The organism is Microbacterium sp. B35-30, assembly GCF_010634855.1.
In the GTDB taxonomy this organism is placed as follows: domain Bacteria; phylum Actinomycetota; class Actinomycetes; order Actinomycetales; family Microbacteriaceae; genus Microbacterium.
In genome coordinates, this window is record NZ_MWLQ01000001.1 from 56688 (window position 1) to 172030 (window position 115343).

The 115343-nt window shown below is 70.6% G+C and carries 105 protein-coding genes (2 of these 105 cut by a window edge); 47 read left to right on the forward strand and 58 right to left on the reverse strand.

What is annotated here, in order from left to right:
- The 13 genes from B2K11_RS00260 to B2K11_RS20735 form a co-directional block, all read right to left on the reverse strand.
- On the reverse strand, positions 1-532 hold the 5' portion of the coding sequence (locus B2K11_RS00260; protein ID WP_163615825.1) for an NAD(P)/FAD-dependent oxidoreductase. It extends 449 nt beyond the left edge of the window; the window shows 532 of its 981 coding nt (coding positions 1-532); its start codon is at positions 530-532; its stop codon lies off the left edge, out of view.
- Positions 525-854 carry a ferredoxin gene (gene fdxA, locus B2K11_RS00265; protein WP_163615826.1) on the reverse strand — a complete coding sequence of 110 codons (330 nt, stop codon included), beginning with the start codon at positions 852-854 and terminating at the stop codon, positions 525-527. The genes B2K11_RS00260 and fdxA overlap by 8 nt, the downstream gene beginning before the upstream one ends.
- Positions 851-2263 (reverse strand): FAD-dependent oxidoreductase, encoded by a 1413-nt coding sequence (locus B2K11_RS00270; protein ID WP_239525513.1) that lies wholly within the window; start codon positions 2261-2263, stop codon positions 851-853. Before B2K11_RS00270 ends, fdxA begins: the two co-directional genes overlap by 4 nt.
- Before the next feature lie 46 nt (positions 2264-2309).
- Positions 2310-3089, reverse strand: coding sequence for a uroporphyrinogen-III C-methyltransferase (gene cobA / locus B2K11_RS00275; protein WP_239525516.1), 780 nt, complete (start codon positions 3087-3089; stop codon positions 2310-2312).
- A 134-nt stretch (positions 3090-3223) separates the two neighbouring features.
- Positions 3224-4228: an ABC transporter permease gene (locus B2K11_RS00280; RefSeq protein ID WP_239525519.1), complete on the reverse strand. Its 1005-nt coding sequence runs from the start codon at positions 4226-4228 to the stop codon at positions 3224-3226.
- Positions 4218-4976 (reverse strand): ABC transporter ATP-binding protein, encoded by a 759-nt coding sequence (locus tag B2K11_RS00285; protein ID WP_204259956.1) that lies wholly within the window; start codon positions 4974-4976, stop codon positions 4218-4220. Before B2K11_RS00285 ends, B2K11_RS00280 begins: the two co-directional genes overlap by 11 nt.
- Positions 4977-5184: 208 nt before the next feature.
- A complete protein-coding gene (locus B2K11_RS00290; RefSeq protein WP_163615828.1) occupies positions 5185-6255 on the reverse strand; it encodes an ABC transporter substrate-binding protein in 1071 nt (356 codons plus the stop codon).
- 56 nt (positions 6256-6311) lie between these two features.
- The gene (locus tag B2K11_RS00295) at positions 6312-7670 is read right to left on the reverse strand and encodes a GTP-binding protein (RefSeq protein WP_239525521.1); all 1359 of its coding nucleotides are present in this window, start codon (positions 7668-7670) and stop codon (positions 6312-6314) included.
- Positions 7670-8659 (reverse strand): sulfate adenylyltransferase subunit CysD, encoded by a 990-nt coding sequence (gene cysD / locus B2K11_RS00300; protein ID WP_163615829.1) that lies wholly within the window; start codon positions 8657-8659, stop codon positions 7670-7672. The genes B2K11_RS00295 and cysD overlap by 1 nt, the downstream gene beginning before the upstream one ends.
- Positions 8656-9399: a phosphoadenylyl-sulfate reductase gene (locus B2K11_RS00305; RefSeq protein ID WP_163615830.1), complete on the reverse strand. Its 744-nt coding sequence runs from the start codon at positions 9397-9399 to the stop codon at positions 8656-8658. Before B2K11_RS00305 ends, cysD begins: the two co-directional genes overlap by 4 nt.
- Before the next feature lie 145 nt (positions 9400-9544).
- Positions 9545-11266, reverse strand: coding sequence for a nitrite/sulfite reductase (locus B2K11_RS00310; protein ID WP_163615940.1), 1722 nt, complete (start codon positions 11264-11266; stop codon positions 9545-9547).
- Between the two features lie 162 nt (positions 11267-11428).
- Complete coding sequence (locus B2K11_RS00315; RefSeq protein WP_163615831.1) at positions 11429-12145, reverse strand: CbiX/SirB N-terminal domain-containing protein; 717 nt, start codon at positions 12143-12145, stop codon at positions 11429-11431.
- Positions 12146-12265: 120 nt separating this feature from the next.
- Entirely contained in the window at positions 12266-13165 is a 900-nt protein-coding gene (locus B2K11_RS20735; protein WP_275576709.1) for a hypothetical protein, read from the reverse strand.
- A gap of 117 nt (positions 13166-13282) precedes the next feature.
- On the opposite strand from B2K11_RS20735, the gene B2K11_RS20555 reads away from it, so the two are divergent.
- Positions 13283-13984 (forward strand): MarR family winged helix-turn-helix transcriptional regulator, encoded by a 702-nt coding sequence (locus B2K11_RS20555; protein ID WP_239525525.1) that lies wholly within the window; start codon positions 13283-13285, stop codon positions 13982-13984.
- A 21-nt stretch (positions 13985-14005) separates the two neighbouring features.
- Here B2K11_RS20555 and B2K11_RS00330 read toward each other — a convergent pair whose 3' ends face one another.
- The 3 genes from B2K11_RS00330 to B2K11_RS00340 all read right to left on the reverse strand — a co-directional run bounded on the left by B2K11_RS00330 (position 14006) and on the right by B2K11_RS00340 (position 18395).
- Positions 14006-16060 (reverse strand): substrate-binding domain-containing protein, encoded by a 2055-nt coding sequence (locus tag B2K11_RS00330; protein ID WP_163615832.1) that lies wholly within the window; start codon positions 16058-16060, stop codon positions 14006-14008.
- A 120-nt stretch (positions 16061-16180) separates the two neighbouring features.
- Positions 16181-16708 carry a hypothetical protein gene (locus B2K11_RS00335; protein ID WP_163615833.1) on the reverse strand — a complete coding sequence of 176 codons (528 nt, stop codon included), beginning with the start codon at positions 16706-16708 and terminating at the stop codon, positions 16181-16183.
- A 172-nt stretch (positions 16709-16880) separates the two neighbouring features.
- Positions 16881-18395 carry an MFS transporter gene (locus B2K11_RS00340; protein WP_163615834.1) on the reverse strand — a complete coding sequence of 505 codons (1515 nt, stop codon included), beginning with the start codon at positions 18393-18395 and terminating at the stop codon, positions 16881-16883.
- 84 nt (positions 18396-18479) lie between these two features.
- On the opposite strand from B2K11_RS00340, the gene B2K11_RS00345 reads away from it, so the two are divergent.
- The 8 genes from B2K11_RS00345 (at position 18480) to B2K11_RS00380 (ending at position 27069) form a co-directional block, all read left to right on the forward strand.
- Positions 18480-20063, forward strand: coding sequence for an MFS transporter (locus B2K11_RS00345; protein WP_163615835.1), 1584 nt, complete (start codon positions 18480-18482; stop codon positions 20061-20063).
- An 82-nt stretch (positions 20064-20145) separates the two neighbouring features.
- Entirely contained in the window at positions 20146-20634 is a 489-nt protein-coding gene (locus B2K11_RS00350) for a TrkA C-terminal domain-containing protein (protein ID WP_163615836.1), read from the forward strand.
- Between the two features lies 1 nt (position 20635).
- Positions 20636-21838: a cation:proton antiporter gene (locus B2K11_RS00355; RefSeq protein WP_163615837.1), complete on the forward strand. Its 1203-nt coding sequence runs from the start codon at positions 20636-20638 to the stop codon at positions 21836-21838.
- Positions 21839-22001: 163 nt separating this feature from the next.
- On the forward strand, positions 22002-23873 hold the full coding sequence (gene dnaK / locus B2K11_RS00360; protein ID WP_163615838.1) for a molecular chaperone DnaK: 1872 nt from the start codon (positions 22002-22004) through the stop codon (positions 23871-23873).
- 2 nt (positions 23874-23875) lie between these two features.
- Complete coding sequence (locus B2K11_RS00365; protein ID WP_163615839.1) at positions 23876-24505, forward strand: nucleotide exchange factor GrpE; 630 nt, start codon at positions 23876-23878, stop codon at positions 24503-24505.
- Between the two features lie 14 nt (positions 24506-24519).
- Positions 24520-25515, forward strand: a complete 996-nt coding sequence (locus B2K11_RS00370) for a DnaJ C-terminal domain-containing protein (RefSeq protein ID WP_163615840.1) — start codon at positions 24520-24522, stop codon at positions 25513-25515.
- Positions 25516-25683: 168 nt separating this feature from the next.
- Positions 25684-26157, forward strand: a complete 474-nt coding sequence (locus B2K11_RS00375; RefSeq protein WP_163615841.1) for a MerR family transcriptional regulator — start codon at positions 25684-25686, stop codon at positions 26155-26157.
- A 75-nt stretch (positions 26158-26232) separates the two neighbouring features.
- Positions 26233-27069: a hypothetical protein gene (locus B2K11_RS00380; RefSeq protein ID WP_163615842.1), complete on the forward strand. Its 837-nt coding sequence runs from the start codon at positions 26233-26235 to the stop codon at positions 27067-27069.
- A gap of 80 nt (positions 27070-27149) precedes the next feature.
- Here B2K11_RS00380 and B2K11_RS00385 read toward each other — a convergent pair whose 3' ends face one another.
- Complete coding sequence (locus B2K11_RS00385; protein WP_163615843.1) at positions 27150-30482, reverse strand: DUF5979 domain-containing protein; 3333 nt, start codon at positions 30480-30482, stop codon at positions 27150-27152.
- A 128-nt stretch (positions 30483-30610) separates the two neighbouring features.
- On the opposite strand from B2K11_RS00385, the gene B2K11_RS00390 reads away from it, so the two are divergent.
- Positions 30611-31027: a hypothetical protein gene (locus B2K11_RS00390; protein ID WP_163615844.1), complete on the forward strand. Its 417-nt coding sequence runs from the start codon at positions 30611-30613 to the stop codon at positions 31025-31027.
- Positions 31028-31029: 2 nt separating this feature from the next.
- Here the strand turns inward: B2K11_RS00390 and B2K11_RS00395 are convergent, their stop codons facing one another.
- On the reverse strand, positions 31030-32655 hold the full coding sequence (locus B2K11_RS00395; protein WP_163615845.1) for an amidohydrolase: 1626 nt from the start codon (positions 32653-32655) through the stop codon (positions 31030-31032).
- Positions 32656-32735: 80 nt separating this feature from the next.
- Between B2K11_RS00395 and B2K11_RS00400 the strand changes: the two genes are divergently transcribed.
- Positions 32736-33350, forward strand: coding sequence for a TetR/AcrR family transcriptional regulator C-terminal domain-containing protein (locus B2K11_RS00400; RefSeq protein ID WP_163615846.1), 615 nt, complete (start codon positions 32736-32738; stop codon positions 33348-33350).
- Positions 33351-33356: 6 nt separating this feature from the next.
- Here B2K11_RS00400 and B2K11_RS00405 read toward each other — a convergent pair whose 3' ends face one another.
- A complete protein-coding gene (locus B2K11_RS00405; protein WP_163615847.1) occupies positions 33357-34754 on the reverse strand; it encodes a DUF2252 domain-containing protein in 1398 nt (465 codons plus the stop codon).
- Between the two features lie 53 nt (positions 34755-34807).
- On the opposite strand from B2K11_RS00405, the gene B2K11_RS00410 reads away from it, so the two are divergent.
- Together B2K11_RS00410 and B2K11_RS00415 are read left to right on the forward strand one after the other, a co-directional pair.
- A complete protein-coding gene (locus B2K11_RS00410) occupies positions 34808-35902 on the forward strand; it encodes an AI-2E family transporter (RefSeq protein ID WP_163615848.1) in 1095 nt (364 codons plus the stop codon).
- A gap of 46 nt (positions 35903-35948) precedes the next feature.
- Positions 35949-37040 carry a DUF998 domain-containing protein gene (locus B2K11_RS00415; RefSeq protein WP_163615849.1) on the forward strand — a complete coding sequence of 364 codons (1092 nt, stop codon included), beginning with the start codon at positions 35949-35951 and terminating at the stop codon, positions 37038-37040.
- Here B2K11_RS00415 and B2K11_RS00420 read toward each other — a convergent pair.
- Positions 37029-38372: an ion channel protein gene (locus B2K11_RS00420; protein ID WP_163615850.1), complete on the reverse strand. Its 1344-nt coding sequence runs from the start codon at positions 38370-38372 to the stop codon at positions 37029-37031. The two genes, B2K11_RS00415 and B2K11_RS00420, sit on opposite strands and share 12 nt — an antisense overlap.
- Positions 38373-38486: 114 nt before the next feature.
- Between B2K11_RS00420 and B2K11_RS00425 the strand changes: the two genes are divergently transcribed.
- On the forward strand, positions 38487-39293 hold the full coding sequence (locus B2K11_RS00425) for a potassium channel family protein (RefSeq protein ID WP_163615851.1): 807 nt from the start codon (positions 38487-38489) through the stop codon (positions 39291-39293).
- Between the two features lie 71 nt (positions 39294-39364).
- Here the strand turns inward: B2K11_RS00425 and B2K11_RS00430 are convergent, their stop codons facing one another.
- Genes B2K11_RS00430 through B2K11_RS00440 form a run of 3 tightly spaced genes read right to left on the reverse strand, consistent with a single transcriptional unit; the run spans position 39365 to position 40563 of the window.
- Positions 39365-39721, reverse strand: a complete 357-nt coding sequence (locus B2K11_RS00430; protein WP_239525527.1) for an SHOCT domain-containing protein — start codon at positions 39719-39721, stop codon at positions 39365-39367.
- A gap of 11 nt (positions 39722-39732) precedes the next feature.
- Positions 39733-40152, reverse strand: coding sequence for a DUF6325 family protein (locus tag B2K11_RS00435; protein WP_163615852.1), 420 nt, complete (start codon positions 40150-40152; stop codon positions 39733-39735).
- Between the two features lie 24 nt (positions 40153-40176).
- Positions 40177-40563 (reverse strand): SHOCT domain-containing protein, encoded by a 387-nt coding sequence (locus B2K11_RS00440; protein WP_163615853.1) that lies wholly within the window; start codon positions 40561-40563, stop codon positions 40177-40179.
- 153 nt (positions 40564-40716) lie between these two features.
- Here B2K11_RS00440 and B2K11_RS00445 point away from each other — a divergent pair, with 153 nt between their 5' ends.
- Positions 40717-41844 (forward strand): AI-2E family transporter, encoded by a 1128-nt coding sequence (locus B2K11_RS00445; protein ID WP_163615854.1) that lies wholly within the window; start codon positions 40717-40719, stop codon positions 41842-41844.
- 170 nt (positions 41845-42014) lie between these two features.
- Here the strand turns inward: B2K11_RS00445 and B2K11_RS00450 are convergent, their stop codons facing one another.
- Positions 42015-43007, reverse strand: coding sequence for a hypothetical protein (locus B2K11_RS00450; RefSeq protein ID WP_163615855.1), 993 nt, complete (start codon positions 43005-43007; stop codon positions 42015-42017).
- Positions 43008-43227: 220 nt separating this feature from the next.
- Entirely contained in the window at positions 43228-44724 is a 1497-nt protein-coding gene (cls, locus tag B2K11_RS00455; protein ID WP_163615856.1) for a cardiolipin synthase, read from the reverse strand.
- 93 nt (positions 44725-44817) lie between these two features.
- Between cls and B2K11_RS00460 the strand changes: the two genes are divergently transcribed.
- The gene (locus B2K11_RS00460) at positions 44818-46452 is read left to right on the forward strand and encodes a SulP family inorganic anion transporter (RefSeq protein ID WP_163615857.1); all 1635 of its coding nucleotides are present in this window, start codon (positions 44818-44820) and stop codon (positions 46450-46452) included.
- A gap of 143 nt (positions 46453-46595) precedes the next feature.
- On the opposite strand, the gene B2K11_RS00465 is transcribed toward B2K11_RS00460, so the two are convergent.
- A complete protein-coding gene (locus B2K11_RS00465; protein ID WP_163615858.1) occupies positions 46596-48947 on the reverse strand; it encodes an arylsulfatase in 2352 nt (783 codons plus the stop codon).
- Positions 48948-49049: 102 nt separating this feature from the next.
- Positions 49050-51404 carry an arylsulfatase gene (locus B2K11_RS00470; RefSeq protein ID WP_345770747.1) on the reverse strand — a complete coding sequence of 785 codons (2355 nt, stop codon included), beginning with the start codon at positions 51402-51404 and terminating at the stop codon, positions 49050-49052.
- A 193-nt stretch (positions 51405-51597) separates the two neighbouring features.
- Between B2K11_RS00470 and B2K11_RS00475 the strand changes: the two genes are divergently transcribed.
- On the forward strand, positions 51598-52530 hold the full coding sequence (locus B2K11_RS00475; RefSeq protein ID WP_163615859.1) for an HAD family hydrolase: 933 nt from the start codon (positions 51598-51600) through the stop codon (positions 52528-52530).
- A gap of 95 nt (positions 52531-52625) precedes the next feature.
- Here the strand turns inward: B2K11_RS00475 and B2K11_RS00480 are convergent, their stop codons facing one another.
- From B2K11_RS00480 to B2K11_RS00495, 4 genes are all read right to left on the reverse strand, one after another.
- Positions 52626-53540, reverse strand: coding sequence for a formylglycine-generating enzyme family protein (locus B2K11_RS00480; protein ID WP_163615860.1), 915 nt, complete (start codon positions 53538-53540; stop codon positions 52626-52628).
- Between the two features lie 47 nt (positions 53541-53587).
- Complete coding sequence (locus tag B2K11_RS00485) at positions 53588-54259, reverse strand: GAP family protein (protein ID WP_163615861.1); 672 nt, start codon at positions 54257-54259, stop codon at positions 53588-53590.
- A 61-nt stretch (positions 54260-54320) separates the two neighbouring features.
- Complete coding sequence (locus B2K11_RS00490) at positions 54321-55157, reverse strand: LLM class F420-dependent oxidoreductase (RefSeq protein ID WP_163615862.1); 837 nt, start codon at positions 55155-55157, stop codon at positions 54321-54323.
- Between the two features lie 14 nt (positions 55158-55171).
- A complete protein-coding gene (locus tag B2K11_RS00495; protein ID WP_163615863.1) occupies positions 55172-55819 on the reverse strand; it encodes a hypothetical protein in 648 nt (215 codons plus the stop codon).
- Between the two features lie 124 nt (positions 55820-55943).
- Here B2K11_RS00495 and B2K11_RS00500 point away from each other — a divergent pair, with 124 nt between their 5' ends.
- The 3 genes from B2K11_RS00500 to B2K11_RS00510 all read left to right on the forward strand — a co-directional run bounded on the left by B2K11_RS00500 (position 55944) and on the right by B2K11_RS00510 (position 59969).
- The gene (locus B2K11_RS00500) at positions 55944-57155 is read left to right on the forward strand and encodes a glycosyltransferase (protein ID WP_204259957.1); all 1212 of its coding nucleotides are present in this window, start codon (positions 55944-55946) and stop codon (positions 57153-57155) included.
- 5 nt (positions 57156-57160) lie between these two features.
- Complete coding sequence (locus B2K11_RS00505) at positions 57161-58567, forward strand: glycosyltransferase (RefSeq protein WP_163615865.1); 1407 nt, start codon at positions 57161-57163, stop codon at positions 58565-58567.
- A 319-nt stretch (positions 58568-58886) separates the two neighbouring features.
- Positions 58887-59969 (forward strand): helix-turn-helix domain-containing protein, encoded by a 1083-nt coding sequence (locus B2K11_RS00510; protein WP_239525528.1) that lies wholly within the window; start codon positions 58887-58889, stop codon positions 59967-59969.
- 39 nt (positions 59970-60008) lie between these two features.
- Here the strand turns inward: B2K11_RS00510 and B2K11_RS00515 are convergent, their stop codons facing one another.
- Entirely contained in the window at positions 60009-60416 is a 408-nt protein-coding gene (locus B2K11_RS00515; RefSeq protein WP_163615866.1) for a hypothetical protein, read from the reverse strand.
- A gap of 257 nt (positions 60417-60673) precedes the next feature.
- On the opposite strand from B2K11_RS00515, the gene B2K11_RS00520 reads away from it, so the two are divergent.
- From B2K11_RS00520 to B2K11_RS00530, 3 genes are all read left to right on the forward strand, one after another.
- Entirely contained in the window at positions 60674-62338 is a 1665-nt protein-coding gene (locus B2K11_RS00520; protein ID WP_163615867.1) for a SulP family inorganic anion transporter, read from the forward strand.
- 84 nt (positions 62339-62422) lie between these two features.
- Complete coding sequence (locus tag B2K11_RS00525; RefSeq protein ID WP_163615868.1) at positions 62423-64630, forward strand: AAA family ATPase; 2208 nt, start codon at positions 62423-62425, stop codon at positions 64628-64630.
- Between the two features lie 170 nt (positions 64631-64800).
- The gene (locus B2K11_RS00530; protein ID WP_163615869.1) at positions 64801-65643 is read left to right on the forward strand and encodes a UbiA family prenyltransferase; all 843 of its coding nucleotides are present in this window, start codon (positions 64801-64803) and stop codon (positions 65641-65643) included.
- Between the two features lie 136 nt (positions 65644-65779).
- Here B2K11_RS00530 and B2K11_RS00535 read toward each other — a convergent pair whose 3' ends face one another.
- The 4 genes from B2K11_RS00535 to B2K11_RS00550 form a co-directional block, all read right to left on the reverse strand.
- A complete protein-coding gene (locus B2K11_RS00535; protein WP_239525529.1) occupies positions 65780-66925 on the reverse strand; it encodes an NAD(P)/FAD-dependent oxidoreductase in 1146 nt (381 codons plus the stop codon).
- Positions 66912-67616, reverse strand: coding sequence for a methyltransferase domain-containing protein (locus B2K11_RS00540; protein ID WP_163615871.1), 705 nt, complete (start codon positions 67614-67616; stop codon positions 66912-66914). Before B2K11_RS00540 ends, B2K11_RS00535 begins: the two co-directional genes overlap by 14 nt.
- Before the next feature lie 103 nt (positions 67617-67719).
- Complete coding sequence (locus B2K11_RS00545) at positions 67720-68877, reverse strand: type III polyketide synthase (protein ID WP_163615872.1); 1158 nt, start codon at positions 68875-68877, stop codon at positions 67720-67722.
- A gap of 176 nt (positions 68878-69053) precedes the next feature.
- Positions 69054-70592 (reverse strand): MFS transporter, encoded by a 1539-nt coding sequence (locus tag B2K11_RS00550; protein WP_163615873.1) that lies wholly within the window; start codon positions 70590-70592, stop codon positions 69054-69056.
- Between the two features lie 57 nt (positions 70593-70649).
- Here B2K11_RS00550 and B2K11_RS00555 point away from each other — a divergent pair, with 57 nt between their 5' ends.
- Positions 70650-71186, forward strand: a complete 537-nt coding sequence (locus B2K11_RS00555) for a winged helix-turn-helix domain-containing protein (RefSeq protein ID WP_163615874.1) — start codon at positions 70650-70652, stop codon at positions 71184-71186.
- Positions 71187-71382: 196 nt separating this feature from the next.
- Complete coding sequence (rraA, locus tag B2K11_RS00560; RefSeq protein ID WP_163615875.1) at positions 71383-71850, forward strand: ribonuclease E activity regulator RraA; 468 nt, start codon at positions 71383-71385, stop codon at positions 71848-71850.
- 87 nt (positions 71851-71937) lie between these two features.
- Here the strand turns inward: rraA and B2K11_RS00565 are convergent, their stop codons facing one another.
- Complete coding sequence (locus tag B2K11_RS00565; protein ID WP_163615876.1) at positions 71938-73305, reverse strand: glucose-6-phosphate dehydrogenase; 1368 nt, start codon at positions 73303-73305, stop codon at positions 71938-71940.
- A 135-nt stretch (positions 73306-73440) separates the two neighbouring features.
- Here B2K11_RS00565 and B2K11_RS00570 point away from each other — a divergent pair, with 135 nt between their 5' ends.
- Both B2K11_RS00570 and B2K11_RS00575 read left to right on the forward strand, forming a co-directional pair.
- Complete coding sequence (locus B2K11_RS00570) at positions 73441-73851, forward strand: VOC family protein (protein ID WP_163615877.1); 411 nt, start codon at positions 73441-73443, stop codon at positions 73849-73851.
- A gap of 144 nt (positions 73852-73995) precedes the next feature.
- Complete coding sequence (locus B2K11_RS00575) at positions 73996-74619, forward strand: hypothetical protein (protein WP_204259958.1); 624 nt, start codon at positions 73996-73998, stop codon at positions 74617-74619.
- Here B2K11_RS00575 and B2K11_RS00580 read toward each other — a convergent pair.
- The 4 genes from B2K11_RS00580 to B2K11_RS00595 are packed head-to-tail and all read right to left on the reverse strand — an operon-like array spanning position 74602 to position 77026.
- Positions 74602-75306 (reverse strand): DUF998 domain-containing protein, encoded by a 705-nt coding sequence (locus tag B2K11_RS00580; RefSeq protein WP_163615878.1) that lies wholly within the window; start codon positions 75304-75306, stop codon positions 74602-74604. The genes B2K11_RS00575 and B2K11_RS00580 overlap by 18 nt on opposite strands.
- Positions 75307-75361: 55 nt before the next feature.
- Positions 75362-75655 carry a DUF4287 domain-containing protein gene (locus B2K11_RS00585; protein WP_163615879.1) on the reverse strand — a complete coding sequence of 98 codons (294 nt, stop codon included), beginning with the start codon at positions 75653-75655 and terminating at the stop codon, positions 75362-75364.
- Positions 75656-75666: 11 nt separating this feature from the next.
- Complete coding sequence (locus tag B2K11_RS00590) at positions 75667-76218, reverse strand: dihydrofolate reductase family protein (RefSeq protein WP_163615880.1); 552 nt, start codon at positions 76216-76218, stop codon at positions 75667-75669.
- A gap of 1 nt (position 76219) precedes the next feature.
- Entirely contained in the window at positions 76220-77026 is an 807-nt protein-coding gene (locus B2K11_RS00595; protein ID WP_163615881.1) for an alpha/beta hydrolase, read from the reverse strand.
- A gap of 82 nt (positions 77027-77108) precedes the next feature.
- Here B2K11_RS00595 and B2K11_RS00600 point away from each other — a divergent pair, with 82 nt between their 5' ends.
- On the forward strand, positions 77109-77738 hold the full coding sequence (locus tag B2K11_RS00600; RefSeq protein WP_163615882.1) for a TetR/AcrR family transcriptional regulator: 630 nt from the start codon (positions 77109-77111) through the stop codon (positions 77736-77738).
- A gap of 42 nt (positions 77739-77780) precedes the next feature.
- Here B2K11_RS00600 and B2K11_RS00605 read toward each other — a convergent pair whose 3' ends face one another.
- Positions 77781-78365 (reverse strand): TetR/AcrR family transcriptional regulator, encoded by a 585-nt coding sequence (locus B2K11_RS00605; protein ID WP_163615883.1) that lies wholly within the window; start codon positions 78363-78365, stop codon positions 77781-77783.
- Positions 78366-78435: 70 nt separating this feature from the next.
- Between B2K11_RS00605 and B2K11_RS00610 the strand changes: the two genes are divergently transcribed.
- Positions 78436-79053, forward strand: a complete 618-nt coding sequence (locus B2K11_RS00610; RefSeq protein WP_163615884.1) for a dihydrofolate reductase — start codon at positions 78436-78438, stop codon at positions 79051-79053.
- Entirely contained in the window at positions 79050-79991 is a 942-nt protein-coding gene (locus B2K11_RS00615) for a GNAT family N-acetyltransferase (protein WP_163615885.1), read from the forward strand. The genes B2K11_RS00610 and B2K11_RS00615 overlap by 4 nt, the downstream gene beginning before the upstream one ends.
- A 25-nt stretch (positions 79992-80016) precedes the next feature.
- On the opposite strand, the gene B2K11_RS00620 is transcribed toward B2K11_RS00615, so the two are convergent.
- Complete coding sequence (locus tag B2K11_RS00620) at positions 80017-81222, reverse strand: MFS transporter (RefSeq protein ID WP_163615886.1); 1206 nt, start codon at positions 81220-81222, stop codon at positions 80017-80019.
- Between the two features lie 50 nt (positions 81223-81272).
- On the opposite strand from B2K11_RS00620, the gene B2K11_RS00625 reads away from it, so the two are divergent.
- Complete coding sequence (locus tag B2K11_RS00625; protein ID WP_239525543.1) at positions 81273-81884, forward strand: TetR/AcrR family transcriptional regulator; 612 nt, start codon at positions 81273-81275, stop codon at positions 81882-81884.
- 142 nt (positions 81885-82026) lie between these two features.
- On the forward strand, positions 82027-82788 hold the full coding sequence (locus B2K11_RS00630) for an alpha/beta fold hydrolase (protein WP_204259959.1): 762 nt from the start codon (positions 82027-82029) through the stop codon (positions 82786-82788).
- 74 nt (positions 82789-82862) lie between these two features.
- Here B2K11_RS00630 and B2K11_RS00635 read toward each other — a convergent pair whose 3' ends face one another.
- The gene (locus B2K11_RS00635; protein ID WP_163615889.1) at positions 82863-83990 is read right to left on the reverse strand and encodes an ABC transporter permease; all 1128 of its coding nucleotides are present in this window, start codon (positions 83988-83990) and stop codon (positions 82863-82865) included.
- The gene (locus B2K11_RS00640; RefSeq protein ID WP_163615890.1) at positions 83987-84871 is read right to left on the reverse strand and encodes an ATP-binding cassette domain-containing protein; all 885 of its coding nucleotides are present in this window, start codon (positions 84869-84871) and stop codon (positions 83987-83989) included. The genes B2K11_RS00635 and B2K11_RS00640 overlap by 4 nt, the downstream gene beginning before the upstream one ends.
- Positions 84872-85106: 235 nt before the next feature.
- Here B2K11_RS00640 and B2K11_RS00645 point away from each other — a divergent pair, with 235 nt between their 5' ends.
- A complete protein-coding gene (locus B2K11_RS00645) occupies positions 85107-85676 on the forward strand; it encodes an NADPH-dependent FMN reductase (RefSeq protein WP_163615891.1) in 570 nt (189 codons plus the stop codon).
- Positions 85677-86113: 437 nt separating this feature from the next.
- On the opposite strand, the gene B2K11_RS00650 is transcribed toward B2K11_RS00645, so the two are convergent.
- Both B2K11_RS00650 and B2K11_RS00655 read right to left on the reverse strand, forming a co-directional pair.
- The gene (locus tag B2K11_RS00650; protein WP_163615892.1) at positions 86114-86878 is read right to left on the reverse strand and encodes a response regulator transcription factor; all 765 of its coding nucleotides are present in this window, start codon (positions 86876-86878) and stop codon (positions 86114-86116) included.
- Positions 86875-88173 (reverse strand): sensor histidine kinase, encoded by a 1299-nt coding sequence (locus B2K11_RS00655; protein ID WP_163615893.1) that lies wholly within the window; start codon positions 88171-88173, stop codon positions 86875-86877. The genes B2K11_RS00650 and B2K11_RS00655 overlap by 4 nt, the downstream gene beginning before the upstream one ends.
- 192 nt (positions 88174-88365) lie before the next feature.
- On the opposite strand from B2K11_RS00655, the gene B2K11_RS00660 reads away from it, so the two are divergent.
- The 3 genes from B2K11_RS00660 to B2K11_RS00670 all read left to right on the forward strand — a co-directional run bounded on the left by B2K11_RS00660 (position 88366) and on the right by B2K11_RS00670 (position 90285).
- A complete protein-coding gene (locus B2K11_RS00660) occupies positions 88366-88803 on the forward strand; it encodes a glyoxalase (RefSeq protein ID WP_163615894.1) in 438 nt (145 codons plus the stop codon).
- Positions 88804-89544, forward strand: coding sequence for a helix-turn-helix domain-containing protein (locus B2K11_RS00665; RefSeq protein WP_163615895.1), 741 nt, complete (start codon positions 88804-88806; stop codon positions 89542-89544). It abuts the gene before it with no gap.
- Positions 89545-89721: 177 nt separating this feature from the next.
- Complete coding sequence (locus B2K11_RS00670) at positions 89722-90285, forward strand: hypothetical protein (protein WP_239525530.1); 564 nt, start codon at positions 89722-89724, stop codon at positions 90283-90285.
- Between the two features lie 27 nt (positions 90286-90312).
- On the opposite strand, the gene B2K11_RS00675 is transcribed toward B2K11_RS00670, so the two are convergent.
- Positions 90313-91152, reverse strand: a complete 840-nt coding sequence (locus B2K11_RS00675) for an exodeoxyribonuclease III (protein WP_163615896.1) — start codon at positions 91150-91152, stop codon at positions 90313-90315.
- Between the two features lie 200 nt (positions 91153-91352).
- On the opposite strand from B2K11_RS00675, the gene B2K11_RS00680 reads away from it, so the two are divergent.
- The 5 genes from B2K11_RS00680 to B2K11_RS00700 all read left to right on the forward strand — a co-directional run bounded on the left by B2K11_RS00680 (position 91353) and on the right by B2K11_RS00700 (position 96908).
- On the forward strand, positions 91353-93632 hold the full coding sequence (locus tag B2K11_RS00680) for a hypothetical protein (RefSeq protein ID WP_163615897.1): 2280 nt from the start codon (positions 91353-91355) through the stop codon (positions 93630-93632).
- Between the two features lie 130 nt (positions 93633-93762).
- Positions 93763-94626 carry a hypothetical protein gene (locus B2K11_RS00685; protein ID WP_163615898.1) on the forward strand — a complete coding sequence of 288 codons (864 nt, stop codon included), beginning with the start codon at positions 93763-93765 and terminating at the stop codon, positions 94624-94626.
- A gap of 30 nt (positions 94627-94656) precedes the next feature.
- The gene (pyrE, locus tag B2K11_RS00690; RefSeq protein WP_163615899.1) at positions 94657-95235 is read left to right on the forward strand and encodes an orotate phosphoribosyltransferase; all 579 of its coding nucleotides are present in this window, start codon (positions 94657-94659) and stop codon (positions 95233-95235) included.
- A gap of 184 nt (positions 95236-95419) precedes the next feature.
- Positions 95420-96010, forward strand: coding sequence for a carboxymuconolactone decarboxylase family protein (locus B2K11_RS00695; RefSeq protein ID WP_163615900.1), 591 nt, complete (start codon positions 95420-95422; stop codon positions 96008-96010).
- 10 nt (positions 96011-96020) lie between these two features.
- Positions 96021-96908 (forward strand): RNA polymerase sigma-70 factor, encoded by an 888-nt coding sequence (locus B2K11_RS00700; RefSeq protein WP_163615901.1) that lies wholly within the window; start codon positions 96021-96023, stop codon positions 96906-96908.
- A 118-nt stretch (positions 96909-97026) separates the two neighbouring features.
- On the opposite strand, the gene B2K11_RS00705 is transcribed toward B2K11_RS00700, so the two are convergent.
- Entirely contained in the window at positions 97027-97599 is a 573-nt protein-coding gene (locus tag B2K11_RS00705; protein WP_163615902.1) for a YdeI/OmpD-associated family protein, read from the reverse strand.
- Positions 97600-97608: 9 nt separating this feature from the next.
- Positions 97609-99048 (reverse strand): PLP-dependent aminotransferase family protein, encoded by a 1440-nt coding sequence (locus B2K11_RS00710; RefSeq protein WP_163615903.1) that lies wholly within the window; start codon positions 99046-99048, stop codon positions 97609-97611.
- A gap of 75 nt (positions 99049-99123) precedes the next feature.
- Between B2K11_RS00710 and B2K11_RS00715 the strand changes: the two genes are divergently transcribed.
- The gene (locus B2K11_RS00715; protein WP_163615904.1) at positions 99124-100200 is read left to right on the forward strand and encodes an aldo/keto reductase; all 1077 of its coding nucleotides are present in this window, start codon (positions 99124-99126) and stop codon (positions 100198-100200) included.
- A gap of 297 nt (positions 100201-100497) precedes the next feature.
- Here the strand turns inward: B2K11_RS00715 and B2K11_RS00720 are convergent, their stop codons facing one another.
- The gene (locus tag B2K11_RS00720) at positions 100498-101307 is read right to left on the reverse strand and encodes an HAD-IIA family hydrolase (protein WP_163615905.1); all 810 of its coding nucleotides are present in this window, start codon (positions 101305-101307) and stop codon (positions 100498-100500) included.
- 62 nt (positions 101308-101369) lie between these two features.
- Here B2K11_RS00720 and B2K11_RS00725 point away from each other — a divergent pair, with 62 nt between their 5' ends.
- The gene (locus B2K11_RS00725) at positions 101370-102311 is read left to right on the forward strand and encodes an SDR family NAD(P)-dependent oxidoreductase (protein ID WP_163615906.1); all 942 of its coding nucleotides are present in this window, start codon (positions 101370-101372) and stop codon (positions 102309-102311) included.
- Positions 102312-102615: 304 nt separating this feature from the next.
- Here the strand turns inward: B2K11_RS00725 and B2K11_RS00730 are convergent, their stop codons facing one another.
- Together B2K11_RS00730 and B2K11_RS00735 are read right to left on the reverse strand one after the other, a co-directional pair.
- Entirely contained in the window at positions 102616-103323 is a 708-nt protein-coding gene (locus B2K11_RS00730; RefSeq protein WP_163615907.1) for a metal-dependent transcriptional regulator, read from the reverse strand.
- A gap of 22 nt (positions 103324-103345) precedes the next feature.
- Positions 103346-104788, reverse strand: a complete 1443-nt coding sequence (locus tag B2K11_RS00735; RefSeq protein WP_163615908.1) for an Nramp family divalent metal transporter — start codon at positions 104786-104788, stop codon at positions 103346-103348.
- A 479-nt stretch (positions 104789-105267) separates the two neighbouring features.
- On the opposite strand from B2K11_RS00735, the gene B2K11_RS00740 reads away from it, so the two are divergent.
- Entirely contained in the window at positions 105268-105858 is a 591-nt protein-coding gene (locus B2K11_RS00740) for an RNA methyltransferase (RefSeq protein WP_239525546.1), read from the forward strand.
- 12 nt (positions 105859-105870) lie between these two features.
- On the opposite strand, the gene B2K11_RS00745 is transcribed toward B2K11_RS00740, so the two are convergent.
- The 3 genes from B2K11_RS00745 to B2K11_RS00755 form a co-directional block, all read right to left on the reverse strand.
- Positions 105871-107085, reverse strand: coding sequence for an FAD-dependent oxidoreductase (locus tag B2K11_RS00745; RefSeq protein ID WP_163615910.1), 1215 nt, complete (start codon positions 107083-107085; stop codon positions 105871-105873).
- Entirely contained in the window at positions 107082-108143 is a 1062-nt protein-coding gene (locus tag B2K11_RS00750; RefSeq protein WP_163615911.1) for a semialdehyde dehydrogenase, read from the reverse strand. Before B2K11_RS00750 ends, B2K11_RS00745 begins: the two co-directional genes overlap by 4 nt.
- Positions 108144-108307: 164 nt before the next feature.
- Positions 108308-109627 carry an MATE family efflux transporter gene (locus B2K11_RS00755; protein ID WP_163615912.1) on the reverse strand — a complete coding sequence of 440 codons (1320 nt, stop codon included), beginning with the start codon at positions 109625-109627 and terminating at the stop codon, positions 108308-108310.
- Positions 109628-109785: 158 nt separating this feature from the next.
- Between B2K11_RS00755 and B2K11_RS00760 the strand changes: the two genes are divergently transcribed.
- The 3 genes from B2K11_RS00760 (at position 109786) to B2K11_RS00770 (ending at position 114060) form a co-directional block, all read left to right on the forward strand.
- Complete coding sequence (locus B2K11_RS00760; RefSeq protein ID WP_163615913.1) at positions 109786-111783, forward strand: M13-type metalloendopeptidase; 1998 nt, start codon at positions 109786-109788, stop codon at positions 111781-111783.
- Between the two features lie 64 nt (positions 111784-111847).
- Positions 111848-112759 carry a serine hydrolase gene (locus B2K11_RS00765; protein ID WP_163615946.1) on the forward strand — a complete coding sequence of 304 codons (912 nt, stop codon included), beginning with the start codon at positions 111848-111850 and terminating at the stop codon, positions 112757-112759.
- 188 nt (positions 112760-112947) lie between these two features.
- Positions 112948-114060, forward strand: a complete 1113-nt coding sequence (locus B2K11_RS00770) for a 5-methyltetrahydropteroyltriglutamate--homocysteine S-methyltransferase (RefSeq protein WP_163615914.1) — start codon at positions 112948-112950, stop codon at positions 114058-114060.
- A 111-nt stretch (positions 114061-114171) separates the two neighbouring features.
- Here B2K11_RS00770 and B2K11_RS00775 read toward each other — a convergent pair whose 3' ends face one another.
- A complete protein-coding gene (locus B2K11_RS00775; RefSeq protein WP_163615915.1) occupies positions 114172-114963 on the reverse strand; it encodes an ABC transporter permease in 792 nt (263 codons plus the stop codon).
- On the reverse strand, positions 114960-115343 hold the 3' portion of the coding sequence (locus B2K11_RS00780) for an ATP-binding cassette domain-containing protein (RefSeq protein ID WP_163615916.1). 336 nt of this gene lie beyond the right edge of the window; 384 of the gene's 720 nt are visible here — the last part of the coding sequence; its start codon lies off the right edge, out of view — the gene reads right to left on this strand; its stop codon occupies positions 114960-114962. The genes B2K11_RS00775 and B2K11_RS00780 overlap by 4 nt, the downstream gene beginning before the upstream one ends.

The window sequence follows — 115343 nt, forward strand, 5'->3', positions numbered from 1 at the left end:
GGTCGGGGGTTTCGCCGATCAGCGCGAGGGGGCGATCCTGCAGCTCCCACGCGTCGCAGGCGGCGCAGCTGAAGATCGTCATGCCGTAGTAGGCGCGGAGGCTCGGGATGCCGGGGAGTGTCTCGCGCAGCCCGGTCGCCACGAGCACGGAGCGCGCCGCGACGGCGGGCGGGGTGGCGACGCCACGGCCCTGCAGCGCGGCGATGAAGCGCAGTCCCTCGTCGCCCGCGCGCTCGAGCAGCGCCGTGACGACGGTGCGATCGAGCACCCGCACGTTGGGATACGCGGCGAGCTCGGCGCGGGCGAGCTTGCGCAGCTCGAGGGGTGAGACGCCGTCGCGGGTGAGGAAGCCGTGCGACCGCAGGGTGGCGGCGTTGCGTGGCCGTCCCGCGTCCACCACCACGACCGAGGCTCGCGCGCGGCCCAGGTTGAGGGCCGCCGACAGCCCGGCGGGGCCGCCACCGATGATCACGACGTCGACCTCAGTGCTCGATGGCGCAGTGGAGCCCGCCGTGGGAAGGGGGTCAGTCATGGCCGTCTCCTTGGGGAGGAAGCGTCGCGATGACCGGGTGGTCCTTCGCGATGACGCCGGTCTTGGCCGCACCGCCGGGCGAGCCGATGTCGTCGAAGAACTCGACGTTGGCCTTGTAGTAGTCCTGCCACTCTTCGGGCAGGTCGTCTTCGTAGTAGATCGCCTCGACGGGGCAGACCGGCTCGCAGGCGCCGCAGTCGACGCACTCGTCGGGGTGGATGTACAGCGACCGCTCACCCTCGTAGATGCAGTCCACGGGGCACTCGTCGATGCAGGCGCGGTCCTTCACATCGACGCACGGCAGGGCGATCACATACGTCACCGGACGAGCGCTCCCCGGGAGATCCCGACCTGCTCGTCGCGCGGGACGACCTTGACGCGCTCGCGCGTGTGGATGTGGTTGGCGCCGAGGTCGCGCTCGTGCGCGTCGAGGGCGAGCCAGCCGTCCCAGGTCGTGTACGCGACCTCGCGCTCGTCGAGCACGTCGAGCACGTCGCCCTCGACGGCCGGGGCCGAGAGGCGCCCTGCCTCGACGTCCGACACGAGGTGCGCGATCGTCTCCATCGCGTCGGACTTGGTGTGGCCGATGAGGCCGACCGGGCCCCGCTTGATCCAGCCGGTGGCGTAGAGGCCCGCGATCGCCGGGGCTTCGGCGTCACCCGTGCGCGCGGCATCCTTGACCCGGCCCTCGACATTCGAGACGACGCCGGCGCGCTCATCGAACGGGGCGCCGACCACCGGCGTGCCGTAGTAGCCGACGGCGCGGTAGACCTGCTGCACCGCGATCTCGCGGAACTCTCCGGTGCCGCGCACGCGCCCGTCGCCGGTGGGCTCGGTGCGCTCGAAGCGGATGCCCTCGACCTTGCCGTCGCCGAGGACTTCGACCGGCGAGTGGTAGAAGTGCAGGTGCAGACGGCGGCTCGCGCCCGTCGCCTCACGCGTGCGCCAGCTGTTGAGGACGCGCAGCATGACCTTGAGCTGGTTGTTCGCCGCGTTCGCCGGGTCGGCGTCGACGAAGTCCTCGTCGTGCACGACGATGTCGACGTTCGGCACCTCGCCGAGCTCACGCAGCTCGATGGGCGTGAACTTGATGTCGGCCGGCCCACGACGGCCGAAGACGTGCACGTCGGTGACGGCGGATGCCTCGAGGCCCGCGAGCACGTTGTCGGCGATCTCGGTGGAGCGGAGGTCGACCGCATGCTTCGCGAGCACGCGCGCGACGTCGAGCGCGACGTTGCCGTTGCCGATGACGGCGACCTCGGGCTGGTCGAGCGTCCACTCGGCGGGCACGTCCGGGTGACCGTCGAACCAGGCGACGAAGTCGGCTGCGCCGTACGAGCCCGGCAGATCGATGCCCGGGATGTCGAGCGTGGCGTCGCGGATGGCGCCGGTCGCGATGATCACCGCGTCGTAGCGCTCCTGCAGCTCGTCGAGCGCGATGTCGCGGCCGACCTCGACGTTGCCGATGAACCGCGTGGTGCCGGCATCCAGCATCTCGTGCAGCGAATTGACGATGCCCTTGATGCGGGGGTGGTCGGGAGCGACGCCGTAGCGGATCAGGCCGTATGGCGCGGGAAGCGACTCGAACAGGTCGATCGACACGGATCCGCCGGCCTCGACGACCGAGTTGGTGAGGATGTTGCCGGCGTAGATGCCGGCGGGACCTGCGCCGACGATCGCGACGCGGAGGTTCCCAAGATCAGAGGTGGGCACAGTGCTCGAAGAAGTCACAGTGGGGTTCTTTCGGGTCAGGCGGACGGAGCGCGCGGGCGCCCGGTCAGGCGCGGGGGCTGCGCGCGGAAGCGAGCGGGTCGTACAGCGAGAGATCGAGGGTCGCGAGTTCGGCGGGCGCGTATGGGCTCAGCCGCACGACGTCGCCGACGACCACGACGGCGGGCGAGCGGATGCCGCGGGCCGCGGCCTGGTGCGCGATGGTCGAGAGCGTCCCCACCGTCACCCGCTGGCGGGGCCCGAAGCCGTCCTCGACGACGGCGACGGGGCAGTCGCCGCCGCGCTCGCCGCGGGCGAGGATGATCGCAGAGTTCGCCAGCGTGGCGATTCCCATGAGCAGCACGACGGTGTGGTCGCGGCCGCCGCTGAGCGACGCGATCTGTTCGTGGGCGGTCGCGACGGTGAAGGCGGTCGCGACGCCGCGGTGCGTGAGTGGGATGCCGGCGATCGCGGGCACCGAGATGGCGCTGGTGATGCCGGGGACGACCTCGACGGCAACGCCGGCCTCCTGGCACGCGTGGAGCTCTTCCCCGCCGCGGCCGAATACGTAGGGGTCGCCGCCCTTGAGGCGAACGACCGTCTTGCCGTCGTGGGCGAGCTGCACGATCAGGGCGTTGATCGCGTCCTGCGGCACGGCATGGTGGCCGGGCAGCTTGCCGACGTCGACGAGCTCGGCGCGCAGCGTCACGCCATCGGCGGCCAGGCCGTCGAGCACCGCACGTGCCCCGAGGCGGTCGGCGACGATGACGTCGGCCGCCTCGAGGGCGCGCAGGCCCTTGATGGTGAGGAGCCCGGCGTCCCCCGGACCGGCGCCGACGAGCCACACCTTGCCCGCGGCGTCCGACGTGGGCTCTCCAGGCTTCGCAGATTCGCGTCGGGCTCGCAGATTCTCGGCAGATTTCTGCGAGGTTCGTGCGGATCTGCGAGATTCGGATGCCGGAACCCGCCTGTCGAGGCCGGTCATCGGGCGCCTCCCGTGATGAGCAGGCCGCGGCGCTTCAGCATCCGTCGCTCGAGAGGACCGAAGAAGACGAGCTCGATGAGGATGCCGATCGCGAGGATGACGATGATGGTGCCGAGCACGCCGGCAAGATCGGCGAGCTCCCGGCTCTGGTCGAGCATCGAGCCCAGCCCGAAGCCGATGGTGCCGCCGGTCGCGATGATCTCCGCCGCCATGAGCGAGCGCCAGGAGAAGGCCCAGCCCTGCTTGAGTCCGGCGAGGTATCCCGGGAGCGCGGCGGGCAGGATGACCGCGGTGGCCAGCTGCCACCGCGAGGCGCCCAGCACGGTGCCGACCCGGCGCAGCTGCGGCGGCACCTGGTCGATGCCGGCGATCAGCCCGTTGACGATGGAGGGGATCGCGCCCATGAGGATGACGAAGTAGACGGTGGCGTCCGACAGGCCGAACCAGATGATGGCGGCCGGTACCCACGCGACCGAGGGCAGCACCTGCAAGCCCGAGATGATGGGGCCCACGGCCCGGCGGATGGGCCGAACCTCGGCGAGCAGCAGGCCGATGGGCGTGCCGACGACGATCGCGATGAGGAAGCCGGCGATGCCGCGCTCGAGGCTCGTCGCGACGGCCTCCTGCAGGCGGCCCGATTCCCAGGCCAGGCCCAGCGCGTTCCACACGTCCACCGGCCCGGGCACGATGTCGGGCCGCGGCTGGGCGATCACGACGTAGAGCTGCCACGCGACGAGGAGGATGATGACGAAGAGGATGGGCGGCACGACGCTCGTCGCGAAACGGCGCCAAGGGCCCGGGCCGCGGTCGGCGTCTGTCTGGAGATTGTCGAGCCCGGCGGCGAGGCTGCGCAGGTCGTTCGCTTCGGTCGTCGAGCGAGCTTGCGAGTCGAATCGCGCCGGCGAAACGTCGTGCGTCGGCTCGTGGCGTTTCGTCTCGCTCGCGGTCCCCGAGCCTGTCGAAGGGCGCTCGCTCAACGACCGGATAGTGTCACGCGGCATTGCGGCGGATCTCCTTCCGCAGCTGGTCGGTGATCTCCACCGACAGGGCGGCGACCTCGGGCGACTCGATGCGGCGTCCCGTGGTCTTCGCGATGGTCCACTCCTGCACGATGCGGCCGGGGCGGCTTCCCATCAGCACGACGCGCTGACCGAGCCGCGCCGCCTCGCGCACGTTGTGCGTGACGAAGACGATCGTGCGGCCGGTCGCGCGCCACACGCGCTCGAGCTCTTCGTGCAGCAGGTCGCGCGTGATGGCGTCGAGCGCGGCGAAGGGCTCGTCCATCAGGAGCACGGGGCGGTCCTGGGCGAGAGCGCGCGCGAGCGCGACGCGCTGGCGCATACCGCCCGACAGCTCGTGCGGACGCTTCTCGGCGGCATCCGCGAGGTTCACGGCGTCGAGCAGCGTCAGCGCCTTCTCCCGACGCTCGCCGCGGGGGACGCCGCGCAGGCGCAGCGCCAGCTCGACGTTGCGGCGTGCGGTGAGCCACGGCATGAGTGCCGACTCCTGGAACATGACGGCCGCCCCCTCGGCCGGGGTCTCGATGCGCCCGGCGGTGGGCTTGTCGAGGTCGGCGATGAGGTTGAGGAGCGTCGACTTGCCACAGCCCGACGCGCCCAGCAGGCAGACGAACTCGCCCGGGGCGATGTCGAGCGAGACGTCGTCGAGCACGACGGGTCCGGCGCCGAAGCGCTTGGACACGCCCTCGATCCGCACCGCGGGTGCGGGCGGCGGTGCCGCGACGGGCACCGGGGTGACGCTGTCGAAGCTGGGGCCGAGCGGGCTGCGGGGTGTCGCCGGCGCGCCAGCTTGCTCATGGGCCGGCGCGCCAGCTTGCTCATGGGCCGGCGCGCCAGCTTGCTCATGGGCCGGCGCGCCAGCTTGCTCATGGGCCGGCGCGCCAGCCTCCGGGGTCGCCTGCGCGGCCCCGGAGGCGGATGCGGGAGCGGTGCTCATGTCAGTCCTCGCCGAGCCCTGACGCCGACACAGGCTCTGCGCCTGCGGCCTCGAGCTGCTTGTTCAGGAGGCGCAGATCGAAGAGCCCCTCGATCGAGCCCTCCTTCTGCGTGCCCGCCTCGATGCCGTTCTCGACCAGCGTCTGGAACGTGTCGGCGTGCGGGTCGACCGAGAAGACCACGTGCTCGAGTGCCCGCTGGATCACGGCGTCGTCGAGCGGCTTGCCCGTCTCCGCCTCGATCGCACCGTTGATGACACCCGGCGCCTCCTCGGCGTTGTCGGCGATCCACTGCACGGCGGCCTCGTGGCCCTTCAGCAGGTCGGCGATCACGTCCGGGTGCTGGTCGAGGAACTCCTTGCGCACCAGCAGCACGGTCGTGGGGAACTCGCCGTCCTCCCACAGGTCGGCCTCGTCCTGCAGCACGTGCGCGCCGGCATCCAGGATCAGGCGTGACACCCACGGCTCGGGCAGCCAGGCGCCGTCGAGCTCGCCCTGCTGGAAGAGCGTGAGCGTCTGCGCGTTCTCGGTCGGGGTGACCTGCACGTCGCCGCCGCCGGAGGTGTCGGTCTCGAAGCCCTCGTCGGCCAGCCACTTCCGCAGCGCGACGTCCTGTGTGTTGCCCAGCTGCGGCGACGCGAGGGTGGTGCCCCCGAGGTCGTCCGGAGAATCGATGCCCTCGCGCACGACGAGCGCCGCGCCGCCGGTGGCGGCTCCCGCGACGATGCGCGCGGACTCGCCGCCCGACTGGATGAACGTGTTGATCGACGGGTTCGGTCCGATGTACGTGGCGTCGATGGCGCCGGCCGAGAGCGCCTCGATCGCGGCGGGACCGGCGTTGAACACCTGAGTCGTCACGTCGACGTCGCCGAGCGCGTCCTCGAACAGTCCTTCTTCCAGCCCGACGAGCGCGGGCGCGTGGGTGACGTTGGCGAAGTAGCCCAGGCGCAGCTCGTCGACCGGTGCGGCGGACTCGCCGCTGCCGGGGTCTGCCGCAGCGGAGGCGCAGCCGGCCATCATGACGGCCACGAGTCCCAGGGTTGTGAGTGTGGTCGCGGTGCGGATTGTGTTCACGGTGTCGCCTCCTTCAGTTCGGGTGGTACTCAGTTGGGGTGGTGTGCGCGCGACGTTCAGTCGCGCACGATGCCGGCGGCGAGCGTGGCGCCGTCGGACGGATGGATCACGAGGAACGAGCCCCCGTGGCGGCTGGTGCGGTAGGGCTCGAGCGGCAGGTCTGCCGCCACGCGCAGCCGCACGCGGCCGATGTCGTTGGTCTCGAGCGTCTGCGCCGGCTCGTGCGTGAGCGCGTCGAGGTCGTAGCGCGACTCGATCTGCGCGACGATGGCCTGCACCGTCGCGGTGCCGTGCTTGACGAGCACACGGATGCCGGGGGTCAGCGCCCGCGCGTCGAGCTGGAAGAGCTCGGCCTCGAACTCCCGCCGTGACACCGGCAGCGAGCCGGCAGCGACGACGAGCGCGCCGCGCGCGGTGTCGATGTCGTCCTCGAGTTCGAGCGACACCGACTGCGGGGCGGTGGCCTCGTCGACCTCGGCTCCCGCAGAGCGGATGCCGGTGACCGTGGTCGTCCGGCCGGCCGGGAAGATCTCTACCCGGTCGCCCACGCGCACGACGCCGCTCGAGATGCGGCCCGCGACCGCCCGGTAGTCGCGCAGCCGCTCGGCCTCCGCGCCCTCGATGCCCGGCGCGAGGCCGCCTTGCGGGCGCAGCACGAGCTGCACCGGAAGCCGCAGCGGCTCGAGCTCCTGCTCGGGATCGTCCGCCGCGGGCAGGGTTTCGAGCAGCTCGAGCAGTGCGGGGCCGTCGTACCAGGGAGTGCGCTCCGAGCGGTCCACGATGTTGTCGCCCTCGAGCGCCGACACCGGGAGCACGTGCAGGTCCTCGATGCCGAGTTCGGCGGCGACGGCACGTGCCTGCGCGGCGACGTCGGCGAAGGCATCCGCCGAGAAGCCGGTCAGGTCGATCTTGTTCACCGCGACGATCACGTGCGGCACGCGCAGCAGCGCGACGACCGCGAGGTGGCGCTTGGTCTGCTCGAGCACGCCCTTGCGGCCGTCGACGAGCACGATCACGGCGTCGGCGGTGGTCGCACCGGTGACCATGTTGCGCGTGTACTGCACGTGGCCCGGGCAGTCCGCGAGGATGAACGACCGCGTGCCCGTCGAGAAGTAACGGTAGGCGACGTCGATCGTGATGCCCTGCTCGCGCTCGGCGCGCAGGCCGTCGGTGAGGAGGGCGAAGTCGAAGTCGCCGTGCGCGAAGCCGCGGTCGGCGGACGTGCGGGCGACCTGCTCGAGCTGGTCGGCGAGGATCGCCTTCGAGTCGTGCAGCAGCCGGCCGACGAGCGTCGACTTGCCGTCGTCGACCGATCCCGCGGTCGCGAACCGGAACAGCGTGGGAGTTCGGGGCGTTTCGTCTCGCTCGATCCTCGCTCGCTCAACGACCGGGAGGCGCGTGTCCACATTGGTCATCAGAAGTAGCCGTCCTTCTTGCGGTCCTCCATGGCCGCCTCGCTGAGGCGGTCGTCGGCGCGGGTCGCGCCGCGCTCGGTGAGGGTGGAGACGGCGACCTCGGCGACGATCGCGGCGAGGTCCGCGGCATCCGATTCCACCGCTCCGGTGCAGCTCATGTCGCCGACCGTGCGGTAGCGCACCGTGCGGCGCTCGACGGTCTCGTTCTCGCGCGGCGGAGAGAACTCGCCCACCGGACGCCACATGCCGTCCCGCGCGTAGACGTCCCGCTCGTGGGCGAAGTACAGCGGCGGCAGCGCGATGCCCTCGCGCTCGATGTAGCGCCAGACGTCGAGCTCGGTCCAGTTCGAGATCGGGAAGGCCCGGACGTGCTGGCCGGGCGTGTGGCGCCCGTTGTAGAGGCTCCAGAGCTCCGGGCGCTGGTTGCGCGGATCCCACTGCCCGAACTCGTCGCGCAGCGAGATGATGCGCTCCTTGGCGCGGGCCTTGTCCTCGTCGCGGCGGGCGCCGCCGAATACGGCGTCGTGGCGGCCGGCGGCGATGGCGTCGAGGAGCGGCGTGGTCTGCAGCGGGTTGCGGGTGCCGTCGGCGCGCTCCTGCAGCCGGCCGTCGTCGATGTAGTCCTGCACACGGGCGACTTCGAGACGGATGCCGAGCCGCTCGACGGTCTCGTCGCGGAAGGCCAGCACCTCCGGGAAGTTGTGCCCGGTGTCGACGTGCAGCACGGGGAACGGCACGCGGCCGGGCGCGAACGCCTTGGTCGCGAGGTGCAGCACCACGACCGAGTCCTTGCCGCCGGAGAACAGCAGCACGGGCCGCTCGAACTCGGCGACGACCTCGCGGATGACGTGGATCGCCTCGGCCTCGAGCAGGTCGAGGGTGGACAGACGCGTTTCGTCTCGCTTCGCTCGCTCAACGACCGGGGTCTCGGTCGTTGAGCGAGCGAGGGACGAGCGAGACGAAACGCTCTGGGTGTCGGAGAGGGTCATTCGTGGAGCCCGCATTCGGTCTTCGAGAGTCCGGCCCAGCGGCCGGAACGGGGGTCTTCGCCGGCGGCGACCGGCTTCGTGCACGGTTCGCAGCCGATGGAGGGGTAGCCGAACCCGACGAGCAGGTTCACCGGCGCCTTGTGCGCGGTGGCGTAGGCGAGCACGTCGTCGAAGCTCCACGCCGCGACCGGGTTGACCTTGACGAGCCCGTTGCGCTCATCCCACGTCACGAGGGGCGTGTTCGTGCGCGTGGGCGCCTCGTCGCGGCGGACGCCGGTGAACCACACCTCGTAGCCGCCGAGGGCGTCCTGCAGCGGCGCCACCTTGCGGCGCGCGCAGCAGAGGCCGGGGTCACGCGAGAAGAGCTGCGCGCCGAACTCCGAGTCCTGCTCGGCCACTGTCTGAGACGGGGTGATGTCGACGATCCGCACGTCGAGCGCGCGCTGCACCTCGTCGCGCGTCGCGTACGTCTCGGTGAAGTGGTAGCCGGTGTCGAGGAACAGCACATCGACGCCGGGCAGCTGCTCGGCCACCAGGTGGGGGAGCGCGGCGTCGGCCATCGAGCAGGCGACGGCTGCGGCATCCGTCCCGAAATTGCGCGCGACCCACGCGACGACCTCGGCGGCGGATGCCTCGTGCTCGGTCAGACTGCCGAGCTCGAGGTTGCCCCGCTCGGCGAGGGCCTTCAGCTCTTCGGGCGCGCGCTTGACGGCGACGCGAGGTGCGAGGGAGACGGTCACAGCAGAACCCCCTTGCCCGCGCGTGGACCACCGGCGTGTCCCGATTTCACCCCTGCACGTCCCGAAAACTCCGCTTCAGAGGGCTCTTTGCGAGCGAAAGCGGGACATGCGAGGGCTGTGCGGGCGGGCATCGCGAGGGAGACGGTCATTGGAGGGCCTCCTCTTCGGCGCGGTGCGCCCACTGGGCGAACGTCTCGTCGGCCTCGCGGTCGGCGAGGAAGCGTGTGACGACGCGCTCGACGTAGTCGGCGATGCCGTCGGCGGCCACCTTCAGCCCGCGCACGGTGCGGCCGAGGCCGGGCTCGTCGCGGTCCTGCGAGGCGAGACCGCCGCCCAGGTGCACCTGGTAGCCCGGCACCTGCTCCCCGTCGATGGTGACGAGCTGGCCCTTGAGCCCGATGTCGGCGGTCTGGATGCGCGCGCACGAGTTGGGGCATCCGTTGACGTGGAGGGAGATCGGATGCGGCAGCTCGAAGCCGTTGAGACGCTCCTCGAGGTCGAGCACGGCCGCCGTCGCGTTGACCTTGGTCTCGACGATCGCGAGCTTGCAGTACTCGATGCCGGTGCAGGCGATCGTGCCGCGGCGGATCAGGCTCGGACGCGCCTGCAGCCCGAGCGCGTCGAGCTCGGCGATCAGCGGCTCGACGTTCTCGGCGGGGACGTCGAGGATGACGAGCTTTTGGTGCGGCGTCGTGCGCAGGCGGCTCGAGCCGTGCGCCTCGATGACGTCGGCCAGCTTCGCGAGGGTCGGGCCAGAGACGCGGCCGACGATCGGGGTGACGCCGATGTAGAAGCGGCCGTCCTTCTGCTCGTGCACGCCGACGTGGTCGCCGGGGGTCAGCGGCTTGGGGGCGGCGGGGCCGTCGGGGAGCGCATAGCCGAGGTACTCGTCCTGCAGCACCTGCCGGAACTTCTCGGCGCCCCACTCGGCGAGGAGGAACTTCAGGCGCGCCTTGTTGCGAAGGCGCCGGTAACCGTAGTCGCGGAAGATCTGCGCGACGCCGTGCCAGGCATCCGCCACCTGGTCCGGCCGCACGAACGCACCCAGGCGCTCGCCGAGACGCGGGGTCGTCGACAGACCGCCGCCGACCCACAGGTCGTAGCCGATGCCGAGCTCGGGATGCTCGAGGGCGACGAACGCGACGTCGTTGATCTCGTGGACGACATCCTGGCTGGGATGACCCGTCAGAGCGGTCTTGAACTTTCGGGGCAGATTCGCGAGCGACTCGTCGCCGATGAAGCGCGAGGTGATCTCGTCGATCTGGGCCGTCGGATCGATGAGCTCATTCGCCGCGATCCCCGCAACGGGTGACCCGAGCACCACGCGCGGCACGTCGCCGCACGCCTCGGTGGTGCCGAGTCCGACGGCTTCGAGGCGGCGCCAGATCTCGGGCACGTCCTCGACGCGGATCCAGTGCAGCTGGATGTTCTGCCGGTCGGTGATGTCGGCGCTGTCGCGGCCGAACTCGGTCGAGATGCCGGCGATCACGCGCAGCTGCTCGGTCGTGAGCTGGCCGCCGTCGATGCGGACCCGCAGCATGAAGTACTCGTCCTCGAGCTCTTCGGGCGTCAGGGTCGCGGTGCGACCGCCATCGATGCCGGGCTTGCGCTGGGTGTACAGCCCCCACACGCGGAACCGGCCGTGCAGATCGGTCGGGTCGATCGAGGCGAAGCCGCCCTTGGAGTAGGTCTGCTCGATGCGCTCGCGAACGCTCAGGCCGTTGTCGACCTGCTTCCACTCCTCGTTGCCGTTGAGCGGCGCGGTGCCGTCGATCTTCCACTGGCCGTTCGGCTTCGTCGACGCGCGTGGCGGGCGCACGGCGGCGCGCGGGCGGTCCGCCGCAGCGCGCGCTTCGGTTTCGCTGATGGTCACGATGGCCTCCGGGTGTTCCCGGGCGTCCCCGGGCGGACCCTAACAAGGTCCTTCCGTGAGGCTAGAAGCGACCCGGCCGGGGGCCTATCCGAATGTCAAGGGACGTTAACCGGCGTAACGGGGCGTCACACAGTTGCGGGTGGACCAATTGTGGACTCAGTCCGACAAGCCCGCGGCGTCCCGGTAGCGGTCCACGACGATCTCCACCAGGGGTACGGGCGGCTCGTCGTCGCCCACCAGCGGCGGCGCCACGGGGGCACCGGCCGCCATCCGCACGGCGAGGTCGTGGAAGTACCCCGGGGCGAGGAGGTAGTTCGCGACCACGGTCCGCGTGGCCGGTGAGGCGACGGCCTTGGCGACGGCGACGTCCAGGCGGGGGTCGGCGGCGGCGAGGAAGCCCACGCTGACATCACGGCCGAGCCGGGCGCCCAGCATCCGTCCGATCTCGCGGCAGTCCTCATTCGCGCGATCGTCGCTGGATCCCGCCACCGCGAGCACGATCTCGTCGTCCGGTGCCGGGGCGAGCGGCATCAGGCGCGCCAGGAGCACATCGACCAGCCGAGGGTCGGGACCGAGCGCCGGCGCGATCACCACCCCGTCGCGGCCCGCGGACTGCTGCCGGAGGTCGACGCGCACGTGGTACCCGGCCGACAGCAGCAGCGGCACGATGACCACGGGCGTGCCCTCGGGGATCGCGTCGAGGGATGCCGCGACATCCGGCTGCTGCACGTCCACATGCCCGAGCCGCACCGTGACGGCGGGAAGGCGGCGTGCGACGGCCTCCACCAGTCCTGCGACGGCCGCCTGCCCCGCGGGCGACGCAGTTCCGTGCGAGATGGCGAGGAGCGCGGGCACAGTGGTCACCCTGCCCATCTTGCCGCCCCGCTGTGACGCGCGTGTGACGCATCCCCGCGCCCGAGAACCGCGAAAGGGTAGATTCCCGCACATTCAGGGCGCGGAAATCTACCCTTTCGGGATTCAGGATGCCGGATCTCAGGCGGCGCCGGACTCCCGGCCGCGCGCGAACCCGGCGTCGAAGCCGCGCTCGTACGCCTGCTGCGCACCTCGGCCACCGCGGCCATGGGCGCGGTCGCCGTGGTGACCGTGGTGGGCGTGCTCGCCGTGGTGGCCGTGCCCGGACTCGTGGTCCCGGTGGCCGTGGTCGGCGTGCGGGTGGTCGCCGCGGCATCCCTCGCCGCCGTAGCCGCGCATCGGCTCATCGAAGCGCTCGGCCGGGTGGCCGGGGCGCCCGGGAGCGAAGCCGCGGTGGCGGTTGTGTCCGTAGCCCTCGTGGATGTCGGAGCCGAACGGCCGCGGGCCACCGGCGAAGCCCTGGCGCCAGCCCGGGCCGAAGCCATGGCCGCGGAACTCCGGGCCGAAGCCCGGGAAGCCCCGCCGGCCGAAGCCGCCGAAGCCGCCGAAGCCGCGCTCGCGACCGGCGGCGCTGTCGTCCCAGCCGAATTCGCGCGCGATCGCCTCGAGCGAGGTCGTCAGGGCTGCGTACGCCTCGGCGTCGCCGACGGCGTCGACCACGCGTGAGCGGATGCCGTCGACGATCGCGCCGATGCGGTCCTTCTCGGAGCGGCCGAGGTCGGTCAGGCTCCAGGTGCCGTCGCCGTGCTCCTCGACCCAGCCGCGCTCTTCGAGGCCACGCAGGCGCTTGCCCTTGCGGGCGAGGCGCTCACGCATCTCGGGAGCGTCGATGTCGCCGGCGAGCAGATTCAGCAGCATCCAGTCGCGTCGGCTGATGCCTTCGGCTTCGAGCGCGGTCGCGAACTCGCGCGTCAGCAGCCCGTCGACCGCGCGCAGCCAGTAGCCGAGCGGACGCCGGTCGGTGGGCAGGGGAGTCTCGGACTCGTTGTCGTTCTCTGGGTTGTCAGTGAAGTCGTTCATGGAAAGTCCTTTTCGAAGGGGCCGCACGAGGGGCCGCCGGATTACATGTCCAAATGCATGTGTATGCAGTGTGACATGCAATTCGAATACATGTCAAGTCGCATGTAAGTTGGACGCATGCCGTCCACACCCGACGACCCCGCCGACGCCATCGCCGCGGCGCTCGCACGCCTGCGCGGACGACGGATGCCCCGCCCGCCGTGGGCGGACGGCTCCAGGCCCCACGGCGGAGGGCCACACGCCCATGGGCACGCCGGGCCCCACGGCCACGGCGCCGGCCACGGCACCGACGGCGGCCACGGCCACGACGACGAGCACTCGGGCCACGGCCCGGATCACGCGCATGGCGACGAGCCGATCCGCGGCTTCGCGGGTCGCGGCGGTCGCGGCGGTCCCTGGGGTCGTGGTGCGACCGTTCCCGGGTTCGGCGGGCCTCCCGGGTTCGGCGGGCCGCCGTGGGGCGGCGCCGGGCGCATCGGGGGACCGGCACGCCTGAGACTGCTCGAGGCGCTGGCCGCGGCATCCCATCCGCTGTCGGTGGGTGAGATCGCCGACGCGGTGGGCGTGGATCAGCCCCGCGCGTCGCGGCTCGTGCAACAGGCGGTCGAGCTGAGGCTGGTGCGGCGCGAGGCAGACCCTGGCGACGCCCGCCGTACCCGTGTGGCGCTGACGGATGCCGGAACCCGGCTCGTGCGCGGCTTCCGGGGCGAGCGGCGCGAGGCGATGGACGCGGCGCTCGCCGCCTTCACCGACGACGAGCGCGCGGAGCTCGCGCGCCTGCTCACCAAGCTCGCCGACTCCTGGCCCGGGGCGTCGTAGCCGCGGGCCAGGATGGTCGGGTCAGAAGCTCGTGACGAGGTCGCCGAGCACGGCCTGGAGCTTGGACGGGTCGGTCGCGTCGTAGTAGTGCGCGCCTGTGGCGCTCGAGATCGACTGCAGGGTCGCCACGTCGGCGTCCGCCCCGTAGGCGAGCGTGAAGATGAGCACCGGAGTCCCGTGGTGCATGTCCTTCAGGTTCGCCAGCATCTGATCGGCGCCGATGGTCGGCGCGTTCGGCGTGTCGTTCTCGCCGTCGCTGAGCAGCACGATCGCGTTGATGTGGTCGCTCGTCCACGACGCCGCCTGCTGTGCGGCGAACGTGTCGACCGCCTGGTACAGCGGCGTGTCTCCCATCGAGGTGAGCCCGCCGAGAGCGCCGAGGAACCCGTCGCGAGACCCGCCGATGTCGGAGACCGGCGACACCAAGCCCGGCAGCATCGCACCATCGGGACCCTGCGCGAACGCGGCGAGCCCGACGTCGTCGCCCGTGGTGAAGTGCCCGAGCGCCGCCTCGATCGCCTTGCGCGCCTGCGCGAGCTTGGTGTCGCCCGCGGGGATGGGCTCGTCCATCGACCCCGACACGTCGAGCAGGAACAGCACGTTCGCCCGCTTGCGCACCTCCGGGAACGACGTCTGCACGGCTGTCACGACGTCGGCGGCGGGGAACGCCAGCGTGCTCTGCTGGGCGGCGTCGAGCTGGCCGATCTTCGCGACGCTCTCGTCGAGTGCGCGGTTGAGATCGCGGTAGCCGGCGGCGCGCACGGCTGACTGGCCCTGCGCGGTGTGCGTGAAGCGGATGAAGTCCGCCGCGGCCTCCGCCTCGACCGGGTCGATCCATTCGCCCGTGAGTCGCATCACAGGGTTGTCGGCCGAGTAGTACCCGTCGGTGGGGTAGATCGGCACGAGCTGCTCCGACGGCGGTTCGCCCTGCGTGCGTGTGATGCCGTCGCGGCTCGTGATACCGCGGTTGTAGTCCCACACCGACTTCTCATCGACGATGACCGCCGAGAGGAAGTCGGCGGTGGAACCGGATGCCTCGGCCTGGCGCGCGTGCCAGAGGAAGTGCTCGGGCGTGGCCATGTAGTGGCTGGTCGCCGTCTCGTTCTCGTGCACCTCGGCCTGCACTCCGGGGTCCTGCACCTGGGCGGCGGTGAGGCCGGTGAGCGACCCTGCCGCTGTGCCGTACGACGCGTACATGGCGGCCTCGCCCGAGGTCGCCATCAGCGGACTGGTCTTGCCGAGCTTGAACGCGCCCCACTCCGGGTGCCCGAGACCGCTCCAGAGGTCGGGGTCGCCCGCCGCGTCGAAGATGGCGCTCCACGTCGGCGCCGCGGCATCCCATCCGATGGTCTCGGCGAGGGTCTCGGGCATCGCGATCACGACGTCGGAGATGGCGACGCTCGTGCCGTCGGCGCGCAGGTTGGTGGCTCCTTGCGACTGGGCGACGTCGACCCAGGTGGAGGAGTCGGGCAGCCACACGGTCGGCTTCTGGTCGGCGGCCAGGTTCGGGAACGCGGTCGCCACCACCGCGGCGGCGAGACCCGACTTCTCTTTCGCGGTCGTCACCGTGACGCACGACCCCGCGACGTTGCGCGGCTGGCTGTTGTAAGCGGCGGCGAGGCTCTCGACCATCTCGGCGTTCTCGAACGACGAGAGCACGCTCACGGTCGCGCACGGCTGGGCGCCGGCGGCCGCGGCCGGTTCGTCCTGCGGGAACTCGATGGCCTCGACGACCTGGGGTGCAGCGGGCGCCGGGTCTTCGGCGGCGGGCGCCGGTTCGGCGAGGTTCGACACGATCGCGTACGACACGGTGCTGATCGATCCGACCAGCACGACGATGCCGACGACGGTGGTCCACATCAGCATCCGGCGCCGGCGCTTGCGGCGGCGCTCGCGGCGTTCGTCGATCGCCGAGGGCGCCTTGGCCCTGGCAGGCACCGCGGACGATGCGGTGGATGAGAAGGTGGGAGAAAGAGCGGGGGACGATGCCGCAGGCATTGCAGCGGTATCCGGCTGAGAGGACTGGCCGCGGCGGGGTCCGGGCGCGTCCTCGTCGCCGCGCGTCTGATCGCGCATGGGCATCCTCGAGGTCGATGCGGCCGTGAGGCCGGGCGGGGGGTCACCGGCCGGGTAGTCCGGTAAGGCTAGAGCCTAACCCGAGCGAGGTTGCGAGGCGAGGGCGAGGATGCCGTGAGATCACCGTGAAGCGGTGTTCAGCATCCCGATCAGCACCGCGGTCCACCACGCCGACTGCGAAACGACCGCACTCCAGACGCACCATGCCTGCAATCTGCGGGGGAGGGCCGAGAACCGCACGCCCCCGGGAAGCCGAGCCAGTTCGTCGGTCAGTCGCGTCATCCCGACCCCGTTCATGGCGGCGATGAGCACCGCGACCATCTTGATCGCGGTCAGCGGCTCTCCGAGGTCCGGCTGCAGGAACGCGCCTGTCGCCAGCAGCCCGGCGATGCCGAGCCACGCGAGGGTGCTCACGATGCGCTCGACGCGGCGGAGGTCGTCGAGGGCCGCGCGTCGCAGCATCCAGAGCAGTCCGCTCAGTTCGAGCAGCACGGCGGCGCCGAGGCCCGCGATCACCGAAGCCAAGTGGCCGAAGAGCGCGGGAGTGTGCAGCCACGCGGGGGGAACGACGGTGGTGCCGACCCACAGCGAGAGGAGCATCGCCAGCAGCACGCCCCAGTAGCCGAGGGCGCGGCGATGGCGTGCCACGCGCCGACGCTCGGCGAGTCGTCGCTGGGTCGGCGGGATCACGGTGCCTCTCGGGATTCGGCTGCGGCGCGGGGGAGCGCGACGGCCCCCCAGTCGCACCGGTGAAATCTCACCGAGTGCGAGATTATCGGATGCCGCGTGCCCTGCGGCTGTGTGTGCCCCTCACGCCCGCTCAGCCGGAGGTGCCGGCACGGCGGCCGGAGGTGCCGGCGCGCGCGTCAGAGATGTCGGCGGGCCGCAGCTTCACCGGCAGCAGGAGGAGCAGCCCCACCAGGAGCACGATCACGATGCCGAGGATGCCGTAGTGGGTGGCGCCGAATACGCCGATCAGCACCGACCAGAGCAGGGGGGAGAGGAAGCTCATCACGCGCCCCGTGGTCGCGTAGAGGCCGAACACCTCGCCCTGCATGCCGGTCGGGGTGACGCGCGCCAGGAGCGATCGGCTGGACGCCTGCGCGGGGCCGACGGCGGCCGAGAGGATGATGCCGCCCACCCAGAACACCGGCTTGCCGCCCTCGCGGAAGAAGAAGACGAACAGGGCGCTCACGATGAGGATGCTGAGCGCCGTGATGATGATCGCCCGCGCGCCGAACCGATCGTCCAGGCGCCCCGCGATGATCGTCGACACGCCCGCGACGAGGTTGAGCGCGATGCCGAACGCGATGACCTCGGTCGCGCTGAACCCGAACGACACGGCCGCCAGCACGCCGCCGAAGGCGAAGACGCCAGCCAGCCCGTCGCGATACACGGCGCTCGCGATGAGGAACCAGAACGTGGGCCGATGCTCGCGGAAGAGCGCGACGATGTCGTGGACGAGCACCGCGTAGCTCTGGAAGAACCCGACCCGGCTGCGGTCGGGGCTCGCGGGGGACTCGGGCACCAGGAAGACGAAAGGGAGTGCGAACAGCACTGTCCACACCGCGGCGCCGATGGCGATGAGGCGATAGGCCAGACCGTCCGACACGTCGAACCCGAACCAGTCGAAGGTGTTGAGGACGACCACGATGGCGAGGGCCAGGATGCCGCCGATGTACCCGAGGCCCCAGCCGAGACCGCTGACGCGGCCGATCGTCTTCGGGGTCGACACCTGCACGAGCATCGCGTTGTAGTTGACCCCGGCGATCTCGGAGGCGACAGAGCCGAGTGCGACGAGGACGGCGCCGAGCCAGAAGAACTGGGGCTCGGCGTAGACGAAGAAGAGAGCGAACTGCAGGAGGGCGAGCACCGCGGTCGCACCGACCACCCAGCGCTTCTTGGTGCCGGCGGCGTCGGCACGCTGGCCGAGCACGGGCGCCAGCAGCAGGATCAGGATGCCGGCAGCGAAGGTGACCCAGCCGTACCACTCCGCGAGATCCGAGAGTCCGCCGCAGTACTCCGTCGCCGCATCCGCGGCACGGGAGCACACCATGTCGCCGTCGGCGTTCTGCTCGGCGACGCCGGCGGGGAGGAAGGCGTCCGACACCAGGTAGAGCGACACGAAGACGAACGTGAGGATGACCGAGTTGAAGGGCTGAGTCGCCCAGTCCCACAGCGCCCACGCGAACACCTGTCGACGAGGGACCGGGGTGTCGTCGAGCCGTTCGGTGTTGAGCGCCGCGGTCGAGAGAACGTGCTCCGGGGGAGTGCCCGCGCCGGTGGGCTGGACGGGAGCGCCGGGCTCGTCCGATCCGGGGGCGGGGGAGCTCATGTCGGTCACGGTAAGGCCCTTCGGTGAACGGCGGGTGCGGACTCACCGTAGCGCTCGAGGGCCGCCGGATGGTTTGCTTCCTCCATGACAGGGGAAACCACGCCCGCGCCGGCCTTCAACGGACGCCTCGCCATCTTGCTCGCCATGGCGATGTTCGTGCTCGTGGTGGACACCTCGATCATGAACGTCTCGATCTCGGCGGTGGTGACGGAACTCGGTACGACCGCCAGCGGCGTGCAGGGTGCGATCGCGCTCGAAGCCCTTGTCTCGGCCGCCTTCATCCTGCTCGGGGGCAAGACGGGCGACCTCATCGGCCGGAAGCTCGCCTACACCCTGGGCCTCCTCGGCTACGCCGTCGGTGCGGTGGCGATGACCTTCGCGCAGAGCCTGACCGCCGTCATCATCTTCTGGGCGGTGATCGGCGGTATCGGCGCATCCCTCCTGCTGCCGTCGATGCAGTCGCTCATCCACGGCAACTTCGTCGGGGAGCACCAGAAGCGCGTCTATGCGCTCGTGGGAGCGTCCGCCGCCATCGCGGCGGCGGTCGGTCCGCTGCTCGGCGGGTTCATCACGACGTTCTGGTCGTATCGGGTCGCGTTCGCACTCGAGGCCGTCATCATCCTCGTCGTGCTCCTGGGCCTCGGTCTCGTGAAGGACGTGAAGTACCACGGAGACCGCTCCATCGACCTCGTCGGTGCCGGGCTGTCGGTCATCGGTATGGGCGGCGTCGTGCTCGGTATCCTCGTCTGGCAGGAGGGCGGCGGCTATGTCGGACTCCTGATCGGCCTCGGCATCGTCGCGCTCGGCGGGCTCGCGTGGTGGCTCAACGCCCGCAAGAAGCGGGGCAAGCCGGTGCTGCTCGACCCGGCGCTCTTCTCGTCGAAGCCGTTCCGCACGGGGGTGAGCGGGCAGCTCCTCCAGCAGATCGCGCTCGGCGGCACGATGATCGTGCTGCCGCTCTACCTGCAGATGGTGCTCGAGTACAACGCGCTGCAGGCGGGCCTGTCGATCGCGCCGCTGTCGCTCAGCATGTTCGTGGTGGCGATCTGGGCCGGCAGGCGAGGCAAAGGGCGCCCGGCGAACCTCATCCTGGTCGGCTTCGCGCTCGCCCTCGTCGGCCTCGTCGCGATCGTGCCCCTCGTCCCGATCGCCGACTCGGGCTGGTACCTCGCGGTTCCGCTCATCATCGCCGGATCGGGGCTGGGTCTGCTCGTCTCGCAGCTCAACAACTACACCCTGTCGCCCATCTCCGACGAGCGGGTCAGCGAGGCCGCCGGCGTCAACTCCGCGGCGGGATCGTTCGGGCTCTCGTTCGGTCTCGCGTTCGCCGGCGCGATCATGCTCGCCACTCTCGCGACGTCGTTCACCGCGCTCTCCGATGCGAGCACGGTGCTCACCGCGGAAGAGCAGCAGCAGGTCTCGACCGTTCTCGAAGACGACGCGCAGCTGATGTCGAACACCGGCCTCGAGGAGCTGCTCGCGGACGAGCCCCCGGCGACGGCCGACGAGGTCGTCCGCATCAACACCGAGGCACGCCACATCGCGCTTCAGGTCGCGCTGCTGATCCCGATCTTCGCCGCGCTGCTGGGCGCGCTGAACGCATTCCGCATGCGGCGCCTGCCCGACCCCATGCCGAACGCGGCAGCGGAGGGGACGATGCTCGGATGACGGGCGCAGCCCGACCGCGCGGGCGAGGAAGCAGTTCGGACAGGCCCTGACCGCCGCGCCACGGCGGTGCCAAGATGGGGGCATGTCCGTGCATGTGGAGCGCGCTGAACTGCCGGGGATCGGCATCCGGCACGATCTCGAGACCGCCGCCGGGCGGCGGCTGTCGATCATCACTTTCCGCGACGGCGGTCGCCAGCTGGCGGTCGCCGACACGGGCGATCCGGACCGTACGGCACAGACCGTCGCTCTCACCGATGAAGAGGCCACAGCGCTGTCGGAGGTGCTCGGCGGCTCGGTCATCTTGACGCAGCTGGCGGGGCTCCGCGAGCAGGTCGACGGCCTGTCCACCGGCAAGATCACGTTGCGCGCCGACAGTCCGTACGCCGGGCGACCGCTCGGCGACACGCGGGCCCGCACGCTCACCCGCTGCTCGATCGTGGCGATCGTCCGTGCGGGCGGCGTGCTGCCGGCACCGGGTCCGGCCGACGTGCTGAGAGTGGGCGACACCCTCGTGGTGGTGGGGACCAGCGAAGGGCTCGAGCACCTGGCGCGCATCGTCGACGGGGTCTGACGTGGACGACGGCGCGCTCGTTCTCATCGAGATCGGCGCGCTGCTGCTGGGTATCGCCCTGATCGGGCGACTGGCCGGACGACTGGGCATCACCCCGATCCCCCTGATCCTGCTGGCGGGGCTGGCGTTCGGTGAGGGCGGCCTGCTGCCGTTTCGTTCGGGGGAGGAGTTCATCGAGGTCGGCGCGGAGATCGGCGTCATCCTGCTGCTGCTCATGCTCGGGCTCGAGTACACCGCCGACGAGCTCGTCGGCAACCTGCGCCGGTCGCGACGTGCAGGCCTCCTCGACATGGTGCTGGGCGCCGCGCCGGGCGCACTCGCCGCTCTTGTCCTGGGCTGGGGCCCGGTCAGCGCGCTCGCGCTCGCCGGCATCACCTGGGTCTCGTCGTCCGGGGTCGTCGCCAAGATGCTGCAGGACCTCGGGCGCCTGGCCAACCGCGAGACGCCGGTGGTGCTGTCGATCCTGGTCATCGAAGATCTCGCGATGGCCTTCTACCTGCCGATCCTCACCGCCGTGCTGATCGGGCTCGATCCCGGCGCCGCCATCTTGACGGTCGTCCTGGCGCTGGCTGCGGTCGTGCTCATCCTGTACGTCGCGCTGCGGCACGGCCATCTCGTCTCGAAGCTCGTGTGGTCGCGCAACGGCGAGGTGCTGCTGCTCTCGGTGCTGGGGCTCACTCTGGTGGTGTCGGGGCTGGCCGCGCAGGCGAGCGTGTCGGCGGCGGTGGGCGCCTTCATGGTCGGCATCGCGATCTCCGGGCCGGTCGCCGCTCACGCGCATCGCCTGCTCACCCCGCTTCGCGACCTGTTCGCGTCGGTGTTCTTCCTCTTCTTCGGGCTGTCGACCCATCCGGCCGACCTCGTGCCGATGATCGTTCCCGCCGTCGTGCTCGCGGTCATCACGATGGCGGCGAAGGTGCTCACGGGTTACCTGGCGGCACGCTCGGCCGGGATCGCCGAGGCGGGCCGGTGGCGTGCCGGCTTCGCCCTGACCCCGCGGGGCGAGTTCTCGATCGTCATCGCAGGGCTCGCGGTCGGCGCCGGTGTCGACCGATCGCTCGCGGCACTGGCCACCGCGTACGTGCTCATCACCATGGTGGCAGGGCCCCTGCTGGCGCGACTGCCCGAAGCCGCCTGGTTCGCGGCCTGGTCGGGCACGGTGCAGGCCCGGCGTGCATCTGCACGCAGGGCTGCGGCATCCTGATCAGAACTTGAGCCGCATCGTGTCAAGTTTGATTTGACGGATGCCGCACCCCGGGCGTATGGTTGAGCCATCGCGACTCAACCTCAGGTGGAGCCGCGAGCAGACTTCCCATCAACCCCGGGCGCCGGCATCCGTTCTGCGTCCACATGAAGGAGAGATACACATGGCACGTGCTGTTGGAATCGACCTCGGTACGACCAACTCGGTCGTGAGCGTCCTCGAGGGCGGCGAGCCCAAGGTCATCGCGAACGCCGAGGGCTTCCGCACGACCCCTTCGGTCGTCGCATTCACGAAGGACGGCGAGGTGCTCGTCGGTGAGACCGCCAAGCGCCAGGCCGTCACCAACGTCGACCGCACCGTCTCGTCGGTCAAGCGCCACATGGGCACCGACTGGAGCTTCGAGGTCGACGGCAAGAAGTGGACTCCGCAGGAGATCTCGGCGCGCATCCTCCAGAAGCTCAAGCGCGACGCCGAGCAGTACCTGGGCGACACGGTGACGGATGCCGTCATCACCGTCCCCGCGTACTTCAACGACGCCGAGCGTCAGGCCACCAAGGAGGCCGGCGAGATCTCGGGCCTCAACGTCCTGCGCATCATCAACGAGCCCACCGCCGCCGCTCTGGCGTACGGCCTCGACAAGGGCAAGGAGGACGAGCTCATCCTCGTCTTCGACCTGGGTGGCGGAACGTTCGACGTCTCGCTGCTCGAGGTGGGCAAGGACGACGACTTCTCGACGATCCAGGTGCGCTCGACCGCCGGTGACAACCGCCTCGGCGGCGACGACTGGGACCAGCGCCTCGTCGACTACTTCATCAAGCAGTTCAAGGACACCACCGGTGTCGACGTCTCGGGCGACAAGATCGCGCTGCAGCGCCTCAAGGAGGCCGCGGAGCAGGCGAAGAAGGAGCTCTCGTCGTCCACCTCGACGAGCGTCAACCTGCCGTACCTGTCGCTGACCGACTCGGGCCCCGTGTCGCTGAGCGAGACCATCACGCGCGCCAAGTTCGAGGACCTCACCAAGGACCTGCTCGACCGCACCAAGAAGCCGTTCGAAGACGTGATCCGCGAGGCCGGCATCAAGGTCGCCGACATCGACCACGTCGTGCTCGTCGGCGGCTCGACTCGCATGCCCGCGGTCTCAGAGCTCGTCCAGCGCGAGGCAGGCAAGGAGCCCAACAAGGGCGTCAACCCGGATGAGGTCGTCGCCGTGGGCGCTGCTCTCCAGGCCGGCGTCCTCAAGGGCGAGCGCAAGGACGTCCTCCTCATCGACGTCACCCCCCTGAGCCTCGGCATCGAGACCAAGGGCGGCATCATGACGAAGCTCATCGAGCGCAACACCGCCATCCCGACCAAGCGCAGCGAGACCTTCACGACCGCCGACGACAACCAGCCGTCGGTCGCGATCCAGGTCTTCCAGGGCGAGCGCGAGTTCACCCGCGACAACAAGCCGCTGGGCACGTTCGAGCTGACCGGCATCGCGCCGGCCCCGCGCGGCATCCCGCAGGTCGAGGTCACCTTCGACATCGACGCCAACGGCATCGTCCACGTGTCCGCCAAGGACAAGGGCACCGGCAAGGAGCAGTCGATGACGATCACCGGCGGCTCGTCGCTGCCGAAGGACGACATCGAGCGCATGGTGCGCGAGGCCGAGGAGCACGCGGCCGAAGACAAGAAGCGCCGCGAGGCCGCCGAGGTGCGCAACCAGGCCGAGACCCTGTCGTACTCGATCGAGAAGCTCATCAAGGAGAACGACGACAAGCTTCCCGAAGACGTCAAGACCGAGGTCCAGGGCGACGTCGACGCGCTCAAGACCGCGCTCGCCGGCGACGACGACGAGGCCGTGAAGACCGCGTTCGACAAGCTCAACCAGAGCCAGGGCAAGCTGGGCGAGGCCATCTACGCCGCCGGTCAGGCTGCGCAGACGGCTCCGGATGCTTCCGCAGGTCCTGAGGCCGGTGACGCCCAGGGCGCCACGAGCGCCGACGAGGATGTCGTCGACGCCGAGGTCATCGACGAAGACGAAGAGAAGAAGTAGCCATGGCAGACAAGGACCACGACCCCACGGCCGGCTCAGGAGCCGGCGACGAGGAAGAGGTCCGTCCTGCCGAGGAGGGGTCGGAGGCGCAGGCCTCCGGCCCCGTCCCGCAGGACGGAGACGCCCAGGACGAGGGCGACGAGCTGACGGTGGACGACATCCTCGGCTCGGCGCAGAACGCCGACGCCGCGGCGGAGGACGCCGTGCTGGCCGACCTCGAGTCGGCGCTGCTGAACGACCTCAAGCGGCTGCAGGCGGAGTACGCCAACTATCGCCGCCGCACCGAGGAGCAGCGCGAGGTCGAGATCGAGCGCGCGCAGGGCGCGGTCGCCAAGGGGCTGCTGCCCGTACTCGACGATCTCGACCGGGCTGACAAGCACGGCGACCTCGAAGAGGGCTCGCCGTTCGCCGCGATCGCCGAGAAGCTTCGCGGTGTCGCCGAGCGCATGGGTCTCTCGACCTACGGCGCCGCCGGAGAGGCGTTCGATCCGCAGCATCACGAGGCGATCTTCCAGGTGCCGACGCCCGGCGCGACCGACGCGACGATCCTCGAGGTCGTCGAGATCGGCTACCGCCTCGGCTCGGTGGAGCTGCGTCCGGCGAAGGTCGTCGTCGCGGTTCCTGCCGACTAGCCGAAGGAGCACCCATGGCCAGTCAGGACTGGTTCGACAAAGACTTCTACTCGGTGCTCGGCGTCTCGAAGGACGTCAGCGAGGCTGACCTCAAGAAGACGTACCGCAAGCTCGCCCGCAAGTACCACCCCGACTCCAATCAGGGTGACGCCGCGGCAGAGGCGAAGTTCAAGGAGGTCAGCGAGGCGTACTCGGTGCTCTCCGACGCGGAGCAGCGCAAGGAGTACGACCAGATCCGCGCGATGGGCTCGGGCGCACGCTTCACCGCGGGCGGCCAGGGCGGCGCCGGCGGCTTCGAAGACGTCTTCTCGATGTTCAACCAGGGTCGGGGAGCCCGGTACCAGAACGCCGAGGACTTCGAAGACATCTTCGCGATGTTCAACCAGCAGCAGGGCGCGGGCTTCGGCTCGGGCCGGTTCGGGCAGTCTACGGGCGGCTTCCGCGGCTACGGCGGCCCCACCCGGGGTTCCGATGTCACGGCGCGCACGACGATCGACTTCGTCACCGCGACCAGGGGCGAGACCATCACGCTGCAGGGCGAGGACGGCAAGCCGTTCAAGGTGAAGATCCCCGCCGGCGTCTCGGACGGGCAGAAGATCCGGCTGCGCGGCCGCGGGCGTCCCTCGGTCGACGGCGGCGAGAGTGGCGACATCGTCGTGCAGGTCGCGGTGCGTCCGCACCCGGTGTTCACCCGCGACGGGCTCAACCTGCGCGTCACGGTGCCGGTGACGTTCACCGAGGCCGCGCTGGGCGCCACCATCGAGGTGCCGACGCTCGGCGGCGACCCGGTCCGGCTGCGGGTTGCGCCGGGAACGCCGTCCGGTCGCGTGCTGCGCGTCAAGGGCCGCGGGGTCGAGACGAGCAAGGGCACCGGCGACCTCCTCGCCGAGGTGCAGGTGGCGGTGCCGTCGCACCTCGACGACGCCGCGCGCGAGGCGCTCGAGCGCTTTCACAGCCTCGAGCCGAAGGAGAACCCGCGCGCCGATCTCATGAGCAAGGCGCAGGGCTGAAATCATGACGAAGTCGGTCGTTGAGCGAGCGAAGCGAGTCGAAACGCGTCGTGCCGACGTCGCCCGCCGGTCCGGGGCGTTTCGTCTCCGCGTTTCGACTCGCAAGCTCGCTCAACGACCACGTTCCTCGCTCGCTCAACGACCGGGTGTGTGAGAAGGAGGTGCGACATGCCTGAATCGCACGACATCGACGCGGATGCCCCGATCTTCGCGATCGCCGTCGCCGCCGAGCTGTCGGGCATGCACCCGCAGACCCTCCGTCAGTACGACCGGCTGGGCCTGGTCGTGCCGGCCCGCACGCAGGGCGGTTCGCGCCGGTACTCACTGCGGCACGTCGAGCAGCTGCGCGAAGTCGCGCGGATGTCTGCCGACGGCATCGGGCTGCCCGCCATCGTGCGCATCCTCGAGCTCGAGAACCGGGTACAGCAGCTGCACGAGCGCGTGCGCGACCTCGAGGACCGCATGCGGGCCGAACTCGAGAGACGTCCGGGCGCCCGCGTCTTCGCCGCCGGTGCCACCGGAAACGTCGTGACCCTCCGGCACGGCACCCGGGTGCGTCGGGCGACCGAGATCGTCGTGTGGCGGCCGCGAACGCCGCTCCCGCCCGCCCCCGAGAGCCCTGAGCAGCCGGCGGACGACTGAGGCGCCCCCGCGCCTGCGCGATTGTCGCGCTTCGGCGGATGACGGTGACGTACCGCGCATGCCACTATGCAGGTGATGGACACCGCCACCCTCGACGAACTGCGCGCACTCCGGGCACGCGCGTACGGCCCCTCGGCCGACATCCACCAGGATCCGGCGGCCGTGCGACGCCTGCATGAACTCGAAGCCGGCCGGAAGCCGCTCAGGTCACCGGATGCGGAACAGCCCGCCGCGGCGGCCGACGTCGCAAAGCCGCCCACGAAGCCCGCACCTCCCGCATCCCCATTACAGGCGGAACGAGCTCGGGAACCCGAAACGCAGAGTGATGCGGTCCAGACGTCGACCTCGACGGACGTCTTCGGTGCGCTGGAATCGGCCGTTGTTCGCCGGGGTCGAGAGGGACGCGCAGCGGGAGTGTCGCCGATGATGCGGCTCACGTGGGCGGTGTCGGTCGTCGCGGCCGCCGCGCTGGCGGCGTCGGCGACCTATGTGCTGACCTGGATCGCTCCGGTCTCGGTCTCGAGCGGCGCCGAACAGATCGCCACTCTCGAGCCTGTGCCGATGGTCGATCTTCCCCCGGGGTGGTTCGGTGCCGGGCCGAGTTCGATGGCGTTCGAGTTCTACGGCATGACGCTCTTCGAGACGGCCGACGGCTTCACGGCGTCCGGCGGGACGGACTGCTTCGTGATCGTGCCGACCGAAGAACTGCCGGCGGCGGACGCCGACACCGCCAACTGGTCGATGAGCGGAGCCGTGCACACGGGCTGCGGGGTCGGCGACTTCCCGGCAACGATCGAGTTGCCTGTCGACAGCAATACGCCGGAGGAGCTGCGCTCGAGCTTCCCCGAAGGCAGCGCACTGCAGTTCGTGCGCGACGGCGACCGGATCGGCGTCTTCCTCGACACTCCCTGAGGACTCGGCCGACTCACAGCGCCGAACCAGAAGGGACGGATGCCACGGCCGACGACGCGCGCCGGCCGCGGCATCCGGAATCAGACCCGCTGGCTGCGCCGTGTCGCGAGCAGCCCGCCGAGAGCGATCAGCACGACAGCGCCGAGCGGCACCAGTGGTGAGATGCCGCCACCGCCGGTCGCCGGAAGCGGGCGCGTGTTCGCGGTGTTGGTCAGCGTCAGCTCGGCGAGCTGCGGATCCCGCGAGATCGACATCGGCAGCAGGATGCGCCCGTTGGATTCGGGTGTGAGCGTCTCGCCGTCGACGGTCCACGAGGCAGCGCCCCAGTCGACGCCGGGGATCACCGGGAGGTCACCCTCCGAGACCTCGAGAATCGTGCCGACCGGGAAGTACTCCGAGTACACCGGAACGTTCGGTTCGAGATCGACGCGCGGCTGGGGCTCGCCGTCCCGCCACCAGTCCAGGGGAATGGTGGTGCCCGCCGGCAGAGCCGATGCCCCGTCGCCGGCGATGACCTTCGTGACCGCGAAGCGGGTCAATCCGACCACCGAGTTGGTGACCTCCAGAATCGGCGTCTCACCCAAGCCGATCTCCACGAAGTTCGAAGGGCTCCACGTCGTCTCGCTCCACTCGTAGCCCGGCGGCAGAGCCGCGGCATCGGGCTCCTCCTCGAGCAGGTTCACCACGGTGCCGATCTGGAACTGGATGGGCTGTCCCTCATCGTCGACCGGGCCGGCCGGCGTGCCGTCGGCAGGGAGCACGAATCGCCCGGCCGTGGGCATCTGTCCGGGCAGATGGGCGACGTAGTCGACCATGAACGAGTCGACGAGCAGCTGGTCTGCGTCGATGCCGGCGAGGTCCTTCCGGACGAGGAACGTGCCCCGCAGGAGCGATGCGTCGTTGGTGAGCGTCGAGTGCACGACGGCCTCACCGCCTTCGCCGATCACCAGCTGCGCCGGGTCGAACGATGTGCCCTGCCAGGTGACGTGGCGCAGCGCCGGAGCGGGATGCTCCGAGAACGTGACCACGGTGCCGTACGGGAAGGTGAGCGGTGCGCCGGTCTCATCGAGAGGGCTGACCGCCGTGCCGTCGCCGGGAAGGCGTACGACGCCCTCCTCCACCTCGCCTGTGGGCAGGGTCGCCGTCCACTCGACGGTGAACTCGAGGTCGTCGACCGGAACGTCGGCGGGCAGGTTGACGAACTCCTTCGAAAGCGTGAACGTGCCTTCGCGCAGCGCGTTCGTCACCGTGATCGCGATGTCTCCGGCGTCCGGCAGGGGGATGTCGACGATCGCCGTCTCGAGCGGTCCGCCGCCCTCGAAGTTCGCCGGCCGGTACTGCGTCGTGGCGCCGTCGACGGTGACGTCGATGACCGGGAGCACCCAATCCGCGGGGTCGGTGGGGCTGCCGTTCAGGGTCGGCACGAGCTCGGCGAGTTCGAGGGTGTCGGCACCGGCCTCGACGTCGTCGATGAGCTGGGGTTCACCGAGGGGGACGTCCATGGTGGTGCGGGTGCCCGGCGGGTCGGTGTTGTAGCTCACCGCGTACCCGTAGGCGGGATCGGCGGCCGCCCCGGCGACGCCCTTCACGATGGTGATCGTCCGTTCGGCCTCGACGGGTGTCACGGCGTTCGTCAGCTCGACGGCGACGGTGCCGGTGTCCTCGATGACGAAGGTGCGGCCCGGGTCCCAGCCGATGTGGCTCCACTCGTAGCCGTCGGGGGGAGCGATGCCGTCGAGGTCTTCGCTGAGGACGATGCGGGTGCCGAGCGGGAACTGCTGCCCGACGTCGACGACGGTGCCGTCGAACGGCACGTCCAGAGTGCCCTCGGCGATCTGCGCGCCGCCGGACCATGCGGTCCACCCCACGGGGACGAAAGCCTGCGACGGGGGCCCCGGAGCGCCGCCCGACAGGTCGTCGATCAGCTTCACGATGCTGAAGGTGCCGGTGAGCTGCGTGGCGGTGTTGGTCACGACCACGTCGGCGGTGCCGGTGCCGATCGTGAGCGGATTCGGGGTGATGGTCGCGTCGCCCCACTCCCAGCCGGGGATGCTCTCGGGCTCGATCTCGGCGAAGGTCACGACGGTGCCGATCGGGAACTGGTCGCCGACGGCGACGGGGGTGCCGTCGGCCGGCACCTCGAGAGTCCCCACGGAGGCGTTGCCGTCGGGGTCGACGGCGCGGTAGTTGACGGTGAAGGTGGTGCCGGCGGGAAGGTCGGCCCCGTCGATGCCGGACAGCTCCTTGCGGACCGCGAAGGTGCCGCTGTCGGCGGCGCAGGGGATCTCGCCCGAGAAGAGGAACGAGTGCACCTCCCCGCCCTGCAGGATGACGTCCTGACCGATCACCTGGCCGTCGAGCGGGGCGGCGTTCACGGTGACGGAGGCGTCGGGCGCGTAGATCGAGCCGTCGATGCGTCCCTGGGCCGCGGTCACGGTCACGTCGCCGGTCAGCTGCGACAGATCCCAGACCATGTACGGCGAGTGAACGCCCTGCGGGTCGGCGCGGGCGCCCACGACGTCGGTCGTGCCGGCCGGCACGCGGATGACGAGCGGGTTCGACACGCCCGGCGTCGGGCCGGGTGAGAACTGGATCAGCGCCGTGCCTGCGATGTCGGCGTAGTCGACGATGTTCGGCTGGTCCGGGCTCAGGGGCGCGAGGACGACGCGGTCGCCGAGATCCTCAGACACCTCGACCGGATAGCCGATGCCGGCGCCGGGATCGGCGATGTCGTCGAAGCAGCTGCTCGCCTCCTCCCACGAGGCATCGCGGTTCGCCTCGACATAGTCGGCCACGGCGGTGGCGGAGGTGTTCGCGGTGTAGATGCTGCCGTTGCCGGTCGCGCCTGCCGGGGGCGCGGCATCCTCCGGGTACTGCTGATGCGTCGCGTCGATGAGCGGCGTCTGATCCGGGTTGGCCGGGTTCTGGTTCAGCCGCAGCCAGTCGGCCCGGGGGAACGCCTGCCATCCGCCGTCGCGCTGCACCATCTTGAGGTCGCCGTGCAGTGACGGTTCGCTCGTTCCGGCACTCGTGATCGCTAGGATGCCGGTGCTCGCGGTGCTGTACTGCCCGACGAGGAAGCGCGTGGGGTCGCCGTCGACCGTGGGCAGGTCGTAGTCGCCGGTGCCGGCGGACACGTGGATGATCGTGTACTGGCTCGCGCTGGGAGCGACGGTCGCGGTGCCGCCGACGGCGATGCTGCCCTCGGTCTCCTGGTTCTGCAGGAGCGCATCCTCCCGCGCGTAGACCGTGAAGCCACCGGCGATCGCGAAGGGGTTGACCGAGTCCGGGTAGGCGGCGGCCGCCGGCTGCGGGGCGATGGTGCCGCCCACGACGAGTCCTGTGGCAGCCAGCAGCGTCGCGGTCAGCCCGGCGACCAGCCGGCGGGAGAGGGGTCGGTCGGTCCGCGGCATGTGGTGGTCTCCTCCCCCGGGGCGCGTGACGTTGGCGCCGGTCGGGTAGGTCCGAGATTAGCGCGCATCGCCGAACCGGACACGGGGCAGTCTCGACGAGTTCGGAGATCGAGCGGATGATGGTGGACATGGCGACCCTCGACGACGTCCGCGCCCTCGCGCTCGGCCTCCCCGGAGTGATCGAGCAGGTGGACGGGCACCGCGGCGGGGCGAGCTGGCGCACCCCGGCCGGGGCGTTCGCCTGGGAGCGCCGTCCGAGCGGGCGCGACCTCGAACAGCTCGCGGCGCTCGGGCGCGAATGGCCCGACGCGGTGGTGGTGGGCCTCCGCACCGACGGGCAGCAGGTGAAGCAGGCGCTGCTCGAGACCTACCCCGGCGCGTTCTTCACGATCCCGCACTTCGACGGCTACCCAGCCGTGCTCGTGCGCCTCGACGCGATCGACCCGCTGCTGCTGCGCGAGGTCGTCACGGACGCCTGGCTGCTGAAGGTCGGCAAGCGCACCGCGAACGAGTGGCTCGCCGCGCACCCCTCGCCGGCCGGCTGACGTCAGAGCCCGCCGGCGTCGTAGGCGATCTCTCCCGCGACGACGGTGCGCACGACGCGGGCCGTGAGCAGCGACTCGGCACCCGCCGTGAACGGGTCGACGTCGACGATCGCGAAGTCGGCGGCGAGGCCCGCCTCGAGCCGCCCGCGCGTGGCGCCGTCGCCGACGGAGGCCGCGGCATCCCTCGTCGCGTGAGCGAGCGCCTGCTCGAGCGGCAGTGCGAACTGCGGATGCCGAGGAGCGAACGACCCGTCGAGGGCCGACCTGCGCGTCGCCGCGATGTACATGTTGGGGAGGGCCTCGTGGGGCGCGGTCGGCGCGTCCGTCGAGAACGCGAGCAGCGCACCTGCCGCGACGTACTCGGGCCACGCGAAGGCGCGGTCGACCCGCTCGTCGCCGAGCATCGCGGCCCAGTTGTCGAAGATCGCGGGGTCGGCGTGCACGGGCTGCATCGACGCGGTGACGCCCAGCCGCGCCATCCGCTCGGCCGTGCCGGGAGCCGCGTATTCGAGGTGCTCGATGCGGTGCCGGCGCGCCCGGGAGCCGTTGGCCTCCGCCGCGTGCTCGAGCGCGTCGAGGGCGATGTCGCTCGCGAGGTCGCCGATCGCGTGCAGTGCCACCTGCAGGCCCGCGGCATCGGCTGCGGCGACGACGGGCTTCATGTCGGCGAGCGGCCAGATCGGCTCGGCGTTCGACCCGTCGGAATACGGATGCCGCATCGCGGCCGTGCACGCATCGATGACGCCGTCGACCACGAGCTTGATGCCGACGATCCGCAGCCACGGCGATCGCACTGTCTCGGCGAGCTCGACGGCGCGCGCGACCTGCGCGAGGTTCGCCGCTTCGTCGCCGGTGTTCTCGACGAACCAATGCGCCGCGACCCGGAGCGGCAGGCGCCCGCCGCGGCGTTCGGCCGCCCGCCGGAACGCGGCGAGCCCGAGTTCGTCGAACGCCATGTCGACCGCCCCGGTCACGCCCGTCGCCGCGTAGGCGGCGAGGGTGCGCTCGACCGCCGCGTCCCGGTCGGCGTCGTCGGTCTGCTCCGCCAGGAACGCCCACGCGTGGGCCTGGGCGGCGGTCTCGTACAGCATGCCGTCGGGCTCGCCGTCGGCGTCGCGCCCGATGCGGCCGCCGAGCGGGTCGGGGGTCTCGCGCGTGATCCCGACCTCGGCGAGGGCGGCCGAGTTGAGCCAGCACGAGTGGTAGTCGTTGGCGTCGAGGTACACCGGCACGTCGGCCACGGCCGCGTCGACCATGGCGGCCGTGGGGACGCCGCCGGGCACCGAGTCGAAGAGCCAGCCGCGGCCGAGCAGCCGCGCGGCCCCCGGCTTCGCCGCACGCGCCGTACGCAGGCGTTCCTGGATCTCTTCCAGCGTGCGCGCGTCGGTGAGCCCGACCCGACCGAGCGCCTCGCCCATCATCACGAGATGCGTGTGCGCGTCGGTGAAGCCCGGCAGCAGCAGGCGGCCGTCGAGGTCGATGGTGGCGGCATCCGGTCCTGCCGCGGCCGTCGCGCGCGCGGTGTCGCCCGCGAACACGACCGTCTGGCCGTCGACGACGAGCGCCTCGGCCCAGGGCTCCGCCCCCGCGGTGAAGATGCGCCCTCCGGTGTAGACCGTCGCGGTCATGCGGGAACCTCCCTGTGCCCGGAACCGCCTCGCGGTCCGCTAAACGAATACCATTCGTTATTCTGCCTCATGGAGGACGAATGCCAAGGCCCAGAGTGAACCTGCTGTCAGTCGAGCTCATCGCCGACGCCGCCATCGAGCTCGCCGACTCGGGCGAGCAGTTCGGCGTCAACGCGCTCGCGCGCCGTCTCGGCGTCACGCCGTCGTCCCTCTACAACCACGTGGACGGCAAGGACGCCATCATCGAGCTCATGCGCGGTCGCCTCTCGCGGCGCTACCTGCCGGCGGCGGTGACGGGGGACTGGGAGACCGTGATCACCGGCACCGTGCGGGCCCTGCGGCGGCTGTACGCCGAGCATCCGCTCATCGTCCCGCTCATCGTCGGGAAGACCATCACCGACCCGGGTGTGATCGCTCAGTACGACCATCTGGCCACCGCGCTGGTCGACGCCGGCGTCCCCGACGGCGAAGTGCTGGCGATCGTCGCGATCGTGGACGCCTACGCCATCGGATTCGGCCTCGACCTCGCTTCTCCCGCCGAGGTGTGGCAACCGGACACTCCCACGACGACTCTCGGGCGACTGATCACGGATGCCGCCCGCGGCGCCGAGCGCAGCGATGCCGCCTTCGAGATCGGGCTCGAGATGCTGGTCGCCTCGCTGCGCGTGCGCAGAGACGGCCTTCGCGCTCGCTGAGCCCCGTCAGGCAGCCGCCTCCACGCCGCGGTGCGTCCGGAACAGCTGCCAGTCCGCGCGGGAGAGGTCGGCGTACGCGGAGGCCCATTCGAGGATCGCCTCGCCCGCGACGCGGCCCCCTCCGAGATACCCCGCCACGGCGGCGGAGGCAGGGGATTGGCCGTGCGCGCGAGCCAAGGTCGCCGCGCAGGCGTCGGCGTACCAGAGGAACCCCTTGTCGTCGAGTGCGTCCATGTCGAACCCGCCCTTCTTGTCGCGGAACTGACGGACGTAGAAGTCCCGCTGCGCCCCGTACGTCGTGCGGCCCACGAAGCCGAGGAACGGGTCCGACACGGCCTGGAGGATGCGCTGCATCCCGACCACACGCCCGCCGTCGCCGTACTGGTCGATGAACCGGGAGACGGACTCCGGCTGCTCGGCCTTCCCGTGCTCGATCAGCACGCTCCTGCCCGCCTCCTTGCCCTGCAGCAGCAGGACGCCGTCGTCTCCGTCCTGCATGGCGATCACGAAGCATCGCGTTCCGACGCTGCCAACTCCCACCACGCGCAGGGCGATGTCCGACAGACGGTACTTCTGCAGCAGCGCCCGGATGTCGATGTTCGCCGTCTGCACGTACTGGTCGAAGACGCGGAGGACGCGCTCCTCCGACTCGGCGTCGATGTGGGTCATCGTCGGCGGCGCCTCGACGAAGACGATCCGACCCTCGGCGTCGAGCTGCGTCATCTTCTTCGCGGCACGCGCGCCGGTGCGCTTCTCCGCCTCCTTGATCGCGGAGTCGATGGCGGCGCGCGTCTGGTCGTCCACGGCTCGCTCGGCGGCCAGGGCGTCGAAGCGGTCGTAATAGCGCTTGAGCGGGCTGCGCTTGGCGCCCGCGCCGATGGAGCGCGCGTAGACGCGCACCGCATCGAGCGACGCCTCGCGGATGACCGAGTCGGTGCGCCCGGTCGACTGCCCGGCGATGACGATGCTGGCGACCAGTCGCTTGACGTCCCACTCCCACGGCGCCCACGCGGACTCGTCGAAATCGTTGAGGTCGAAGACCAGCGTCCGCTGAGGTGACGCGTACAGCCCGAAGTTCGACACGTGCGCGTCGCCGCACGACCCGACGCTCACGCCGCTGCTCGGTGAGCGGGCGAGGTCGGCGGCCATGAGGGCGGCGGTTCCGCGGTAGAACGCGAAGGCGCTCGCCGCCATGCGCTCGGTGCGCAGGGGAACGAGCTCCGGAACCCGGTCGGCGTCCTGGGCGTCCAGGATGCCCATCGGATCACGGTCGTTCGTCGGCAGCTCGGCGAGCGCCTCGCGAGGATTCTGCTCCCGCGCAGCGCGGCCTTCCGCGACATGGTCGGCATAAGACGGCAGAGGGGCCCACGTGCGCCCGATCGGCGACTCGACGGTCGTTGACATGCGCCCAGTGTGGCACTGCGCCCCGTCGCTCGTAAGGGCGGTAGCCTGACCGCGTGACCCGCCCCGCGCCCGCCGCTCCGCCCCCCGCCCTCTCGCCGGGGCTGCGCGTACTCGTCGTGCTCGCGACGACCGTGGTGGTGCTCGCCGGTGTGTACTTCGCTCGAAGCCTCATCGGGCCGCTCGCGCTCGCGGTGGTGCTGGTCGTCATCTGCGAGCCCGTCCGCCGGCCGCTCGAGCGCCGCGGCTGGCCTCGCTGGACCGGCACCACCGCCGTCATCCTGGTCGCCTACCTCGTACTCGTGGTGATGGGCCTCCTGCTGTGGGTCGCGGGGGTCCAGTTCGCCCGGCTCGTCGCCGACTACCTCGACCAGCTGCGTTCCAGCCTCGACGGCTTCCTGGCCTGGCTGCAGTCCGCCGGACTCGATCAGGAGGCGACGGATGCCGCGGCCTCCGTCCTCGACCCCTCGGCGATCGTCCGACTCGCCTCCAGCGTCGGCGGCACGGTGATCGGCGTCGCGACGGCCCTCTTCTTCGTCGTGTCGTACATCATCTTCATGGCCGCGGACGCGGCGCGGTATCGCGACGCCGAGCGCGTGTTCGGCGCAGCCCGTCGGCCCGCGCTGGCCCGGATCGGACGCCTGAACACCGGCATCCGTCGCTACTACGTCGTGAACGCGTCGTTCGGCGCCGTCGTGGCGATCATCGACGGCCTGGCGCTCTGGGCGCTCGGCGTGCCGGCGCCCATCGTGTGGGCTGTGCTCGCCTTCGTCACCAACTTCGTGCCGAACATCGGCTTCGTGCTCGGCCTCATCCCGCCCGCCGTGCTGGGCTTCGTGGTCGGCGGATGGCCGATGCTGCTCGCGGTGATCGCGATCTACAGCGTCGTCAACGTCGTGCTGCAGGTGCTGGTGCAGCCGAAGTTCGTGAGCGACGCCGTCGACCTCAGCCTCACGCTGAGCTTCTTCTCGGTGATCTTCTGGACGTTCGTGATCGGCCCGCTCGGCGCGATCCTCTCCATCCCCCTCACCCTGTTCGTCCGGGCCCTCGTGCTCGAGGGCGATCCGGGCTCGTTGTGGCTGCGATGGCTCTCGGGCGATCGCACGGCCACCCCGGCCTCGGCCGCCCGCGATCCGCTCCCGCGTTCCTGATCCATCCGCTCCACCCGACCCGATCGCACCCCGCACGGAGACAGTCATGACCCAGATTTCGCTCGATCTGCCTTCGCCCGAGGGGCACCCGCAGACTCACCGCCCGCCACGCGTGCTCGACCGGTTCAGCGAGCGCTCGCTCGAGTCGCTCGCGCTCGGCGTGGGCGCGGTCTCGTTCGTCATCGTGGCCATCGCGGCGATGGTCGCGTTCGGCTTCCAGCCGGCCCCGATCTCCGGTCCGGGCTCGGCGGGCCAATTCGCAGCGATCGCGGCCGGGATCGTGGCATTCCTCGCGGTGATCGGAGGCCGGATCCTCGCCCACCGTCAGGGTGTGCACCGGCGCCTCACGCCGCTCGACTACGTCGACGTCGCCGCACTGGCCTTCGCCCACGCCGTCATCGCGCTCCTCGGCTGGACGCTGCTGGCCGTGATCCTCGAGGACGCGTTCATCGGGGCGGAGGTGTTCCCGCTGGCCGTGCTCATCCTCTCCGGCGCGACCTCGGCGATGACGGCCTACCTCGCGTTCTACTCCGCGACCCACATGGATCTGCAGCTGCTCGCGGTCGTCCTCGCGGTGTTCCTCGTCTTCGGCGTGCTCGCCAGCATGCTCACCGCCAGCGACCCGGACTGGTGGAAAGACAACCTGAGCGCTCTCGGCATGTCTTCGAACGTGTCGGCGTTCGCCTTCAACATCACGATCATCGTGGCGGGCTTTCTCGTGACCACGCTCGCGCGGTACTCCACACGGGGCATCCCCACCACCCATCCGAAGGGCATCGCCCGTGTGCGCCTCACGCTCATCGTGGTCGGCGTGTTCCTCGGCATGGTCGGCCTGTTCCCCGTGGATCAGTTCTTCGGGCTCCACACCGGCGTCGCGTCCGGCATGGTGGTCGCGTACGGCGTGCTCGTCATCGCCCTGCCGCGGTGGATCCCGTCGATGCCGCGGGCCTTCGTCGCCCTCGGCTGGCTGTTCCTCGCGGTCACGCTGCTGCTCGCGGTGTTCTTCTTCGTCGGCTACTACACGCTGACGGCCGTCGAGCTCGTCGCCGGCATCCTGGTCTTCACCTGGATCGTGCTGTTCATCCGCAACGCCGCCGCCCTGGCGCAGGACGCGCGCCACGAGCCATCAGCCCGCTGAGCGGGATCCAGACCAGGGGAGCGAGGCCTCCGGGCGCTCCCGTGCGAGGTCGGTGGGCGTGATGAGCATTTCGCGTGCCCACGTGACGACGAGCCAGGCGGGCAGCACGATGATGCACAGCATCGGCAGCACGGTCACGTCACCGACCATCGCGACGGCCACGAAGAGCGCCACCCAGCCGTCGCGGGCGATCGCCAGCACGACGCCGAGCACTCCGCAGGCGACCGCGAGCGACAACGGCAGACCCGGCAGAAGCGCGCCGCCCAGCAGCCCGGCCGCGACCCCGAGGAACACGGCCGGGAAGATGCGGCCGCCGCGGAAGCCGGCAGATGCCGCCACGACGAGCGCGGCCATCTTGACGAGCAGGATCACCGTCAGCTGACCGGGTGGATACGCGTCGGGGTCGGCGAGGAGCTCGCCGCTCTGCTCGAGTCCCTTGAACAGCGTGATCGGCCCGCCGATCATGCCCAGCAGACCCAGCACCACACCGCCGAGCGTGATGTAGAGCATCGGATGCCGCAGCGCGTGGAAGGCGCGGTGCACCAGGGGAAAGAGGTAGATCCCGACCACCCCGAAGGCCGCAGCCGCGCAGGCGACGATCGCTCCGAGCAGCAGATCGAACGGCTGCGGTGTCCCGTAGGGGGCGAGGGGCGTCGCCGTCCCGAACCCGCCGCCGAGGAGGAAGGTCGTCACCGACCCGGCTCCGGCCGCGACGAGCGGGAGGAACAGCTTGTCCCAGAGCGATCCGCCCATCTTGAATTCGCCGACCATGCCGGTGAAGACGAGCGCTGCGGCGACCGGGGTGCCGAACAGCGCGCCGATCGTGGCGGAGATTGCCAGCGCGGCGGTCAGCTCGGGAGGCACCGCCTTGGCGACGCGCGCGACGAGCGCGATCGCGAGAGAGACGTTGACGGCGATGATCGGGTTCTCGGGTCCCAGGCTCACGCCGCCCGCGAGGCTGAGGACCACCACGACGACGAGTCCGGGCAGCACCCACAGCTGCAGCGGCTTCGCGGCGAGCTCTGTGGTCGCGGAGTCGGGGCCGGCATGGCCGGGCGCGAGCCACACCACGAGCCCGACGGCGATGCCGGTCGCCGTCAGCACCGTGAAGATCCACCACGGCGAGTCGGACGAGATGCCCAGCGCCTGGGGCGTGGTCGTCCACAGCACGTCGTCGAGCCGATCGGCGATCTGCTCGAGCAGCCAGAGCGACAGCGCCGACAGCACGCCGATGAGGAGAGCGGGGATCGACAGCAGCACCAGTCGGCGGACGGTGAGCTGCGGACCCGGGGAAGTGGCCGGTGCGGGCGAGGCGGCAGTGGGGCCGGGCATGGGCACACGATAGCGGGCGCCGCACGCATGCGGCGACCAGCCCACGTGCACTGCTGCATCGCCGCGGGCGCGCCGGTACGGTGACGGGCGGCAATACCAGGGCACAATTCGCATGTGGAGGAGACCGCCTGGCACAAGCGCACCGCGCTGCCGCTCATCATCGCCTCGCTGGCGTATCTGATCGCCTACTCGTGGCGCGTGATCGCTGATCTGCAGGGGCCGGGCCGCGTGATCGCGTCGACGGTGATCCTCGTGACGTGGGCCATGTTCATCGCCGACTACCTCGTGCGCCTGGCGCTCGCGACCAACCGGCGTGTGTGGTTCCGCCACCACCTGCCCGCTCTCGCCTTCGCGCTGATCCCTGTCCTGCGCCTCGTGAGGCTGCTGCGCTTCATGACCCGGCTCCCCGGCATGAAGACGACGGCCGGCGGGGTGCTGCGCACGCAGATCCTCGTCTACGGGGCCGGGGCCTCCGTCATCCTGATCTACATCGCGTCGCTCGCGGTGCTCGAAGCCGAGCGGCACGCGCCCGACGCCGACATCACGACCTTCGGCATCGCGCTGTGGTGGTCGTGCGTGACCGTCACGACGACGGGCTACGGCGACTACGTGCCGGTGACGGATGCCGGCCGCTGGGTGGCCGTGGGGCTCATGCTCGGCGGGGTCGCGCTGGCCGGCGTGATCACGGCGACACTGGCCTCGTGGGTGCTGGAGCGCGCGTCGCGCGAGCACGACGACCAGGAGCCCGCGACCAGGGCACAGGTGCGGTTGCTCATGGACAAGATCGACGCGCTCACCGCGCAGAGCGCCGCCGGCGGCGCGAACGGGCACGGGGGCGCGGGCGGGCGCGGCGAAGGCGGCGGCGGCGAGCGGGACCACGGTGCGCTCGGTGACGGCGGCGACGAGCGCCCCGGCGGCTGATCGCCGACGACCGGAGCGACGCGACGAGGGCCGCGCCCGGATGGGCGCGGCCCTCGTCGTGCGAGCGGCTGTCAGGAGAGCAGCTTGGCCTTCGCGGCCGCGAACTCCTCGTCCGACAGGATGCCCTGCGCGTGCAGCTGGGCGAGCTGGCTGATCTTGGCCATCATGTCGTCGCCACCGGCCGGAGCGGCGGGCGCGGCGGCAGCCGGTGCTGCGGCCTGCGCGTTGGCGACGGCCTGCGCGGCGGCGGCATCCATCGCTGCCTGCTGCTGCTGGGCCTCGTACGCCTGCTGCTCGGACTGCGCGTACGCCTTCTCCTGCTGGTGGCGCTGCATGCCTCCCGACACGGCGGTGGCCGTGCCGGCGACCACGGCGGTGCGTGCGGCGAGGCCGATCAGACCGGGACGACCCATTCTTCTCAGTGGCATGTCTTCCTCCTTCAGTCGGCGTTCTCGGAGAGGAACGCGTTGACGATCGGTGCGGGGATGCCTTCCCGCGCGATGACGGCACCGCCGGCGTCGTAGAGCGCCGACGCGAACGCCTTCGCCCACAGCAGCTCGATGACGAGGATCGCCGCCGACGAGCCCGGCTGGAGGTTCTCCGCGAGGTACAGGATGTCGTCCTGGCCCGCGAGTCCGGCGAGGTCGAGCGAGGGCGCGCCGCCGTCGTCGATCGTGTCGGACAGCTCGAGGATCTCGAGCTCTCCCTCCGGCGACCGACGTGCGAAGACGAGGTCGAGCACGTTGACCGTGCCCGAGGCCACGAGATCGTCGATCGCCTGGAGCACCGCCGGACCGGGGCGGTCGCCCTCGAAGGCGATCGCGTAGAACTCGATGGGGCCGTAGTCGAACGTCGTCATGTCTTCTCCTGTCTCCGGAGCTCGCTAGGCGGCGAGCGCCTTGGCCTTGAGGGTGTCGAACTCGGCCTGGGTGATCGCACCCGAGTCGAGAAGCGTCTTCGCTTTGGCGATGTCATCTGCGGCGCTCGCTCCGGAGCCCGCGGTCTGCCGGATGTACGCGTCCTGCGCCGAACGGAGCTGCTGCGCCTGCGCGATCGAGCGCTGCTGCATGCTGTTGCCGCGCGCGATCAGGTAGACCAATGCGGTCAGGAAGGGCACGAAGATCAGGAAGAGGATCCAGACGGCCTTCAGCCATCCGCTCAGCTTGTCGTCGCGGAAGATGTCTCCGATGATCGAGAAGATCACCATCAGATACGCGACGAACACGAAGATCCAGAACATCCAGGCGATGAAATCCCAGAAGCCGCCCATGGATACCAGCTTTCTCGACGGGTCGACCGTCGTTGTGCAGTTGCAGGCACCGCGTCCCTCGCGGTGCCCTGATTCGGAGACTACCGCCAAACACGCCGATCGACATGACGCGTTTGGGATGATTTCGCGGCCGGTTGACGGCATCATGTCCCCATGACCGACGAACCGCACGGATCCGACTTCGACGTGGTCCCCGCGGTCGCGGAAGCACCCCCCAATCGCTTCACGCGTGTCCTCGCCGCGCTCGATCATCCCCTCGCCATAGGGTTCCTCGCGACGATCGGCGTTCTCGGGGCGCTCGTGCTCGGCTCGGCCATCGGCTCGATCTCGACGATCCTGGTCTACATCGTGCTGGCGATGTTCCTCGCACTCGGGCTCGACCCGATCGTGCGGATGCTCGAGCGCCATAAGGTCAAGCGCGGCCTCGGCATCGCCATCGTGTTCTGCGGATTCGCCCTCGTGGCGGTCGCGTTCTTCGTCTTCGTGCTCCCGCCCGTCATCGCGCAGGTGGTGCAGCTGGTCGAGGCGATCCCGGAGGGCGTCGAGAACATCCCGCAGTCGGATTGGTTCGCGCAGCTCACCCCCGACGGGCAGGCCGCGGTGCTCGCGGGTATGGGCCAGCTCGCCGACTGGATCTCCGCCCCGTCCACCATCGCGATGCTCGGCGGCGGCGTGCTGGCCGTCGGTGTCGGCTTCGTGGCCGGGATCTCGGCGAGCTTCATCGTGATCGCCCTGACCCTTTACTTCCTCGCCTCGCTGTCGGCGGCCAAGCAGGCCCTCTACGCACTCGCGCCGGCGCGCAGCCGCATTCGCCTCGAGGACCTCACTGAGCGCATCACCGGTTCGGTGGGCAGCGCGCTGATCGGCTCGGTGATCCTCTCGTCCCTCAACGCCGCGGCCGTCTTCATCCTGCATGTGGCCATCGGACTGCCGTTTCCGGCGCTCATGGCGGTGATCGCGTTCGTGATCACCCTCGTCCCGCTGTTCGGCTCGGTGATCTTCTGGATCTTCGCCTCGATCATCGCGCTGTTCTCGAGCCCCACCCAGGCCCTCATCTTCTTCGTCGCCTACCTGATCTACATCCAGCTGGAGTCGTACGTCATCAGTCCCCGTGTCATGAACAAGGCGATCGCGATCCCGGCGGCCCTGGTGCTGATCGGCGCCCTCGCCGGTGGGGCGCTGGCCGGCATCGTAGGCGTCCTGGTGGCGCTGCCGGTGATGGCGTCGATCCTCCTGATCATCCGCGAGGTCGTCGTCCCGCGTCAGAACCTCAAGGTCTGACCCCACCGACGGTCACGCGGATGCCACGGACCGCGGCGCCCGCGGCCCGCGGCACCCGCGGCGGTCGGTCGCCCGCCGAGTCCGGCGAACCAGGGGATTTCCCGCGAAACATAGGGCGCCGTCCACGGTTTCGCCGCGAATCACCGGTCTCGGTGGGCGTATCCCCGGTCTCAGCGTGCAGAGGCTCGCTCGACGCGGGGCTGCCGTCCGGTCGGCCTGACGGTCGACCTCGGGTTGTGCGCGAGGGTGCTGAGCAGCCAGGGCTGTCGGGGGTACAGCGGTACCAAGCCTGCGTCGCGCAGCTTCCCGTCGAGCGCTTCGAACCTCAGGGTGTCGCCCCAATCCCAGCGGGCGAAGCCGCCCTCATTCCGGCGGAGCCGATCTTCGCGTTGCTTCTCTCGGACGAAGTGGGCCTTCATCGCCTTCGGGTCGGCAGTATCGTACTTTCCGTAGCCGTCGGATTCGCCGATGATGCGGAGGCGACGGCAGTAGAAATCGCAGCGGTCTGTCACACCTTCGTAGAAGAACTCACGCTGTGGTTCCGGTTCCTCATGGCCGAGCCACTCGATGACCGCCCTGCTCACGGACTCTCCCGCCGACTCGGACTCGGCGGTGGCGCGCGCGTGCACCCAGTCCAGCTGTCGGACGCCACGGCGGTTCGCCTGCGAACGGCCGTGTGCGCTGACATCGAGCGAACCTCCGCCCGCCACGAGGATGCGCGCGGCTGCGTCCACGACGGCCAGAGCGAAAGCCGGAGGAAGCACACGAGCCAGATCGACCGCGGTCTCGGTGATCGACGTCGCGCAGTGGCCCACGGCATCCGACACCTTCCGGTCATCGGTGGAGCCGTGCACAACGACGTCGCCTTCCGACCACGACCTGCCGTCGGCGCTCAGCACGTGGATGTGCGCCGGCTCGCCGAAGATCGGAAGGCCCTGCAGCACGGCCGCAGACTCGAGGCAGAACACCGGCGCCTTCCACGTGCGCACGACGGCGAGGACGCGCATCCGATATCGTTCCCAGGGTTTCAGGCCGACCCAGATGTCTTTGCGGAGGTACACGCCCGCCCGGACGCGTTGCAGTCGCGAGTCGCGATCCCGTCGCACGACGTCGAACGGCAACTCGCGACTCAGGAGCAACGCGGCAGAGGGGTCGGCTGTCATGTCCCGAGCCTGTGGCCTCGCCGGTCGAGCCTGCGGCCGATCAGCGGCGGGCGGGGAAAGTGCGTGCCGCACCGGCGTCTCGCCCCACCTGTGGAGGAGACAGTATCCCGGCGAGGCAGGGGACCCTCGTCGAGATCGAGGGCGGTGCCATCGGTCTCGACGAAAATCCCGTGGCTCGACGGAGTAGATCCCCGGTTTCGAGCGCGCGGGGAGCCGCGCGTCAGTTGAGGGCGGAGGTGAGGCGCATGAGGCCGTCGAGGAACGTCGCCTTGGCGGGCTCGCGGCGCCACTCCTCCAGCGTGAGCTCGCGACCCGCGTCGCGATAGCCCTGCTCGACTTCCCGCATGCCGGCGACGAACGACACGCCGCGCACCATCAGCGAGACCTCGTTGTTGAGGCTGAACGAGCGGATGTCCATGTTGCTGGAGCCGATGACGGCGATGTCGTCGTCGATCGAGAAGTGCTTCGAGTGCAGGATGAACGGCGCGGGGTAGAGGAAGATCCGCACGCCGGCCTCGAGCAGCGCCGTGTAGTACGAGCGCTGCGCGTGCCACACCATGAACTGATCGCCGATCTCGGAGACGAACAGCTGCACCTCGATCCCGCGCTGGCAGGCCGTGGTGATGGCGTAGACCATCGCTTCGTCGGGCACGAAGTAGGGGCTCGTGATGATGACCTTCTCGGTCGCGCCGTAGATGAGCGACAGGAAGAGGCGCAGGTTGTTCTCGGTGTCGTATCCGGGTCCGCTCGGCACCACCTGGCACAGCAGCCCGTCGGTGCCGGACGCACCGGCACCCCGAGCGCTTGTCGTCTCGATCGCATCCGGCGCCAGGTGCTCGGTCGCCGAGAGGTCCTCGCCGGTCTCGATCAGCCAGTCCGACAGGAACACGGCGTTGACCGACGCGACCACGGGGCCGGTGAGCCGCGTCATGAGCTCCTGCCACTTCAGACCCCGCTTGATGTTCTTCTCGGAGTCGTAGTCACGCGAGATGAGGTTCTGCGAGCCCATGAAGCCGACGCGGCCGTCGACGACGACGATCTTGCGGTGGTTGCGCAGGTCGGGGCGCTGGTACTTGCCCTGGAAGGGCATCACCGGCAGCATCCATGCCCAGGTCACGCCGATGCGATCGAGCTCCGCCAGCGTCTCCTTGCAGTTGCCGAGTCGGCGCGTCGAGACGTAATCGGCGAGCAGGCGCACCGACACACCGCGGGCCACCGCGCGCTGCATGGCGGCGAAGAAGCCGCGCGTGGTGTCGTCCCACGCGACGATGAAGAACTCGACGTGCACGAAGCTCGTGGCCGTGTCGATCTCGGCGGCCATCGCGTCGATCGACGCCTGGTAGTCCCCGTACAGCGAGGCCGCGTTGCCCGTCGACGCGGGAAGAGCCGTGAGCTCCTCGTTCTGCTGCACGACGCGCTGGAACCACCGGGGCCACTCGGCGTCTGTCATCGCGAGGGCGTTCTGCTGCACCCTGCCGCGGATGATCCCATCGATGCGGGCCTGCTCGGCGCGCCGCTTCTCGGGGAGGCGCACGCTCCCGATCACCAGATACAGCACGACACCGATGCCGGGGAGGATCACGATCAGCAGGATCCAGGCCATCGCCGCCGTGGGCTTGCGCCCGCGCGGGATCACGATGAGCGCCGTGATGATGATCGCGGCATGCACGAGGACGGCGAGGGACCAGGACAGGTTGGCGAGGAAGGTGGAGTCCACGTCCGTAGTGTGGCACCCTTCCGCGACGGGACACAGCAACCGGACACCGCGCCGGGACGTCGGCCCGTGCCGGTCGCTGGGTAGATTCGGCTCATGACGATGACCGCGCCCGCCCCGCGTCCGCGCCGGGTGCTGCCGACCCTCGCCGGATACCGCCGCGAGTGGCTCGCACCCGATGTCGTCGGCGGCCTCTCAGCAGGCGCCGTCGTCGTTCCGCAGGCCATGGCCTACGCCACGATCGCGAACCTCCCGGTCGAGATCGGCCTCTACACCTGCATCGTGCCGATGCTGGTCTACGCCCTCCTCGGCGGCAGCCGCGCCATGAGCGTCTCGACCACCTCGACGATCGCGACCCTCAGCGCGACCACCCTCGTGTCGGCGGGGGTCGCGACGGCAGCCGACGGCCCGCACGACGCCGTCGGGTCGCTGATGATGCTGACCCTCCTCGTCGGGGCGATCCTGCTGCTCGCCCGGCTCTTCAAGCTCGGCTCACTCGTCGAGAACATCAGCGGCGCGACGCTGCTCGGCATGAAGATCGGCGTCGGCGCGACCGTCGCCGTCGGCCAGCTGCCGAAGCTCCTCGGCGAGACCTACGACTTCTCGGGTCACGGGTTCCTGCGCTCGCTCGCCGCCGTCGGGCACGCGTTCGGCAGCGTGAACTGGCCGACCGTCGCGCTCTCGGCGGCCTCGATCGCGACACTCCTGCTGCTCAAGCGGTTCGCACCGAAGGTGCCGGGCGCGCTGATCGTCGTCGGGGCCGGCATCCTGCTCGTCGCCTTCGCCGGGCTCGAGGAGGCGGGCGTCGACCTCATCGCGCCGGTTCCCTCGGGCCTGCCCCTGCCGGGCCTCCCGGAGTTCTCGACGCTGCCGGCGCTGGTGCCGGGGGCGCTCGCAATCGCCGTGATGGCGTTCCTCGAGTCCGCGGCCGTGGCGCGCGGCATCCGTCGCATCAGCGAGCCGCAGATCGACAGCAACCAGGAGCTCATGGCCACCGGCGCCGCCAACGTCGCCGGCGCATTCTTCTCCACGATGCCGGCGGCCGGCGGGTTCTCGCAGAGCGCCGTCAACCAGAGCGCCGGCGCGAAGACGCAGGTGTCGACGCTCGTCACGGTGGCGCTGGCGGTGCTGGTCGCACTGTTCCTCGGCCCGGTGCTGAGCCTGCTGCCCCAGGCCACGCTCGCCGCCATGGTGTTCGTCGCGGTGATCGGCCTCATCGACATCCCGGAGCTCGTCCGCTGGGCCCGGATCAGCCCGACCGACTTCTGGATCGCCGTGGGCGTCGCGCTGATCGGGCTGTCGGCCGGTCTGCTCGCCGCCGTCGGGGTCGGCGTCGTCGTGACCCTCGTCCTGGTGCTGCGCGAGCTCAACATCCCCAAGCTCGAGGTGAAAGAGCGGCGGCGCGATGCCATCGCGGTGCACCTGCTGCGGGCGCTCTACACCGCCAACGCGCTCGAGAACGAGCAGGCGATCATCCGACTCGCGGCCGACGAGACCGCGACGGCGGTCGTGCTCGACCTCGAGCGCCAGGACGTCGTGACGATGACGGTCCTCGACATGCTCGCCGACCTCGACCGGGAGCTCGCCGGCCGGGATGTCGTGCTCCACCTCGCGGCGCTCCCCGACTCGGCGGCGAGCGTCGCGGGCAAGGACTCCTGGTACGCCGGTCTCCGTGATGCGGGGCGCGCACACGACACCGTCGAGGAAGCGCTGACGGCGGCCGCCGCCTAAGCACCCGGGAAACGAAGAACGGGACGGATGCCTCGGCCGAGGCATCCTCCCGCTCGTGGTGATTCCGTCCCGCGACATCGCGGGAGCCCACGGAGAAGGAGCGGATGCCGTGCGACATCCGCTCCCTCGAACTGCCGGTGGGGCTACTGCTTGAGCATGGCGACGGCGAACTTGTGCTCGTCGTCGATGAGGTGCGAATGGTCGTCGTCGCCGAGGTCGATGCGCACCCAATCCACCGTGCCCGTGAACTCGTTGCCCTGGGCGCCATAGTCCGGTGAGACCGGCGAGGCGAGATCGCACCCGACATCCACGGTCTCGTCGAACGTGAACTGGAAGGGGATCGTCTTCTCGACGCGGCCCTGGCCGATCTGCTCGTCGTCGGCGAACAGCGTCACGGTCCCGCCCTTGCCGAGGCCGGCGCCGTCGTAGGCGAAGTGCGCGCGCAGCTCGTGCGCTCCGGCGGCGACGGCAACGTCCGACCGCACGATGTCCACGGCGATCCCGAGCAGGTTGTAGGCGAACGCGAGCCGGCCTCCCGTCGCATAGAACGACCAGCCGCCGTAGGCGCCGCCCTGGGCGATCAGCACGCCCTCGGCGCCGGCATCCGGAACCGTCACCTTGGCGGTGACCGTCCACGACTTGTTCTTGATGTTGATCGTGGTGTTCTCGCTCAGGCGCTTCATGCCGGGGTAGAACTTCTGGCTGTCGCTGACGACGAGCTGGGGCCGGCCGGCGAGGTCGGGATTGAACCGCTCCGCCGTGCGGATGTCGAGCGGGAGGACGTTGAAGCGCGCCGCCTGGATGAGGAACAGCTGCTGCAGGTGGGCCAGCTTCTCGGGCTCGGCTGCCGCGAGGTCGTGGGACTGCGTCCAGTCCACGTCGACGTTGTACAGCTCCCAGACGTCGTCGTCCAGCCCGTGGTCGGAGCCGAGCCACGGGTCCTTGTGCTTCGCGACGGCCGTCCAGCCCTTGTGATAGATCGCACGGTTGCCGACCATCTCGAAGTACTGGGTCGTGTGCCGGTCCTCGGCGTCCGCGTCGACGAAGGTGTAGTTCATCGGGGTGCCCTCGTACGGACGTTGCGTGACCCCGTTGACGGTGGACGGCTCCGGGATGCTGGCGGCCTCGAGCACGGTCGGGGCGACGTCGATCACGTGACTGAACTGGTTGCGGATGCCGCCGCGTTCGACACCCCCGCCGGGCCAGCTCACGATCGTCCCGTTGCGGGTGCCGCCCCAGTGGCTCGCCACCTGCTTGGTCCACTGGTATGGGGTATCCATGGCGTGCGCCCAGCCCACCGCGTAGTGGTTGTACGAGCTGGGCGTGCCGATGTCGTCGATGTGGTCGGCGACGTACTGCTCGGTCTCGATGTCGTTCATGTGGTTGATGGTGAAGCCCTCGTTGGTCGTGCCGTGCATCGACCCCTCGGCGCTCGCGCCGTTGTCGCCGATGATCACGTACACCAGCGTGTCGTCGAGGATGCCGAGCTCTTCGTACGCGTCGAGAAGGCGGCCGATATGATGGTCGGCGTAGGCGAGGAACCCGGCGTAGACCTCCATCTGGCGTGCGAGGGCGGGCTTGATCAGATCGCTCATCTCGTCCCACGCCGGGATGCCCTTGCTGCGCTCGGTGAGGACCGCGTCGGCGGGGATGACGCCCAGCTCGAGCTGGCGCGCGAACGTCTCCTTGCGCACCTCGTCCCAGCCCTGGTCGAACATGCCCTTGTACTTGTCGGCCCACTCGGCTGGGACGTGGTGCGGGGCGTGCGTGGCGCCGGGCGCGAAATACACGAACGACGGCACGTCGGGGGCGAGGGTCTTCTGCTCGCGTGTCCAGGCGATCGCCTTGTCGGTCATATCGCTCATGAAGTGATAGCCCGCTTCGGGAGTGCCCCAGGGCTCGACGGGAGTGGTGTTCTCATAGATCGCGGGATACCACTGGTTGGTCTCGCCGCCGATGAAGCCGTAGAAGTACTCGAAGCCGTTGCCGGGACTCGGCCACCCGTCGAACGGACCGATCGCACTGGCCTGCCACACGGGTACCTCGTGGCATTTGCCGAACTGTGCGGTGTTGTAGCCGTTGAGCTTGAGCGTCTCAGCGAGCGGGGCGCAGTTGTTGGGTCGTACCGAGCTGTAGCCGGGGGCGGACGTGGCGATCTCCGTGATGCCGCCCATGCCGACCGTGTGGTGGTTTCGGCCGCTCAGCAGAGCGGCGCGCGTCGGCGAGCACAGTGCGGTCGTGTGGAAGCGCGTGTACTTCAGGCCGGCCGCCGCGACGCGCTCGAAGTTCGGCGTCTGCACGGGCCCGCCGAAGGCGCTCGACGCGCCGAAGCCCGTGTCGTCGATGAGCACCACGAGCACGTTCGGCGCACCGTCCGGCGGTCGGATCGGGGTGATCGGCGGATACTGCGTGTCGGGGTCGGTCGCGTCGTAGGTGACCGTGCCCGTGTAGGCGAGGTCGGGGATCGGAAGGATGCTGCGCTGAACGTCGGCCATGCATCGATGCTGTCGGTGACGTGCGGTGCGGTCAACTCGCCGGCAGTGCGGGTCGCGGCCGGCAGACCAAGGTGGATGCCGCCATCGACCCTCGTCGCGCGACTACTGGTGTCGCATGGCGGCTTGCAGCCACTCCTCGGGGTCGATCAGGTGGCTGTGGTCGTCGACGCCGAGGTCGATCTCGGCCCACTCGATCCTTCCCGTGAAGACGCCCTGGTGAGAGCTGTATCCCTCGTACGCCGGCATGCCGGTGTCGCGGCCGACGTCCAGACCTTCGTCGAACGAGAAGTACATCGGATGCGTGCGTTCGACCTCGGCGCTTCCGGACGCTGTGCCGTCGATGTACAGCGTCACCGTGCCGCCCCGACCGATTCCGCCGCCCGCGTACGCGAACTCGGCCCGCACCTGGTGCGTGCCTGTGCCCACGGCATCCGTCGAGAGTGCGGTGCTGCGCAGCAGTCCGCAGTAGTTGTAGTGGAAGCCGAGCTTCCCGCCTTCGGCGAAGAACGACCACCCGCCCGTGCGCCCGCCCTGGGCGACGATCGCGCCGTCGAGAGAACCGCCCTCCGGCACGACGACCTCCGCCGTGACCGACCATGAGCGGTTCTTGACGTTGATCGCGACGTTCTCGTTGAGTCGGGTCATGCCCTCGAACAGCCGCAGCGTATCGCCCTTGACGATGGTCGGACGCCCCGCGAACTCGGGGTTCATACGCTGCGCGGCGCGGTCGTCGAGCGGGATGACGTTGTAGCGGGTGGCCTCGATCAGGAACAGCTGCTGGAGCTCGGCGAGCTTCGCCGGGTTCTCTTTCGCGAGGTTGTTCGACTGGGTCCAGTCGACGCTCGTGTCATAGAGCTCCCACACGTCGTCCGAGAAGTCGGGAGCCGCGCTCACGACGTCCCAGGGCGTGCGGTGGCGCGTCTGCGCCGTCCAGCCGCGGTGGTAGATTCCGCGGTTGCCCATGATCTCGAAGTACTGGGTGTGGTGACGCTCGTCGGCCGCCTTGTCGTTGAACGAGTAGGCGAACGACGTGCCGTGCATGGGGATCTGCGTGACGCCGTTGACGGTGTGCGGCTGGGCGAGACCCGCGAGCTCGAGGATCGTCGGGGCGACGTCGATCACATGGTGCCACTGGTCGCGCACCTCGCCCTGCGCCTCGATCTGCGACGGCCAGTGCACGATCGTGCCGTTGCGGGTGCCGCCGTAGTGGCTCGCGACCTGCTTCGTCCACTGGTAGGGGGTGCACATCGCGTGCGCCCAGCCGACCGCGTAGTGGTTGTACGCCTCGGGTCCGCCGATCTTGTCGAGGTTCTCCTGCCAGAACTCGACGGTCTCGTACTCGGCACCGCCGTTCGCCGCTGTCGAGAGCATGAACGCGCCCTCGAGGCCGCCCTCGGCTGAGGCCCCGTTGTCGCCGATGATGTAGAGCACGAGCGTGTCGTCGAGCAGATCGAGCCTGTCGATCGCATCGATCACGCGACCGGTGTGGTGATCGGCGTACTCGAGGAACGCGCCGTACACCTCCATCTGGTGGGCGAGGATCGGGCGGCGCTCGTCGGGGACGGAGTCCCACGACGGGATGCCCTCGCTGCGCTCGGTGAGCACGGCGTCGGCGGCGATGACACCGAGGGCCTTCTGGCGTTCGAAGGTCTCTTCACGCAGGGCGTCCCAGCCCTGGTCGTACTTGCCCTTGTGCTTGACGATCCACTCCGTGGGCACGTGGTGCGGGGCGTGGGTCGCCCCCGGGGCGAAATACACGAAGAAGGGCTTGTCCGGCGTGAGCGCCTTCTGCTGGTTGATGTAGTCGATCGCCTTGTCAGCGAGGTCGGGCATGAGGTGATAGTCGGGGTCATCCGGCGGTTCGATGAAGCCGACGCCGTCGATCAGCGCGGGGGTCCACTGGTTGGTCTCGCCGCCGATGAAGCCGTAGAACTTCTCGAAGCCGCTGAACGCGGGCCAGTGGTCGAACGGGCCGGTCGGCCCGGACTCCCACACCGGGACCTCGTGGCACTTGCCGAACTGCGCCGTGTTGTAGCCCGCCTGCCGCAGGATCTCGGGAAGCGGCACGCACGAGTTCGGGCGGGTCGACCGGTAGCCCGGCGACGGCGTAGCGGTCTCGGTGATCTGCCCCATTCCGACTTGGTGATGGTTGCGGCCGCTGAGCATCGCGGCCCGCGTCGGCGAGCAGATCGCGGTGGTGTGGAAGCGGCTGTACTTGAGGCCTCCGCCGGCCATGCGCTCGGCCGTCGGCATCGGGACCGGCCCGCCGAAGGCGCTCGATGCGCCGAAGCCGACGTCGTCGAGGAGGACCAGGAGGACGTTGGGCGCCTGCTTCGGTGGCCGCTTCATCTCGATCGGAGGGAGCTTCTCCTCCATCTTCTTCGCGTCCATGACCATCGGGCCGATGTAGACCTGGTCGGGGATCGGGAGGACGCTGCCGGGGAGTTCTTCCGTCACGAGAGAGCCTTTCTGCGCCGGGGTCGGAGGCGACCCATGAGTCACTCTATGACTCAGCAGCCGCAGCTCCGGGAAGGCCGCCAGGACGGCATGCGCGGGATCACGACACTGCTGCGGCGATGTATGTTTCCTCTTTCACCCGCCTTCGGTCGACAGGCCCGGAGGCTCATCTGTCGCGGCTAGAGTCGCGTCCATGACCGACCTGCTGCCGTCATGGCGCGACACCGTGACCCGCGCGTCGATCCTCGACTTCATCGCCGCCGTCACCGAGGAGGGCGGCCCGGACTTCGTCGCACCGGACGCGCGCGTCGCGGTGTTCGACAACGACGGGACGCTGTGGACAGAGAAGCCGATGCCCACGCAGCTCGCCTACCTGCTGCAGCAGTGGAAGGCCGCGGCCGACGCCGATCCGTCGCTCGCCGAGCGCCAGCCGTACAAGGCGGCGGTCACCGGCGACCTGGCGTGGCTTGGGGCGGCGATCGACAAGCACTACGCAGGCGACGACGCGGATCTCGGGCTGCTCATCGCCGCGGTCGCGGCGACGTCAGGCGGCATCAGCGTCGACGAGTACGCGGCATCCGTCAGCGACTTCTACCGCGATGCCCGTCACGTCACCCTCGGCGCACCGTACGCGCACGTGGTCTATCAGCCGATGGTCGAGCTCATCCGCCTGCTCGAGGCGAACGGCTTCACGACGTACATCGTCTCGGGTGGCGACCGGGACTTCATGCGTCCGATGACCGAGGCGAACTACGGCATCCCGGCGGAGCGCGTCGTCGGCACCGGCATGGGGCTCACCTACGACGCGGAGGCGAACGTGGTGCGCTACGTCCCCAAGCTCGACTTCTTCGACGACGGTCCCGAGAAGCCGGTGCGCATCTGGATGCGCGTCGGGCGGCGGCCGATCCTCGCCGGCGGCAACTCGAACGGCGACATCCCCATGCTGCGGTTCGCGCAAGGAGGCGCTCGCAGCCTCAGCCTGCTGATCCACCACGACGATGACACCGGCCGCGGGGACGCGCCCTACGACCAGGGTGCCGAGAAGGCGCTGGCCGCGGCATCCGTCCACGACTTCACCGTGGTGAGCGTCCGCGACGACTGGTCGAAGGTCTTCCCGAGCGCGTAACGCGTTTCGTCTCGCTCGTTCCTCGCTCGCTCAACGACCGTGATCCTCGGTCGTGGCGATCCGACTCCCCTCGGCAGCGGCCTCGTAGCTCCGGGTCAGGCGTCGCTCGCGCAGCGGAAGCCGATGTGCGACATGCCGGTGTCCTCGGCCTGGGGCGAGCGGGCAGCCGGGCGGAAGCGCAGGCAATATTCCGGCGAGCACAGGTGCGAGCCGCCCTTGAGCACGCGCCGCGGGATGGACGGGAAGCCCTCCTGGGCGCTCGCGGCGGCGAGCAGGTTCGCGCGCTTGCCGGCGTCGACGGGTTTGTCCGACAGGCGCAGGTGCCGCGGGGTGTAGAAGTCGGTGGTCCACTCCCACACGTTGCCGGTCATGTCATAGAGGCCGTAGCCGTTGGGCGGGTACGAGCCGACGGGGGCCGCATCGCCGACCCCCTGGTTGTCGTAGGGGAAGCGCCCGAGCCACGAGTTCGCCTGCGCCACCCCGCCGGGGTAAGGCTCGTCGCCCCACGCGAAGCGCCGGCCGTCGAGCCCGCCGCGGGCGGCGTACTCGTGCTCGGCCTCGGTCGGCAGGCGCAGGCCGGCCCATTCGGCATAGGCCGCGGCGTCTTCGAAGGCGATGTGGACGACGGGATGCCGCATCCGCTCGTCGATGGACGAATCCGGTCCGAACGGCCGGCGCCAGTATGCGCCGGGCTGCCAGCGCCACCAGCCGCGCCAGTTCTGCAGGTCGACCGGGCCGGACGTGGGTGTGAACACCATGGCGCCGGGGACGAGTTCGGCGGCGTCGGCACCCGGGAAGGCGGCCGGATCGAGCTCGCGCTCCGCGACGGTGACGTAGCCGGTGTCGTCGACGAACGCCGCGTACTGCTCGTTCGTCACCGAGTACCGGTCGATGCGGAACGGCGCGACCTCGCGCTCATGCACCGGGCGCTCATCCGGGTAGAACTCGTCCGACCCCATGCGGAACACGCCGCCGTCGAGGAGCACCTGGTCGTGGGTCACCGCAGTCACCGGTCCACCGTAACCGGCCCGCAGGGCCGGACGGCCTGCGCGCGGGGTCAGAAGCTGCCGATGCCCTTGCCGATGATCGCGACGCCGATGACCAGCAGCAGCACGGCCATGATGACCGCGTTCTCCTTCGCGAGCCAGCCGCGCAGCGCGTCGAGGGGGCCGCGCAGCTTGTCGGCCGCGAGCAGGTACCCGACGACGGGAACGAGGACCGTGGATGCCGCGATCAGCGTGAACACTGCGATCACGACCACGATCGAGCCCGCGTCGAGGCCGGCGGCGCCAATGGTCACGCCGGCGCTCGCCGCCAGCAGCAGGTTCTTCGGGTTGACCGCCGACAGCAGGAAGCCGAGGCCGAGGGCCTTGGGGAAGGTGATGGTGTCGATCGCCTGCATCCACTTGGGCATCGCCGGCTCTTCTCCCGCCTTCGGCCGGCCGCGCCACTGGCGCACGGCGAGAAGCAGCAGCAGCGCGCCCAGGACGAGCTGGATGACGCCCTTGATCGGCTGCGAGGCGTCCTCCTCCTCTGCCGGCAGGATCGACGAGAGCAGCGTGAAGACCGTGACCGCGACGACGATCCCGAGCACCCAGCCGAGCAGGAAGCCGGTTCCGGTCACCCGCGCCTTGGGGGACAGCAGCATCAGGATGGCCGCGATGATCGGGATCGGGCTGATCGCGACACCGAGGGCGAGCGTGAGGATGTCTCCGATGACGGCGCCCATGGGCTGCCTCCTGAGGATGTCGAGCGACGGCGGACCTCGCTACCGTACCGGTCCGCTGCGCTCAGGCGCCGTTGACCCGGTCGCGCCACTCCAGCAGGGGCCTGAGCGGCGAGAGGTCGTAGTCGGGGCCGTCGATCGCCGGGATGATGAGGCGGAAGCCCAGCTCGTAGAGGCGGGGAGCGGCATCCGTCTCGAGAAGCGGACCGAAGCCGCGGATCGTGTACCCGGTCGACAGCTCGATCTCGGCGGGGTCGCGGCCCTCCCGCGCGCACCAGTCGTGGAGCACGCCGATCTTGCGCGGCATGTCGTCGAGCCGGGTGAAGGTGTGCCAGATGTCGGCGTGCTGCGCGACCATCCGGAGCGTCTTGCGCTCGCCCTGACCGCCGATGAGGATCGGGATCCGCCGGGTGGGCGCGGGGTTGAGCCGATCCCAGCGTGAGCGGATGCGCGGCAGATCGTCCGCGAGTGCATCCAGGCGCGAGCCGACGGTGCCGAACTCGTAGCCGTACGCGTCGTAGTCGGGCTGCGCCCAGCCCGAGCCGGTGCCGAAGATGAGCCGGCCGGTGCCCGTCGCGCGGGCACTGATGTGGTCGACCGTGCGGGCCATGTCGGCCTGCAGGTCGGGGTTGCGGTACGAGCTGCAGTTGACGAGCGGACCGAACTCGACGCGCTCCGTCTGCTCGGCCATCGCGGCGAGCACCGTCCACGCCTCGAAGTGCTCGGCGTCCATCGGCTCGGTGAGTGGGAGGAAGTGGTCCCAGTTGAAGATCGCGTCGACGCCGAGATCCTCCGCGCGCAGCACTGCCTCGCGGTACGAGGTGTACGGGGCGTGCTGCGGCGCCAGCTGCACGCCGATCCGGAGCGGGCGATGGGCGGCGGGATGCCGGAGCTCGGTCACGTCGCGGAACTCCCTCAGTTCTTCGGCTCGATGCGCAGCACCTCGGGCGACTCGCCGACGGCCAGGTCGTCGACGATCCGCAGCGTGCGTGCGAGGTCGTCGACGCTGCCGATCACGGTGCCGAAACGCCCCCGGTCGGAGCACACCGCCGTCACCGTGACGAAGTGCGTGCCGGTGTCCCAGGTGTACGTCGCGAACGGCGGGGTGCGGGGATCCGGCGGCAGCGACACCTCGAGCTTCTCGCCGACGCCGAGGTAGGGGTTGCGGAACGACTGGGTGTCGTCGTACTCCATCGGCATCATCGCCCGCGCGGCGCGCAGATCGTTCGTGGCCTGCTGGATCTGCGCCATGACGACGACCAGCTCGGCGTCCGCCTTCCAGACCCAGACCAGCACGCGGCCGGCCGCCTTGCGCATGAGGAAGGGCGCCGCCTGGCTCATCGCCCAGGCCGCGACGCCGCGTCCCGGACGCGGACCAGTGGTCGCCGAGCCCGTCGCAGCGCCCGCCGGGGACTCTTCGCCCGCGGGACCGCGGAGGGCACTGCCGGCCTGGCTGAGCAGCATCCGTATCGCCGCCTTGCGGTGGCGGCGCCCGCGGAAGCCGAGCGACTCGGTCACGGGCACCCAGAGGTTCGGGTCGGCGTCGGCCTGCAGACGGGGCATGCGACCAGGGTACGGCCCGTGCGCGGCGCGTTCCTGGAGAGGCCCCGGGAAGCCTCGGGTACAGTGGTTCCGCGCGGCGACCGCCCCCCGCCGCCCGCCCGCCGCACAGACAGGCCCCAACCCCGTGACCGATCCTGCGACGCCCGACGACACCCCCGCCGCGACCTCTCGACCGCTGAAGATCCTCATCGGCGCCGACACCTTCCTTCCCCACGTGAATGGCGCCGCCCGCTTCGCCGAGCGCCTCGCCGCCGGACTGGTGAGCCGTGGCCACGAGGTGCACGTGATGGCGCCCAGCAGGACCCACCGCGAGCACGGCACGTTCACCGAGGTGATCGAGGGGCAGCCGATGACGATGCACCGCCTGCCGTCGTGGCGCTGGTATCCGCACGACTGGCTGACGTTCGTCATGCCGTTCCGCTCGAAGTACTACGCGCGCCGCGTGCTCGACAAGGTGAAGCCCGACGTGGTGCACAGTCAGTCGCACATCGTGATCGGGCGCGGTCTCACGCGTGAGGCGCGCAAGCGCGGCATCCCCGTCGTGGCCACCAATCACGTCATGGCCGAGAACGTGCTCGACTTCACCATCCTCCCCGCCTCATGGACCCGCTACGCCGTCAAGCTCGCGTGGCAGGACGCCGAGCGCACGTTCAGGATGACCCGCGCCGTCACGACCCCGACCCGCAAGGCCGCCGAGTTCCTCGAGCGCACGATCGACGTCCAGGGCGTCGTCCCCGTCAGCTGCGGCATCGACGCCTCGAACTACACGGCCGACCTCTCTCCGCGCGAGGCGCACCGCCTGGTGTTCGTGGGCCGTCTCACGACCGAGAAGCAGATCGACGTCGTGCTGCGCGCGATCGCGCAGCTCGATCCCGCGCTCGACGTGCGCTTCGACACCGTCGGCAGTGGCGACCAGCGCCGCAACCTCGAGCAGCTGGCCTCCGACCTCGGCATCAGCGACCGCGTCCACTTCCACGGGCACACCACCGACGAAGAGCTGCGGTCGTTCCTGACCGACGCGAGCGCCTTCGTGATCGCCTCGATCGCCGAACTGCAGTCGATCGCGACGATGGAGGCGATGGCGTCCGGCCTGCCGATCGTCGCCGCCGACGCGGTCGCGCTTCCGCACCTCGTGCACGACGGCGAGAACGGCTACCTGTTCCGCCCCGGTGATGTCGACGATCTCGCTGCCAAGCTGACGACGGTGCTGACGCAGACGCCCGAGGAGCGCGAGCGCATGCAGCGGGCGTCGCTCGAGGGCGTCAAGGTGCACGACATGCGCCGCACTCTCGACACGTTCGAGGCGCTGTACCGCGACGAACCGCTGCCCGAGTAGCCACCGTGCACGTCGTGATGTTCGGCGACCAGCACGCTGAGACCCTCGGCGGCGCGCAGGTCTCGATGCGGCTGCAGCGGCGATTCCTCGAGAAGGCCGGGCACACCGTCACGATCGTCGCACCGAGGATGCACGGCGCGCGGGCCCGGCAGGTGGCCGGAGCCGATCCGTCGTACCTCGACCTTCCCTCGATCCCGATCACGCTCGACCGCGAGTATTCGATGACCTGGCCGGGGCGCCGCACGGATCGATGGCTGGATGCCGCACTCCGGCGCCTCATCGCCGACACCGGGCGGCCGCGGGTCGATGTGGTGCACGTGCAGGCCGACTTCTGGGGCGCCTACATCGGGCATTGCTTCGCGCGGCGTCACGGCCTTCCCGTGGTGCACACGATGCACAACCGCGTCGATGTGGGGATCGAGGCGACGGCGCCCTTCCCGAAGCTCGTGCTCCGGGTGCTCAACGCCTGGCAGCGCCGGGCGCTCGGCGTCTTCATGGAGGGCAAGCCGGTAGGCCGCGACGGCTGGGCGTACCTGCGCCGGTTCGCGGGCCGGTCGGACGCGGTCACCGCTCCGTCATCGCACTTCGCCCGACGGCTCGAGGCGCACGGCGCGGTGCCCGGAGACCGCCGCATGGTGGCACCGCACCTCGATGCCCCGCCGTCCGTGCCCGCGGTCGATGTGATCTGGAACGGCATCGACGACGACGTGCTCGACGAGGTGCTCGCCGAGGCCTCAACGCGTGCGGAAAAGCGGGGCGATGACGCGACACGGCGCGGCGCGGCATCCGTCACCGGCGCGTCGGACGAATCGGCCCGTCTTTCCGCACGCGCTCCCGGGCGGCCGCGGTTCGTCTGGCTCGGGCGCATGAGCCCCGAGAAGCGACTGCTGCCCTTCCTCGAGGCGCTCGCCGCGTCGGGCGTCGACGCCGACGTCGAGATCATCGGGGGCGGCGGGCAGCTGCGCGCCGCCCGGCGCCTGGTAGAGGGGCTCCGCCCGCGTGCGACGGTCACGTTCGCGGGACGGATGCCGTACGCCCAGACCCTGCGGCGCATCGCCGCCGCCGACGCCGTCGTGCAGACTTCGATCGGCTTCGAGACGCAGGGCATGACGATCTTCGAGGCCGCGTCGCTCGGGACGCCGTCGGTCGTGAACGACCCCGACCTCGCCGCCGAGCTGGGGTCGGGCTATTGGGCGGTGGCCGACGGCGACGCGCCCGGTCCAGGCGGCGACGCGCCCGGTCCAGGCGGCGCCGACGACTCGGTCACCGCGCTCGCGGACGCGCTGCGGGCGGCGGCATCCGATATCGCTGCCGGAACGCCCCGCGTTCCCGACCCGACGATCCGCGAACGGTTCCGGCAGTCGTCGCGGACCGCGGCCATGGTCGCGGTCTACGAGCGCGTCACCGCCTGACCCTCGGAATCGCGAGAGGGGAGATCTCCGCACGCTTCGCGGTTGCGGAAATCTCCCTTCGGTGATTCCGGCAGGGGCCAGAGGCGAGTCAGTAGAGGCGGGTGGGATCGATGGGGGTCCGACGGTACCCGTCGGAGCGGAGGGCGGCGATCGTCGAGCCGAGGGCCACCGCGGACAGTGCTGCAAGAAGAATCACGATGAACATGGCAGAAACGCTACGCTTGCGTAGGAACTGCCACGAGTGGCAGAATGGCCATGAAGCGCAGGAAAACTGCCACACCGGAACCGCACCCACGGATGCGCCACACAGGAGGTCCGCATGCACACCGTCGCCTGCATCGTCACGGAGGGCTTCGCGCCGTTCGAGTTCGGGGTCGCGTGCGAGGCGTTCGGCCTCGACCGTTCGGACGACGGAATTCCGAACTTCGACTTCCGCGTGGTCACGCCCGATCCCGGCGTCGTGGAGTCGAAGATGGGTTTCTCGATCAACGTCCATGACGACCTGTCGTTCGCCTACGAGGCGGATCTCGTCGTGGTGTCGCCGATTCCGCATCAGTACTGGGGCCGCATCGACGAGCGCGTGCTCGACGTGATCCGCGCCGCGGTGGCCCGCGGCGCCTGGGTGCTGAGCGTCTGCAGCGGGTCGTTCGTGCTCGCCGCCTCGGGCGTGCTCGACGGGCGCCGCGCCACGACGCACTGGATGTACGCGAAGAAGATGACGGAGATGTACCCGCAGATCGACGTCGACCCCGACGTGCTCTACGTGCAGGACGGCCGCATCATCACGAGCGCGGGCACCGCCGCAGGCCTCGACGCCTGCCTGCACCTGCTGCGTCAGGAGCTGGGTGCCGAGCTGACCAACATCATCGCCCGACGCATGGTCGTGCCGCCGCAGCGCGACGGCGGACAGGCGCAGTTCATCGCCAACCCGCTGCCGGCCACCACGTCGCTGTCGCTCGCGCCGGTCACCGACTGGATGCTCGACAACCTGCGGCTCGAGCTCACGGTCGACCAGCTCGCGTCCAAGGCGCACATGTCTCCGCGCACCTTCGCCCGGCGCTTCAAGGCCGATCACGGTGCGACGCCGGCGGCGTGGCTCGCCCGGCAGCGGATCATCCACGCTCAGCGCCTGCTCGAGAAGACGGACCTCGGCCTCGACCGCATCGCGTACGAGAGCGGGTTCGGCTCGGCGGCCGTCCTGCGGCAGAACTTCGCGCGCGTGCTCGGCACCACCCCGACCGCGTACCGCTCGCGGTTCGCGTGCCACGAGGACGAGATGACGGATGCCCCGACCGCCGCCGAAGCGGTGGCCGGGGCTGGGCCCACGCGCCCGGAGGCTCCGCGCATCGCGCCAGCGATGCGTGGAGAAGGCGTGGGGACCGTGCTCGAATCCGTGGCGTGAGCAGGGCGCGGTGCGTTCGAGCACCGCGCCCTCACGTAGCTATGCGCGGCGTGCGTCGATCTCGCGGCCGTGGACGGTGAGCGCGTAGATCACGATCACGTCGAGGGCGAGCACCGAGAGCGACAGCCACGGCTGGGCGGCGATGAGCGAGAGCTGCCCGATGGCGTTGATCGAGACGAGCACGATCGCCGTGACGCGCGCCCACTTCGCACCGCCGAGCAGGGCGATGCCCACGAGGATGAGCAGGACGCCCGCGATGAGGTGCCACCATCCCCAGCCCTGGATGTCGATGGAGAAGGCGCCGGACTCGCCCACGAAGTAGGCGGTGTCGGGGCCGATGAGAGCCTGGAGGCCGTGGAACGCGTCGATGGCGCCCGCGACGATCAGGAGGACGGCGGTGAACACGCCCCATCCTGCCCAGCCGGTCGTAGTCGTGTTGTCTGTCATGTGAAGAACCCTTCGTTCGGCGAGAAACCGGTGCGATGAGGGAATCCGACCCGCACCACAGGGGTGCTCTGAAGCACTTGCGGCACACACTAGCGAACCTGGGAGAATCCTGAGTGCATTTCTTTCGGCGGTGTTCGCGGAGGTCATCGGCGGACGCATGGCGTCATGTGCCCCGCTCAGCTCTATGGAATGCGCGGGCGTCGAGCCCGCGCGAAGGATGTCGGGTGGAATCGTCCCGCCTTCGTTAGCGTGAGACCGTGGCCTTCCATCCGCGTACGTGGTTCTCGCGCAAGACCCTGCGCAAGGACGCCGTCGCGGGCGTCATCCTCGGCATCGAGGCGGTTCCCGACGGCTTGGCGGCCGGGCTTCTCGCCGGCGTGAACCCCCTGGCCGGGCTCTACGGCTACTTGTTCGGCATGGTCGGTGCGGCCGCGCTCACCAGCAGCGCGTTCATGGCGGTGCAGGCGACCAGTGCGATGGCACTCGTCGTCTCGGATGCGGAACTCGGCACGCTTCCCGACCCGGATCGGGGGCTCTTCACGCTCGCGATCCTCACCGGGATCGTCATGGTCGTCGCCGGGTTCCTGCGTGGCGGCCGCCTCATCAGCTTCGTGCCCACCGCGGTCATGACCGGATTCGTCACGGCGATCGGCGTGAACATCGTGCTCGGCCAGCTGTCGAACTTCACCGGCTATCAGGCCGAAGGCCCCAACCGGCTGCTCAAGACGATCGACGTGTTCCTGCACATCGGGCAGTGGAGCATCCCGTCGCTCATCGTCGGCGCGATCTCGGTGCTCGTGATCGTCGTGCTCCTGCCCACGCGGGTCGGCAGCATGGGCCTGGTCGTCGCCGTGATCCTGGGCTCGGTGTGCGCGGTGATGCTGAACACGTGGGTGAACAGCACGGTGGTGCTGCTGCGCGACATCGTCGAGGTCCCGCGCGGGCTGCCCGCGCCGGTGCTGCCGAGCATCGCCGACGTCCCGGCGCTGCTGATCCCGGCGCTGTCGCTGGCCTTCATCGGCCTCGTGCAGGGGGCCGCCGTGTCCGCGGGCATCCCGACCGCCGACGGGAAGCGCGCCGATGCCAACCGCGACTTCCTCGGACAGGGGCTCGGCAACGTCGTGTCGGGCCTGTTCCAGGGGATGCCGGTCGGCGGGTCGATGTCGGGATCCTCGTTGATCGTGCAGGCCGGCGCGAAGACCCGTCTGTCGCTCTTCATCGCGGGCGCCGTCATGGCCGTCGTGGTGTTCGTCGCCGCCGATCTGGTGTCGTTCGTCGCGATGCCGGCGCTGGCGGGCCTGCTGATGGTCGTGGGGTGGCGCGCGGTCAAACCGAGTCGCATCTACTCGGTGGTCAGGTCGGGCGCCCTGCCGACGGCGATCATGGGCGTCACCTTCGGGCTGACCCTGATCATCCCGCTGCAGTTCGCGGTGCTGGTCGGGGTCGGGCTCGGCGTCATCCTGTACGTCGCCGAGCAGTCCAACAGCGTGCGCGTGCGCGCCGTGCATCTCGCCGGCGACGGCCGCATGCGCGAGAGCGACCCGCCGCCCGTCGTCCCGCCGGGGGAGGTGCTGGTGCTCCAGCCCTACGGCAGCCTCTTCTTCGCGAGCGCGCCGGTCTTCGAGCGCCAGCTGCCCGATGTCAGCCGCGAGTCGAGCGGTGCGGTGGTCATCGTGCGGTTGCGCGGCACCGATGAGATCGGCCTCTCGCACGTCGAGGTGCTGCGCCGGTTCGCACACCAGCTGCGCGACGCCGACTCGACGCTCAAAGTGGTCGCCAGCGAGGAGCGGGTCATCGCGCAGCTGGCCGCCGGCGGACTCACCGCCGACATCGGGGAGGACAACGTCTATCGCGGCTCCGAGTGGGTCGGAGAAGGCCTGCGCCGCGCGTACGCCGACGCGCTGACGGAGATCGAGGCCTGAGGCGACGTTGATTCGGCACCCCGCACGCTGGTAAACTTGAGCCAACGCGACTCAAGTTTCGCACCCACAGATTTCAGGAGACAGATGAACGCCACACAACAGCCCGGGCAGGAGGACGCGCAGAGCGCTCTCGAGCAGTTCGGCATCAACCTCACCGACCGCGCCCGTCAGGGCAAGCTCGACCCCGTCATCGGGCGAGACAGCGAGATCCGGCGCGTCAGCCAGGTGCTGACCCGCCGCACGAAGAACAACCCCGTGCTCATCGGCGAGCCCGGCGTCGGCAAGACCGCCGTCGTCGAGGGCCTCGCCCAGCGCATCGTCGCGGGCGACGTCGCCGAGTCGCTCAAGAACAAGGAGCTCGTCACCCTCGACATCTCGGCGCTCGTCGCCGGTGCCATGTACCGCGGCCAGTTCGAGGAGCGACTCAAGAGCGTCCTCAAGGAGATCACCGAGTCCGACGGACGTGTCATCACGTTCATCGACGAGCTGCACGTGCTCATGGGCGCGGGCGGCGGCGAGGGGTCGGTTGCGGCATCCAACATGCTCAAGCCCATGCTCGCGCGCGGTGAGCTGCGCATGATCGGTGCGACGACGCTCAACGAGTACCGGGAGTTCATCGAGAAGGATGCCGCGCTCGAGCGCCGCTTCCAGCAGGTCTACGTCGGCGAGCCGAGCGTCGAAGACACCGTCGCGATCCTCCGCGGGCTCAAGGAGCGGTACGAGGCCCACCACAAGGTGGCGATCGCGGATGCCGCGCTCGTGGCCGCGGCATCCCTCAGCCATCGCTACATCCCGAGCCGCCAGCTGCCCGACAAGGCCATCGACCTCATCGACGAGGCCGCGTCGCGGCTGCGCATGGAGATCGACTCGGCGCCGCTCGAGATCGACGAGCTGCGCCGCCACGTCGACCGGCTGAAGCTCGAGGAGCTCGCGCTGAAGAAGGAGAAGGACGAGGCCTCGAAGGAGCGTCTCGCGGCGCTCCGTGAGACGTTGCGCACCGAGCAGGAGAAGCTCGGCGAGCTGCAGGGCCGCTGGGAGCGCGAGCGCGCATCGCTGAACCGCGTCGGAGACCTCAAGACCAAGCTCGACGCCGCCCGGATGGAGGCCGAGCGCGCGCAGCGCGAGGGCAACCTCGAGAAGGCGTCGCGCCTGCTGTACGCCGAGATCCCGGCGCTCGAGCGTCAGCTCGTCGAGGCCGAGCGCGACGAGCCGGCGGGCGACCGCATGGTCAACGATCAGGTCACCGACGAGGACATCGCGGCCGTCATCGCGGCGTGGACCGGCATCCCGGTCGGCCGGCTGCTGCAGGGTGAGACCGAGAAGCTGCTGCACCTCGAGGCCGAGCTGGGCAAGCGCCTCATCGGGCAGAAGCAGGCCGTGAAGGCGGTGTCGGATGCCGTGCGCCGCTCGCGCGCCGGCATCAGCGACCCCGGCCGCCCGACCGGCTCGTTCCTCTTCCTCGGTCCGACCGGCGTCGGCAAGACCGAGCTCGCCAAGGCGCTCGCCGAGTTCCTCTTCGACGACGAGCACGCCATGGTGCGCATCGACATGTCGGAGTACGGCGAGAAGCACACGGTCTCGCGCCTGGTCGGCGCCCCTCCCGGGTACATCGGCTACGAGCAGGGCGGGCAGTTGACCGAGGCCGTGCGACGGCGTCCTTACTCGGTGGTGCTGCTCGACGAGGTCGAGAAGGCGCACCCCGAGGTCTTCGACGTGCTGCTGCAGGTCATGGACGACGGGCGCCTCACCGACGGCCAAGGCCGCACGGTCGACTTCACGAACGTGATCCTGGTGCTCACGTCGAACCTGGGTTCGCCGATCCTCATCGACCCGACGCTGTCGGTCGAGCAGAAGCGCGACGCGGTCATGGGCATCGTCCGTCAGGCGTTCAAGCCCGAGTTCCTCAACCGGCTCGACGACATCGTGATGTTCTCGGCGCTCAGTGAAGACGACCTCGCGCAGATCGTGGAGCTCGCGGTCTTCGCACTGCAGCGGCGCCTGAAGGATCGCCGTCTCACGCTCGCCGTGACCCCGGACGCCCGTGCCTGGCTCGCCGAGCGCGGGTACGACCCGGTGTTCGGCGCACGGCCGCTGCGTCGGCTGATCCAGTCCGAGATCCAGGACCGCCTCGCCATGGCGCTCCTGTCGGGCGGGGTGCGCGACGGCGACGTCGTGCGGGTGGATGTCGCGGCCGACGGCTCGTCGCTGGTGCTGACCAGCGACGGCCCCGCCGCGGCCGAGCCGGCCGCGGACGACGAGGACGTGATCGAGGCCGAGCTGCTCGACGACTGAGGTCGGCGAGCAGCGCCGCCGCGTGGCGAGTGGTGGTGCGAAAAAGCGGGCCGGTCACGCGACACGCCGGCGTGCGGCATCCGTCACCGGCGTGTCGGCCTTGCCGACCAGGCTTTTTCGCACGGGGGGCGGAGGACTCCCTTCCGCTCGTGCGCGTGAGAGCATCGAGCGTGCGCACCGTCCGTGCCCTGTGGGGCTCCTCGCATCCCGGGCCGACGCTCGTCGTGACAGTGCTCGCGCTCGCCCTCGGCATCGCGACCGGGCTCGACCTCTGGTGCATCGCGCTGCTGACCGCCTCGGTGTTCGCCGGCCAGCTCTCGGTGGGAATCTCGAACGACGCATTCGACGCGGCCCGCGACCGAGAGGTCGGCCGCACCGACAAGCCCCTCGCGCGGGGCGACGTCACCGTCGGCGTCGCGTGGGCGGCCGCACTCGTTCTGCTCGTGCTCGCGCTGGCGCTCTCGGTGCCGCTGGGCTGGCGGATGCTCGCCGCGCACGCCCTCGCCCTCGGCTCCGCGTGGGCGTACAACGCCGGGCTGAAGTCGACGCCCTGGTCGATCGTCCCCTTCCTGGTGAGCTTCGGGATCTTTCCGTCGCTCGCGACCCTCTCGGCTCCCGACCCGACGTTCGCCGCCGGCTGGGCATGGATCGCCGGTGCGGCGCTCGGCGCTGCCGTGCACCTCACCAATGTCCTGCCCGACCTCGACGACGACGCGCGCACCGGCGTGCGCGGCCTTCCGCACCGGCTCGGTCCCCGGGCGTCGGCGGTCACCGCCGCGCTCGCGGTGGTCGGCGGTGCGATCGCCGTGCTGCTGGGGGCGGTGGGCGGCGATCTCGGCGCGGTCTCGACCGTGTCGTGGGTCTTCTTCACGGCGGTCGTCGCCGTCGCGGCGGTCACCGCATGGCGGGCGATCACGCGGCCGCCGAGTCGGGCGCTGTTCCGGCTGGTGATGCTCGCCGCCCTCCTCCTCGCCACCCAGCTCGTCGCTTCGGGCAGCGCGCTCGCCGGCTGACGCACGGTCCCTGCAGGGGTTTGGGGCGCAGCCGGTGCGTTTGGGGCGCATACGGTGCGCCCCGAATGCACGGCATGCGCCCCGAACCCGAGAGACCGGGAAGGGACGGATGCCGCGGCTCCGGGCCGGACGCCGGTCAGGCGTCGGCGTCGAAGTCCATCGCGTACGCGCGGGCGAACAGGCGACCGGACGAGCCCGCGAGCATTGCGCGCACAGCCGTTCGGCGCAGCACGTCGGTGTGCGGCAGAGGTCGGCCGAGCGCCGTGTTCACGGTCGCCATCGCGGCCGCCGCGCGTGCCGACCGCAGCCGGCGGTCCTCCCACCTCCGCAGCTCGGCGTCGGGCTGGGCGCCCGTGCGCATCCACGAGGCGAGGAGCGGGGCCAGGCCCACGGCGTCGAGCAGACCGAGGTTCATGCCCTGACCGCCGATCGGGCTGACCTCATGCGCCGTGTCGCCGATCGCGAACACCCGCCCGTTGCGCAGCCGCGGCGCGACGACCCGGCGGACGCCGAACGAGGTCGCCGTCTCCACCGCGCTCGCGGCCGCCTCCTCGCCACGACGAGTGAGGGCGTCGCGCAGCCTCGCCGTGCGAGCCTCGGGCGCGTCATCGCCGCCGGGGACGTCCCAGGCCACGAACCGGCGCAGGCCGCCGGGCAGCGGGAACGACTCGAGCACGCCGTCGCGGTCGAGGTGCACCACCGCGACCTCGTCGTCGGGTCGGCCGTCGACTGCGGCATCCGTCATCAGATAGCGGTCGCGGTACTCGCGGACGGTCACGCGACCCGGCCGGTAGACGAGGTCGCGCGCACCGCCGCCCCCCGCGACGACCACGATGCGGCTCTCGAACTCGATGACGCGGCCGAGGTGCGTCGCCCGCACCACGACCCCCCGCGCCTGCGGGATCACGGCCATGACGCGCGCGCCGCGCAGCGGCTCGGGGGCATCGACGCCGACCGCCTCCTCGGTGGACGTCTGCGGCAGCGTCGCCACGAACGGGAACCGCGCCGTGAGGGCGTCGAAGCGCACGGTGCCGAGCAGTCGTCCGCGGCTGCGCGCCTCACCGCGCCCCACCCGCACGGCCTCGGCGAGCAGCCGTTCGGTGAGTCCCGACGGTTCCAGCGCCGCCAGGACGGGGGAGTGGATGCCGATGGCCCGGGTGCCGTCGCCGGCCCCCGGCCGGCGCTCCAGCAGCCGCGCCTCGACGCCGCGCCGCTGCAGCTCGCCCGCCAGCAGCGTGCCGACCGGCCCGGCGCCGACGATCGTGACGTCAGCCACGGCCATGACCCGTCGCGAGCACGCGGAACGGCGCAGGCGTCTGCACGGTCCACGTTCCGGGCATCGCCTCGTCGAGCACCGCCGCGAGCTCGGTGGCCGTGTAGCTGCGCCGGATCGACCGCAGTCCGTCGGTGCGCAGGAACGTGCCCGGCGCGAAGGGTGTGATCCCGATGGCATACAGTCCGTAGGCGAGGCGTGAGCGCTCGATGTCGCTGTGCAGCACCAGTCCGCGGGAGAGCTCCAGCGACTCCGCGACGAAGGCCGGGAGGTCGGCGCCGAGGTGGTGCAGCACGTGATTCGACAGCACCGCGTCGAACGTGTGGCCCTCCGCGACCAGGGTCGCGGCCTCCGCGCAGCGGAACGTCACGCCCTCCACGCTGCCGCGCTCGAGCGCCACCTCGTGCGAGCGCGGGTCGGGGTCGATCCCCGTCCACTGCACGTCGAGCCCGTCGCGGCGGCCAGCCGCGGCCAGGCGCACCACGAGGTCCCCGCCGCCCGAGCCGATGTCGAGCACGCGTGCGGGGCGCCCGAGCGTCGCCAGGTGCGGAGCGAGGGTGCGCCGGTACACGGCACCCCACCCCGAGACGAGGCGGTTGATCGTGCCGAAGCGGCGCAGCGTCGCACGCAGTCGATCGGGATCGCACTCCGGGTCGTCCATGAGTTCGACGAGCCGCTCGTCGCGGACGGCGAAGCTCATCCGACCGCGCCGCCCAGGCTCATGCCGGCCGCGTGTGACAGACCGTGCGCAGAGCGCAGCCCTCCCGCGCGCTCGCCGACCGTGATGGTGGTCATCGCCGGCCTCACGCGGATGCCGCAAAGGTGAGGGCGACGTCGTCGTCCAGCGCTTCGGCCACCCGTCGCTTCGTCATGAGCGCCGATTCGACGGTGAGCCCCGGCCCGAAGGCCAGCCCGGCGACGCGGGCGCCGTCGCCCACCGCGTCGTCGCGCAGCAGCGCCGCGAGGATGAAGAGGATCGTCGCGCTCGACATGTTCCCGAAGTCGCGCAGCACGGCGCGCGAGGCATCCAGTGCATCGGGGGCGAGCTCCAGTCCGGTCTCGACGCGATCGAGCACGCTCCGCCCGCCCGGGTGCACGGCCCACACGGCCGGCTCGCCGTCGTCGCCCAGGAACCGCGCCACCGCACCCTGGATCTCACGCCCGATGATCCGCGGCACCTCAGCCGACAGCACCATCTCGAAGCCGTTGTCGCCGATCGTCCACACCATGTCGGTCTCGCCCTCGTCGGTGAGCGCGGTGCCGAAGCGTTCGAGGTCGAGCCCGCCGGCGCGGCCGATGGCAGGGTCCGCCGTCACGATCGCCGCGGCGGCCCCGTCGGCGAAGACGGATGCCGCGACGATCTGCTGCGGATCGGCAGAGGCGCGCACGTGCAGCGAGCAGAGCTCGGTGCAGACCACCAGCACCACGGCATCCGGCCGCGTCGCGGCGAGCGCCGTCGCGACGCGGAGCGCCGGGAGCGCGGCCGCACACCCGATGAATCCCAGGTGGCAGCGCTCGACAGTCGGACTCAGGCCGAGGTCGCGCACGAGGCGATAGTCCGGTCCCGGCGCGAACAGACCCGTGCAGGACACGGTGACCACGTGCGTGACGGACGACGGCTCGACGCGTCCGTCGCGCAGAGCTTCGCGGGCCGCCTCTGCCGACAGGGCGGGCGCCGTGGCGATGTACAGGTCGTTGCGCGTGCCGGTCGTGGGCGAGAGCAGTCGCCCCTCCGCATCGACGAACGCAGGCACGCCCGCGGCACGCGGGCCGGGTGGCGTCGCCAGGTCGGTCAGGACGGTGTGACGCTGTTCGATGGCCGAGGCGTCGAACACCGCCTGGATGCGCCGCCGGGTGAGGCGGTCGACGCCGTCCTGCGCCGCGAACAGCGCACGGACATCGTCCTGCCGGATCCGGGTGGCAGGGACCGCCGTGCCGATCGAGACGATGCGCGCCGTCATGGAGCAACCTAAGCACGCCCGGGCACCCGTCAGCACCGTCTTGTCGGAATCCGGGCCGTGAGGTACCGGGCGCAGTGCCGGTGTGCATCAGCGTGACGCCGCGCTCCGAGAGCGGATGCCTCGACCCGACCTTGCGCGGCGGGTCGAGGCATCCGACAGTCTTCCGCGCTCCGCGCTCAGCGCCCTTGTTCGATGCCCCCGCCCCCGCCCTCGGCGTCGGCTGCGGGCGGCCCGCCGGTCGCGTGGTCCTCGTGGGCGTCGGGCAGCTCGCGCATGCTCCAGAACGGCCCGATCACGACGAAGAGGCACGCGAGCAGCTCGCCGCTCGCGGCGATCCACAGGGTGGGCACGGTGCCGATCCAGGTGCCGAGGGCGCCTGCGAGGAGGGCGCCGATGGGCATGACGCCCCAGACGACGAACCGGATCGAGGCGTTCATGCGACCGAGGAGCCGCGGCGGGGTGATGCGCTGACGGAAGGTCACCTGCGTGATGTTGTAGAGCAGGATCGTGAAGCTCATCACGAAGTACTGCACCACCAGCAGGGGGAAGGCGAGCGCCGGCACGAGCGAGATCGCGGGCAGGAAGAACGGGGCGATGGAGAACGCGATCGCGCTGATCGGGATCGCACGCGCCTCGCCGAGCCGCTTCACGATGCGCGGCGTCGCGATCGCCCCGAGCAGTCCGCCGACCGCCGACAGCGAGAAGACGATGCCGAGCATCTGGGGCGTCAGGCCGAGCTCGCGCAGCGCGAAGATCGGCAGCAGCGTCGTCGCCATCGTTCCGAAGAAGTTCGCGACCCCGGTCGTGCCGACGATGCGGCGCAGCAGCGGGTTCCCGAACACCCAGCGCAGGCCCTCGCCGATCTCGTGCACGAGCGGCTTGTGGTCTTCGGGCGAGCGCAGCTGCTCGTGGTCGCGGGTGAACAGCAGCGCCACGAACGAGGCCAGGTACGTGCCGACGGTGATGAAGATCGCCAGCGGAGCGGCGAGCACCCCGACCAGCCACCCGCCGACCGCGGGGCCGGCGAGGCCCGCCAGCTGTTCTGTCGACTGCAGCTTGCCGTTGGCTTCGGCGATCTGGTTCGTCCGCACGAGCGACGGGATGATGCTCTGATTCGACACGTCGAAGAACACGGTCGCGACGCCCATGATCAGGGCCACGACGATCATGTGCCAGATCTCGAGCGCGCCGAAGAGGGCGAGCACGGGGAGTGCGCCGAGAGCGACGGCTCTGACGCCGTCCGCGGCGATCATCACGTGGCGCTTGCGCATGCGGTCGATCCAGGCGCCGGCGGGAAGCCCGACGACGAGGAAGGCGGCGACCTGCGCCGCGTTGAGCACGCCGACCTCCCACTCGGTCGCGTTCAGCATCAGCACGGCGAGCACCGGGATCGCCAGCTCGGTGATCTGCGCGCCGAACTGGCTGAGCGCCTGCCCGCCCCACAGCGTCAGGAAGTTGGCGTCGCGCCACAGCGAGCCCTTGCCGGTGGTCGTCGTCGCGGGCCCGGCCGCGGCATCCTGATCCGCCTCCACCGCCTCGTCGGCACCCGCCCGTGATGTGAGCGTCGACGCCTCGGCACGCGCTTCGGCGAGAGTGTCGGCGCCGGGAGCCTCCGGGCGCGTGGGCACAGCCTCGGCACGCGCTTCGGCGAGGGTGTCGGGGGAGAGCTCCGCGAGCGCGGCGTCGGCCGCGCGAAGCTCATCTGATTGGGACATGTCAATCAGTGTGCGCCACTGATTGAGTTCTGTCAATCAGTGGCGTAGGGTGGCGCCATGGGGGATGTCGGGGAAGAGCGGATCGAACTGCGGCACGGGGATCCCGAGGCCGAGGCTCGGATGCGTGCGCTGAGCTCGCCGCTGCGGCTTCGCGTGCTGCGGCTCTGCGCCTTCGAGTCCCGCACCAACAAGGAGCTGGCGGGGCTGCTCGGCGTGAACCCGGGCACGATGCTGCATCACGTGCGCACGCTCGTGCAGACCGGCTACCTCGCGGCCGAGCCGCAGCGCTCCGGAGCGCAGGGCGCGCGAGAGGTGCCGTACCGGGCGACCGGGCTGTCGTGGCGGACCTCCATGCCGGAAGGCTCTCCGGTGCTCATCGAGACGTTCCTGCAGCAGATCCAGGGCGTCGCGCCCGACGACCTCGACAGCACGTGGATGGGCCTGAAGCTCACACCCGAGCACCTCGCCGAGTTCCGGCAGCGTCTCTATGAGCTCGTCAACGAGTTCAAGCAGCGCGGCCCCGACCCGGACGGCGACACCTATTCGTTCTTCAGCACCCTGCCCCCCGACGAGAACCCGCCGGCCCCTCGCTGACCCGTCGCGACCCGACGCGCGTCCCGACCCGGCGGTCCCGGCATCCATCCGGGTCGACTTGCCCCAGATGTACGGCGCACGCGGCGTGTCGCGTGCATCTGAGGCAAGTCAACGATCTTGGCGGCGGCGGAAAGGTGCGAGAACTTCACGACGGAACGGATGCCGCGGCCCGCTGCCGCCCGCATAGCCTGGGCCGGTGAGCATCGCGACGGCCGACCTCTACGACGAACGCGGCGACGAGCTGGACTCGCTCGCGCTGCAGCTGCACGACCTCGGCGGGCGCGTCGCGTTCGACGGCCCGGTGCGCACCGTCCGGTGCCACCGGGACAACGCCCTCGTCAAGGAGGTGCTCGCGACCCCCGGCGACGGCGCGGTGCTGGTGATCGACGGCGGCGGATCGCTCGAGTCCGCGCTGGTCGGCGATCTCATCGCGGCGTCGGCGGTCGAGAACGGCTGGGCGGGGATCATCGTCTTCGGTGCCATCCGCGACCGCGCGGCGATCGCCGAGCTGCCGATCGCGGTCAAGGCGCTCGGCTCGAACCCGCGCAAGAGCGCGAAGGCCGGCATCGGCGAGGTCGACGTGCCGGTGACGATCGCGGGCGTCGCGTTCGTTCCCGGCAGACACGTGTGGGCCGACGCCGACGGCATTCTCGTCGAGCGCTGACCCCCTGCGCCGGGTCGATGCCCGCCCCGCGCCGGTTCGGCGCAGCGGGCCGCGGGCGCAGCCGACAGCGACGGAAGCCGTGCCGGCTCAGGGGAGCGGGGGCCAGTGCTCGGGCCCGAGTGAGCCGGCCGGGTACTCGTCGAGCGGCACGTCGCCGGCTCGCCATGCCGCGAGCACCGGGTCGACGATCCGCCAGGACTGCTCGGCCGCGTCGCCGCGCACCGCGAGCATCGCGTCAGCGTCGAGGATGCCCGACAGCACCTCGCCGTACGCCTTGAGCGCGCCCGCCCCGAGGTCGGCCTCCAGGGTCGCCCGCTCGAGCTCGAACGGATCGTCGCCGCCGTTGACGTTCAGCTCGAGGTCCATGCGGTCGGGTCCGAGCGAGAACCGCAGCACCGCGCCGGGCGCGGCGCCCGTGAGTCCGTCGGGGACGTGGTTGACCGGCCGGAAGGTCACGACGACCTCGCCGTCCTTGCCCGCCAGCGCCTTGCCCGAGCGCAGGGTGAACGGCACGCCGCGCCAGCGGTCGTTGCGCACCTCGCACGTCACCTCCGCCAGCGTCTCGGTGTCGCGGGAGGAGTCGACGCCCGGCTCGTCGACGTACGACGGCAGTCGCCGCTCACCCACGGTGCCGGCGGTGTAGCGGGCGCGGCGCGACGCCGCCGCCGGGTCGTCCTGCCACACATGCGTCGCCCGCAGCACGGCGGCGGTGGCGTCGCGGAAGTCGCGCTCGTGGATGGTGGCGGGCGGCTCCATCGCCAGCACCGCCATGACCTGCAGCAGGTGGCTCTGGATCATGTCGGCCAGGGCGCCCGCCTTGTCGTAGTAGCCCGCGCGCCCTTCGAGCCCGAGCATCTCGTCGTAGCGGATCACCACCGACTCGATGTGCTGCGCCGACCACACCGGCGCGAACATGCGGTTCGTGAACCGTACGCCCAGGAGGTTCAGCGTCGTCGACCGGCCGAGGAAGTGGTCGATGCGGAAGATCTGCTCTTCGGGCACCAAGCCGGCGACCGTCGCGTTGAGCCGACGGGCCGACTCTTCATCGACGCCGAAGGGCTTCTCGAGCGCGAGCACCGTCCCCTCGGGGATCGTGACGTCCGCGAGGGCCTCGCACGCGGCTGCGGCCACGGCGGGGGGCACGGCGAAGTAGAGGGCGATTCGGCCGCTCGGGTCGGCGATCAGCTGCTCGAGGTCGCCGGGGTCGGTGATGTCGGCGCGCTGGTAGGTCGTCTCGGCGACCGCGGCGAACGCCTGCTCGAACCCTCCCGATGCGAACGAGTTGCGCACCGTGTCGCGCCATCGCTCGTCATCCCAGTCGTCGATTCCGGCGCCGCGCAGCCGCACGCGGCGATGCGGCTCCATCGTGAGCAGCTGTCCGAGCGCGGGCAGCAGCAGCCGCGAGGTCAGGTCGCCGGAGGCGCCGAGGATGACAAGCGTGGTCTCGTTGGCCATGGGCTCAACCTATTCACCCGCCAGAGGATGCGGCAGGGGCTTGCGCGAGGGTCGCCCGATAACCGCCGGCGATGCCCTGGACAGGCAAGGCACGCAGGAGGATCGTGGGCGTCGAATACAGACTGGGAGGCTGTCATGTTCACACCCGATCGGCCGTTCTCGAGCTTCGCCGTACCCGACATCGGCGAAGCCGCGGCGTTCTACCGCGACACCCTGGGGCTCGATGTGACCGTGTACGAAGAGATGGGCGGCGGCTTCACGATCGCCCTTCCCGGCGGCGGTAACGTCTTCGTCTATCCGAAGGAGGACCATGAACCGGCTGTGTTCACGATCCTCAACTTCAGCGTGGACGACGTCGACGCCGCCGTCGACGACCTCAACGCACGGGGGGTCACTACGAAGATCTACAGCGACCCCGACTACGGCACCGACGAGAAGGGCATCTCGCGCGGCTTCGAGGGAGGGCCCGACATCGCGTGGTTCCGCGATCCCGCGGGCAACGTCATATCGGTCGGCGAGATGGCCCCGCAGATGATGGGCGGCTGACCGCACGATAGACGGATGCCGCAGCCCGGCGCAGGCACCGCCGGGCCGCGACATCCTGCTTCGCGCGCAGCTGGGGCGCCCCCAGGGCACTACGGGGGTCCACCGGATATCGCGTGCTCCTGCGTATCCGCTTGGCTCGTAGCCATGCGAATCCTCATGTTCCTGCGGACCTGGGCGGCCGTCGTGCTCGGCTGCCTGCCACTGCTCGCGCTCCTGCTCGTGCCTCAGCTCATGCGCAGTCGTGCCGGCAGCGAAACATCGCTGATGATCGGCGTGCTGGCGTTGTTCACGCTGCTCGCCGCCGCCGTCGTGTTCGCTCCGAGGATGAGTGCATCCGCAGCGCCCGTCGACGGGGTGTGGGAAGCGCGGACGGCGCTCGGAGCGACGCGTCGAGTGTGGCGCACTCGCGCCGTTCAGGCGTGGCTCGCGCTGGGCGCCTTCCTGGTCGTCTACGGCGTCGGGCAGGCGGTCGGTTACCTCGTGGGGACGCTGGTGCCCTACGTGCATGACAACCCCGCGGCCGTGAACGATCCCGCCGCGTCGCGGTGGATCATCGCCTATCCCGCTTATGCGCTGCAGGCCGTTGCGCTCTACGTGTGCACCACCCTTGCGGTCGCGATATACGCCGCCCGCATGCGCACGCTCGCGATCGGGCTGACCCCGCCGGCCCCCGGCGGAGCCGCGCGCCGGCGGGGTCAGCCGGGATCCATCGGGTCGCCAGTTCGAGCCTGGTCCGCCCTACAGAACAACTCAGGACCCAGCAACTGATCGAGGACACGGTAGGGCGAGGAGTCGAGCGGCCACAGCGGAGAGCCAGGTGAACGTCACGATGCCCACCGCGAGATAGAAGATCCCTGTCGCTGCGGTGAAGACGGCGGTGCCCGTGATGATGAGCGCGGGTGCAAGGAGGCCCGTGGCGATGCTGTACGCGGCCCATCCTCGCGCGTGTCCTGCGAAGCGTCGGGCGAAGACGAAGCACGCGGCGATGAGCGCGGTGAAGGCTCCGAAGAATCCCAGCATGTGAAGCGCGGCGGTCATGCTCATGTTCGTCGGAGCTCCCTCGGGCGCTCCCATCGGGAACCCGAATGCGGGGTCGGGCGGGAAGATTCCCGCCACGATCATGCCGATTCCGAACGCGCCGATCAGGATGGGGCCCCAGGTTGCCGCGCGGCCCCCGTGCAGCACGGTTCGGGCGCCGATGGCGAACAGGATTGCGAGAGCGCCGGTGATGACGAAGTTCGCGGTCTGGATCCAGCCGAGATCGCCATTGATCAGGGAGCTCACGGCGTGTCGGGTGATGTCGAAGCCCGGGCGCAACGCCATCTGCGTGACCGCCACGATGAGGAATAAGGGTGCGATCGCGACACCGGCGGCGAGAAGCAAGCGAGTTCGCGGCGCGTGTGCTGCTCGGGGCTGAGCGGTGAGCTGAGGGGCGGGCTGTGTCGAGGTGGTCATGGCAGTCCTTTCGAGGGGGGCGGTTCGTCGTTCACATCGATGCGCTTGCGGATGCTCACCAGGGTCTGGCGTCCTTGCCGTCGAGCCAGAGCCGTCCGATGCTGGTGGGCGGCTCAGGCATAGTGTCGGCGTTCTTGATGTCGACGGTGTCCCGGTGTGTGATGACTTGGGCGATGGCCATCGCCTGGCCGTGTCCGAGTTCGTAGTCGGACTGGAGCCAGGCGATGATCTCGCCGGTTTTCGTGGCGCTGCTGCCGAGTCCACGTTCATCGGCGAGCTCGATGAACGTGCGTGGCGTGAGACCGGTCGAGGTTTCGACGTTGTCGAGGTATGCCTGCGCCTTGGACATGGTTGTGCTCCTCATTCGTTCCGGGTGGTCGGGCGGTGGATGGTGAGTTGCACGCCGCGTTCTAAGGTGCGGGCTTCGACGAGATCGAGGTCGACTCTGGGGCCGGTGTAGGTGTCGAAGAGACGTCGTCCGCTGCCGAGGATGGCGGGGTGGGTGAGGATTCGGAGTTCGTCGAGCAGCCCGGCGGCGATCAGGGATTCGACGAGGCGGATGCTGCCCGCAACGGTGATGCGGCCCTCGCCGCGCTCCTTCATGGCGGCCAGGTCGCCGAATCGGGCGACCTCGGTGTTGTGCCAGGTCGGTGCGTGGAGCGAGCTGGAGACGACGGTCTTGGGCATCGCGTTGAGCCGGCGGGCGAGGGGAACTTCGTCACCGCGATCGGGCCAGGAGCCGGCGAACACCTCGTAGGTGCGACGGCCGAGCAGCAGAGCGGATGCCTCACCTTGCTCCTGTGCGACTTCGGCGAGCATCTCATCGCTCACCCAGTCGAAGTGCCAGGTTTCCGGGGCCTCGACGACCAGGTCGAGGCTCGCGAACAGTTCTGCTGTAATGGTTCTGGCCATCTCAGGCGCTCACGGCCATCGACCGCAGGATGGGCGCGACGGCGTCGACCGGGAGCTGGTGGTCTCCGCCGGGGACGGTGACCAGTTCGCTCCCGGGCACGACGTCTGCGAACGCGGCTGCGCCGGATCGGATGGAGGGGAAGGTCGATTCACCGACCATGAGCGTGACGGGCACGGAGATCGCCGCGTAGCGCTGCAGCGCATCGATGTCGCCGCCCATGGTGTCGCCCATGACCCGGGCGTCGTAACGGAGCGTGTCGGCGAAGGGCTCGACCGCCGCCATGAACGGGGATGCCAGCATCTGATCGACCATTTCGGGAGGGAGCCCGACGGCTTCGAGCGAGAAGTAGCGAAGCGCGCCGAGCCGATCACCGTCGGCCGCGAACGCGTCGAGCCGGGCGATGTAGTCCGCGGGGATCGGCGGACGCACGTCGTCGACGATGAACGGAGGCTCGAACGCAGCAACCGCGGCGACCGGCACACCCGCGACGGCAGCCTCGAGCGAGAGGACCGCGCCGGAGGACTCACCGAGGAGGACCGCGTTCCCGCCGATGTGATCGACAAGCGCGGCGATGTCCTCGATCTCGCGCTCCACGGCGTATTCCGCGGCGTCGCCGCTCTCGCCACGCCCACGGCGATCAAAGGTGATCACGCGCAGTCCGCCCGCCGCGGTGAGCGCTGCAGGAGCGGAGGAGATGGCTCGATACGCGGTCGCTCCATGCACGTAGATCACCGCGGGGGCGTCCGCGGGGCCGAGGTCTTCGAACCCGATGTTGGTGCCGTCGGCGGAGGAGATGAACTGGGTCATTGGGAGATCCTTCAATGTGAACGGTACCGTTCAGTACGGTACTGAGTGGTACGGTACTGAGTAGTACCGAAGGAGTCAAGTCATGAAGACCAACCCTCGGGTCGAAGCCACACGAGCCCGAATTCTGAACGCCGCGCTCGACGCGTTCGTCTTGGACGGGTACACGGGCGCGAGCACCGACGTGATCGCCGCGGCCGCAGCAGCGTCCAAGCAAACCGTGTACAAGTACTTCGGTGACAAGGAAGGCCTGTTCAGGGCGTTGATCTCCGACATGGTCGACCAGGTCCACGCGTCGATCGTGCGACTCGACGTCGATGACTACGCCGGTGGAGAGGAGGTCGTGCAAGCCCTGGCCCGCCTCCTCACGGACTCGGTGCTCGATCGTCGAGTGCAACGCTTCCGCCGCCTGGTCATCGCGGAGGCCGGACGCTTCCCCGATATCGGCCGCGCGTACTACGAAGGCGCGTTCGAGCACACCATCGGCCTGATGGGTGAGTTGCTCGCGAGCGCGAACGAGCGAGGCTGGCTGCGCATCGAGGAGCCGCGGATTGCCGCGAATCACCTCGCCGGACTGTTGCTGTGGATTCCTAGCAACCGGATCATGATGACGGGCCGATTCGATGCCATCTCCGAAGCCGAGGTGGAGTCCGGACGCGAAGCCGGTGTCCGCGTGTTTCTCGCGGCATACGGAGTGAGTACGGACGGCGCGTGAGGCGTACGTCCTCTCGCCGCGGACCCGTGTCGAGGGGAGCGCTCAGTCGACACGCTGCTCCGGCACCACGGTCGTGACGATCGTGTCGACGATCGCGGCGACGGCATCGGTGCCCAGCAGTTCCGGCATCGTGAGGTGGTCGAGCAGCAGTCCGCTCATCGCGAGGTAGAGCACGAGAGCGGTCGACCGGTCCCCGGGGAAGCCGTGATCGACGTGGTCCGACGTCGCGATCGCGAGATTGCCGGCGAACTGCCGGGTCACGGTCGGCGCGACGTGCGGATTCCTGGTCGCCTCGAGCCGCAGCTCGAAGAGCGCGAGGTGCGCGGGGCGATCGGCGAGGGCCCGTTCGACGAGCCACATCATGAGCCCGCGCTCGCTCTCGCGTGTCGGTTCCGCGGACATGCGTTCGGCCGCTTCGTCGGGGTCGGGTGCGAGCCGGACGAAGACGTGCTCGGCGAGCTCGGCGAGCAGCTGGTCGCGCGACGCGAAGTAGTTCGACGCGGTGCCCGGCGGCACCGCCGCCGCGCGGTCGACGGCACCGAACGTGAGTCCGCGACCGCCCTCGACCGCGATCACCTCGACCGCGGCATCCAGCAGGTGATGCCGTCGCTCCCGGTTCCTCGCCATGGCCGGCCCCCAACTCTGCGCCATAACCACTCTGGTTATAGTGGATACCGTACCCCGACACGAAGGACCCATGCGAAACCTCACGTACTACATCTCACTGTCCATCGACGGCTTCATCTCCGGCCCCGGTGATGAAGTCGACTTCTTTCCCGGCTCCGACGAATACATGGCCTGGATGGTCGGCGACTACGGCGACGCCCTGCCCACCCACGCACGAGCACAGCTCGGCATCGCGGATGCTCCGCTGACGAGCTTCGACACCATCGTGATGGGTCGCCGCACCTACGAGCCCGGTCTCCAGCTCGGCATCACCTCGCCGTACTCGCACCTGCGCCAATTCGTCGTGTCGAGCACCCTGGAACAGCTCGACCCCGCGGTCACGATGGTCGCGAGCGACCCCGTCGCCGCCGTGCGCGCCCTGAAGCGGGAGGACTCGCCGCTCGACATCTATCTCGCCGGCGGCGGCGTCCTCGCGGGACAGCTCCTCGACGAGATCGACCGGCTGGTCATCAAGCGCTACCCGGTGATCGCCGGAGCCGGCAGGACCGCCTTCGGACCCGAGTTCACCCCGACCGTGTTCGCGCTCGACGAGGTGCGCTCGTTCGAGGGCGGCAACGTGGTCGAGTGGTACTCCAGGATCCGAACGGATGCCGCGGCACCGGCCATGACATCGGCACCCGGCGCATGAGCATCGCCTTCGACATCCGCCACCTCGGCGGCACGCACGAGATCGAGTTGTTCAACCGCATCCCGTACGCGCTGAACGACGAGATCGCCGATGACCTCGAGCAGGGGCGCCGTCGCGTCGAGTGGACCTGGCTCGCAATTCACGAGGACCGCCTGCTCGGTCGACTCGCACTCTGGAGCCCGTCAGGTTCCACGGATGCAACGCAATTCGACATCCTCGACCTCGACGACGCCCTCTCCGACGACGAGCAGCGCGAGGTCGGGGCGGCCCTGCTCGATGCCGCGCACGGCGAGGCGATCGCGGGCCAGGCGACCCCGCCGGAGTTCGCCCGCTACCTTCCGGCCGACTGGCGCGAGCGCCGGGCCGAGCGACGCGCGACGGAGACGATCATGGCCCTGCTCGAGGCATCGGGCGCCCGATTCGTCGTTGAACGCCTGCGCCTCCAGTGGGAGCCGAAGGCAGGGATCCCCACACCGGATCCCCGCCTGGACTTCCGCGCCTTCGAGGACGACGACGAGGTGCTCGACCTGACGACACGCGCGCTCACCGGGACGCTCGACGCGCACAGCCGCGGTGAACTCGGGCACGCCACACCGCAGGAGGTCGCGCGCGCCCAGTTCGACGAAGAATTCGCACGGTACACGACGCCTCGGGAGTGGTGGCGGGTGGCGGTCGATGGCGCGGGTGAGGCCGTAGGCTTCGTCTTCCCGGCGCGCAACTCCTACCACCACATCGTCGCGTACGTCGGAGTGCTGCCCGAGCATCGCGGCAACGGCTACGTCGACGGCATCCTCGCTGAGGGCACGCGCGTCCTGGCCGAGGCGGGCGCACCGCACATCCGCGCCTCGACCGACGTCGGCAACCTGCCCATGGCGAATGCGTTCGCGCGCGCGGGCTACAGCACCTTCCAGCGGCTCATCAACATGGAATGGAACTGAGTGAATGACGTCGTCATGACTGACATCAGGTCTCCCGGGGCCGGCTGCTGCGGCCAGGTCCCAGCGCGCGATGAGCCGACGATGTACGCGCATCGCGCTGCGTGACCGCCCGTCGTCCCTGCCGTGAGGTCCAGACAGCTATGACCAGGGCGAGGATCGTCGCCGTGACTGCGGCGGCGAATGCGGCCCTGGTGTCGAACTCTGTCGCCAGGATGCCTGCGCACACTGCCGCAGCGAGCGCCCCGAGATCCCAGAATGAGGTCACCCCGGCGATCACCCCGCCGGACGTTCGCCCGGTGGGGCGGGACAGGGTGATGCCCACCACGGCAGGGAACGCGAGGCTGCACCCGGCTCCGACCAGCGCCACGCCGACCAAGGCGGCAGCCGCGGCATCCGTCGTGAGGATCAGCACGAACCCCGCGGACTCGGCTGTCAGGGTCGCGACGGCGACGGTCGGGCCGCCGAAGCGGTCCACGGCGCGACTCGCCGTGATGCGCACGAGGAGGAACGCGCCAGCGAACACGGGCAGACCGAACTCGGCGCCGCCGGCACCGTGGGCGAGGTGGAGCACGAGTACTGCGGTGATGGTGCCGTAGCCGTAGGCCGCGAGTCCGAAGATCACAGCCGACGACCCGACCCCACGCGGCCAGAACGACCGCGCCTGGAACGGCGGTGGTGCCACCGGCCCCGAGGTCGGCGTGGCGACCGCCGCGAGGGCACTCGCGAGCCCCAGGGTGGCCAGCGTGAGCCAGGCCGCGGTCTCGCCGCCGAGGACGACTCCGCCCATGAGGAGCGGGCCGAGAGAGAGGCCCGACCACATCGACATGCCGAAGAGCCCGGCTGTGCTGCTTCGCCGGTCGGCCGGCACCCCACGCAACACCCAAGGAAGGGCGGCGGAGAACACCGCGGCCTCGCCGCTGCCCATCACCACCCGTGCCACGAGCACGTGCCACTCGTCGACCGCGAGAGCCTGGCCGAGCACTCCCGCGAGCGTCAGGACCCCACCCAGAACGACGACCGGCCTCCCGGCGCCGGCGTCGCCCGCCCATCCCGCGAACGGACGGCACGCGGCTGTCGCCGCGAAGGCGGTGCCCACGGCGAGTCCGATGAACGCCGCATCCGACTGGAATCGCGACTCGAGGGACATCGGGAGGAGCTGCAACGTACCGCCGAACGCCAGATAGGCCAGGAATACCGAGAGCCACAGGCGCCGCACGGGGGATGCGCTCATATGATGAAACCGATCGGTATTCACATTGAGTCCAGGGAGAGGTGGCCGCCATGCCGGTACCCAAGGGGTCGCGCATCGATCCGGACGAGACGCGGCTTCGGCTGCTCGACACGGCAGACCGGCTCTTCGCCGAGCGGGCCATTCATGCGGTGGGTGTCAACGAGATCGCGGCCGAGGCGGGCGCCTCGAAACTCAGCCTGTACCGCTACTTCCCCTCCAAGGCTGAGTTGGCTACCCGCGTGGTCGATCGACGCTCCGCGCGTATCCATGAATGGCTCCGGCGCGAGACGGCCGATGCTCCGATGGGTGCTGACCGGGTGATGTCGATCTTCGACCTGCTCATCGGCTGGTTCGCGCGGCCGGGCTACCGGGGGTGTGCCGTGGTCAACGCCGTGACGGACGTGCGCGGGGATGAGGAACTCGCGCTGCGCCGCACGGCGCGTGCGCATCTCGAGAGCTACCGAGAGTTGCTGCGCGACCGCATCTCGGACGCCGGTGTGCACGACGAGGCGAGCGCTGACCGCCTCGCTCGCCAGTTGCTCCTCCTCATCGAGGGCGCGACGACCGTGACGGTCATCGATGGCGACGCCTCGAGCGCGGGAGCGGACGCCCGCGCCGCTGCGGAGGTTCTGCTCGACCGCGCACGTTCCTCCACCCGCTGACGGTGGGGCGGGAGATTCCTGAAAGGACGGTGGCATGCTTAGATAATACCGATCGGTATTATCGTGTGGAGGATCGATGACCAGTTACCTCACAGCGGACCCGCCTCGCGTTCAAGGTGCTCCCGCCTCGACGAGGCATGTCGTGCTGGACAGCGCAGGGCACTCGCTGCATGGTGTGCTGCATCTCCCGGCGGGGGAGGGCCGACACCCGGTTGTCCTGCTGCTCCACGGGTTCCCGGGCTGGGAGCGCAACTTCGACATCGCTCAGGCGCTGCGCCGCGCCGGTGTCGCGTCCCTCGTGTTCCACTACCGCGGCTGCTGGGGCATGCCCGGCCGCTGGTCGTGGGCCAACGCCCTCGCGGACACCGAAGCTGTTCTCTCCACCCTGCTCAGCGGCGAGCACACTCAGATGGCGGAGCTCGATACAGCACGCGTCGCTGTCGCCGGCCACAGTCTCGGCGGATTCCTGGCCCTCCAGGCAGCGGCCCCGCGACCGACGGTGCGCCTTGCCGCCTCGATCTCCGGATTCGACTTCGGCGCGGTCACCGCGACGATCGAGGCCGACCCGACGCTGCTCGAGGTCTACCTGGAGGCATTCGCATCGGAGACGTCGGTTCTCACCGATACCGACGGCGAGGCACTCGTGCGCGAGATGCTCGACGCGGGCCAGTCATGGTCGCTCCGCGCCCTCGCGGCCGCCTTCGAACACCGGGACGTGCTCTTGATCGGAACGAGCCGCGACCCGGTCACGCCTGCGGCGCTCCACCACGAGCCACTCGTCGCCGCGTTCATCGGCGCGGGGAGCCGGCTGCGACACGCAGTGCTCGCCAGCGACCATGCCCTCTCCGACAAGCGGGTACAGCTCACGACTCGTGTGGTGGATTTCGTCCTGAACCACTTGTGAGCGCCCAGGACGATCGCTTCCGAGCGGTCGCTGAGGGTATCCGGGGGCGAAGTCCTCGGGCGAGTCGCCTCAGCTCAGCGGGCGAGCGCCTCCGAGAGCTTCACCCGGCCGCCCATTCGCAGCAGCGAGTTCTCGTAGATGCGCGCGGCGACGAAGATCGCGGCGACGCACGTGCCGATCAGGATCGCGATCGACAGGAGCGGCTCCCACCACTGCGCGTCGCCGAGGAAGATGCGCATCGGCATGCCGACGGGCGCCGAGAACGGCACGTACGACATGATCGCGAGCACCAGCGGGTTGTCGTTGAAGAAGATGACCAGGAAGTACGGCGCCATCACGAGCATCGTCAGCGGCATCGTGGTCGAGCCGATGTCCTCCTGGCGCGACACCATCGAGGCGGCGGCGGCGAACAGCGACGCGAGCAGGATGAAGCCGAACAGGAAGAAGATCGCGAACCAGGCGATGGGAGCCCCGAGTCCCTGCAGCAGCGCGGTCTGGTCTGTCACGGTGAGCCCGATGATCGCGATGGCGGCGAGGATCAGGATCTGACCCATGGCCAGGACGGTGTTGCCGATGACCTTGCCGGCCAGGAGTGAGCGCACCGGGATGGCCGAGATCAGCAGCTCGACGACGCGGGTCTGCTTCTCTTCCACGACGCTCTGCGCGATGGTGCCGCCGAACAGCGACGCCGCGAGCAGGAACACGATGCCGAAGCCGACGGCCGCGATGTAGGCGAGCGCGGCGTTTCCCTCTTCGGGACTCAGCAGCTCCACCGGCGGCAGCTGTGCCAGCTGCAGCATCAGCTGCGTCGGCGCGGACGACTCGGCGATCACCGTGAATCCCGTCGGCGACGACGTGTCGCCGACGATCGCCGCGTCGACGTCGCCGCTCTCGACGAGGGTGCTCGCGCCGGCGCGGTCGGGCGTCTCGGTGACGTCGAGCCCGTCGAGGCCCTCGACGTACTCGATCGCGTCGCTCGTCACAGCCACGGGCGTGCCGCTGTTGTTCGCGGCCTGGAAGCCTCCCCAGATCACGAGCACGAGCGCCCCGAGGAACAGGATCGCGGTCGAGATCACGAACGCCTTGCTGCGCAGCTTCGAGCCGATCTCGCGTTCGGCGACGAGCCAGATCGCCTGGCCGCTGCTCAAGCTGCTCGAACTCGGTGCGCCGCCGCCGCGGGTGCGGGTGTCGGGGGTGCTCACTGGATGACCTCCTTGAAGATCTGGGCAAGGGACGGATGCTGCGGCGCGAAGCTCGCGACATCCCCTTGTGCGACGGCCCGGCGCAGCACCCGCTGCGCGGTCTCGGCGCTGTCGGCGTCGAACACGGCGTAGCCGCCGTCGAAGTCGAGCACCTGGACCCCCTCCTCGGCGCGGAGCCACCCGGCGTCACCGGCCGACACGAGCTCGAAGCGCCGCGTCGAGTGCTGCGCGCGCAGCGAGTCGCGGGCTCCGGCGGCGCGGATGGTGCCGCCGGCGATGATCACGAGGTCGTCGCACAGGCGCTCGACGACATCGAGCTGGTGGGACGAGAACAGCACGGCGGCTCCGGCCGCGGCGCGCTCCTGCAGCACGCCCGCCACGACGTCGACCGCGAGCGGGTCGAGGCCCGAGAACGGCTCGTCGAGGATCAGCACCTGCGGGTCGTGCACGAGCGCGGCAGCGATCTGCGCGCGCTGCTGGTTGCCGAGCGAGAGCGTCTCGACGTTGTCGTTCAGGCGCTCGCCGAGTCCCAGCTGCTCGAGGAGCGCGGTGGCGCGGGTGGCGGCATCCGTCTTCGAGAACCCGTGCAGCCGCGCGAGGTAGACGATGTGCTCGAGCACCTTCATCTTCGGGTACAGGCCGCGCTCCTCGGGCATGTAGCCGAAACGGCGGCGATCGGATGCCGTCACCTCGGTGCCGTCGAGCGTCACGGTGCCCGCGTCGCCGGCGAGCACCCCGAGCACGATCCGCATGGTCGTGGTCTTGCCGGCGCCGTTGCCGCCGACGAAGCCGGTGAGCCGGCCCGGCCGCACGTCGAACGACACGTCGTCGAGCACGCGCCGCCCCCCGTAGCTCTTGCCGATACCGCGAAGCTGCAGCATCCTGTCTCCTCTCGTCCTCTCGGTGGTTGAGCCTGTCGAAACCGACGCTACGGATCGTCGCGCCCCCCGTCCTCCCCCTGGAGGGGGATCGTGCCGCGGTCCGCCGTGCGGAGGAGGCGGCACGGACGCCGTCTTGCATGCGGCGGAATAGATCCCAGGTTCATGTGCTTGCATGGAGGTGGAACGTCCACGGTGGTCCCCACCGGGGACGCCTTTGTTTTGAAGGAGTACAGCAATGACCGACCGGACCATCGGCTACATCGTCGGCAGCATCTCGTCGACCTCGCTCAACCGTCGCCTCGCGAAGGCGCTGGAGCGTCTCGCCCCCGAGGGCACGACCCTCGTCGAGATCCCGATCGAGGACCTTCCGTTCTACTCGCCCGACCACGACGCCGACTTCCCGCAGGCCGCACGTGACTTCAAGCAGGCCATCGAGGACGTCGACGGCGTCATCATCATCACCCCCGAGTACAGCCGCTCCATCCCCGGCGTGCTCAAGAACGCCCTCGACTGGTCGGCGCGCCCGTACGGTCAGATGTCGTTCAACGGCAAGCCCACCGCCGTCATCGGCACCTCGCAGGGCGGCATCGCGACCGCCGCCGCGCAGCAGCACCTGAAGGCGATCCTCAGCCACTACAACGCGCCGACGCTCGGCCAGCCCGAGGGCTACGTGCAGAGCACGCCCGGCCTCTTCGCCGACAACGGCGAGGTCACCAACGACCAGACCGCCGAGTTCCTCGTCGGCTACCTCCAGGCCTTCGGCGCCCTCGTCGACCGCTACGCCGCCGTTCCCGTCGCGGCCTGATTCGCCCCCGCGTCTCGCTGCGTGCGCAGCGCGACGTTCGTTCCAGCCGATCGGATGCCCCGACCCGTCGCCCCTCGAGGGCCTCGGGCCGGGGCATCCGTGGTTCTCCGCCGGGCTCGGGCCGTTTCGTCTCGCTCGTTCCTCGCTCGCTCAACGACCGACGTTGGGCGTTCGTCTCGCTCGTTCCTCGCTCGGGCGACGACCCACTCGCTCGTTCCTCGCTCGCTCAACGACCGACGTTGGGCGTTTCGCCTCGCCCGTTCCTCGCTCGGGCGACGACCCACTCGCTCGTTCCTCGCTCGCTCCTCGCTCGTTCCTCGCTCGCTCAATGACCGACGTTCGGCGTTCGTCTCGCTCGTTCCTCGCCCGGGCGACGACCCACTCGGTCGTTGAGCGAGCGAAGCGAGACGAAACGCGCCGCGTGCGAGCCGCCCGGGTCAGGTCAGGCCGTGGCGGTGGGCGTAGACGACGGCGGCGACGCGGTCGCGGGCGCCCAGCTTCTGCAGCACGTTCGACACGTGCGTCTTGACGGTGGCCTCGCCGATGTAGAGCCGCTGGGCGATCTCGGCGTTGCTCATCGCCTGAGCAACGAGCCGCAGCACCTCTCCCTCGCGCTCCGTGAGCTCGACGACGGGCGCTTCGACAGGCTCAGCGACCGCTGGCGCCCGATCCCGCGCCGCAGATGCCGGTCCCTGCGCGGAACCCGGTCCCTGCGCGGAGCCCGGTCCCTGAGCCTGTCGAAGGGCAGCTGCGGCCGGCGGGGCGATCTCGGACTGCGCGAAGCGGGCGATGACGCGACGGGTGACCTCGGGGGCCAGCAGCGCGTCGCCGGCGGCGGCCACGCGCACCGCCGCGATGAGCTCCTCGGGGCCGGCGTTCTTCAGCAGGAAGCCGCTCGCGCCGGCAGCGAGCGCGTCGAACAGGTAGTCGTCGCGGTCGAACGTCGTCACCACGACGACGGCCGCGTCGACGGCTCCGTCGCGCGTGATGCGCCGGGTGGCCTCCAACCCGTCCATGTCGGGCATCTGCACGTCCATGCAGATCACGTCGGGGCGGAGAGCGGATGCCGCAGCCACCGCCTCGACGCCGGTCGCGGCTTCGCCGACGACGGCGATGTCGCCCGCCGACTCGAGGATCATGCGGAAGCCCGCCCGCATCACGGCGTGGTCGTCGACCAGCAGCACGCGGATCGCGTCGCTCACGCGCCCACCCCGGCCCGCGGCGCACCCGTGCCGACCGGGGCGGCGAGCGGCACCCGCAGCCGCACCAGGAATCCGCCGCGTCCGCGGGGTCCGGTCTCGAGCACGCCGCCCGACGCCGCCGCCCGCTCGCGCATCCCCACGAGACCCAGGCCGGGCCGCATCGGGGCCGCGACCGAGCGCCCGGTGTTGACGACTTCCAGCTCGACGGCGTCGGCGCCGTAGCGCAGGCGGAGGTCGGCTGCGGCATCCGGTCCGCCGTGCCGGCGGGCGTTGGTGAGCGCCTCCTGCGCGACGCGGTAGATGTTCACCTGGACGAGGTCGGGAAGCTCCACCGGGTCGCCGACGACGGTCAGCGTCGTGGGCAGGCCGTTGTCGTTGGCGTGCGCGACCAGCTCCGCGAGCGCCGACAGCTGCACCGTCGAGGCGCCGTCGGTGTCTCCCGCGGTGGTCCGCAGGGTCTCGAGCAGCTGGCGCAGATCGGCGATCGCCGAGCGCGCGGACTCCTCGATGCCGAGGAGCGCCGTGCGCGCGGCATCCGGATCCCGCTCCAAGACCGCCCGGGCGGCTCCGGCCTGCACGCCCATCGCGGACACATGGTGCGCGACGACGTCGTGCAGTTCGCGGGCGATGCGCACGCGGTCGAGCGCGACGGCCTGAGCGGCGGTCACCTCGCGCTCGCGCTCGAGCTCGCGCGTGCGCTGCTCGAGGGCCGAGCGCGACATGGCGGCGGCATACGCGCGGTCGCCCATGTAGTACGCCCCGCCGAAGAAGCCCGCGTTGACGAGCAGCTGCAGCAGCAGCATCGCCGCGAACGGCGAGAACACGCCGGCCCGGGAGAGTCCCTCGTCGGAGGGATCGATCGCCGTCTGGAACATGGTGACGATCAGCCACACGAACATCGCGACGATGACGCCGACGCGCACCCACAGGGCGCGGCGCCGGTCGTCGACCCAGGCGCCGACGGTGTACATCGCGATGAACATCGCGATGTTCGAGACGTAGAGATCGGGGATCCGCACCGTCACCCCGACGAAGAACACGACCGCGATGACGACGACCACGACCTCGGGGAAGCGCCTTCGCACCGCGAGGGGGGCCGTGAGTCCGAGGCTGTACAGCAGCGCCCACTGCATGCCCTCGGTTGCATCGGAGCCGTACACGCCCGCCACCGACCCGAGCGCCGTGCTCAGGACGGCCGAGACGAACAGGCCCGCGGCCAGCCAGACGTCGTTGCGCTGGTCGACGGACGTCGGCCGCGGGCGCCGGACCGGGTGCGCGGCGGTGAGGTCGGACATCCCTCCACGCTAGGGCGGAGTCGCCGCCGTGGCATCCCCCGGGAGGCGGAGGCAGGATGCCGCCTCGCGCGTTCGAAGAGGCATTTACTTGCTATTGACAAGCAAGCTTGTTTTTTGCAACCATGGTTCGAGAAGCTCACCACCGCGCGAGCTCACCGACCACAGCAGTTCGAATCCAGAAGGAGCAAGGCAATGACGCACATCTTCGTCAACATCCCGACGAACGACCTCGAGCGCTCGAAGGCGTACTACACCGCCCTCGGCTGCTCGCTGAACCCGCTCTTCACCGACGAGAACGCCGCCTGCGTGGTGTGGAGCGACGACATCTTCTTCATGGTGCTCACCAAGGAGTACTTCTCGACGTTCACCGAGAAGGAGTTCGCCGACCCGCGCACGCATGCGCAGGTGCTGCTCTCGATCAGCCGCGAGTCCCGCGACGAGGTCGACCGGATCGTCGACGCCGGCGTCGCGGCCGGCGGCACGTCCCCCGGCGACCCGCAGGACTACGGCTTCATGTACGCGCGCGACCTCGTCGACCCCGACGGCAACGGCATCCAGTTCATGTACATGGATCCGCAGGCCGCCGCCGAAGGACCCGAGGCCTACTTGGCGGAGCAGGCGCGGGCGTAAGTGGCCTCCCGCAGCTACGGGCAGTACTGCGGGGTCACGACGGCCGTCGAGCTGATCGGCGAGCGGTGGGCACTGCTCATCGTCCGCGATCTGCTCGTCGGGCCGCGCCGCTACACCGACCTCAAGCAGGGTCTGCCCAAGATCCCCACCAACATCCTCTCCACACGGCTCAAAGAGCTGCAGGAGGGCGGCGTCGTGCGCCGCGTTCCGCTCCTGCACTGCGGGCTGGTGTACGAGCTGACGCCGTACGGTCGCGAGCTCGAGCCGATCGTGCTCGCCCTCGGCCGGTGGGGATTCGCGCACATGGGCGACCCGGCACCAGACGACGTGGTGACCGCGGACTCGCTCACGATGGCGCTGCGCACCGCATTCCGGACGGATGCCGCCGCCGACCTGCCGCCGGCCGACTACGAGCTGCACGTGGCCGACGTCGTGCTGCGCGTGCACGTCGACCCGTCGGGTCTGCGGATCGCCCAGCTGCAGCCCGCCGGACGGCCGGTCGATCCCCGCCTCGGAACACGGGCCTCGGTCGTGGACGACCCCGACCTGGTCTTCGCGGCGGGCCCCGGCATCCGTCGCCTCATCTCGGGCGAGCTGACCCCGGCCGACGCGATCGACCAGGAGGTGCTGGCCGTGGTGGCCGGCGACGCGACGCTGCTCGAGCGGTTCGCGCAGACGTTCTCGATCCCGCTCAGCGCCGGCGCGCAGACCCTCGAGGATCCGCTGACCACGGTCGTGTAGCGAGACGGAGGCCGTCGCAGGGCGTCAGCGGGCGGTCGCCCGGATCGCGACGCGGGCGATGCGGCCCTCCCCACCGCGCCTTCCCGACGGAGTCATGACGCGCCGGAAGCAGAAAAGTCTGCGGATCATGTGGCGTGGAGCGACGGATGCCTCTCACCGGCGCGATACCGTGCGGCTGTGACCGCGTCCACCCCGCCCGCCGACGAACACCACCGCCATCGCGACGTGCCGGTGGGTGTGGCCATGGTGGGGATGGTCGCGATCGCGTGGTGGCCCGCCTTCACGCTCGGCGTGTGGGGCGAGGTGTTCTTCGACGACATCCTGGCGCTCTGGGCCGCCTCCACCGCGGCCTTCGTGTTCGTGCTCGTGGAGCGGCGCCCCGTCGGGGGCCGGCTCGCGCGGGCTTTCGTCCTGCTGCTGCCCTCGGTGTGGCTCGTCCTCAACTTCGTGGTCGCCGACGACACCACCGACATCGCGCTGGCCATCGTCGACCTCGCGGCGATCGCGGCCGTCCTGCTGGGCATCCCGTTCACCCTCTGGGTGCTGGTGCGCGTCGTCTGGCCCGACTTCGCGACCGAGACGCGGCGACGCACGAAGTGGCTGATCGCGGTCGTGGTGCTCGGCGTCGCCGTCACCTCGTTCGTGCTCGGGCTCAACCAGGAGCACTTCCTCACGTGCAGCGACTTCGACATCAGCGGCAACTCCGCGCCGCCGGGGTGCACGCCCGGCCCGACGGACTGACACCGGGCCCGCGCGGCCCCGGGTGCGTCAGAAGATCATCGGGCGATCGTCGTCGTCGGGGCCCTCGAGGTCGAGGTCGACGACGACGGGCACGTGGTCGCTCGGCGCTTCGCCCTTTCGTTCGTTGCGGTGGATCGTCGCGCCGGTGACGGCTTGCGCGATCGCGTGGGAACCGAGGATGAAGTCGATGCGCATGCCCTCGTTGCGCGGGAACCGCAGCTGCTTGTAGTCCCAGTACGTGTACCCCGTCGGCACCAACGGCCGCACGACGTCCTGCAGACCGGCGGACTCGAGCGCCGCGAACGCCTCGCGTTCGGGCGGCGACACGTGGGTCGCGAAGCCCTGCACCACGGCGGGGTCGCCGTTGTCGGCATCCGTCGGGGCGATGTTGAAGTCGCCGACCAGCGCGAGGGCGAGATCGGGGTTGGCGGCGAGGGAGTCCGACGTGTACTGGCTGAGCGCCGACAGCCAGTCGAGCTTGTAGAAGTAGTGCGGGTCGCCGAGCGAGCGGCCGTTCGGCACGTACAGGCTCCACACCTCGACGCCGCCGACGGTGGCGCCGATCGCGCGCGCCTCCTGCGGAGCGTCGGGACCGTTGTGCCCCTTCTCGAACCCCGGCATGCCCGGAAACGCCGTGCGCACGTTCGTGAGCGGCTCACGGCTGGCGATGGCGACGCCGTTCCACTGCGAGAAGCCGTACGCCTCGACGTGGTAGCCGGCCTCCTCGAAGCGGTCGAAGGGGAACTGCTCCGTCTTGCACTTGATCTCCTGCATCGCGAGCACATCGATGTGCTCGCGCACCGCGAAGTCGACGATGCGGTCGACTCGCGCGCGGATGGAGTTCACGTTCCAGGTGGCCAGGCGCATGGGATCAAGCCTAGGCGGGGGCGCGGACGCGCAGGAGCGGATGCCGCCCCCGCCGGCTCCACGCCCACTAGACGCACCGCCTTGCGCGTGGGAGCCTCGAGGTGTTCGGGTGCCGGGCCGCGGCACGGGCGTATCAGTGCCGTGCGCGCGGGTCTCCTATTGTCAGCGGCCGCGTCCGCGGCCGGGAATGAGGGTTTCCCATGGACCACGACTGCGGCTGCGGCCGCGCGGCGTCCGCCGCGCACGACGCGCCTCTCGAATTCGACGCCGACGGCGAGCTGGTCGTCGGCCCGGTCATCCGCCCCGAGCTGCTGACCCGACCGTGTGCCATCGGCACGCTCGACGGGTCCTGGCTGCTCGAGCTGGAGCGCCGCACGGTGTTCGGCCCCGAGGTGCGCGGTGCGCTGCGCATCGAGGTGGGTGCGTCGTCGCTGCGCGTCTCGGGCGACATGTACTCGCGCCGGGTCTTCCCGCCGGTGCTCACCGAGTTCGAGTTCGAGCGGATCCGGCCGATCCCGATCCCGTTGCCCGGCCGCGGCGACCACGACGCCGACACCGCCGCCGACGCAGACGCCCGCGGCGCTGCCGAAGACGAGACCGCCATCCTCTCGGAGTTCCTGCCGTTGGGGCTGCGTTGGTATCCGGCATTCCCGGCGTCGGAGTACTCCTGGTACTTCCGCTCCAACGGCTCGACGTACGTCGATGGCACGCTCACCGTGCAGATCGTGCGGCATCTGTGGAACCGCACGACGCAGGAGTTCGTGTCGACCGACACCGGCACGCTCACGCTCCGCTGCCGGCGTCCGCTCGTCGTGACGACGGCATCCACCCTTCTCGGCGAGTCGCAGCGCATGACGGGCACGCTGTCGATCGGCGGCACCGTCACGAACGTCACCGCGCGCAAGACGTCACCGATGTATCGCGGCTGCCGCATCGAGGTCGATGCCATGGTGAACCGCGTGTTCCCGGCATCCGCCACCATCGGCTCGGGCGCCGCCGCCACCGTGCGTTCGGTCTATGCCGGGGCTGGGTGGGACGTCACCGTCGTCACCGACGAGATCACCGTGCCCAACGACGCGGATCTCACCAACGCCGAGCTGGCGACACTCATGTCGGGGCACCGCCAGACGGTCAGCGGCGAGTCCTGGCGGCTGTGGCTGTTCGTGGGCTCTACGCAGGGCGGGCTGTTCGGGATCATGTTCGACGACGACACCGTGCCCCGGGAGGGAGCCGCAGGCTTCGCCGACGTGCAGCTCGGGAACGACTCCTTCATCGCCGCGGCGGCGCGCGGACGCCCGCTCGACGAGGTGCCCGCGGCGTTCCTGCGCACCCTGGTGCACGAGGCCGGCCATGCGTTCAACCTGTGGCACCCGAAGCACGACGTCCACAACCCGGGCATCGGCATCGAGATCATGAACCAGACCGGCGACGTCATGGGGTTCGCGACCACGGCCAATCCCTATCCGGGCAATGCCTCGTTCGCGTTCTCGAACCATGACCGCACCTCCCTCATCCACTCGCCCGACCCGCAGGTGCGGCCCGGCTGGAAGAACTTCGGGTGGGGTCACGGCGACCTGTCCGCCGGTCTGCCGGCCCCGGTCGACGTCGCGGGGCTCGGCGGCGACACGGGCGATGAGGGACTGGAGCTCACCGTCGCGATGCCCGCCCAGGCGTTCGTCGGCGAGTACGTCACCGCCGAGGTCGTCCTCACGAACGTGTCGGACCAGCCTCGCACCGTCACGACGCTGATCAACCTGTCGGAGGGAGACCTGGTCTTCCTCCACACGCCACCCGATCACTCGCTCCAGCACCTCGTCGACGTGGCGATCGGCTGCGGGCCACGCCCCACGACGGTGCTGCAGCCCGGCGAGTCGATCCGCAACCACGTCCAGGTGTTCTTCACGAACCAGGGCGTGACCTTCACCGAGCCCGGACGCCATACGATCACCGCCCAGCTCGAGGTCGATGCGATGACCACGGTGCGCTCCACTCCGATGACCGTCGACGTGCGGGGGCCCGGCTCGGACGCCGAGGTCGACATCAGCGCCAAGACCCTCACGCCGGGTGTGGGGCGTGCGATCGCCCTGGGCGATTTCGCGACGGATGCCGCAGCCCGCGCGGTGCTGACCGACCTGGCCGAGCAGCACAGCGACACCGACACCGGTGCGGCCGGCGCGCTCGTGCTCGCCAATGCCCTGGCCCGGTCGTTCACCGACGTCCGTGCGCGTGATGTGCGCGAGGCGGCGCCGGACGAAGCCGCCCACTTCCTGGAACTGGCGCTCGCCGGCCGATCGGCCGAGCGCGTCGCCGCCCTGGCGGTGACCGTCGCCAGCCCGACCGAGAAGGACGCCCCGGTCGTGGCCGACACGATCGCGGCGCTGAAGTCGCGTGCGAAGGGCGGAGCCCGTTCGGCCGCCGGCAAGGACGCCGCGGCGGCCGAGCGCATCGCGGCGGACTTCGCCGCGCCGGAGGGCCGCTGACCCTGGCGCCCGGGCCGGTTCGACAGGAGATTTCGCCTTCCGCAGGAGGTTTGACCGTTTCAACGTCCTGTGGAGGGCGGTTTCTCCTGCGGAGGGTGACACGGAGCCCGCGCGGGGGAAGGATCGAGCCGTGACACCTCTCGCGGACGGCGGTGGACTGGAGCTGCGGCTCCGGCCGGCAGCGGCCGAGCCCGCACGCGGGGCGGCTCCCGGGGACGCGCCGGCCGCTGACCCCGCACGCGGGGCGGCTCCCGGGGACGCGCCCGGGACTGTGCCGCCCGAGCCGCGGAGCGACTCGACGGCGCGTGGAGCGAGCGCATGGACCGTCCCGCTCGATCGCATCGCGTTCGCGGACGTGGAGCTCGTCGCGCGTGGGGCCGTGACGGTCAGCGCGCGGCTGAACCTCGTCGAGGGCGACCTCGAGATCGACGTCACCGCGCCGGGTCGGCCGCCGCTGCGCGCGACGTGGCCGTGGCCGGTCGACTCCGCGCCGCGGTCGGTCGAGCTCGCCGCGGGTGAGCGCCTCGTCGCATCGGTGCCGCTGCTCGCCGCGGGCAGCGCGCCGCTGTTCCCCGCCCCCGGCCGGTACGTGCTGACCGCGCGATTCGCCGCGCGCCCGGGCGAGACGATCGAAGCGCAGCCGGTGGAGCTCGTGCGCACCGTCCCCAGCGACACCGACGCCGCCCGCACCGCAGGCCTCGGCGACCGCGACGTGCTGCAGAGCCTCCTCGGCGCCGGGGTGATCGGCGCCGCCGAGCCTGCGCTGGAACGCCTCGCGGCCTCGGCCGACGCCGGGACGGCCGCTGCGGCGAATCTGGCGCTCGGCCGTACCGCGGCGCTGGCCGCCGCCGCCGACGACCCGGCGGTGACGCGCGCGGTCGCAGCGCTGCTGCCTCCCGGTGCGACCGGGCCCGACGAGCGGCGCGACGCCGTGCTGCCCGCCGCCGGGGCTCGGAGCGCCGCTGCGCTCACGGGCCGGGCTCTACCCGAGTGACCGGCCCGCGGCATCCGTAGACTCATTGCCATGACCGTCGCCTCCACGCCTGCGCTCGAAGCCGATCGCCAGTACCTGATCGCCCTCATCCAGGACGAGGCGGTGTTCCACGGCGACTTCACGCTCTCGAGCGGCAAGAAGGCGACGTACTACGTCGACATGCGCAAGCTCACCCTCGACCACCGGGCCGCGCCGTCCATCGGACGCATCATGCTCGACCTGATCCGCGACGTCGACGGCATCGTCGCCGTGGGCGGGCTCACGCTCGGCGCCGACCCGATCGCGAACGCCGTGATGCACGAGTCCGCCCGCACCCACATGCCGCTCGACGCGTTCGTGGTGCGCAAGGAGCCCAAGGACCACGGCCGAGGGCGCCAGGTGGAGGGGGCGGATGTCGCGGGCAAGCGCGTCGTCGTGCTCGAAGACACCTCGACCACGGGTCAGTCCGCGCTCAAGGCCGTCGAGGCGCTGCGCCGCGAGGGAGCGGAGCCCGTCGCGGTGGCCGTCATCGTCGACCGCAAGACCGGCGCCCAGGCGGCCGTCGAGGCGGAGGGCCTGCACTGGCTGGCGGCGATCGACCTCGACGACCTGGGCCTCGAACCGCAGTAACGCCGGGCGCCGGGCGGAACCGCAGCGACGCGAGCGCGGCAGTATCCGGCGAGCGCGGCGTCGGGCGGCGCAGCGCTCGCAGCAGACTGCCGCGCTCGCGGGTCATTTCCGCCGGGATGTCACAGGGCAGTACCGGCCGGTGTCTCCATGTCGAAGGACCCGATCCGACGACACGGAGGAAGACATGACTGAGACGACCCGCATCCCCGCGACCGAGGTCACCGGCGTCTACGGCGCCCTGGTCAAGGCGATGGCCAGGAAGATGATCGGCCGCGTGCCCGACTCGGTCGGCGTGCTGTGGCACCACAAGGCCGTCATGAAGGACTCGATGGGCATCGGCCAGAAGGTCGAGCACTGGCACGAGCTCGATGCCGACCTATCGACCTACGCCGCGATGGCGGCGGCAGCGATCATCGGCTGCAGCTTCTGCCTCGACTTCAACTACTTCATGTCGCGCAATCGCGGCGTGGACGGTGCCAAGGTCCGCGAGGTTCCGCGCTGGAGGGAGTCGACGTTGTTCACGCCGCTCGAGCGTCAGGTCATGGAGTACGCCGAGGCGGTGAGCCAGACGCCGCCGGCCGTGACCGACGAGCTGTCGGACGCCCTGCTCCCGCAGCTCGGCGAGGCGGGCCTCATCGAGCTCGCGGCCCGCGTCGCGTTCATGAACATGTCGGCCCGCATGAACGTGGCGCTCGGCATCCGCTCGGAGCACTTCGCCGACTCGTGCGGGCTGCCGCCGCTCGCCGAGCGACCGGCCGTCGCCGTCCGCGCGTAGGCTCGCCGACATGAGCGCCACCGAGGTCGACGACCCGTTCGTCGCACACCGGAATCTGCTGTTCACGGTCGCGTACGAGATGCTCGGCTCGGCCGCCGACGCCGAGGACGTGCTGCAGGAGTCGTGGCTGCGTTGGGCGGACGTCGACCGCGACACCGTGCAGGAGCCGCGCGCGTACCTCGTGCGTGTCGTGACGCGACAGGCGCTCAACCACCTGCGCACGGTGTCGCGGCGTCGCGAGGACTACGTGGGGGAGTGGCTCCCCGAGCCGCTGCTCACGAGCCCCGACGTCGCGGAAGACGTCGAGCTCGCCGAGAACCTCTCCATCGCGATGCTCACCGTGCTCGAGACACTGGGGCCCGCCGAGCGCGCCGTGTTCGTGCTGCGCGAGGTGTTCGACGTGCCCTACGACGAGATCGCGGATGCCGTCGGCAAGACCCCTGCGGCGGTGCGGCAGATCGCCCACCGGGCGAAGGACCACGTCGCAGCCCGGCGTCCGCGTGTGCGGGTCGTGCCGTCGGAGCACGAGGAGGCCGTCGAACGTCTCGTCGCGGCACTCAACACCGGCGACCTGCAGGGGCTGATGGACGTGCTCGCTCCCGACGTGGTGTCGGTGGCGGACGGCGGCGGCAAGGTGAAGGGCGCCGCGCGCCGTCCGATCGTCGGCGCCGAGCGCCTCGCCCGCTACCTCATCGGCGGCATGTCGAAGCTCGAGGGCACACTCGTCGCGTCGGCGACGTGGGTCAACGGCCAGCCGGGGATCCGGGTGGAGCTCGACGGTCAGCTGACCGGAGTCGTCAGCCTGACGGTGGCGGACGGGCGGATCACGCAGATCTACTCCATCGCCAATCCCGACAAGCTGGGCTGGCTCGACGCCGAGGCGGAGGTCGCGCGCTGATCCGCTGATCAGTCGCCGCGGCCGCGGCCGCGCCACAGCTGCCAGACCACGACGATGAGCGTGGTCAGCGTGATGAGCGCCGTGACCACCAACAGGAGCGTCTGCTCGGTCGACGAGATCACGGGCGCTTCCCCTCGGCGGCGTCGGCGACGACCTTCGCGATGCGTGCGGCCCGCGTCTCGGGCCGCCGGGCGGAGTCGACGCTCGCGATGCCGATCTTGCGGGTCGAGGGCGGGAACGCGTCCCAGGTGCTGCGCGCGGCCGGGACCGCGTCGAGCGCGACCGCGAGGTCGTTGGGCTCGCGCAGCGCCTCGGCGTTGTCGAGCACCGTCCACGACCCGTTCTGCTTCGCCAGTTCGATGGCACGGATGCCGGCTTCCGTGAGCAGCCCCTCGGCCTCGAGCTGCGCGACCCGCGCCTTGTTCGTCGCCGCCCAGCCGCTCGAGGGCCGCCGCGGAGCGAACCAGAGCCCCCCGCGCTGCTCGTCGAACGAGCGCACCGGGCCGTCGATCCAGCCGAAGCACAGCGCCTGCTGGATCGCCTCCTCATAGCCGACCAGCTCGAGCCCCGACCCCTGCCGGGGCCTCACCAGCCATGCGCCCTTCGCGGTGCGATGGTTCGCCTCGAGCCAGGCCCGCCAGGCGGCGGCATCCTTCACTTCCACTTTCTCACCATCGTCGAGCGCGCCCATGCCGCGACCCTATCGGGAGCCGCCGACCTCGCGCGCAGCGGCCTCGCGGACCGCGGCGGCGAGCATACTCACGGCTTCCTCGACGAGCGGATCGGCGAGGTCGCCATAGCCGAGCACGAGCTGCTCGGGGGCAGGGGCGTCGGGCGAGACGCGATACCGGCGGATGTCGGTGAGTGCGACGTCGCGGGCCCCGCCGAGGCGCACCACGTCCGCCGCGCGGACGCCCGCAGGGAGGTCGAGCACGACGTGGAGTCCCGCGGCGATGCCCGACACGCGGCACTCGGGCAGCGCGCGCTCGAGCGCTGCGAGCAAGGCCTCGCGCCGGCGCCGATAGCGCGTGCGGGCGGCCCGCAGGTGGCGGTCGAGGCCGCCCGCGGCGAGGAAGCGGGCGAGTGCGAGCTGGTCGATCGTCGACGGCGCGGAGGCCCCCGCGTCGCGGGCACCGTCCCGCAGCCACGGCGGGAGCACCAGCCAGCCGAGGCCGAGGGCGGGCGTCGCGGTCTTGCTGAGGCTGCCCGCGAGCACGACCCGGTCGGGCGCCATTGCCTGCAGCGCCCCGATCGGCCGGCGGTCGTAGCGGAACTCGGCGTCGTAGTCGTCTTCGATCACGACGCCGTCGCGCCCGCGGGCCCAGGCGATCAGTCGGTCGCGCCGTTCCGCCGTCAGAGCCACGCCCACGGGGAACTGGTGCGCGGGCGTCACGAGCGCGGCGCGCGCGCCGGTGCGGACGGATGCCGCGGCCAGCGCGTCGACGTCCACCCCGTGCGCGTCGACCCGGACGGGCACCGACGTGAGGCCCTCCGCCGCGGCCACCTGGCGCATGCGCTGCCACGACGGATCTTCCACGAGGATCGCCGTGTGCCCGTGCTCGCGCAGCACGCGGGCCACCCGCCGCATGCCGTCGGCGGCGCCGTGCGTGACCACGACGGCGTCGGCATCCGCCCTCGCGAATCGTGCGCGCGACAGGTAGGAGGCCAGCACAACCCGCGCCGCCGGCACATCGCCGTCGAGCCGGAACAGCTCGGCGTCGGGGGTCTCGGCCAGCACCTCGGTCATCGCCCGGAGCCACAGTGCGCGCGGTGCGTGCCGCAGGTCGGGCACGCCCGGTGCGAGGTCGAAGCGCGGTCGTCGCTGCGCCGCCACGGGTGCGGGCGCCTGACGTGCGGCCGAAACGCCCACGCGCGCGGCGACCCGCGTGCCCGACCCGGTCCTCGCCTCGAGGATCCCCTCGGCGGTGAGCCGCCCGTACACCTCGGTGACCACCCAGCGGGAGACGCCCAGCGACGTCGCGAGCAGCCGGCTCGGGGGAAGGACGGCGCCGGAGGGCAGGCGGCCGGTGGCGACGGCATCCCTCACCGCCAGCTCGAGGCGCACGTGACGCGGGCCGTCGTGCGCCGAGAGGTCGAGCAGCGTCTCCCACGCGATCGGATTGGTCTGGACTGCTGCCATGGAATCGGATCGTACTCCCAGTCCGTTCCCGTTCCACGATGGAGGTATTCCTTCCCACCCCAGAAAGGGAACCCCATGCAGTACCGCACCATCTCCAACGGGACGACCTCGTTCGAGGTCTCGACCCTGTGCCTGGGCACCATGTTCTTCGGCACGCGCACCGACACCGCGACATCGCTCGAGATCCTCGACCGCTTCGCCGACGCGGGCGGCACCTTCGTCGACACCGCGAACAACTACAACGCCTGGGTCGGCGGCCACGGCCGCGACAGCGAGGACGTGCTCGGCGAGTGGATCCGCCGCCGCGGCGGTCTCGGCGACGTGCGCCTCGCCACGAAACTCGGCGCCGCGAAGAAGGACCCGGCGCTGCCGCTGCAGACCGTCAAGCCGACGAACTACCAGGGCCTGTCGGCCGAGGTCGTCGCGCGCGAGGCGCGCCTCAGCCTGCAGCACCTCGAGATCGACCGCATCGACGTGCTGTACGGGCACGTCGACGACCGCGAGACCCCGCTCGCCGAGACCGTCGCCGCCTTCGGGCAGCTGCAGCGCGAGGGCCTCGTCGGCATCTCCGGCATCTCGAACGTCGCGCTCTGGCGCCTCGTCGAAGCGCGTGAGGAGGCGCTGCGGCAGGGCGTCGACCCGTACGGGGTCGTGCAGCAGGGATACAGCTACGTGTACCCCAGCCCCGCCGCGGGGCGCACGAACGACGTGTCGGCGGACCTGCTCGACTATGTGCAATCTCTGGCCGCGGGCGCTGTCGAATCCCTGGCCGCAGGCGCCGCTGCCGCCGCGGGCGCTGACGGTCGCCCGCCGCTCACCATCACGGCGTACTCGCCCCTGCACCAGGGCGCGTTCACGCGCGACGACAAGCCGCTGTGGGCGCCGATGCGCCACGCGTCGAACCGCGAGCGCCTGCGGGTGCTGCACGACGTCGCGGCCGAGATCGGCGCGACGCCGAACCAGGTCGCGCTCGCGTGGCTGCTGGGCGGTGCGGTGCCCGTGATCCCGGTGGTCGGCATCTCCAGCGTCGCGCAGCTCGAAGAGGCTCTGGCCGCCGTTGACCTCGTGCTCGAGCCCGAGGTGCGCGCGCGCCTCGACGCCGCCGACCTCGTGCTCGACGCAGAGGTGCGTGCGCGCCTCGAGCTGGCGTAACCGGACCGGGTGCGGCGGGCGCTGCGGAAGCCCGCCGCACCCGCGCGGCCGCGGGCTGAGGCATCCCTGTTCCTTGGTCCTCATCTCGGCGCGTTTCCTCAACTGAGGACGTGGCGTTCCCGAATTCGTCGACGCCGGGCATCGCGCGAGGACACGCCAACCTCAGCTGAGGACGCGCGGCTCCTCAGCTGAGGACGCGCGGCTCCTCAGCTGAGGACGCGCCGCTCCTCAACTGAGGACGGACGGATGCCGTGGGTCGCGGCATCCTGCCCCTCGAAAGCCCTGCGGTGCGAAGCGCTAGAGCAGCTCGGGGTCCTCGGACTCGACGGGCTCGGCGTCGAGCAGGTCGGCGACCGAGTCCAGCACCTCGTCGGGGCGGAACGGGTAACGCGCGATCTCGGCCGTGTCGCTGATGCCGGTGAGCACGAGCACGGTGTGCAGTCCCGCCTCGATGCCGGCGACGACGTCGGTGTCCATGCGGTCGCCGATCATGCCCGTGTTCTCGGAGTGGGCGCCGAGGCGGTTCATCGCCGAGCGGAACATCATCGGGTTGGGCTTGCCGACGACGTACGGCTCCATGCCCGTCGCCTTCGTGATGAGCGCCGAGATGGCGCCGGTCGCCGGCAGCAGGCCCTCGGTCGACGGACCGGTCGCATCGGGGTTCGTAGCGATGAAGCGGGCGCCGGCGCCGATGAAGCGGATCGCCTTGGTGATCGCCTCGAACGAGTAGTTGCGGGTCTCGCCGACGACGACGTAGTCGGGGTCGGTCTCGGTCATGATGAAGCCGGCCTCGTGGAGCGCGGTCGTGAGGCCCGCCTCGCCGATGACGAACGCCGTGCCGCCGGGCATCTGCGACTTCAGGAAGTCGGCGGTCGCGAGTGCTGAGGTCCAGATCGACTCCTCCGGCACGATGAGGCCCGAGGCGCGCAGCCGCGCCGACAGATCGCGCGGCGTGAAGATCGAGTTGTTCGTGAGGACGAGGAACGGCACGCCCTGCTCGCGCCACTGCTGCAGCAGGGCGGAGGCCCCCGGAACCGGGGTGTTCTCGTGCACCAGCACGCCGTCCATGTCGGTGAGCCAGCATTCGATATCAGACCTCGTGCGCATGCGTTCCAGGCTATGCCGTGGCATGGCATGAGCAGGTGTCGCGCGGGCGTAGGGTCGATCCCGTGACGTGGGATCCCCGCAGCCTTCCCGACCTGGCGGGTCGTGTCTATCTGGTGACCGGATCGAACGCCGGCCTCGGCTATTTCGCGTCCGAACAGCTCGTGCGTGCGGGTGCCCGGGTGCTCATGTCGGCCCGCCATCCCAACCGGCTGTCGGCGGCGCGCGCCGCGATCCGGCGGCGGGTTCCGGATGCCGCACCCGACGCGACCGAGCCGCTCATCCTCGACACCAGCAACCTGGCCTCGGTGCGTTCGGCGGCCGCGAGCGTGCGGGGCAAGGGCGGCCTGGACGGCGTCCTCCTCAACGCCGGCATCGTCCATGCGCCGAAGTCGCGCGAGACCACCATGGACGGGCACGAGGTCGTGTTCGCGACCAACGCGCTCGGGCACTACGCGCTCGCCGGAGAGCTGCTCACCGCCTTGGCACAGGCATCCGGTCGCATGGTCTGGCTGGGGAGCATGTCGACCTCGCTCACGCCCTACGACCCCGTCGACCCGCAGCTCGCCGACCGGTACACCGCCTGGCGCGCGTACGTGCAGTCGAAGGTCGCCACCGCCGCACTGGGCTTCGAGGCCGACCGGCGCCTGCGCGCGGCCGACATCCCCGTGGCGAGCGTCGTCGCGCACCCGGGGTATTCGACGGGCGGCAGGACGCCCGGCATCGTCGGGGTCAACGAGCCCTCGCGCGCCAAGCGGTTCCGCGACAACCTGCAGGCCGCGATCGCGCAGTCGAAGGAGCACGGCGCGTGGTCGCTCGTGCGCGCGCTCACCGACCCCGAGGTCGAGGGCGGGGAGTTCTGGGGGCCGCGCACCGGCTCGCGCGGCGAACCCCGCCGGCAGACCGCGGCCAAGATCACCCGTGACCCGGAGGTGGGCGCACGTCTCTGGGACTTCGCCGAGACGGCCACCGGCGTGCACTGGCCGTTCGAGGTCGCGGCGCGCTGACCTGCGTGGGGAGCGTTCGCCCGTAGATCGCCGCGGCATCCGTCGCCGTGTGGCTACGGCGAGCAGTAGCGCGTGTGGCCACGGCGAGCAGTCGCGCGTTCGATGTTCTGTCCCGAAGGCGCATGTCCCACTTTCCACCGTTCAAGGCGGCGCTTGCGGCCGAAGCTGGGACATCAGCGACCGAAATCGGGACACGATCGACCCAGACTTCGGATGCCGCGGAACCGCGAGTGACGCGGAACCGCGAGTGACGCGGAACCTCGGATGCCGCGCAACCGCGGGTGACGGGCGGGGCCGCGTGCGCTCAGGCCTCGGGGTCGGCGCTGAGCCACACGGCGGTGGCGGCGGCGGGCGGCAGAGACACCTCGGCGGCACCGATCCGCAGAGCCGCGGCGTTCCCGACGCCCCCTCCACTCGCCGCCGGCGCGTCGAGCGGAGCCTCCGGGTGCGTCGGCCCGATCACCGTCACCGTCGCCCCGACCGCGACGCCGGCCGACTCCACGGCCCGCAGCAGTTCGGGGTCGCGGTCGCTCACGCGCAGCACGCGGCCGACGTGGCCCGCCGGCGCCCGGCCGAGCAGCACGAAGGGCTCGCGGTGGACATGGCCCGCGGCATCCGGGATCGCATCGCCGTGCGGGTCGAAGCGCGGACGCCCGAGGCGCTCGTCGATGCCCTCGAGCAGCCGGTCGCTGAGGGCGTGCTCGAGCACCTCGGCCTCGTCGTGCACCTCGTCCCACGCGTACCCGAACTCGCGCACGAGCCACGTCTCGATGAGCCGATGGCGGCGGATGATGGCGGCCGCGCGCCGCTCGCCCTCGGCGCTCAGTGACACCGGCCCGTACGGGCGGTGGGTGACGAGCCCCTGAGCCGCGAGCTTCTGCACCATCTCGGTGACGCTCGACGGCGCGAGCCCGAGCTCGCCCGCCAGCTGCGACGGCGTGATGCGGTCGTCCTGCCACTCGGTGTGGTGGTAGATCGTCTTGAGGTAGTCGTCGACGGCAGGAGAGGCCACGGCTTCAGGGTACCGGCGGCCGTCACGCCCCCGTGAGCACCAGGAACAGCAGCACGCCGTTGAGCGCGATCAGGAAGACGGATGCCGCGATGCCCGCGATCGTCGTCCACACCCGGTTGCGGAACCCGCCGAGCACCTCGCGGTTCGCGGTCAGCGCCACCAGCGGCACCAACGCGAACGGGATGCCGAACGACAGCACGACCTGGCTCAGCACCAGCGCCACGGTGGGGTCGAAGCCGATCGCCAGGATGATGAGCGCCGGGATGAGCGTCACGAGGCGGCGTGCGAGGAGGGGCACGCGGATGTGCAGCAGGCCGTGCATGATCTCGGCGCCGGCGTAGGCGCCGACCGACGTGCTCGCCAGCCCGCTCGCGAGGAGGCCCACCGCGAACAGGGTCGCCACGAGCGGACCCAGCCCGGCGTACAGCGCGGCGTACGCGCCCTCGAGCGAATCCGTGCCCGGCACCCCGGCCAGGTTCGCCGCGGCCAGCAGCAGGATGCACAGGTTCACGGTGCCGGCGATGAGCATCGCGATCGACACGTCCCACTTCGTCGCGCGCAGCAGGCGGCGGGTCGGGATGCCGCGCAGCTCGGCCAGCGTCGCGTCCGGCGCCGACCGGTCGCTCAGTGGCTGCGTCTGTTCCGGAGCGCTCGCACCCCGGTCGTTGAGCGAGTCCTCATCCCGGTCGTTGAGCGAGCGAAGCGAGTCGAAACGCCCCGTACCGACGTCTGACGATGCTTCCGGGCGTTTCGTCTCGCTCGTTCCTCGCTCGCTCAACGACCGGGGATATGGTCGGGGCGCGAAGCGGTCCCGTGCCAGGGCACTGTGCGCATAGATCGCGTGCGGCATGATCGTCGCGCCCAGGATCGAGGCGGCCAGCAGCACCGAGTCCGTGCCCTCGAAGCGCGGCACCAGGCCTGCGACGACGCTCGCGCCGTCGGGCGGTGCCACGAACACGCCGAACGAGAACCCGATGGCGATGATCGCGAGCAGGCCGATGATCACGAACTCGAACGGTCGCGGCCCGCGGCGCGACTGGATCAGCAGCAGCGTGATCGACACGGTGCCCGTGATCACGCCGCCCCAGAGCAGGGGGACGCCGAACAGCAGGTTCAGTGCGACGGCCCCGCCGATCACCTCGGCGATGTCGGTCGCCATCGCGACGAGCTCGGCCTGCAGCCAGTACGCGCGGCGACCCCATTTCGAGCGGATGCGGAGCCCCAGGGTCTCGGGCAGGCTCCGACCCGTCACGATGCCGAGCTTGGCTGACAGGTACTGGATGAGCCAGGCCATGACGTTGCCGAGTACGACGACCCAGACCAGGAGGTAGCCGTACCGCGCGCCGGCGGTCATATTGCTCGCGACATTGCCCGGGTCGAGATACGCGACGCCGGCCACGAGGGCAGGCCCGATCAGCCAGGCCAGGCGCGGCATCGATGCGCGGCGGGCGGGAGCTGGCGGCATCCTGACATCTTCGGCAGTTTTCGGCACACCGAAACCATAACCTTTTTTCGGCTCACCGAAAAGTGGTTCCGGTCATTGAGCGAGGAGCTCCAGCGACCGAGACGAAACGGGATGACCGGCTCGGTCCCGGTCGTTGAGCGAGGGAGCGCCCGAGACGAAACGGGATGACCGGCTCGGTCCCGGTCGTTGAGCGAGGGAGCGCCAGCGACCGAGACGAAACGGGCTGACCGGCTCGGTCCCGGTCGTTGAGCGAGGGAGCGCCAGCGACCGAGACGAAACGCCTTGGGCTTGCGAGAAGGTCTGAGGCGTTCGTCTCTGCGTTTCGACTCGCAAGCTCGCTCAACAATCGGCAAGGGCGCGGGGCGGGTGGTCGGCGCGGATAGCCTGGGCCGGTGACCTCGCCCGCCCCGCCCGCCCCGGAGCCCGCCGAGTCGACGCCGGCCGAGCCGACGCCGGCCGAGCCGACGCTTCCGGTCGGTGTGGGGCCGTGGCCGGGCGGGCCCGACGCGTGGCCCGACGACCCGCGGTACGACCCCGAGCTGCTCGCGAACGGCGATGCGCGCAACGTCATCGATGCCTACCGCTACTGGACGATGGACGCCATCGTCGCCGACCTCGACACGCGGCGCCACCCGTTCCACGTCGCGATCGAGAACTGGCAGCACGACATGAACATCGGCTCGATCGTCCGCAGTGCCAATGCGTTCCTCGCGGCCGAGGTGCACATCATCGGCAAGCGTCGGTGGAACCGTCGCGGCGCGATGGTCACCGACCGCTACCAGCACGTGCGCCACCACGAGACCGTCGAGGACTTCGCGACGTGGGCGGATGCCGTATCTCTCCCCGTCATCGCCATCGACAACGTCGAGGGCTCCAAGCCGCTCCCCGCCGCCGACCTGCCCGAGCGGTGCGTGCTGCTGTTCGGTCAGGAGGGGCCCGGGCTCTCGCCGGAGGCGCTGGCCGCGGCATCCGCCACCGTCCAGATCGAGCAGTACGGCTCGACGCGCTCGATGAACGCCAGCGCCGCGGCCGCCGTCGTCATGTACGAGTGGTGCCGCCGCTGGGCGTGAGCCCTCGGTCGATCAGGCGGGTGCCGCGCTCAGGGCGGCATCGCCCGTCGACGGCGTCGCGACCTCGACTCGGCGGGTACGCGGCGTGAACGCGAACCGCGCGAGATCCGACACGACCCCCGCCGCGCGGGCCCGCGAGGGCATGAAGCGCAGGAAGAACACCAGCCGCAGCATCCAGGCGAGCGCACCGGTGAACGGGACACCGTACAGCTCGGAGATGCCGCGGCCGAGGCCGAACGAGGCCGCGCGGCCCAGCCCTCGATACGTGAAGACCCGGGGCGCCTTGCCCCTCAGTCTCCGTGCGATCGCGCGGCCGATGTGGTCGCCGCCCTTCATGGCCCAGAGCGCGTTGGCCGGAACGGGCTCCCCGCTCTTGGGGTGCTCCACCCGCGCACCGTCGCCGGCCGCCCACACGCCGTACCTGACGGCGAGCGTGCGTCCCGTCCGCAGTCGTCCGCGCTCGTCGCGCCACGGGTCGAGCCCCGGGAGCTGCACGGGACGCTGCCCGGTCGCCGCGACGACTGTCGCCGTGGCGAGCGTGGTGCCGTCGGACAGCACCGCCGTCGTCGGCGTGACCTCTGTGAGACGCACGCCCCGCAGCACCCGTACCCCGAGGCGGTCGAGCTCCTTCTCGGCGCGCGCCACCAGCCCCGGCTGATCGGACCACTCGCCGAGGATCCGGCTTCCCGAGTGCACGAGGGTCACCGGATGCCCGCGGTCGGCGATGGCCGCCGCCAGCTCGGCGCCCGCGATCCCGCCACCGGCCACGACGACGGGAGACCCCGGAACCGACCCGAGGTGGTCGGCGAGCGCGGCGATCTCGTCCGGACCCCGGAGCGTCCGGCCGTACTGCTCGAGCCCGGTGACCTCCGACGCCGGCTCCCTCGCTCCAGTGCCCACCACGAGGTGGTCATAGGTCAGCACCTCGGCCGCCTTCTCGCCGCGCCGGTACGACACCGACTGGTGGACGGTGTCGATGCTCAGCGCACGGCCATCGATGATGCGGGCGAGCGGCATCGCCTCCGCGAGGGGCGTGGCGACGCGATCGGGATCGATCATGCCGGCGACGAGTTCGCCCGTGAAGCCGTGGAACCGGTGTGCGCGATCGGCCGAGATCACCACGATCTCGAGCTGCCCGCTCGAGAGGTCGCGCCCGCGCCGGCGGGCCAGCGTCGCGTACGTGTGCAGGGTCACGTAGCCGCCGCCGAGCAGCACCACGCGGGTCATGCGATCACCGCCGCACGCGACTCGAGCGCGACCGGCCTGCCGAAGCTGGTCGGGTCGGCGGCGTGGAACCCGAGGTGACCGAGTCCCCGCGCGCGCTCGCGGATGGCGTCGACCTGGTCGAGCGTCGGATTGCCCAGCGAGAAGTGCCCGGAGTGCCCCGAGAGGGCGAGGATCGCGGTCTCGGCGAAGCAGGCGTACGAGCGGCCGTCCGGCAGGCCGATCTCGCCACCGGTGAGGCGCAGGCTCGGGATGGAGACGATTCCCCCGTCGACGACGAGCACGTCGGGCCGCGCAACCGCGAGCGCCGGCGACGTGTTCCGGGGCTGCGTGGCGTCGAGCACGATCGCGCCGGGCGCCAGGTGCTCGGGTCCGAGGAGCGTGTCGGCGGACGCGGTCAGGAGCACCACGAGGTCGGCGTCGCCGACGGCGTCGATGCTCTGGGCGGTCGCGACGTCGACGTCGCCGGCGATGCTCGCGGCCAGTGCTTCGAGGCGGGGAGCGGTCCGCGCGATGAGCGTCAGGCGGGCGTCGGCGCAGTCGCGGGCGAGGAGCTTCGTCACCGCAGTGCCGACGCTGCCGGTCGCCCCGACGACAGCCACGTGCGGCCGCGATGCCCGCGACGAGACGTGGGGGAGCAGCATCCGGATCTGGTCCTCCACGATCGCCGCGGTGAAGGCGTTGCCGTTCGTCACCGCGATGTCGGTGCGCTCGCGCAGCGTGATGCCGCCCGCGGTCACCGTCGCGGTCAGGGCGCCGAGGCCCACCACGTCGGCACCCAGCGCCGCTGCACGATCCACCGCTCGGCTGACGCGGCGGCGGCCCTCTTCGACGTTCGACAGGAGGTGGCGCGCACCGAACGGCACCAGCACGACGTGGCCGACGCGCTCGCCGCCGATCTGCACGCTCGCCATCGTCACCGGGGCCAGCGGCAGGCGCCGCAGCGCGGTGTCGTAGACCCGCTCGGGAACGAGTCCCAGCGGTCGCCAGGCGCGCGCGAGGTCTTCGCGCAGGCGTGCGCGTGGGTGAACGGTGAACGCGAAGGTTCCGGTGCCCGACATGGGTGCTCCTTCCGGCGCCGCCGAATGCGCGCCATGCGAGCAAGGAGTGGCCGGGGGCGGCGCTGATACGCCCTCGGCGAGGTGGAGACGGTGGGGGGCGCACCGGCGGGGGGGCCGAGGGTGGGCGCGGCCAGACGGTGGCTGCGGCCCGAAGCCCTTCGTCGTCAGGCGGGGACGGACATCCAGGCCGCGCCGCGGACGCGCCAGCCGAGCGTCGCCAGCCGCGCCAGCATGTAGACGCCGAAGAACGCGACCGCGAGCCAGGCCAGCCCGGCGGCGCCCACCGGCTGCAGCACGGCGACGAGCACCAGCGCCGGCAGGTACGGCACGAGGTTGAGGACGCCGGCGATCGCGAGGTACTTCGCGTCGCCCGCGCCGATGAGCACGCCGTCCAGCACGAACACGATGCCGCACACCGGCTGTGCGATCGCCAGCACGATGAGCGCGGGCTGCACCAGGGTCGCGATGCCGGGGTCGCCGGTGAACAGCAGGCCGATCACACCCGACAGTGCTCCGATCACCGCCCCCGTGATCACGCCGAACCACGTGCCCCACGCGACGGTGCGGCCGAGCACGCGGTGCACGAGGCCCCGGTCCTCGGCGCCGAGTCCCTTGCCGATGAGCGCCTGCGCGGCGATCGCCAGTGCGTCGAGCGCGAACGCCGCGGTCGAGAAGATCGTGAACGCCACCTGCCAGCCGGCGAGCTCGACCGTGCCGAGGCCGGTGGCCACCGCGACCGTCGCGAGCAGCGCGATCCGCAGCGAGACCGTGCGCAGGAACAGCCAGCCGCCCGACCGCGCCGAGCCGCGCACGCCTTCGCGCTGGGGGCGGATGGATGCCTCGTGCCGCCGTGCGAGCCGCCCCACGACGAACGCGTACGCGGCGACCATGCCCCACTGCGCGACGACGGTGCCGACCGCCGACCCCGCGATGCCCCACCCGAAGCCGTAGATGAACGCCCAGTTGAGGAGGGCGTTCGCGGCGAAGCCGAGCCCGGCGATCCACAGCGGCGTCACGGTGTCCTGCATGCCGCGGAGGAGGCCCGTCGCGGCGAACACGACCAGCATCGCGGGCAGCCCCCACATCGAGATGCCGAGGTAGATCTCGGCCTGCTGCGCGACCTCCGGTGTCGCGCCGAAGAGCCCGACGAGGAAGGGTGTCGCCACATAGCCGACGAGTGCCAGCACGGCACCGATGCCGAGGGCGAGCCAGATGCCGTCGATGCCGACCGACACCGCGCGCGAGGGGTCGCCCGCGCCGAAGCGCCGGGCGACGGCCGGCGTCGTCGAGTAGGCGAGGAACACCATCAGCCCGACGATCGTCTGCAGCACCGCCGACGCGATGCCGAGGCCCGCGAGCGGCTCCACGCCGAGATGGCCGACCAGCGCCGAGTCGACGATGAGGAACAGCGGCTCGGCGACGAGGGCGCCGAGCGCCGGCACCGCGAGCCGCAGGATGTCGCGGTTCAGGGTGTCGGTCGTCACCCTCAGAGCCTAGAAGGCGCAGCCGACGGCCGGCGCGCGCTCGGACACGAGGCTGCGGCATCCGTCGACATCACAATGCGGTCACGGGCGTCGAAGACGGCCGCACCAGGACGCCCGCACGAGGGATCGCCGGTCTCGGGGCGACTACCCTGGAACGCATGACCGACGCCCCACGCTCCGGTCTCGCGCTCGAGGAACTCAGCGCCGAGATCCGCCCTCAGGACGACCTCTTCCGCCACGTCAACGGCGCGTGGCTGGATCACACGGAGATCCCGGAGGACAAGGCGCGGTGGGGCTCGTTCCACCTCATCGCGGAGCAGGCCGAGAAGGACGTGCACGCGATCATCGAGGAGTCGCAGCAGGCCGAGCCCGGCACGGAGGCGCGCAAGATCGGCGACCTCTACACGAGCTTCATGGACACCGAGCGGATCGAGCAGCAGGGTGCGGCACCCCTCGCGGACGTGCTGGCACGCGTCGAGGCGATCGCCGACATCCCCGGGTTCCTCCGCACAATCGGGGAGTTCGAGCGCGAGGGTATCGCGGCGCTCATCCACCTCTACATCGAGCCCGACCCGGGCAACCCGCAGCGGTATGTGCCGTTCTTCATCCAGGGCGGGCTGTCGCTTCCCGACGAGAGCTATTACCGTCTCGACAACTTCCAGGAGACCCGCATCGCGTTCCGGACGCACGTGCAGCGCATCCTGGAGCTCGCGGGCGTCGCCGAAGCCGAGGCATCCGCTGATCGCATCGTGACGATCGAGACCGAGCTCGCCACGCACCACTGGGACAACGTCGCGAGCCGCGACGCCGTCAAGACCTACAACCTGAAGACCTGGGACGAGGTGCAGGCGCTCGTCGGCGTCGATCTCACGCCGTGGCGCGAGGGCGCCGCGCCCGAGCACGCCGACGCGTTCGCCGAGATCAACGTCTACCAGCCGAGCTTCTTCGAGGGTCTCGGCGCGCTGCTCGTCGAGGACCGCGTCGAGGACTGGAAGGCGTGGCTGCGGTTCGCGGTCGTCCACTCCGCGGCGCCGTTCCTGTCGGACGAGTTCGTCGCCGAGAACTTCGGGTTCTACGGCACGCAGCTCACCGGCGTTCCCGTCAACCGCGAGCGCTGGAAGCGCGGCGTGAGCCTCACCGAGGCGGCGCTGGGTGAGGCGATCGGCCACGTCTACGTGGAGCGGCACTTCCCGCCGGCCTCGAAGGTCGCGATGGACGAGCTGGTCGCCAACCTCATCGAGGCGTACCGCCAGTCGATCGCCGAGCTCGAGTGGATGACCGCCGAGACGCGCGAGCGCGCGCTCGCGAAGCTCGACTCCTTCACCCCGAAGATCGGGTATCCGGTGAAGTGGAAGGACTACTCGACCCTCGAGATCGACGCCGCGGATCTCGTCGGCAACGTCCGCCGCGCGCACGTGTGGGAGCACGACCGCCAGCTCGCCAAGATCGGCCAGCCGATCGACCGCGACGAGTGGTTCATGACGCCGCAGACCGTCAACGCGTACTACAACCCGCTCATGAACGAGATCGTGTTCCCCGCGGCGATCCTGCAGTACCCCTTCTTCGACGCCGAGCGCGACGCGGCAGCGAACTACGGCGGCATCGGCGCAGTCATCGGCCACGAGATCGGCCACGGCTTCGACGACCAGGGCAGCCGCTTCGACGGCGACGGGCTGCTGCACGACTGGTGGACCGACGACGACCGCGCCGCCTTCGAGGAGCGCACCAAGAACCTCATCGCCCAGTACGACGCGCTCGTGCCCCTGGGCGTGGAGGGCGAGCAGCTCGCCCCCGAGAACCACGTCAACGGCGCGCTCACGATCGGCGAGAACATCGGGGATCTGGGCGGTCTCGGCATCGCGATCAGGGCCTACGCCCTGTCGCTGGGCACAGACGTTGCCGGTGAGCCGGCCGAGGCACCCGAGATCGACGGGTTCACCGGCATCCAGCGCCTGCTCTTGAGTTGGGGGCAGATCTGGCAGCAGAAGGGGCGGGATGCCGAGACCATCCGCCTGCTGACGATCGACCCGCACTCGCCCAACGAGTTCCGGTGCAATCAGATCGTCCGCAACATCGACGCGTTCTACGATGCGTTCGGTGTGACGGAGTCGGATGCGCTCTGGCTCGACGAGGATCAACGCGTCACCATCTGGTGACGTGCGGGCCGCGTGCGGCCCGTTCACCCCGCACCACCAACAATTGGAGGGAAACTCCGTGGGCATCGAGCCCAGAAAGGATGCCGAGTCGCTGCGGGGGGCGCGACGGAGCACAGGTCGGCGGCTGCCGAAGAGGGCTGCCGCCGGTCGTCGTTCGTTCACGTCGACGCTGAAGGCGCTCGACGACCTCGCGGAGTCGGGGGCCAAGATCTCGGTGCGCATCACCGATCTCGACCGCGGCACCGCGGTGCTGTCGGGCGACGACTTCGTCACGCTGCCGGTCGCGGGCCTCGGCGTGGTGCCGCTGCTCATCGAAGTGGCGGCCGCCTTCGAGGCGGGGCGGCTCGAGCCGCTCGAGATCATCGACCGCGCGCACCTCGAGCCGGTCGGCGTCGGCGGCGTGTGGCAGCACCTGAAGGCGCCCGCCCTGCCCCTGTCAGACCTCGCGGTGCTCACCGCGTCGACCGGCGACGCGATGGCGGCCAACGCGCTGCTCAAGCGCGTAGGCCTCCCCGCCGTGCGGGCCCGCATCGAAGACCTGGGTCTGTCGCGCTCGGCATTGCTCGATCGGTTCCGCGACGAGCGCGGCCCCGACGACGCCCCGCACTTCGCCCTGGGCTCGGCCCGCGAACTCGCCGGGGTGTTCGCCGCCCTGGTCAACTCGCAGGTCGTCTCGCCGAGCGTGAGCGCCCAGGTGGCCGAGTGGTTGAGCCTCAACCACGACCTGTCGCTCGTGGCATCCGCCACCGGCCTCGACCCGTTCTCGCACGAGAACGACGAGCACGGGCTGCTCTTCATCAACAAGACGGGCCGGGATGCCGGCATCCGCGTCGAAGCCGGGGTGCTGGCCGGTCCTCGTGCCGGTGTGTCATACGCGCTCATCGTCTGCTTCGACGACCTGTCGATCTCGCATCGCCTGCGCGTCCACGATGCTTTCCGCATCCTCGGCACGGACCTCATGGAGTACGTGTTCTGACGCGGGCGGCGTTCTGTGACGCGGGGATTCCCCCGGTGCGGAAACACGGGCCGGTGACGCGACACGCCGCGGCGCGGCATCCGTCATCGGCGTGTCTGGGTGACCGGCCCGGCTTTTCGCACACCCCGGACGGCGTTCTGTGACAGCGCGAGTACCTATGGGGGGAGGCATCGGCTACCGTGGGAAGGGTGTCAACACCGCCGTTCCGCGCCGACATCGTCGGCAGCTTCCTCCGTCCCACCGACCTCGCTGAGGCGCGCCGCCGCTTCGCGTCCGGCCAGATCGACGCAGACGCGCTGCGCATCGCGGAGGAGACCGCGATCGCCGAGCTCGTCGTACGCGAGGCCGACGCCGGCCTGAAGCTCGCGACCGACGGCGAGTTCCGCCGCTCGTGGTGGCACTTCGACTTCTTCGGCCTGCTGGACGGCGTGGAGGTGGTCGAGCTCGATCACGGCATCCAGTTCCAGGGCGTGCAGACCCGCCCGCGCGGCCTGGAGATCAGCGGCAAGATCGGGTTCAGCGACACCCACCCGTTCCTCGACCACTTCCGCTCGCTCAAGAGCCTGCTCGAGCGCACGACCGGCGCGGTGCCCAAGTTCAGCATCCCGGCGCCGACGGTGCTCGACTTCCGGCTGGAGCCGGGACATATCGACGGCTCGGCGTACGACGGACGCGACGACATCGTCGACGACCTCGTCCAGGCCTACCGCGACGCCGTGGCCGCCTTCTACGACGCCGGCGCCCGGTATCTGCAGTTCGACGACACCGCCTGGGCCTATCTCTGCTCGGACGTCGAGCTCGAGAAGGCGCGGGAGCGCGGCATCCGCACCGACGGCATCGCCGAGCGGTACGCGGGCATCCTCAACCGCATCCTCGACGGCAAGCCCGACGACCTCGTCGTCACGACGCACGTGTGCCGCGGCAACTTCCGCTCGACGTGGATCTCGTCGGGCGGCTACGAGCCGGTCGCCGAGCAGCTGCTCGGAAACACCGCGTACGACGGCTACTTCCTCGAGTACGACAGCGAGCGCGCCGGTGGCTTCGAGCCGCTGCGCTTCCTGCCCGAAGGTGACAAGACGGTCGTGCTCGGGCTGATCACGTCCAAGAGCGGTGAGCTGGAAGATGTGGATGCCGTCAAGAAGCGCATCGACGAGGCATCCGCGTTCGCCCCGCTCGAGCAGCTCGCGCTGAGCCCGCAGTGCGGCTTCGCCTCCACCGAGGAGGGCAACGTCCTGACGGAGGACGAGCAGTGGGCCAAGGTGCGCGAGGTCGTCGACATCGCCGCCGACGTCTGGCGCTGACCCGGGCACGTTTCGTCTCGGTCGCTGGCGCTCCCTCGCTCAACGACCGAGCCTTTCTCCCGGTCGTTGAGCGAGCGAAGCGAGACGAAACGCGTCAAACGACGGACGGGGTCAGCGCAGATCCCGGCGCAGCGGGGCGAGGAGCGCCGCGCCGGCCGCGAGCAGCGCGTAGGCGACGAGGATCGCCGCCCCCATGACCGGTGAGGCGAGCGGTGCCGCGGTGAGTGCGGTCTGCTCGGCGATCGCGTCGGTGAGGAACGTGAAGCGCGTGAGCGATGCGGTGGCGCCGCCCGGTAGGAACGGGTACAGCGCGTTGACGCCGGGGATCAGCATGAGGACGTGCTCGAGGAAGTAGAAGTATCCGAGCACGATCCCGATCGCGAGGAGCTGGTGGCGGGCGAGCGCGCCGATGCCGACTCCCAGCACCATATAGACGGTGGATGCCACGGCGAGCTGCCCGAGCATGACCACGAGCTGCTCGGCGCTGAGGCCGAGAGTCACGCCGCGCAGGGCGGCAGCGCCGATCAGCGTCACCCCCGCCGTGACCGAGGCGACGACGCCGTAGAGAAGTCCGAGCACCGTGTACACCGCGAGCTTCGCTCCCAGGACCCGACCGCGTCGCGGGACGGCGAGGAAGGTGGTGCCGATCGTGTGGTGGCGGTACTCACCGGTGATCGCGACGGTGCCGATGAGAGCCGGGATGAAGAGCAGCAGGGCACCGAGACCGACGACCAGGCCGGCGCCCGGGGTCGTGTCGATGCCGGGCATGGGCGTCGTCGAGTTCTCTGGTCCGATCAGGGCCAGGAGTCCCGTGATGCTGCCGGCGCAGACGGCGGCCAGGAGCGTCCATAGCGGGAGCCGGGTCGCGAGGAGGCGGATGAGCTCGCCGTGGATCGCGTTCATCGCTGCGCACCTTCCTGCGTGAGATGAAGGAATGCCTCTTCGAGGGAGGGCCGGGTGGTGAGGACGTCGGCGAGCGGACCCGTCCAGGTGATCCGACCCCGGTCGATGAGTACGACGTCGTCGATACTGTGCTCGAGGTCGTTCAGAAGGTGGCTCGAGATCAGGACCGCACCGCCATCGGCTGCGAACTGTCGCAGGAACCCGCGCAGCCAAACGACGCCCGCGGGGTCGAGGCCGTTGGACGGCTCGTCCAGCACCAGGATCCGCGGCTCGCCGAGCAGTGCCGTCGCGAGCGACAGCCGCTGTCGCATGCCGGTGGAGAAGGTGCCGATCCGGCGACCGGCGAAGCCCTCCGCGCCGACGGCGGCCAGCGCCGCGTC

Bases quoted from the DNA above. Each gene is read 5' to 3' on its own strand.
- B2K11_RS00280 (WP_239525519.1), bottom strand. From the start codon at position 4,228: ATGCCGCGTGACACTATCCGGTCGTTGAGCGAGCGCCCTTCGACAGGC.
- B2K11_RS00295 (WP_239525521.1), bottom strand. From the start codon at position 7,670: ATGACCAATGTGGACACGCGCCTCCCGGTCGTTGAGCGAGCGAGGATC.
- cysD (WP_163615829.1), bottom strand. From the start codon at position 8,659: ATGACCCTCTCCGACACCCAGAGCGTTTCGTCTCGCTCGTCCCTCGCT.
- B2K11_RS00315 (WP_163615831.1), bottom strand. From the start codon at position 12,145: ATGGGCAGGGTGACCACTGTGCCCGCGCTCCTCGCCATCTCGCACGGA.
- B2K11_RS20735 (WP_275576709.1), bottom strand. From the start codon at position 13,165: ATGAACGACTTCACTGACAACCCAGAGAACGACAACGAGTCCGAGACT.
- B2K11_RS20555 (WP_239525525.1), top strand. From the start codon at position 13,283: ATGCCGTCCACACCCGACGACCCCGCCGACGCCATCGCCGCGGCGCTC.
- B2K11_RS00330 (WP_163615832.1), bottom strand. From the start codon at position 16,060: ATGCGCGATCAGACGCGCGGCGACGAGGACGCGCCCGGACCCCGCCGC.
- B2K11_RS00340 (WP_163615834.1), bottom strand. From the start codon at position 18,395: ATGAGCTCCCCCGCCCCCGGATCGGACGAGCCCGGCGCTCCCGTCCAG.
- B2K11_RS00345 (WP_163615835.1), top strand. From the start codon at position 18,480: ATGACAGGGGAAACCACGCCCGCGCCGGCCTTCAACGGACGCCTCGCC.
- B2K11_RS00350 (WP_163615836.1), top strand. From the start codon at position 20,146: ATGTCCGTGCATGTGGAGCGCGCTGAACTGCCGGGGATCGGCATCCGG.
- dnaK (WP_163615838.1), top strand. From the start codon at position 22,002: ATGGCACGTGCTGTTGGAATCGACCTCGGTACGACCAACTCGGTCGTG.
- B2K11_RS00365 (WP_163615839.1), top strand. From the start codon at position 23,876: ATGGCAGACAAGGACCACGACCCCACGGCCGGCTCAGGAGCCGGCGAC.
- B2K11_RS00370 (WP_163615840.1), top strand. From the start codon at position 24,520: ATGGCCAGTCAGGACTGGTTCGACAAAGACTTCTACTCGGTGCTCGGC.
- B2K11_RS00375 (WP_163615841.1), top strand. From the start codon at position 25,684: ATGCCTGAATCGCACGACATCGACGCGGATGCCCCGATCTTCGCGATC.
- B2K11_RS00380 (WP_163615842.1), top strand. From the start codon at position 26,233: ATGGACACCGCCACCCTCGACGAACTGCGCGCACTCCGGGCACGCGCG.
- B2K11_RS00385 (WP_163615843.1), bottom strand. From the start codon at position 30,482: ATGCCGCGGACCGACCGACCCCTCTCCCGCCGGCTGGTCGCCGGGCTG.
- B2K11_RS00390 (WP_163615844.1), top strand. From the start codon at position 30,611: ATGGCGACCCTCGACGACGTCCGCGCCCTCGCGCTCGGCCTCCCCGGA.
- B2K11_RS00395 (WP_163615845.1), bottom strand. From the start codon at position 32,655: ATGACCGCGACGGTCTACACCGGAGGGCGCATCTTCACCGCGGGGGCG.
- B2K11_RS00400 (WP_163615846.1), top strand. From the start codon at position 32,736: ATGCCAAGGCCCAGAGTGAACCTGCTGTCAGTCGAGCTCATCGCCGAC.
- B2K11_RS00405 (WP_163615847.1), bottom strand. From the start codon at position 34,754: ATGTCAACGACCGTCGAGTCGCCGATCGGGCGCACGTGGGCCCCTCTG.
- B2K11_RS00415 (WP_163615849.1), top strand. From the start codon at position 35,949: ATGACCCAGATTTCGCTCGATCTGCCTTCGCCCGAGGGGCACCCGCAG.
- B2K11_RS00420 (WP_163615850.1), bottom strand. From the start codon at position 38,372: ATGCCCGGCCCCACTGCCGCCTCGCCCGCACCGGCCACTTCCCCGGGT.
- B2K11_RS00430 (WP_239525527.1), bottom strand. From the start codon at position 39,721: ATGCCACTGAGAAGAATGGGTCGTCCCGGTCTGATCGGCCTCGCCGCA.
- B2K11_RS00435 (WP_163615852.1), bottom strand. From the start codon at position 40,152: ATGACGACGTTCGACTACGGCCCCATCGAGTTCTACGCGATCGCCTTC.
- B2K11_RS00440 (WP_163615853.1), bottom strand. From the start codon at position 40,563: ATGGGCGGCTTCTGGGATTTCATCGCCTGGATGTTCTGGATCTTCGTG.
- B2K11_RS00445 (WP_163615854.1), top strand. From the start codon at position 40,717: ATGACCGACGAACCGCACGGATCCGACTTCGACGTGGTCCCCGCGGTC.
- B2K11_RS00450 (WP_163615855.1), bottom strand. From the start codon at position 43,007: ATGACAGCCGACCCCTCTGCCGCGTTGCTCCTGAGTCGCGAGTTGCCG.
- B2K11_RS00460 (WP_163615857.1), top strand. From the start codon at position 44,818: ATGACGATGACCGCGCCCGCCCCGCGTCCGCGCCGGGTGCTGCCGACC.
- B2K11_RS00465 (WP_163615858.1), bottom strand. From the start codon at position 48,947: ATGGCCGACGTTCAGCGCAGCATCCTTCCGATCCCCGACCTCGCCTAC.
- B2K11_RS00475 (WP_163615859.1), top strand. From the start codon at position 51,598: ATGACCGACCTGCTGCCGTCATGGCGCGACACCGTGACCCGCGCGTCG.
- B2K11_RS00485 (WP_163615861.1), bottom strand. From the start codon at position 54,259: ATGGGCGCCGTCATCGGAGACATCCTCACGCTCGCCCTCGGTGTCGCG.
- B2K11_RS00495 (WP_163615863.1), bottom strand. From the start codon at position 55,819: ATGCCCCGTCTGCAGGCCGACGCCGACCCGAACCTCTGGGTGCCCGTG.
- B2K11_RS00510 (WP_239525528.1), top strand. From the start codon at position 58,887: ATGCACACCGTCGCCTGCATCGTCACGGAGGGCTTCGCGCCGTTCGAG.
- B2K11_RS00515 (WP_163615866.1), bottom strand. From the start codon at position 60,416: ATGACAGACAACACGACTACGACCGGCTGGGCAGGATGGGGCGTGTTC.
- B2K11_RS00525 (WP_163615868.1), top strand. From the start codon at position 62,423: ATGAACGCCACACAACAGCCCGGGCAGGAGGACGCGCAGAGCGCTCTC.
- B2K11_RS00535 (WP_239525529.1), bottom strand. From the start codon at position 66,925: ATGGCCGTGGCTGACGTCACGATCGTCGGCGCCGGGCCGGTCGGCACG.
- B2K11_RS00540 (WP_163615871.1), bottom strand. From the start codon at position 67,616: ATGAGCTTCGCCGTCCGCGACGAGCGGCTCGTCGAACTCATGGACGAC.
- B2K11_RS00545 (WP_163615872.1), bottom strand. From the start codon at position 68,877: ATGACGGCGCGCATCGTCTCGATCGGCACGGCGGTCCCTGCCACCCGG.
- B2K11_RS00550 (WP_163615873.1), bottom strand. From the start codon at position 70,592: ATGTCCCAATCAGATGAGCTTCGCGCGGCCGACGCCGCGCTCGCGGAG.
- B2K11_RS00555 (WP_163615874.1), top strand. From the start codon at position 70,650: ATGGGGGATGTCGGGGAAGAGCGGATCGAACTGCGGCACGGGGATCCC.
- B2K11_RS00565 (WP_163615876.1), bottom strand. From the start codon at position 73,305: ATGGCCAACGAGACCACGCTTGTCATCCTCGGCGCCTCCGGCGACCTG.
- B2K11_RS00570 (WP_163615877.1), top strand. From the start codon at position 73,441: ATGTTCACACCCGATCGGCCGTTCTCGAGCTTCGCCGTACCCGACATC.
- B2K11_RS00575 (WP_204259958.1), top strand. From the start codon at position 73,996: ATGCGAATCCTCATGTTCCTGCGGACCTGGGCGGCCGTCGTGCTCGGC.
- B2K11_RS00580 (WP_163615878.1), bottom strand. From the start codon at position 75,306: ATGACCACCTCGACACAGCCCGCCCCTCAGCTCACCGCTCAGCCCCGA.
- B2K11_RS00585 (WP_163615879.1), bottom strand. From the start codon at position 75,655: ATGTCCAAGGCGCAGGCATACCTCGACAACGTCGAAACCTCGACCGGT.
- B2K11_RS00590 (WP_163615880.1), bottom strand. From the start codon at position 76,218: ATGGCCAGAACCATTACAGCAGAACTGTTCGCGAGCCTCGACCTGGTC.
- B2K11_RS00595 (WP_163615881.1), bottom strand. From the start codon at position 77,026: ATGACCCAGTTCATCTCCTCCGCCGACGGCACCAACATCGGGTTCGAA.
- B2K11_RS00600 (WP_163615882.1), top strand. From the start codon at position 77,109: ATGAAGACCAACCCTCGGGTCGAAGCCACACGAGCCCGAATTCTGAAC.
- B2K11_RS00605 (WP_163615883.1), bottom strand. From the start codon at position 78,365: ATGGCGAGGAACCGGGAGCGACGGCATCACCTGCTGGATGCCGCGGTC.
- B2K11_RS00610 (WP_163615884.1), top strand. From the start codon at position 78,436: ATGCGAAACCTCACGTACTACATCTCACTGTCCATCGACGGCTTCATC.
- B2K11_RS00615 (WP_163615885.1), top strand. From the start codon at position 79,050: ATGAGCATCGCCTTCGACATCCGCCACCTCGGCGGCACGCACGAGATC.
- B2K11_RS00620 (WP_163615886.1), bottom strand. From the start codon at position 81,222: ATGAGCGCATCCCCCGTGCGGCGCCTGTGGCTCTCGGTATTCCTGGCC.
- B2K11_RS00625 (WP_239525543.1), top strand. From the start codon at position 81,273: ATGCCGGTACCCAAGGGGTCGCGCATCGATCCGGACGAGACGCGGCTT.
- B2K11_RS00640 (WP_163615890.1), bottom strand. From the start codon at position 84,871: ATGCTGCAGCTTCGCGGTATCGGCAAGAGCTACGGGGGGCGGCGCGTG.
- B2K11_RS00645 (WP_163615891.1), top strand. From the start codon at position 85,107: ATGACCGACCGGACCATCGGCTACATCGTCGGCAGCATCTCGTCGACC.
- B2K11_RS00655 (WP_163615893.1), bottom strand. From the start codon at position 88,173: ATGTCCGACCTCACCGCCGCGCACCCGGTCCGGCGCCCGCGGCCGACG.
- B2K11_RS00660 (WP_163615894.1), top strand. From the start codon at position 88,366: ATGACGCACATCTTCGTCAACATCCCGACGAACGACCTCGAGCGCTCG.
- B2K11_RS00675 (WP_163615896.1), bottom strand. From the start codon at position 91,152: ATGCGCCTGGCCACCTGGAACGTGAACTCCATCCGCGCGCGAGTCGAC.
- B2K11_RS00680 (WP_163615897.1), top strand. From the start codon at position 91,353: ATGGACCACGACTGCGGCTGCGGCCGCGCGGCGTCCGCCGCGCACGAC.
- pyrE (WP_163615899.1), top strand. From the start codon at position 94,657: ATGACCGTCGCCTCCACGCCTGCGCTCGAAGCCGATCGCCAGTACCTG.
- B2K11_RS00695 (WP_163615900.1), top strand. From the start codon at position 95,420: ATGACTGAGACGACCCGCATCCCCGCGACCGAGGTCACCGGCGTCTAC.
- B2K11_RS00700 (WP_163615901.1), top strand. From the start codon at position 96,021: ATGAGCGCCACCGAGGTCGACGACCCGTTCGTCGCACACCGGAATCTG.
- B2K11_RS00705 (WP_163615902.1), bottom strand. From the start codon at position 97,599: ATGGGCGCGCTCGACGATGGTGAGAAAGTGGAAGTGAAGGATGCCGCC.
- B2K11_RS00710 (WP_163615903.1), bottom strand. From the start codon at position 99,048: ATGGCAGCAGTCCAGACCAATCCGATCGCGTGGGAGACGCTGCTCGAC.
- B2K11_RS00715 (WP_163615904.1), top strand. From the start codon at position 99,124: ATGCAGTACCGCACCATCTCCAACGGGACGACCTCGTTCGAGGTCTCG.
- B2K11_RS00720 (WP_163615905.1), bottom strand. From the start codon at position 101,307: ATGCGCACGAGGTCTGATATCGAATGCTGGCTCACCGACATGGACGGC.
- B2K11_RS00735 (WP_163615908.1), bottom strand. From the start codon at position 104,788: ATGCCGCCAGCTCCCGCCCGCCGCGCATCGATGCCGCGCCTGGCCTGG.
- B2K11_RS00745 (WP_163615910.1), bottom strand. From the start codon at position 107,085: ATGACCCGCGTGGTGCTGCTCGGCGGCGGCTACGTGACCCTGCACACG.
- B2K11_RS00750 (WP_163615911.1), bottom strand. From the start codon at position 108,143: ATGTCGGGCACCGGAACCTTCGCGTTCACCGTTCACCCACGCGCACGC.
- B2K11_RS00760 (WP_163615913.1), top strand. From the start codon at position 109,786: ATGACCGACGCCCCACGCTCCGGTCTCGCGCTCGAGGAACTCAGCGCC.
- B2K11_RS00775 (WP_163615915.1), bottom strand. From the start codon at position 114,963: ATGAACGCGATCCACGGCGAGCTCATCCGCCTCCTCGCGACCCGGCTC.